General features: G+C 71.3%; 108 protein-coding genes, 1 tRNA gene and 1 pseudogene (2 of these 110 cut by a window edge). 44 read left to right on the top strand and 66 right to left on the bottom strand.

Going from position 1 to position 114,447, the window contains the following annotated elements:
- From QSK15_RS05425 to mca, 3 genes are all read right to left on the bottom strand, one after another.
- Positions 1-2,465, bottom strand: the 5' portion of a protein-coding gene (locus tag QSK15_RS05425) for a putative bifunctional diguanylate cyclase/phosphodiesterase (protein ID WP_285793159.1). Its footprint begins 67 nt before the window's first position; 2,465 of the gene's 2,532 nt are visible here — the first part of the coding sequence; it begins with the start codon at positions 2,463-2,465; the stop codon falls past the left edge of the window.
- A gap of 179 nt (positions 2,466-2,644) precedes the next feature.
- Entirely contained in the window at positions 2,645-2,938 is a 294-nt protein-coding gene (locus QSK15_RS05420; protein WP_285793158.1) for a hypothetical protein, read from the bottom strand.
- A gap of 48 nt (positions 2,939-2,986) precedes the next feature.
- Positions 2,987-3,868 carry a mycothiol conjugate amidase Mca gene (gene mca, locus QSK15_RS05415; protein WP_030337950.1) on the bottom strand — a complete coding sequence of 294 codons (882 nt, stop codon included), beginning with the start codon at positions 3,866-3,868 and terminating at the stop codon, positions 2,987-2,989.
- 201 nt (positions 3,869-4,069) lie between these two features.
- Between mca and QSK15_RS05410 the strand changes: the two genes are divergently transcribed.
- Together QSK15_RS05410 and greA are read left to right on the top strand one after the other, a co-directional pair.
- Positions 4,070-4,510: a DUF4307 domain-containing protein gene (locus QSK15_RS05410; RefSeq protein ID WP_285793157.1), complete on the top strand. Its 441-nt coding sequence runs from the start codon at positions 4,070-4,072 to the stop codon at positions 4,508-4,510.
- A gap of 156 nt (positions 4,511-4,666) precedes the next feature.
- The gene (gene greA, locus QSK15_RS05405; protein ID WP_030337948.1) at positions 4,667-5,164 is read left to right on the top strand and encodes a transcription elongation factor GreA; all 498 of its coding nucleotides are present in this window, start codon (positions 4,667-4,669) and stop codon (positions 5,162-5,164) included.
- Positions 5,165-5,246: 82 nt separating this feature from the next.
- On the opposite strand, the gene ilvA is transcribed toward greA, so the two are convergent.
- The 5 genes from ilvA to QSK15_RS05380 form a co-directional block, all read right to left on the bottom strand.
- Positions 5,247-6,467 carry a threonine ammonia-lyase gene (ilvA, locus tag QSK15_RS05400; protein ID WP_285793156.1) on the bottom strand — a complete coding sequence of 407 codons (1,221 nt, stop codon included), beginning with the start codon at positions 6,465-6,467 and terminating at the stop codon, positions 5,247-5,249.
- 308 nt (positions 6,468-6,775) lie between these two features.
- A complete protein-coding gene (locus QSK15_RS05395) occupies positions 6,776-7,627 on the bottom strand; it encodes a DUF4328 domain-containing protein (protein WP_285793155.1) in 852 nt (283 codons plus the stop codon).
- A gap of 72 nt (positions 7,628-7,699) precedes the next feature.
- Complete coding sequence (locus QSK15_RS05390) at positions 7,700-9,109, bottom strand: amidase (protein ID WP_285793154.1); 1,410 nt, start codon at positions 9,107-9,109, stop codon at positions 7,700-7,702.
- Positions 9,110-9,122: 13 nt separating this feature from the next.
- Positions 9,123-10,265 (bottom strand): cystathionine gamma-synthase, encoded by a 1,143-nt coding sequence (locus QSK15_RS05385; protein ID WP_285793153.1) that lies wholly within the window; start codon positions 10,263-10,265, stop codon positions 9,123-9,125.
- A gap of 110 nt (positions 10,266-10,375) precedes the next feature.
- Positions 10,376-11,422, bottom strand: coding sequence for a YncE family protein (locus tag QSK15_RS05380; RefSeq protein ID WP_285793152.1), 1,047 nt, complete (start codon positions 11,420-11,422; stop codon positions 10,376-10,378).
- 244 nt (positions 11,423-11,666) lie between these two features.
- On the opposite strand from QSK15_RS05380, the gene QSK15_RS05375 reads away from it, so the two are divergent.
- From QSK15_RS05375 to QSK15_RS05360, 4 genes are all read left to right on the top strand, one after another.
- Entirely contained in the window at positions 11,667-12,089 is a 423-nt protein-coding gene (locus tag QSK15_RS05375) for an HIT family protein (protein ID WP_285793151.1), read from the top strand.
- 76 nt (positions 12,090-12,165) lie between these two features.
- On the top strand, positions 12,166-12,828 hold the full coding sequence (msrA, locus tag QSK15_RS05370) for a peptide-methionine (S)-S-oxide reductase MsrA (protein WP_285793150.1): 663 nt from the start codon (positions 12,166-12,168) through the stop codon (positions 12,826-12,828).
- 325 nt (positions 12,829-13,153) lie between these two features.
- Positions 13,154-14,083 carry a ribonuclease Z gene (locus QSK15_RS05365; protein WP_285793149.1) on the top strand — a complete coding sequence of 310 codons (930 nt, stop codon included), beginning with the start codon at positions 13,154-13,156 and terminating at the stop codon, positions 14,081-14,083.
- Complete coding sequence (locus tag QSK15_RS05360; protein ID WP_285793148.1) at positions 14,080-14,589, top strand: GNAT family N-acetyltransferase; 510 nt, start codon at positions 14,080-14,082, stop codon at positions 14,587-14,589. Before QSK15_RS05365 ends, QSK15_RS05360 begins: the two co-directional genes overlap by 4 nt.
- 145 nt (positions 14,590-14,734) lie before the next feature.
- Here QSK15_RS05360 and QSK15_RS05355 read toward each other — a convergent pair whose 3' ends face one another.
- Together QSK15_RS05355 and QSK15_RS05350 are read right to left on the bottom strand one after the other, a co-directional pair.
- Positions 14,735-16,105, bottom strand: a complete 1,371-nt coding sequence (locus QSK15_RS05355; RefSeq protein WP_285793147.1) for a cystathionine beta-synthase — start codon at positions 16,103-16,105, stop codon at positions 14,735-14,737.
- Positions 16,106-16,177: 72 nt separating this feature from the next.
- Positions 16,178-16,534, bottom strand: a complete 357-nt coding sequence (locus QSK15_RS05350; protein ID WP_030328742.1) for a YkvA family protein — start codon at positions 16,532-16,534, stop codon at positions 16,178-16,180.
- 150 nt (positions 16,535-16,684) lie between these two features.
- Between QSK15_RS05350 and QSK15_RS05345 the strand changes: the two are divergent.
- The 3 genes and pseudogenes from QSK15_RS05345 to QSK15_RS05335 form a co-directional block, all read left to right on the top strand.
- Positions 16,685-17,748 (top strand): annotated as a pseudogene (locus QSK15_RS05345) (SGNH/GDSL hydrolase family protein); the annotation flags it as partial.
- The gene (locus QSK15_RS05340; protein WP_285793145.1) at positions 17,734-18,546 is read left to right on the top strand and encodes an SGNH/GDSL hydrolase family protein; all 813 of its coding nucleotides are present in this window, start codon (positions 17,734-17,736) and stop codon (positions 18,544-18,546) included. The pseudogene QSK15_RS05345 and the gene QSK15_RS05340, both read left to right, overlap by 15 nt.
- Before the next feature lie 78 nt (positions 18,547-18,624).
- Positions 18,625-19,884 carry an acetyl-CoA C-acetyltransferase gene (locus QSK15_RS05335; protein WP_285793144.1) on the top strand — a complete coding sequence of 420 codons (1,260 nt, stop codon included), beginning with the start codon at positions 18,625-18,627 and terminating at the stop codon, positions 19,882-19,884.
- Between the two features lie 7 nt (positions 19,885-19,891).
- Here QSK15_RS05335 and QSK15_RS05330 read toward each other — a convergent pair whose 3' ends face one another.
- From QSK15_RS05330 to QSK15_RS05315, 4 genes are all read right to left on the bottom strand, one after another.
- Positions 19,892-20,212, bottom strand: a complete 321-nt coding sequence (locus tag QSK15_RS05330) for a hypothetical protein (RefSeq protein ID WP_279515229.1) — start codon at positions 20,210-20,212, stop codon at positions 19,892-19,894.
- Between the two features lie 46 nt (positions 20,213-20,258).
- Positions 20,259-21,017, bottom strand: coding sequence for a Bax inhibitor-1/YccA family protein (locus QSK15_RS05325; protein WP_285793143.1), 759 nt, complete (start codon positions 21,015-21,017; stop codon positions 20,259-20,261).
- Between the two features lie 154 nt (positions 21,018-21,171).
- Positions 21,172-21,987 (bottom strand): Bax inhibitor-1/YccA family protein, encoded by an 816-nt coding sequence (locus tag QSK15_RS05320; RefSeq protein WP_285793142.1) that lies wholly within the window; start codon positions 21,985-21,987, stop codon positions 21,172-21,174.
- Between the two features lie 107 nt (positions 21,988-22,094).
- A tRNA-Leu gene (locus QSK15_RS05315) sits at positions 22,095-22,175 on the bottom strand.
- A 101-nt stretch (positions 22,176-22,276) separates the two neighbouring features.
- Here QSK15_RS05315 and QSK15_RS05310 point away from each other — a divergent pair.
- Positions 22,277-24,127, top strand: a complete 1,851-nt coding sequence (locus QSK15_RS05310; protein WP_285793141.1) for a hypothetical protein — start codon at positions 22,277-22,279, stop codon at positions 24,125-24,127.
- Between the two features lie 108 nt (positions 24,128-24,235).
- Here QSK15_RS05310 and QSK15_RS05305 read toward each other — a convergent pair whose 3' ends face one another.
- The 13 genes from QSK15_RS05305 to QSK15_RS05245 all read right to left on the bottom strand — a co-directional run bounded on the left by QSK15_RS05305 (position 24,236) and on the right by QSK15_RS05245 (position 35,878).
- Entirely contained in the window at positions 24,236-25,567 is a 1,332-nt protein-coding gene (locus QSK15_RS05305; RefSeq protein WP_279515226.1) for an NAD(P)/FAD-dependent oxidoreductase, read from the bottom strand.
- Positions 25,568-25,669: 102 nt separating this feature from the next.
- Positions 25,670-26,230, bottom strand: a complete 561-nt coding sequence (locus QSK15_RS05300; protein ID WP_285793140.1) for a hypothetical protein — start codon at positions 26,228-26,230, stop codon at positions 25,670-25,672.
- Positions 26,231-26,246: 16 nt separating this feature from the next.
- Positions 26,247-27,689, bottom strand: a complete 1,443-nt coding sequence (locus QSK15_RS05295; RefSeq protein ID WP_285793139.1) for a DUF58 domain-containing protein — start codon at positions 27,687-27,689, stop codon at positions 26,247-26,249.
- Positions 27,689-28,696, bottom strand: coding sequence for an AAA family ATPase (locus tag QSK15_RS05290; protein WP_030328768.1), 1,008 nt, complete (start codon positions 28,694-28,696; stop codon positions 27,689-27,691). Before QSK15_RS05290 ends, QSK15_RS05295 begins: the two co-directional genes overlap by 1 nt.
- Positions 28,696-29,280 carry a hypothetical protein gene (locus QSK15_RS05285; RefSeq protein WP_285793138.1) on the bottom strand — a complete coding sequence of 195 codons (585 nt, stop codon included), beginning with the start codon at positions 29,278-29,280 and terminating at the stop codon, positions 28,696-28,698. The genes QSK15_RS05290 and QSK15_RS05285 overlap by 1 nt, the downstream gene beginning before the upstream one ends.
- Positions 29,277-30,059 (bottom strand): DUF4129 domain-containing protein, encoded by a 783-nt coding sequence (locus QSK15_RS05280; protein WP_285793137.1) that lies wholly within the window; start codon positions 30,057-30,059, stop codon positions 29,277-29,279. The genes QSK15_RS05285 and QSK15_RS05280 overlap by 4 nt, the downstream gene beginning before the upstream one ends.
- 22 nt (positions 30,060-30,081) lie before the next feature.
- On the bottom strand, positions 30,082-30,822 hold the full coding sequence (locus QSK15_RS05275) for a uracil-DNA glycosylase (protein WP_377633705.1): 741 nt from the start codon (positions 30,820-30,822) through the stop codon (positions 30,082-30,084).
- Entirely contained in the window at positions 30,815-31,501 is a 687-nt protein-coding gene (locus QSK15_RS05270) for a dienelactone hydrolase family protein (protein WP_285793136.1), read from the bottom strand. Before QSK15_RS05270 ends, QSK15_RS05275 begins: the two co-directional genes overlap by 8 nt.
- A gap of 198 nt (positions 31,502-31,699) precedes the next feature.
- The gene (locus tag QSK15_RS05265) at positions 31,700-32,236 is read right to left on the bottom strand and encodes an LppU/SCO3897 family protein (RefSeq protein WP_285793135.1); all 537 of its coding nucleotides are present in this window, start codon (positions 32,234-32,236) and stop codon (positions 31,700-31,702) included.
- 130 nt (positions 32,237-32,366) lie between these two features.
- Entirely contained in the window at positions 32,367-33,392 is a 1,026-nt protein-coding gene (locus tag QSK15_RS05260) for an HAAS signaling domain-containing protein (RefSeq protein ID WP_285793134.1), read from the bottom strand.
- A complete protein-coding gene (locus QSK15_RS05255) occupies positions 33,389-33,721 on the bottom strand; it encodes a PadR family transcriptional regulator (RefSeq protein ID WP_030328782.1) in 333 nt (110 codons plus the stop codon). The genes QSK15_RS05260 and QSK15_RS05255 overlap by 4 nt, the downstream gene beginning before the upstream one ends.
- 152 nt (positions 33,722-33,873) lie before the next feature.
- Positions 33,874-34,815, bottom strand: coding sequence for a Ppx/GppA phosphatase family protein (locus QSK15_RS05250; protein WP_285794339.1), 942 nt, complete (start codon positions 34,813-34,815; stop codon positions 33,874-33,876).
- A gap of 40 nt (positions 34,816-34,855) precedes the next feature.
- Positions 34,856-35,878, bottom strand: coding sequence for an ArsR/SmtB family transcription factor (locus tag QSK15_RS05245; RefSeq protein WP_285793133.1), 1,023 nt, complete (start codon positions 35,876-35,878; stop codon positions 34,856-34,858).
- 136 nt (positions 35,879-36,014) lie between these two features.
- Here QSK15_RS05245 and QSK15_RS05240 point away from each other — a divergent pair, with 136 nt between their 5' ends.
- A complete protein-coding gene (locus QSK15_RS05240; RefSeq protein WP_377633703.1) occupies positions 36,015-36,866 on the top strand; it encodes a CE1 family esterase in 852 nt (283 codons plus the stop codon).
- Here QSK15_RS05240 and QSK15_RS05235 read toward each other — a convergent pair whose 3' ends face one another.
- Genes QSK15_RS05235 through eno form a run of 4 tightly spaced genes read right to left on the bottom strand, consistent with a single transcriptional unit; the run spans position 36,867 to position 39,940 of the window.
- The gene (locus tag QSK15_RS05235) at positions 36,867-37,388 is read right to left on the bottom strand and encodes an amino-acid N-acetyltransferase (protein ID WP_285793131.1); all 522 of its coding nucleotides are present in this window, start codon (positions 37,386-37,388) and stop codon (positions 36,867-36,869) included.
- Positions 37,385-37,942, bottom strand: coding sequence for a DUF501 domain-containing protein (locus QSK15_RS05230; RefSeq protein ID WP_124774478.1), 558 nt, complete (start codon positions 37,940-37,942; stop codon positions 37,385-37,387). The genes QSK15_RS05235 and QSK15_RS05230 overlap by 4 nt, the downstream gene beginning before the upstream one ends.
- 43 nt (positions 37,943-37,985) lie before the next feature.
- Positions 37,986-38,624 carry an FtsB family cell division protein gene (locus tag QSK15_RS05225; RefSeq protein WP_285793130.1) on the bottom strand — a complete coding sequence of 213 codons (639 nt, stop codon included), beginning with the start codon at positions 38,622-38,624 and terminating at the stop codon, positions 37,986-37,988.
- Positions 38,625-38,656: 32 nt separating this feature from the next.
- Positions 38,657-39,940, bottom strand: coding sequence for a phosphopyruvate hydratase (gene eno, locus QSK15_RS05220; RefSeq protein ID WP_285793129.1), 1,284 nt, complete (start codon positions 39,938-39,940; stop codon positions 38,657-38,659).
- Between the two features lie 213 nt (positions 39,941-40,153).
- Between eno and QSK15_RS05215 the strand changes: the two genes are divergently transcribed.
- Positions 40,154-40,846 carry a hypothetical protein gene (locus QSK15_RS05215; protein WP_285793128.1) on the top strand — a complete coding sequence of 231 codons (693 nt, stop codon included), beginning with the start codon at positions 40,154-40,156 and terminating at the stop codon, positions 40,844-40,846.
- A 132-nt stretch (positions 40,847-40,978) separates the two neighbouring features.
- On the opposite strand, the gene QSK15_RS05210 is transcribed toward QSK15_RS05215, so the two are convergent.
- The 4 genes from QSK15_RS05210 to mfd form a co-directional block, all read right to left on the bottom strand.
- Complete coding sequence (locus QSK15_RS05210; RefSeq protein WP_285793127.1) at positions 40,979-42,598, bottom strand: DUF885 domain-containing protein; 1,620 nt, start codon at positions 42,596-42,598, stop codon at positions 40,979-40,981.
- A 108-nt stretch (positions 42,599-42,706) separates the two neighbouring features.
- Complete coding sequence (locus tag QSK15_RS05205) at positions 42,707-43,693, bottom strand: nucleoside triphosphate pyrophosphohydrolase (RefSeq protein ID WP_285793126.1); 987 nt, start codon at positions 43,691-43,693, stop codon at positions 42,707-42,709.
- Between the two features lie 2 nt (positions 43,694-43,695).
- Positions 43,696-44,502 (bottom strand): hypothetical protein, encoded by an 807-nt coding sequence (locus QSK15_RS05200; protein ID WP_285793125.1) that lies wholly within the window; start codon positions 44,500-44,502, stop codon positions 43,696-43,698.
- Positions 44,503-44,565: 63 nt separating this feature from the next.
- Positions 44,566-48,195: a transcription-repair coupling factor gene (mfd, locus tag QSK15_RS05195; RefSeq protein WP_285793124.1), complete on the bottom strand. Its 3,630-nt coding sequence runs from the start codon at positions 48,193-48,195 to the stop codon at positions 44,566-44,568.
- Between the two features lie 459 nt (positions 48,196-48,654).
- Here mfd and QSK15_RS05190 point away from each other — a divergent pair, with 459 nt between their 5' ends.
- The gene (locus QSK15_RS05190) at positions 48,655-49,086 is read left to right on the top strand and encodes a hypothetical protein (RefSeq protein WP_285793123.1); all 432 of its coding nucleotides are present in this window, start codon (positions 48,655-48,657) and stop codon (positions 49,084-49,086) included.
- Here QSK15_RS05190 and QSK15_RS05185 read toward each other — a convergent pair.
- On the bottom strand, positions 49,077-49,337 hold the full coding sequence (locus QSK15_RS05185) for a helix-turn-helix domain-containing protein (protein ID WP_285794338.1): 261 nt from the start codon (positions 49,335-49,337) through the stop codon (positions 49,077-49,079). The two genes, QSK15_RS05190 and QSK15_RS05185, sit on opposite strands and share 10 nt — an antisense overlap.
- 702 nt (positions 49,338-50,039) lie before the next feature.
- On the opposite strand from QSK15_RS05185, the gene QSK15_RS05180 reads away from it, so the two are divergent.
- The 3 genes from QSK15_RS05180 (at position 50,040) to ppc (ending at position 55,171) form a co-directional block, all read left to right on the top strand.
- Positions 50,040-50,960: a cyclase family protein gene (locus QSK15_RS05180; protein ID WP_285793122.1), complete on the top strand. Its 921-nt coding sequence runs from the start codon at positions 50,040-50,042 to the stop codon at positions 50,958-50,960.
- A gap of 53 nt (positions 50,961-51,013) precedes the next feature.
- On the top strand, positions 51,014-51,925 hold the full coding sequence (locus QSK15_RS05175; protein ID WP_285793121.1) for a helix-turn-helix domain-containing protein: 912 nt from the start codon (positions 51,014-51,016) through the stop codon (positions 51,923-51,925).
- Positions 51,926-52,384: 459 nt separating this feature from the next.
- On the top strand, positions 52,385-55,171 hold the full coding sequence (gene ppc, locus QSK15_RS05170) for a phosphoenolpyruvate carboxylase (protein WP_285793120.1): 2,787 nt from the start codon (positions 52,385-52,387) through the stop codon (positions 55,169-55,171).
- A 70-nt stretch (positions 55,172-55,241) separates the two neighbouring features.
- Here ppc and QSK15_RS05165 read toward each other — a convergent pair whose 3' ends face one another.
- Positions 55,242-56,057, bottom strand: coding sequence for a hypothetical protein (locus tag QSK15_RS05165; protein ID WP_285793119.1), 816 nt, complete (start codon positions 56,055-56,057; stop codon positions 55,242-55,244).
- A gap of 54 nt (positions 56,058-56,111) precedes the next feature.
- Between QSK15_RS05165 and QSK15_RS05160 the strand changes: the two genes are divergently transcribed.
- Entirely contained in the window at positions 56,112-57,287 is a 1,176-nt protein-coding gene (locus QSK15_RS05160) for a DNA recombination protein RmuC (protein WP_285793118.1), read from the top strand.
- A gap of 137 nt (positions 57,288-57,424) precedes the next feature.
- A complete protein-coding gene (locus tag QSK15_RS05155; protein WP_285793117.1) occupies positions 57,425-60,721 on the top strand; it encodes a S8 family serine peptidase in 3,297 nt (1,098 codons plus the stop codon).
- A 69-nt stretch (positions 60,722-60,790) separates the two neighbouring features.
- Here the strand turns inward: QSK15_RS05155 and QSK15_RS05150 are convergent, their stop codons facing one another.
- Complete coding sequence (locus tag QSK15_RS05150) at positions 60,791-61,231, bottom strand: hypothetical protein (RefSeq protein ID WP_285793116.1); 441 nt, start codon at positions 61,229-61,231, stop codon at positions 60,791-60,793.
- Between the two features lie 40 nt (positions 61,232-61,271).
- Positions 61,272-62,258, bottom strand: coding sequence for a 4-hydroxy-3-methylbut-2-enyl diphosphate reductase (locus tag QSK15_RS05145; RefSeq protein WP_124770510.1), 987 nt, complete (start codon positions 62,256-62,258; stop codon positions 61,272-61,274).
- 154 nt (positions 62,259-62,412) lie between these two features.
- Here QSK15_RS05145 and xseA point away from each other — a divergent pair, with 154 nt between their 5' ends.
- Together xseA and QSK15_RS05135 are read left to right on the top strand one after the other, a co-directional pair.
- Positions 62,413-63,648: an exodeoxyribonuclease VII large subunit gene (gene xseA, locus QSK15_RS05140; RefSeq protein ID WP_285793115.1), complete on the top strand. Its 1,236-nt coding sequence runs from the start codon at positions 62,413-62,415 to the stop codon at positions 63,646-63,648.
- Positions 63,649-63,693: 45 nt separating this feature from the next.
- A complete protein-coding gene (locus QSK15_RS05135) occupies positions 63,694-63,915 on the top strand; it encodes an exodeoxyribonuclease VII small subunit (RefSeq protein ID WP_030328827.1) in 222 nt (73 codons plus the stop codon).
- Between the two features lie 100 nt (positions 63,916-64,015).
- Here QSK15_RS05135 and QSK15_RS05130 read toward each other — a convergent pair whose 3' ends face one another.
- Positions 64,016-64,861: a hypothetical protein gene (locus tag QSK15_RS05130; RefSeq protein ID WP_285793114.1), complete on the bottom strand. Its 846-nt coding sequence runs from the start codon at positions 64,859-64,861 to the stop codon at positions 64,016-64,018.
- Between the two features lie 207 nt (positions 64,862-65,068).
- Positions 65,069-65,728 (bottom strand): DUF4245 domain-containing protein, encoded by a 660-nt coding sequence (locus QSK15_RS05125; protein WP_285793113.1) that lies wholly within the window; start codon positions 65,726-65,728, stop codon positions 65,069-65,071.
- A 159-nt stretch (positions 65,729-65,887) separates the two neighbouring features.
- Here QSK15_RS05125 and glpX point away from each other — a divergent pair, with 159 nt between their 5' ends.
- Positions 65,888-66,919, top strand: coding sequence for a class II fructose-bisphosphatase (gene glpX / locus QSK15_RS05120; RefSeq protein WP_030328833.1), 1,032 nt, complete (start codon positions 65,888-65,890; stop codon positions 66,917-66,919).
- Positions 66,916-67,887, top strand: coding sequence for a DMT family transporter (locus QSK15_RS05115; protein ID WP_285793112.1), 972 nt, complete (start codon positions 66,916-66,918; stop codon positions 67,885-67,887). The genes glpX and QSK15_RS05115 overlap by 4 nt, the downstream gene beginning before the upstream one ends.
- 101 nt (positions 67,888-67,988) lie before the next feature.
- Here the strand turns inward: QSK15_RS05115 and QSK15_RS05110 are convergent, their stop codons facing one another.
- From QSK15_RS05110 to QSK15_RS05080, 7 genes are all read right to left on the bottom strand, one after another.
- Positions 67,989-69,764 (bottom strand): CD20-like domain-containing protein, encoded by a 1,776-nt coding sequence (locus tag QSK15_RS05110; RefSeq protein ID WP_285793111.1) that lies wholly within the window; start codon positions 69,762-69,764, stop codon positions 67,989-67,991.
- 65 nt (positions 69,765-69,829) lie between these two features.
- A complete protein-coding gene (locus tag QSK15_RS05105) occupies positions 69,830-70,798 on the bottom strand; it encodes an NAD(P)/FAD-dependent oxidoreductase (RefSeq protein WP_285793110.1) in 969 nt (322 codons plus the stop codon).
- 106 nt (positions 70,799-70,904) lie between these two features.
- Positions 70,905-71,558 (bottom strand): rhomboid family intramembrane serine protease, encoded by a 654-nt coding sequence (locus tag QSK15_RS05100; RefSeq protein WP_285793109.1) that lies wholly within the window; start codon positions 71,556-71,558, stop codon positions 70,905-70,907.
- 105 nt (positions 71,559-71,663) lie between these two features.
- Complete coding sequence (locus QSK15_RS05095; protein WP_285793108.1) at positions 71,664-72,341, bottom strand: aggregation-promoting factor C-terminal-like domain-containing protein; 678 nt, start codon at positions 72,339-72,341, stop codon at positions 71,664-71,666.
- Between the two features lie 277 nt (positions 72,342-72,618).
- The gene (gene phoH2, locus QSK15_RS05090; protein WP_285793107.1) at positions 72,619-74,034 is read right to left on the bottom strand and encodes an RNA 5'-3' helicase PhoH2; all 1,416 of its coding nucleotides are present in this window, start codon (positions 74,032-74,034) and stop codon (positions 72,619-72,621) included.
- Positions 74,035-74,448: 414 nt separating this feature from the next.
- Entirely contained in the window at positions 74,449-74,784 is a 336-nt protein-coding gene (locus QSK15_RS05085) for a hypothetical protein (RefSeq protein WP_030328854.1), read from the bottom strand.
- A gap of 31 nt (positions 74,785-74,815) precedes the next feature.
- Positions 74,816-75,160 (bottom strand): hypothetical protein, encoded by a 345-nt coding sequence (locus tag QSK15_RS05080; protein WP_030328857.1) that lies wholly within the window; start codon positions 75,158-75,160, stop codon positions 74,816-74,818.
- 264 nt (positions 75,161-75,424) lie between these two features.
- Between QSK15_RS05080 and QSK15_RS05075 the strand changes: the two genes are divergently transcribed.
- The 3 genes from QSK15_RS05075 to otsB all read left to right on the top strand — a co-directional run bounded on the left by QSK15_RS05075 (position 75,425) and on the right by otsB (position 77,276).
- Positions 75,425-75,868, top strand: a complete 444-nt coding sequence (locus tag QSK15_RS05075; RefSeq protein ID WP_285793106.1) for an XRE family transcriptional regulator — start codon at positions 75,425-75,427, stop codon at positions 75,866-75,868.
- Positions 75,869-76,030: 162 nt separating this feature from the next.
- Positions 76,031-76,384: a hypothetical protein gene (locus QSK15_RS05070; protein ID WP_285793105.1), complete on the top strand. Its 354-nt coding sequence runs from the start codon at positions 76,031-76,033 to the stop codon at positions 76,382-76,384.
- A gap of 67 nt (positions 76,385-76,451) precedes the next feature.
- Positions 76,452-77,276, top strand: coding sequence for a trehalose-phosphatase (gene otsB / locus QSK15_RS05065; RefSeq protein WP_279515195.1), 825 nt, complete (start codon positions 76,452-76,454; stop codon positions 77,274-77,276).
- 45 nt (positions 77,277-77,321) lie between these two features.
- Here otsB and QSK15_RS05060 read toward each other — a convergent pair whose 3' ends face one another.
- The 4 genes from QSK15_RS05060 to QSK15_RS05045 all read right to left on the bottom strand — a co-directional run bounded on the left by QSK15_RS05060 (position 77,322) and on the right by QSK15_RS05045 (position 82,374).
- Positions 77,322-78,092, bottom strand: a complete 771-nt coding sequence (locus tag QSK15_RS05060) for an isoprenyl transferase (RefSeq protein ID WP_285793104.1) — start codon at positions 78,090-78,092, stop codon at positions 77,322-77,324.
- Between the two features lie 31 nt (positions 78,093-78,123).
- Entirely contained in the window at positions 78,124-79,266 is a 1,143-nt protein-coding gene (locus QSK15_RS05055; protein WP_285793103.1) for a geranylgeranyl reductase family protein, read from the bottom strand.
- 356 nt (positions 79,267-79,622) lie between these two features.
- A complete protein-coding gene (locus tag QSK15_RS05050) occupies positions 79,623-80,492 on the bottom strand; it encodes a hypothetical protein (protein WP_285793102.1) in 870 nt (289 codons plus the stop codon).
- A 37-nt stretch (positions 80,493-80,529) separates the two neighbouring features.
- Positions 80,530-82,374 carry a phosphoenolpyruvate carboxykinase (GTP) gene (locus QSK15_RS05045; protein ID WP_285793101.1) on the bottom strand — a complete coding sequence of 615 codons (1,845 nt, stop codon included), beginning with the start codon at positions 82,372-82,374 and terminating at the stop codon, positions 80,530-80,532.
- 440 nt (positions 82,375-82,814) lie between these two features.
- Between QSK15_RS05045 and QSK15_RS05040 the strand changes: the two genes are divergently transcribed.
- From QSK15_RS05040 to QSK15_RS05030, 3 genes are all read left to right on the top strand, one after another.
- Complete coding sequence (locus QSK15_RS05040; protein ID WP_285794337.1) at positions 82,815-83,351, top strand: GtrA family protein; 537 nt, start codon at positions 82,815-82,817, stop codon at positions 83,349-83,351.
- Positions 83,352-83,414: 63 nt separating this feature from the next.
- Entirely contained in the window at positions 83,415-84,122 is a 708-nt protein-coding gene (locus QSK15_RS05035; protein WP_285793100.1) for a GtrA family protein, read from the top strand.
- Complete coding sequence (locus QSK15_RS05030; RefSeq protein ID WP_285793099.1) at positions 84,119-84,829, top strand: MaoC/PaaZ C-terminal domain-containing protein; 711 nt, start codon at positions 84,119-84,121, stop codon at positions 84,827-84,829. The genes QSK15_RS05035 and QSK15_RS05030 overlap by 4 nt, the downstream gene beginning before the upstream one ends.
- A gap of 45 nt (positions 84,830-84,874) precedes the next feature.
- Here the strand turns inward: QSK15_RS05030 and QSK15_RS05025 are convergent, their stop codons facing one another.
- Positions 84,875-85,447 carry a PH domain-containing protein gene (locus QSK15_RS05025; protein WP_285793098.1) on the bottom strand — a complete coding sequence of 191 codons (573 nt, stop codon included), beginning with the start codon at positions 85,445-85,447 and terminating at the stop codon, positions 84,875-84,877.
- Between the two features lie 165 nt (positions 85,448-85,612).
- Positions 85,613-86,488, bottom strand: a complete 876-nt coding sequence (locus QSK15_RS05020; RefSeq protein ID WP_285793097.1) for a biotin--[acetyl-CoA-carboxylase] ligase — start codon at positions 86,486-86,488, stop codon at positions 85,613-85,615.
- Between the two features lie 84 nt (positions 86,489-86,572).
- Between QSK15_RS05020 and QSK15_RS05015 the strand changes: the two genes are divergently transcribed.
- On the top strand, positions 86,573-88,156 hold the full coding sequence (locus tag QSK15_RS05015) for an acyl-CoA carboxylase subunit beta (RefSeq protein WP_285793096.1): 1,584 nt from the start codon (positions 86,573-86,575) through the stop codon (positions 88,154-88,156).
- A 109-nt stretch (positions 88,157-88,265) separates the two neighbouring features.
- On the opposite strand, the gene QSK15_RS05010 is transcribed toward QSK15_RS05015, so the two are convergent.
- From QSK15_RS05010 to QSK15_RS04995, 4 genes are all read right to left on the bottom strand, one after another.
- Positions 88,266-89,135 (bottom strand): hypothetical protein, encoded by an 870-nt coding sequence (locus QSK15_RS05010; protein ID WP_285793095.1) that lies wholly within the window; start codon positions 89,133-89,135, stop codon positions 88,266-88,268.
- Positions 89,128-89,628, bottom strand: a complete 501-nt coding sequence (locus QSK15_RS05005) for a SigE family RNA polymerase sigma factor (protein WP_285793094.1) — start codon at positions 89,626-89,628, stop codon at positions 89,128-89,130. The genes QSK15_RS05010 and QSK15_RS05005 overlap by 8 nt, the downstream gene beginning before the upstream one ends.
- A gap of 62 nt (positions 89,629-89,690) precedes the next feature.
- The gene (locus QSK15_RS05000) at positions 89,691-90,674 is read right to left on the bottom strand and encodes a ketopantoate reductase family protein (RefSeq protein ID WP_285793093.1); all 984 of its coding nucleotides are present in this window, start codon (positions 90,672-90,674) and stop codon (positions 89,691-89,693) included.
- A 69-nt stretch (positions 90,675-90,743) separates the two neighbouring features.
- Positions 90,744-91,487: a M50 family metallopeptidase gene (locus tag QSK15_RS04995; protein WP_285793092.1), complete on the bottom strand. Its 744-nt coding sequence runs from the start codon at positions 91,485-91,487 to the stop codon at positions 90,744-90,746.
- 101 nt (positions 91,488-91,588) lie between these two features.
- On the opposite strand from QSK15_RS04995, the gene QSK15_RS04990 reads away from it, so the two are divergent.
- Positions 91,589-92,140, top strand: a complete 552-nt coding sequence (locus QSK15_RS04990; RefSeq protein WP_285793091.1) for a Uma2 family endonuclease — start codon at positions 91,589-91,591, stop codon at positions 92,138-92,140.
- Between the two features lie 125 nt (positions 92,141-92,265).
- Positions 92,266-93,018 (top strand): GH25 family lysozyme, encoded by a 753-nt coding sequence (locus QSK15_RS04985; protein WP_285793090.1) that lies wholly within the window; start codon positions 92,266-92,268, stop codon positions 93,016-93,018.
- Between the two features lie 83 nt (positions 93,019-93,101).
- Here the strand turns inward: QSK15_RS04985 and QSK15_RS04980 are convergent, their stop codons facing one another.
- Positions 93,102-93,329 carry a hypothetical protein gene (locus tag QSK15_RS04980; protein ID WP_030328904.1) on the bottom strand — a complete coding sequence of 76 codons (228 nt, stop codon included), beginning with the start codon at positions 93,327-93,329 and terminating at the stop codon, positions 93,102-93,104.
- Between the two features lie 65 nt (positions 93,330-93,394).
- Entirely contained in the window at positions 93,395-95,428 is a 2,034-nt protein-coding gene (locus QSK15_RS04975) for a serine/threonine-protein kinase (RefSeq protein ID WP_285793089.1), read from the bottom strand.
- 129 nt (positions 95,429-95,557) lie between these two features.
- On the opposite strand from QSK15_RS04975, the gene QSK15_RS04970 reads away from it, so the two are divergent.
- The 6 genes from QSK15_RS04970 to QSK15_RS04945 all read left to right on the top strand — a co-directional run bounded on the left by QSK15_RS04970 (position 95,558) and on the right by QSK15_RS04945 (position 100,484).
- Positions 95,558-95,713 carry an acyl-CoA carboxylase epsilon subunit gene (locus QSK15_RS04970; protein WP_449892211.1) on the top strand — a complete coding sequence of 52 codons (156 nt, stop codon included), beginning with the start codon at positions 95,558-95,560 and terminating at the stop codon, positions 95,711-95,713.
- 91 nt (positions 95,714-95,804) lie between these two features.
- Positions 95,805-96,263, top strand: coding sequence for a hypothetical protein (locus QSK15_RS04965; protein ID WP_285793087.1), 459 nt, complete (start codon positions 95,805-95,807; stop codon positions 96,261-96,263).
- A complete protein-coding gene (locus QSK15_RS04960; protein ID WP_285793086.1) occupies positions 96,260-97,630 on the top strand; it encodes a coiled-coil domain-containing protein in 1,371 nt (456 codons plus the stop codon). The genes QSK15_RS04965 and QSK15_RS04960 overlap by 4 nt, the downstream gene beginning before the upstream one ends.
- Positions 97,627-98,799, top strand: coding sequence for a S8 family serine peptidase (locus QSK15_RS04955; protein ID WP_285793085.1), 1,173 nt, complete (start codon positions 97,627-97,629; stop codon positions 98,797-98,799). Before QSK15_RS04960 ends, QSK15_RS04955 begins: the two co-directional genes overlap by 4 nt.
- A 324-nt stretch (positions 98,800-99,123) precedes the next feature.
- Positions 99,124-99,834 (top strand): Maf family protein, encoded by a 711-nt coding sequence (locus QSK15_RS04950; protein WP_285793084.1) that lies wholly within the window; start codon positions 99,124-99,126, stop codon positions 99,832-99,834.
- The gene (locus QSK15_RS04945; protein ID WP_285793083.1) at positions 99,831-100,484 is read left to right on the top strand and encodes an O-methyltransferase; all 654 of its coding nucleotides are present in this window, start codon (positions 99,831-99,833) and stop codon (positions 100,482-100,484) included. Before QSK15_RS04950 ends, QSK15_RS04945 begins: the two co-directional genes overlap by 4 nt.
- A gap of 237 nt (positions 100,485-100,721) precedes the next feature.
- Here QSK15_RS04945 and QSK15_RS04940 read toward each other — a convergent pair whose 3' ends face one another.
- The 3 genes from QSK15_RS04940 to QSK15_RS04930 all read right to left on the bottom strand — a co-directional run bounded on the left by QSK15_RS04940 (position 100,722) and on the right by QSK15_RS04930 (position 103,187).
- Positions 100,722-101,477, bottom strand: a complete 756-nt coding sequence (locus QSK15_RS04940; RefSeq protein ID WP_285793082.1) for an ABC transporter permease — start codon at positions 101,475-101,477, stop codon at positions 100,722-100,724.
- A gap of 17 nt (positions 101,478-101,494) precedes the next feature.
- Entirely contained in the window at positions 101,495-102,454 is a 960-nt protein-coding gene (locus QSK15_RS04935; RefSeq protein ID WP_285793081.1) for an ATP-binding cassette domain-containing protein, read from the bottom strand.
- 121 nt (positions 102,455-102,575) lie between these two features.
- Positions 102,576-103,187: a PadR family transcriptional regulator gene (locus tag QSK15_RS04930; protein WP_285794336.1), complete on the bottom strand. Its 612-nt coding sequence runs from the start codon at positions 103,185-103,187 to the stop codon at positions 102,576-102,578.
- Between the two features lie 150 nt (positions 103,188-103,337).
- On the opposite strand from QSK15_RS04930, the gene QSK15_RS04925 reads away from it, so the two are divergent.
- Positions 103,338-105,089, top strand: coding sequence for an acetyl/propionyl/methylcrotonyl-CoA carboxylase subunit alpha (locus QSK15_RS04925; protein WP_285793080.1), 1,752 nt, complete (start codon positions 103,338-103,340; stop codon positions 105,087-105,089).
- 19 nt (positions 105,090-105,108) lie between these two features.
- Here QSK15_RS04925 and QSK15_RS04920 read toward each other — a convergent pair whose 3' ends face one another.
- Complete coding sequence (locus QSK15_RS04920; RefSeq protein ID WP_285793079.1) at positions 105,109-106,002, bottom strand: LysR family transcriptional regulator ArgP; 894 nt, start codon at positions 106,000-106,002, stop codon at positions 105,109-105,111.
- A gap of 70 nt (positions 106,003-106,072) precedes the next feature.
- Here QSK15_RS04920 and QSK15_RS04915 point away from each other — a divergent pair, with 70 nt between their 5' ends.
- On the top strand, positions 106,073-106,669 hold the full coding sequence (locus tag QSK15_RS04915) for a LysE/ArgO family amino acid transporter (RefSeq protein ID WP_285793078.1): 597 nt from the start codon (positions 106,073-106,075) through the stop codon (positions 106,667-106,669).
- A 156-nt stretch (positions 106,670-106,825) separates the two neighbouring features.
- Positions 106,826-108,265 carry a GuaB1 family IMP dehydrogenase-related protein gene (locus QSK15_RS04910; protein WP_285793077.1) on the top strand — a complete coding sequence of 480 codons (1,440 nt, stop codon included), beginning with the start codon at positions 106,826-106,828 and terminating at the stop codon, positions 108,263-108,265.
- 86 nt (positions 108,266-108,351) lie between these two features.
- Here QSK15_RS04910 and QSK15_RS04905 read toward each other — a convergent pair whose 3' ends face one another.
- A complete protein-coding gene (locus QSK15_RS04905; RefSeq protein ID WP_285793076.1) occupies positions 108,352-108,912 on the bottom strand; it encodes a TetR/AcrR family transcriptional regulator in 561 nt (186 codons plus the stop codon).
- Positions 108,913-108,995: 83 nt separating this feature from the next.
- Here QSK15_RS04905 and QSK15_RS04900 point away from each other — a divergent pair, with 83 nt between their 5' ends.
- The 4 genes from QSK15_RS04900 to QSK15_RS04885 all read left to right on the top strand — a co-directional run bounded on the left by QSK15_RS04900 (position 108,996) and on the right by QSK15_RS04885 (position 113,782).
- Positions 108,996-109,442 carry a DoxX family protein gene (locus QSK15_RS04900; protein ID WP_285793075.1) on the top strand — a complete coding sequence of 149 codons (447 nt, stop codon included), beginning with the start codon at positions 108,996-108,998 and terminating at the stop codon, positions 109,440-109,442.
- A gap of 25 nt (positions 109,443-109,467) precedes the next feature.
- The gene (locus QSK15_RS04895; protein WP_030328938.1) at positions 109,468-109,950 is read left to right on the top strand and encodes a MarR family transcriptional regulator; all 483 of its coding nucleotides are present in this window, start codon (positions 109,468-109,470) and stop codon (positions 109,948-109,950) included.
- Positions 109,944-111,677, top strand: a complete 1,734-nt coding sequence (locus QSK15_RS04890) for an ABC transporter ATP-binding protein (protein ID WP_285793074.1) — start codon at positions 109,944-109,946, stop codon at positions 111,675-111,677. Before QSK15_RS04895 ends, QSK15_RS04890 begins: the two co-directional genes overlap by 7 nt.
- A gap of 179 nt (positions 111,678-111,856) precedes the next feature.
- Positions 111,857-113,782, top strand: coding sequence for an ABC transporter ATP-binding protein (locus tag QSK15_RS04885; RefSeq protein WP_377619995.1), 1,926 nt, complete (start codon positions 111,857-111,859; stop codon positions 113,780-113,782).
- Positions 113,783-113,829: 47 nt separating this feature from the next.
- Here the strand turns inward: QSK15_RS04885 and thrS are convergent, their stop codons facing one another.
- A protein-coding gene (gene thrS / locus QSK15_RS04880; protein ID WP_285793073.1) for a threonine--tRNA ligase crosses the window boundary here: on the bottom strand, positions 113,830-114,447 show its 3' portion. Its footprint extends 600 nt past the window's final position; the window shows 618 of its 1,218 coding nt (coding positions 601-1,218); its start codon lies off the right edge, out of view; its stop codon occupies positions 113,830-113,832.

Genomic DNA, 114,447 nt, shown 5'->3' with positions numbered 1-114,447 from the left:
ACCGCGCCGATCTTGTCCGCCGGCATCGGCTTGAAGAAGTGGTAGCCCTGCGCGGAGGTGCAACCCAGCTCGGCCAGGGCCATCCGCTGCTCGGCGGTCTCTACCCCTTCGGCGACCACCCGTAGCCCCAGCTCGTGGGCGAGGCCCACGGTCGTCCGGACGATCGCGGCGGCCTCCGGCGAGTCGGCCATCCGGATGACGAAGGAGCGGTCCACCTTCAGCTCGTCCACGGCGATCCGGGTGAGGAACGTCAACGACGAGAAGCCGGTGCCGAAGTCGTCGACAGCGAGTTGCACGCCCATCGACCGCAGCGTCGCCAACACCTCGTCGATGACCTCCAGCTCGCTCATCACCACCGTCTCGGTGATCTCCAGGACGAGCCGGTGCGGCGGCACCTGGTGCCGGCGCAACGCGTCGGCGATCTCCACCGGCAACCGGGGGTCCAGCAGGCTGCGCGCCGACAGGTTGACCGAGATCGGGACGTCCAACCCCTCCCGGGCCCAACCGGCGGCCACGCTGAGCGCCTTGTTCAGCACGTAGCGGGTGAAGGTGCCGAGCTGCTCGCTGTTCTCCACCGGCCGGATGAAGTCGGCCGGGTTCAGCCACCCCCGCCGGGGATGCTGCCACCGGATCAGCGCCTCCACGCCGGTGGGCGCACCAGTGGCCAGGTCGACCGCCGGTTGCAGTGCCAGCACCAGCTGATCGTCGACGGTCAACGCCTCACGTAGCTCGGCCAGCAGGGCGAGCTGGTCGGTGCTGGCCGCGTCGCGCGCGCCGTCGTACGCGGCGACGTTGCCACCGCCCTCCTTGGCCTGGTACATCGCGATGTCGGCCCGACGCAGCAGCTCGGTCAGGTCAGCGGTGCCGGCGGCGGCCACCACCACACCGACCGAGACCTCGATGGACATCCGTACGCCGGCCACCTCGGTCGGCGCGGCCAGCCGCTCGGCGATCTCGCGGGCCTGGCGCAGCGCGTGGGCCATCGGGGCGGCCCGGTCGCCGAGCACCGGCACCGCCGTGAGCAGGAGGGCGAACTCGTCACCGCCGAGTCGACCGAGCAGGTCCCCGGTGCGGACCAGCGCGTTGAGTCGGTTCGCGGTCAGCCGCAGCAGTTGGTCGCCCGCCGCGTGACCGAGGGTGTCGTTGACTTCCTTGAACTGGTTGATGTCCAGCAGCAGCAGCGCCACCGGGTGGTCGTGGCTGAGCTGTCGCAGCGACTGGTCGCCCCTGCTCAGCAGCGCCGCCCGGTTGGCGAGCCCGGTGAGCGGGTCGTGCACCGCGTCGTACGACGAACGGGCGGTCACCAGCCGCAGCTCGTGGTGGGTGGCGGCGTCGTGCAGCGCGGCGGCGAGCGCGTCGCCGAACGCGGCCACCGCGTCGCGTTCCCGGGCGGTGGGCGGGGCCGAGCGGGGGAACCGCACCCGCAGCCGACCGACCGGCGCGGCGCCGACCGACAGCGCCCGGCTCAGCTCATGCTCGTCCGGTTCGGACTGTTCCGGTGGGCCGGTCTCGCGGTCGACCAGTTGACCGCCGGCGTCGCCCCGGTAGCGGTGCCACCGGCCGTCGGGCCGGGCCACGTCGACGTCCACCAGTTCGGCGTTGAACAGCGTCAGCGCTCCGGTGACCGCCGCGCTGGCCACCCCCCGCTCGTCGAGCTGGTTGAGAGCCGCGGTGGCCTCGGCGAAGGCCCGCCAGGTGCGGCGCTCCTGATCCGAGCGCAGCCGGTAACGGTAGGTCTGCTGCAGCAGCCACAGCAGCGGCGGCAACAACAGCAACCAGCGCGGGTCGAGCTCCAGCAGCGCGACCACCACGAGGCCGACCGCCACGTTGCCGACGAACATCAGCAGCTTGCCGCGCAGCGCGGCGAGCAGCGGCGGCCCGATGGGCAGCCCGTGCCGCAGACCCACCGTCACGCCGCCGAGCCAGGCGGTCACCAGGAGGTACGTCACCGAACCGGCGATCACGGCCAGCGCCAGCATCGGGGTGGGCGCAGAGAGCAGCGGCCGCCCGAGTGCGGTGGTCACGGACACCGCCAGTGCCGACGCGGCGGCGAGCGACGCGGCGATCCGGACGATCTCCAGGGCCGGACGGCGGTCGTTGTGCAGGGACAGGATCGTCCAGGCCAGCCCGGTACCGAGCAGCGTGGCGGCCGGGAGCCAGCCGGCGGGGGTCAGGTAGAGACAGACGATCAGGGCGGCCTCGCCCCAGGTGATGCTGACCATGCCCGCTGGCGAGCGGAACCGCAGCCGGGCGAACTGGGCGAGGGCCAGGACGGCGACGGCGATGCCGAAGCGGGCCGGACCGCCGAGGGGGTCGTCGGCCGGCAGCCGGACCGGGAGGGTCAACCCGACCACTGCTGCGGCCAGGGCGGTCAACGTGACGGCGGCGGTGAGCACGAGCAACCGGCCCGGTGTGCCACGCACCCCGAGCCGATCGAACGGGTCGTCGGCCGGACCGGAGGTCATCGACCTCCCCCGTCAGCCGACCGACCGACGTCGCGGCGGGCGGCCGGTGCTGTGCTGGTCATCGGCGCCCCCTCCCGCACACGGCTCGGAGACTTTTGGTCCCCCCGGCGGAAGGCTAAGCCAAACCGGGTGGTCGCAACAGGGGGCGACCACCCGGTTCGGCGTGATTCATGCGCCGGCTACCCGTTCAGGTGCTGCTGGTGCCCGTTGGGAGCGGGCGTGGATGAATCCCGCCCGCCGGTCCCGTCTGTCGGATCGACGACTGACGCATCGGCCCTGGTCGGGTCGGCCGCCCCGGACTGCTGGGGGAAACGGTCCGGCAGACGGCGCAGCCGAGAGTTCATGTTGCGGATCAGCAGGACGGTCGCGGTCGCCAGCAGCAGGATGAGGAACAGGCCCATCGGCCCGGCCAGACCACCCGTGCGGGTGTCCCCGAAGTTGTTCTCCGCGAGCACCTGGGCAGCGGTCAGCATGGCGTTCCTCCGAAGTGCGGTTGGTAACCAGGGTAGCCCTGCCGGGAATCAGCGCGCGTGCGCCGTCTCCCGCACCCCCGCGAAGAGGTCGGACTCGGGCAGCGGGCTGTCGACCATCGAGCGGGCCAACTCGTAATCCTCGGTCGGCCAGGCGCGTTGCTGCAACTCCATCGGCACGTGGAACCAGAAGCCGTCCGGGTCGACCTGGGTCGCGTGGGCGCGCAGCGCGTCATCGCGGACCGGGAAGTAGTCGGCGCACTCCACCCGGGTGGTGATCCGGGGGCCCTTGTCGGGGCGATCCTCCCACCGCTTGAGCCACTCTTCGTAGGGCGACTCCAGCCCGGCGGCCAGCATGCCCTCGTGCAGGGCCATGATCTTGCCCTTGGAGAAGCCGATGTCGTAGTAGAGCTTCAGCGGCTGCCAGGGCGCGCCCAGCTCCGGGTAGCGCTCCGGGTCACCGGCGGCCTCGAAGGCGGCCACGCTCACCTTGTGACACATGATGTGGTCCGGGTGCGGGTAGCCACCCTCCTCGTCGTAGGTGGTCACGACGTGCGGACGGAACTCGCGCATCAGCCGCACCAACGGCCCGGCGGCGACCTCGACGTCCTGAAGGGCGAAACAGCCCTCGGGCAGCGGCGGCAACGGGTCGCCTTCGGGCAGGCCCGAGTCGACGAAGCCCAGCCAGGCCTGGTCGACGCCGAGGATCGCCCGCGCGGCGTCCATCTCGGCCCGCCGGATCTCACCGATGTTGGCCCACACGTCGGGCCGGTCGAGCTTGGGGTTGAGCACGCTCCCGCGCTCGCCGCCCGTGCACGTCACGACCAGGACGTCCACCCCCTGAGCGACATACTTCGCCGTCGTCGCCGCGCCCTTGCTCGACTCGTCGTCCGGGTGCGCGTGCACGGCCATGAGACGCAGTTGCTCTGCCAACTTCGGCGCTCCTCGTCTGTGCCGGACGGTGGACCCGACCGGGCTCAACCGGCTGACCTGCCGGGATCTTCTCGCCACACCCTGTCGCCGGCCGGTAGCGCCAGGCATGACCTGCCATTCCTGCCGCTGGACCGGGTGGGAGGATGGGGCTCTGTCATTCTTGCCGATGCCGCCGACAACAACGCCAGGAGATACCCGCCGGTGACCGAGACGCACGCCACAATTTCACCAGCTGCGCCGGAATTCCCGGCCGGGCGCTACGGCCGTCGTCGGGCACCGGGTGGCAAGCGCCGCCGTACGCTGCTGGCCGCGCTGGCGCTGCTGGCGCTGGTGGCGACGCTGACCGTGATCTCGTTCCGGCTCTACCGCCAGTACGGCGACCCGGTCTACGACGCCCAGGTGATCACGTACACCGACATCACGGACAAGCAGGTGCTCGTCCACTTCCGGGTGACCGTCCCGCCGGGCGGCTCCGCGGTCTGCGTGCTGCGGGCCCGGGACCGTGCCGGTGCCGAGGTGGCCCGCGAACAGGTCACCGTGACCGCCGCCCCCGGGGATCGGCACGTCACGACCCGGCACCGCCTGACCACCACCGCGCGGCCGTTCATCGGCGAGGTCCTGCGCTGCCAGTCACCGTCCTGAGCTGCCCGAACAGCACCGGAAACGGCCTCGATCGAGCGCCTACCGCGGGTGTCGGATCCGGACACCGGCGGTGATGGCCGACACCCTGTGTCGTACCGCACTGGTAACTTGGTAGTTCACCTGTCAGCCAGCCACGCACAACTGAGGAGAACGCCTGTGTCCACTGGCAACGAGGCGCCCGCCACCTGGCTGTCCCAGGACGCGTACGACCGCCTCCAGGCCGAGCTCGACGAGCACATCGCCAACCGTCCGGCGATCGCAGCCGAGATCAACGCTCGGCGCGAGGAGGGCGACCTGCGGGAGAACGGCGGCTACCACGCCGCCCGCGAGGAGCAGGGCAAGGCCGAGGGTCGCATCCGCTACCTGCAGGAGCTGCTGCGCACCGCGAAGGTCGGCGAGGCCCCGTCCGCCGACGCGGTGTCGCCGGGCATGGTGGTGACGATCTACTTCGACGACGACACCAACGACACCGAGACGTTCCTGCTCGGTTCCCGGGAGATCGCGGCCACGACCGACCTGACCGTCTACAGCCCCGAGTCCGCGCTGGGCAAGGCGATCCTGGGCGGGCGAGCCGGGCAGACCTGCACCTACACGGCGCCCAGCGGCGCCGACATCAAGGTGACGGTGGTCAGCTTCGAGCCGTTCTCCGGCTGACCCGTCGCCGACAGCGGCCGGCCGGGGTGACCGACGCCGGCACCGAGACAGCGCGTATCCGAGGCGTGGCACCCTGCCGGTGTCACGCCTCGGCCGCGAAGACCACCTGGTAGCCGCTGGCCCGCAAGGCGCTGATCAGCGTGTCCGAGTGTTCGACGCCCCGGGTCTCCACCGACAGCGCCACCTCCACCTCGCCGAGGCTGAGGTGCGGGTTGGCCCGCTGATGTTCCACGTCGACCACGTTGGCCCGGTGCTCGGCGATCTGGCTGAGCAACGACGCGAGCTGCCCCGGCCGATCCGAACAGCGGACGGTCACCCGCAGGTAGCGACCCGCCGCCGCCAACCCGTGCTCGATCACCCGCAGCATCAGCAACGGGTCGATGTTGCCGCCGGAGAGCACGGCGACCACCGGCGTCTCGACCTCGACCACGCCGGCCAGCAGCGCGGCGACCCCGACCGCCCCAGCCGGCTCGACCACCTGCTTGCCGCGTTCCAGCAACATCAGCAGGGCCCGGGAGATGTCCTCCTCGGAGACCGTGACGATCTCGTCGACCAGCTTGCGCACGTGGTTGAAGGTGATCTGGCCGGGCCGGCCGACCGCGATGCCGTCGGCGATGGTGGCGAAGGCGGGCAGCCGGACCGGTTCCCCGGCCACCAGTGAGGGCGGGAACGCCGCCGCGCCGGCCGCCTGCACACCGATGATCCGGACGTCCGGTCGCAGTGCCTTGACGGCCACCGCCATGCCCGAGATCAGGCCGCCGCCACCCACCCCGGTGATGATCGTCTTCACGTCCGGGCACTGTTCGAGGATCTCCAGCGCCACCGTGCCCTGCCCGGCGATCACGTCGGGGTGGTCGAACGGGTGGATCAGCACCGCGCCGGTGCGCTCGGCGTACGTGTGCGCGGCCACAAGCGACTCGTCGACGGTGTTCCCGGCCAGCTCGACCTGCGCGCCATACCCCTTGGTGGCGGCCACCTTCGGCAGCGGCGCGTTGACCGGCATGAAGACGGTGGCGTGCGTGCCGACCAGGCCGGCGGCGAGGGCCACACCCTGCGCGTGGTTGCCCGCGCTCGCCGCGACCACGCCGCGCTCCCGCTCCGCCGCCGACAACCGCGAGATCCGCACGTACGCGCCCCGGACCTTGTACGAGCCGGCGCGCTGCACGTTCTCGCACTTGAGCCAGGTCGGCCCGCCCAGGGCCGCGCTGAGCGGGCGGGAGGGCTCCAGCGGGGTGGTGCGGGTGACCCCGGCGAGCAACTCCCGTGCGGCCCGCACGTCGTCGAGACCGACCAGTTCCGTCATGCCCCGATCGTGCCACCCGCGCTCCCCGACCAACCCAGGGGCCAAGCCAACCGAGGCCCGGCCCAACCAAGGCCCGGCCCAACCAGGCCCGGCCCAACCAAGGCCCGGCCCAACCAGGCCCGGCCCAGCCGGGGCACGGCCCAGCCGGGGCACGGCCCAGCCGGGGCACGGCCCAGCCGGGGCACGGGCCAGCCGGGGCACGGGCCAACCGGGGCACGGCCGACCGGACCGGGTTGATCCACTCGGGGTCCTGAAAAACGCGGTATCCGGGCCGCCCGGACAACGCGACTTCATGAATCCCGAGTGGATCACGAAGGTGGTGCGGCCCTCGGCACCTCCGCAGCGGACTGAGCCGCCGCAGCGGGTTGACCCGCCCCAGCGGCGGGCCAGGTTTGGGCCGGCCAGACCGGGCCGGTCGGCCACTGCGGAGTGGCGCCGGCGATCCGGGCCTCCTGGGCAGCGGAGATCCGTCGGATCAACAGGATCAGCGTCACCGCCGCGATCACACAGCCCAGCGCGGGCAGCGCGCTGCGAAGCAGGGAGTCCTGGTACATGTCGGCGTACGCCTGGTAGCCGGCGTCGTCGAACGGGATCTCCGGCAGCTTCTCGTACGCCCGGTCGTCGGCGCGGCTGGCGAGCCGCTCACCGACGCTGAACACCAGCCAGGAGCACCACCAGACGGCCACGATCGCTGGCGTGGCCCGCCGCCAGAGGCTGTCCCGGGCCACTGCCGCCACGACCCGGGCCGGCACCACGAAGTTCGCGAAGGGCACCAGCCAGCCGGCGATCGCCCAGCCGGGCCCGAAGGCCGGCTCGGCGCCGGGGAAGGCGTCGGTGTTCTTGCGGGCCCGCCAGGTCCAGATGATCACCAGTACGGCGGCGGTGAGGTGTACCACCGTCATGATCAGCGCTATCACCGCGACGATGATCGCCGCGAGGCGCAGCAGGTCCGGGTTCTCGCTGGCCATGGCCCGCCGGGCCATGGCCATGCCGATCAGCGAGGACAGCACCACCGCCAGGTAGAGCACGGCGGTCGCGCCGACGGCGACGATCGCCGCCAGGCCGATCCCGCGTACCCGGTAGGTCGGCAGCCCTGGCGTGACGGCGGGCTGGCCGAGCGGCGTGAAGCACCGCGGGCAGTACTGGTTGTCGGGGGACATGGCGTCCCCGCAGGTCTGGCAGCGCATTGGTGTCCCCCGGTCCACGCGACGATGCGCGCACACCGTAGACGATCATGCGGAGGTCGGCGACCCCGTTCCGACCCGGGGGTAGCCGGGTGCGTGGCGTGTCCAGGGGGCGGTCATCTCGAACTGGCCGGCCACACCGAGCAGCAGCAGTTCCGAGCCGGGCGGACCGACCAGCTGCACGGCGACCGGCAGGCCGTCCGGGCGGCGGCCGACCGGCACGACGACCGCCGGCAGGCCGGCGATGTTCCAGGGCGCGGCGTACGGGGCGTACCGGATGTTGGCCGCCATGTTGGCCCGCCAGGACCGCTCCGACCAGCGGGCCGCCTCCGGTGGCGCGCTGGCCAGCGCCGGGGTGAGCAGCAGGTCGACCGAGTGGTCGGTGAAGAAGTCGACCGACCGTTGCCGCCAGGCGGCCCGGTCCGCCTCCCGCACGTAGCCGCGGCGCTGCGCCCACTCGCCCAGCGCGACGTGCCGCCGGGTACGCCGTTGCAGCCCGCGCCGGTCCAGGCCGGACGCCCGGACGTCGGTGGCGGCCGCGGCCAGCCAGGTGGCGATGCCCTGAAGGCCGAGCGCGGTGGGGTAGACCGGATCCGCCGGCACCGTGTCGTGCCCGGCGGCGGCGAGGAGCCGACCGGCGGCGGCGACCGCGTCCCGGTTCGGCGCGTCCGGCGCGACACCGCGCACCGGGGAACGCAACGAGACGCCCACCCGCAGCCGCTGCGGTGGGACGAGCTTCTCGGGACGCCGGCCGGCGAGCACCGAGAAGCCGACCGCCGCGTCGGCGACCGTGCTGGTCAGCATGCCGTGCTCGGTGAGACCGAACCAGTCGTCGGCACCGAGCTGGCAGGGGACCACGCCGCGACCGGGCTTGAGCCCGACCAGCCCGCAGCAGGCCGCGGGAATCCGGATCGAGCCGAGACCGTCGTTGGCGTGCGCGATCGGCACCAGCCCGGCGGCGACAGCGGCGGCCGAACCACCCGAGGACCCACCAGGGGTACGCGTGCTGTCCCACGGGTTACGGGTCACCGCGCTGTCGTCGTCGGTGAGTGCCCACAGCCCCAGCTCCGGCATCCGGGTCACGCCGAGGATCACCGCGCCGGCACCGCGCAGCCGACGTACCACCTCGTGGTCGGCCTCCGCGACGTCGGTGCGGGCGGCGGCCGACCCGTTCCAGGTGGGCAGGCCGGCGACCGGGGTGTTCTCCTTGACCGCCACCGGAACCCCGGCCAGCGGCAGGTTCGCCAGGTCCTCCTGCTCGTCGACCTTCTCCGCCTCGGTGATCGCCTCACCGCCGCGAACGGCGCGGAACGCGGCCAGCTCACGGTCGGCCCGGGAGATGTACTCGATGTGGTCGGCGACGACCTGGGTCGCCGAGACGTCACCTCGGCGTACACCCCGGGCGATCTGCTTGGCGGTCGCTCCGACCCAGGTCGCCATGATGTCCTGCACGGCCATCCTTCCCCAGCGGTCAGCCCAGCGCCTGCTCCAGATCGGCGAGTAGGTCGTCGACCGTCTCGATGCCGACAGACAGTCGCACGAGATCGCCGGGAACTTCAAGCGGCGAGCCGGCAGCACTTGCGTGTGTCATCCGGCCCGGGTGCTCGATCAGGGATTCCACGCCGCCCAACGATTCGGCGAGCACGAAGAGCTTGGCCCGGTTGCAGATATCCACGGCGTGCTCCTCACCACCGGCGGCGCGGAACGAGATCATGCCGCCGAACCGGCGCATCTGCTTGACGGCCACCTCGTGACCGGGGTGCGAGGGCAGCCCCGGATAGATCACCTGGGCGACCTTGGCGTGCCCGTCGAGGTACGCGGCGAGCCGCTCGGCGTTGTCGCAGTGCCGGTCCATGCGTACCCCGAGGGTCTTGATGCCCCGCAGGGTGAGCCAGGCGTCGAACGGGCCGTTGATCGCGCCCATCGCGTTCTGGTGGTAACGCAGTTCCTCACCGAGACCGGCGTCGGCGACGACCAGCGCGCCACCGACCACGTCGGAGTGCCCACCGATGTACTTGGTGGTGGAGTGCACCACCACGTCCGCGCCGAAGGCGATCGGCTGCTGGAGGTACGGCGAGGCGAAGGTGTTGTCCACCACCAGGAGGGCGCCAGCGTCGTGTGCCACGGCGGCCAGGGCGGCGATGTCGGCGATGCCGAGCAGCGGGTTGGTCGGCGTCTCCACCCAGACGATCTTCGTGCGGCCGGGCTGGACGGCCGCCCGGATCGCGGCCGGGTCGGAGACCTTGGCCGGGGTGAACTCCAGGCCCCAGCGCTGGGCGACCCGGGCGAAGAGCCGGTACGTGCCGCCGTACGCGTCGTCCGGGATCACCACGTGGTCACCGGGCTGGCACACGGCCCGCAGCAGGGTGTCCTCCGCGGCCAGGCCACTGGCGAAGGCCAGCCCCACCGGCCCGCCCTCCAGCGCCGCCAGGCACTCCTGGAGCGCGTCCCGGGTCGGGTTGCCGGAGCGGCTGTACTCGTAGCCGAGACGGGGTGCGCCGACGGCGTCCTGGGCGTACGTGCTGGTCTGGTAGATCGGTGGGATCACCGCACCGGTGCGGGCCTCAGGGTCCTGGCCGGCGTGGATGGCGAGCGTCTCGAAGCCGTGACTCATTCTGGTGAGGCTAGTGCCCCGTCGGAGAGGGCTGGAACGGAACCCGCGCTCCCGGGCGGAGGACGGACCGTCTGGGCCGGCCTCCGCCCACGGATCGACGGACCTGCCGGTCAGGTGGCCGGGACCGGCAGGACGTGCAGGGTGGCCTGGTTGGCGCCGGTCCAGTCGTAGGCGACCGCGTAGAGGCGTGCGCCGTTCGGCGACCAGGCCAGCGCGCCGGGGCTGAGTTCGTCGCCGAGCTCGAAGCGGGCCAGTTCGGTGCCGTCCGGGGTGAAGACGAAGACGTCCGGGTCGTAGCTGGCGTCCGCGCCGCCGGCGATCCGGGTGCCGTCGCGGGAGACCTCGACGGCGTTCGGGTACGCGCCGGTGCGGTACGTGGCGGACGGGGTACTGATGTCGGCGAAGGGGAACGCCTGCACCTCGTAGGGCGCCCCGGCGGCGGTGTAGAGGGTGGTGCCGGTCGGGTCGAGGGCGATGTCCCGCAGGTTGTCGCCCAGCGCCGACCAGGCGTTCGTCCGCAGGGTGGTCAACGTGCCCGCGGCGCCGATGCCGTACGCGTACGCCGACGCCGGGCTCAACCCCGGCTGCCCGGCGAGCAGCACCGACCGGTTCTGGCCGGCCGCCGCGAGCAGCGGAAAGTCGTGGAAGTCCTGCTCGGCGACGTGGGTGCTCAGCCGGGCCGGCTGGCGGCCGAGGTCGATCTGGCCGATGTTGCCGCCCCACTGGTCGCAGCCGTAGCCGAACCACAGGTACCGGCCGGTCAACGCCAGCGACGACGGGCATTCGCCCGCGCCGGTGTCGTACCGGGCCGACTCGATCAGCGAGCCGGTGTCGAAGGCGGCGATGGCGTTGGCGCTGGGCAGCGCCACGTAGAGCGTCCGCCGGTCGGCGCTGAGTAGCAGGTCGGTGGGGCCGGGCAGGCCCGACAGGGTGCCGACCACAGCGCCTGTCGCGCTGGTCACCACGACGTCGGTCGACGAGCGGCCACCGCTGACGAAGACGCGGTCACCGGCCGACACCACGTCGCCCACCGTCTTCAACGGCAGTGGCGTCACGGTCGGTGCCACGGCCGCCTGGGAGTGGCCCGGGACCGCGCCGACGAGCAGCCCGGCGGTCAGCGCCGCGAACGCCAGGGTGAAGCCTCTTCTGATCTGCAAGGGTTCGTCCTTTCGGAGCATCGACGCGTACGCCGATGGCCGCGGTCGTCAGGGCGCAGCGGGGAGTCGGATCGTCGGTGTGACGGCATCCGCCGGGCGGCGGGCCACCGCGACCGACCGGCCGGGCGACACCGCCGCCGCAGCACGTCATCCCCGCGCTGATCCATTCATATGAATGAATAGCACAGTCGGTGCGGGTGCGGGGGTACCGGGTCCCGGCCGGCCGCCGGCATAGCCTGGCCCGATGAGCGGTTGCGTGTTCTGCGGGATCGTGACGGGCGAGGTGCCGGCGTTCCGGGTTGCCGACACCCCCGACGGGGTGGCGTTCCTGGACACCCGGCCGGTGTTCAAGGGGCACGTGCTGGTGGTGCCCCGGACGCACCTGGTGACCCTCGCCGAGTTGCCGGCCGACCTGCTGCCCGGCTACTTCACCCTGGTCCAGCGGCTGGCGGTGGCGGTGGAGACCGCCCTGGGCGCCGGTGGGACGTTCGTGGCGATGAACAACAAAGTGTCCCAATCGGTGCCCCACCTGCACACCCACGTGGTCCCGCGAACCAAGGGCGACAGGTTGCGGGGCTTCTTCTGGCCGCGCACCCGGTACGACGACGACACCGAGGCCCGGAGCTACGCGGACCGGATCGCGGCGGCGTTCCCGGCCGGGGCCTGAGTCATCGTCACGCGGGTAAGGAAGCAGGACCCTCTGGCGTTGCACGCTGCGAGTGGTACGAGAGGAGATCCCCACCGTGTTTCTGCGCCGCATGAAGGCCGAAATGGTGACGCCCGACCAGGCCCTGCCGGGCCGCCCGATCGCCATGCCGGTCGCTGACCGCCACGAGGTGCTGGGCACCCCGTTGAAGGGCCCGTTTCCGGAGGGCCTTCAGGTAGCGGTCTTCGGCATGGGTTGCTTCTGGGGCGCCGAGCGGCTGTTCTGGACGCTGCCCGGTGTCTACACCACCTCCGCCGGTTACGCGGGTGGCATCACCAAGAACCCGACGTACGAGGAGACCTGCTCCGGCCGGACCGGGCACGCCGAGGTCGTCCAGGTCGTGTACGACCCCAGCAAGATCAACTATGAGGATCTGCTGAAGGTCTTCTGGGAGAACCACGACCCGACCCAGGGCATGCGCCAGGGCAACGACGTCGGCACCCAGTACCGCTCGGCGATCTACACGACCACCGACCAGCAGCGGGCCACCGCCGAGTCGTCCCGGGACGCGTTCCAGCCGATCGTGACGCGCGCCGGCAAGGGTGAGATCACCACCGAGATCGCCCCGCTCGGCAGCTACTACTTCGCCGAGGACTACCACCAGCAGTACCTGGCGCCGACCAAGAACCCGAACGGGTACTGCAACCACGGCCCGAACGGGCTGAGCTGCCCGGTCGGCGTGGCCCGGGTCGGCGGCTGACCGTCGCGGGCATTCCCGTTCGGCCCTGTGATCGAAATCCGTTGCCGAGCCCGAAGGGAACTCGATAACGTGGCCGTACACGTGAAAGGAGGTGGTCCAGACTTGTATAGCAATCGGACTCGTGAGGTGGCTGTCAGCTAGCCGCTGTCCTCGACAGTGATCGGCCCGTCGCGAGGCGGGCAACAGCACCATCGTCGAGACCGTGTGGCAGCGGTGCGGCGAATTCCAGGCAGCCACCCGACCCCCGGGGCGCCGGCCCAGTCCAGCCGGCCCGTGCGACAGCGCGGAGCGCCCCGGGGGTCGCTCCATATCCGCAGGAGTGGCCATGTCCATGCGCGAGTTGGTGGTCCTGGGGACGGCCAGCCAGGCACCGACCCGTCAGCGCAACCACAACGGGTACGTGCTGCGCTGGGACGACGAGGTGATCCTCTTCGACCCGGGCGAGGGCAGTCAGCGCCAACTCCTGCACACCACGGTCACCGCCACCGACCTGACCCGGATCTGCGTCACCCACTTCCACGGCGACCACTGCCTCGGCCTGCCCGGCACCATCCAACGGCTCTCCCTGGACCGGGTGGCGCACCCGGTAGCCGTGCACTTTCCGGCCGGCGGCGCCGAATACTTCGCCCGGCTGCGGCACGCCACCTCCTTCTACGAGACCGCCGAGCTGCGGGTCGAGCCCATTGAGGCCGACGGGCAGCGGATCGCCCTGCGCTGCGGCACGCTGGAGGCCCGCCGGCTCCGGCACCCCATCGAGACGTACGGCTACCGGCTGGTCGAGCCGGACGGGCACCGGATGCTGCCGGAGAAACTGGCCGCGTACGGCATCGTCGGTCCGGCCGTCGGCGAGCTGATCCGCGTCGGGCACCTCGACCTCGACGGACGCCGCGTCACCCGGGCCGAGGTGAGCGTGCCCCGACCGGGGCAGCGGTTCGCGTTCGTGATGGACACCGGCCTCTGCGACGGGGTCTACGCCCTCGCCGAGCACGCCGACCTGCTGGTCATCGAGTCGACGTTCCTGGAGTCGGAGGCCGCGTTGGCCGCCGAGGTCGGCCACCTGACCGCGGCGCAGGCCGCCCGGGTGGCGACCGAGTCCGGGGTACGCCGACTCGTGCTCACCCATTTCTCCCAGCGCTACAGCGACCCGCGCCGGTTCCACGACGAGGCGCGCGCGCACTTCGACGGTGAGCTGATCGTCGCCGAGGATCTGACCACGGTGCAGCTTCCGCCGCGCCGGGTAGCCTCGGCCGGGTGACGATCACGCTCCGCTCCGCGACCGAAGGCGACCTGATGGCGGTGGGGGCCCTGCACCAACGCTCCCGGGTCGCCGCGTACTCCGCGTTCCTGCCGGCCGAGGCGCTGGCCGAGCCGACACCGGAGGCGATGGGTCGGTACTGGGTCGAGCGGTGGCTGTGGGAGCGGGACACCCACCGGATGACGGTGGCCGAGCGGGCCGGGGCGTTGGTCGGGTTCAGCCACCTGGGCCCGGACGACGAGGACGACCCGACCACCGGGCTGCTCAACGCGATCCACCTCGACCCGGCCGAGCAGGGCCGCGGCGTGGGTCGCACCCTGATGGTGGACGCGCTGGACGCCATGCGGGCGCGGGGCTGGCGGCGTGCCGTGCTGTGGGTGCTCCGGGAGAACGCCCACGCCCGAGCCTTCTACGAGCGCGGCGGCTGGACCCCGACCGGCGCGGAGCGCGTCGAGCACATCGGCCTTGCCCCCACCCTCCAACTGCGCTACGGCCGCCCTCTCTGAGCAGTCCTCGCCCGCACCTTTGCTCTGCTTATCAATAAGCACCAGCGGTGACCGTGACCGTGGGTGGTGCGTATGCGTATGCAGAGCAAAGGGCGCGACAGGGTGGCCCGGTGCCCCGCCCGCAGGCGGGGCACCGGGACGGGACTCAGTGGGCGCCGAGGTGGGCTAGGAGGTCTTGGCGGGTCAGGACACCCTTGGGCTTGCCGTCGACCAGGACCAACGCAGCGTCGGACTTCTCCAGCATGCCGACCGCCTCGCTCACCGGCTGACCCCCACCGATCATCGGCAGCGGGTCGCCCATGTGCCGCTCGATGGTGTCGTGCAGGTGAGCCTGACCGGTGAACAGCGCGTCGAGCAGGTCCCGCTCGGCGATCGAGCCGGCGACCTCACCGGTCACCACGGGCGGCTCGGCCTTGAGCACCGGCAGCTGCGAGACGCCGTACTCGCGCATGTAGTCGATCGCGTCGCGGACCGTCTCGGTCGGGTGCACGTGCACCAGCTCAGGCAGCCCGCCCGGCTTACTGGCCAGCGCGTCGGCCACCGTCGGCTCGGCGCCGGAGTTGTCGAGGAAGCCGTACCGGGCCATCCACGAGTCGTTGAAGATCTTGGAGAGGTAGCCTCGGCCGCCGTCCGGCAGCAGGACCACCACCACGTCGTCCGGGCCGGCCTTGCGGGCGACCTCCAGGGCGGCGACCACCGCCATCCCGCAGGAACCGCCGACGAGCAGCCCTTCCTCGCGGGCCAGTCGCCGGGTCATCTCGAACGACGCCTTGTCGGAGACCTCCACGATCTCGTCGGCGACACCCCGGTCGTACGTCTCCGGCCAGAAGTCCTCGCCGACGCCCTCCACCAGGTACGGCCGGCCGGTGCCGCCCGAGTAGACCGAGCCCTCCGGGTCGGCCCCGATGACACGCACCCGACCCTCGGAGGCCTCCTTCAGGTAGCGGCCGATGCCGGAGATGGTGCCTCCGGTGCCGACGCCGGCCACGAAGTGGGTCAGCCCGCCGTCGGTCTGCTTCCACAGCTCCGGGCCGGTCGTCTCGTAGTGCGACCGCGGGTTGGCCGGGTTGCTGTACTGGTTGGGCTTCCAGGCGCCGGGGATCTCCCGGGTCAGCCGGTCGGAGACGTTGTAGTACGAGCGCGGGTCCTCCGGCGCGACGGCGGTCGGGCAGACCACCACCTCGGCGCCGTACGCCCGGAGCACGTCCTGCTTGTCCTGGCTGACCTTGTCGGGGCAGACGAACACACACCGGTAGCCCTTGAGCTGGGCCACCAGGGCCAGCCCGACACCGGTGTTGCCGCTGGTCGGCTCGACGATGGTGCCGCCGGGCTTGAGCAGACCGGCAGCCTCGGCGTCCTCCACCATGCGCAGCGCGATCCGGTCCTTCACCGAACCGCCCGGGTTGACGTACTCCACCTTGGCCAGCACGGTGGCCTGGATGCCCTCGGTGACGTTACGCAGACGCACCAGCGGGGTGTTTCCGATCATGTCGACGACGTTGTCGTAGTACTGCACGGTGTGCCCTTCGTTGCGGCGCCGACGGTGGCGACCGGGAAGACGTTTCCTCGTCGCCCAGCGTACGTGTCGTCAGGGCACCAACCCCCCGGGGATGACTGAGCTGCGACGGGCCTCCCACTCCAGGAAGCGATCGGTTTCGGCGAGCACGCTGCCGGCCAGCCAGGTGACCATGACCGCGTCGTCGGCCAGCCCGAAGATCGCCAACGGGATCTCCGGGAGCAGGTCGATCGGGGAGACGATGTACGCCGTCGCCGCGGTCATCAGGGCCAGCCGAAGGCCACCGTCGTACTCCCCCTTGGCGGTGGCTCGGATCATCCGGGGCAACGCGGCCAACCGGGTGCCGATCGACGGCCCGTTGCGCGCCCCCGCCGCCAGGGCCCGCGCCAGGGCCGTGAACGCCGCGCTGCGCTTCAGTGTCTTACCCATCGTCGCGCTCCTCTCCGCCGGATCAGCGTGGCGGGTCGGCGCAAGTCGGCCGGCCTCTCCCAGTCAGGTACCCCGTCGCGTCGGGTTCCAGGCACCCGGGTGCCGTCACGACGACAGCGGGGTGTCGGACCAGCGCGATAATGTCGCGGTATGGGGGTGGCAGATTCCGTCGTACCCGGTGGTGAACGCTGGCGGCAGGCCCGGCGGTTCGTCCGGCTGGCAGCCATCGGGACAGGCGCCACCGCGGCGGCCGCGGTGGCGACCGGCGGGGTGCTGGTCGGCCAGGCCCGGCAGGCTCGACGGACCATCCCGATGGCCGAGGCGCCGCCACCCCGCTGCGATGGGATGTACGGCGCGAAGTTTCCCGGCCCGGCGCTCACCATGGTGGTGCTCGGTGACTCGTCGGCGGCCGGCTACGGCGTGCACCGCCGCCGGGAGACACCCGGGGCGCTGCTCGCCACCGGCCTGTCCCGTCGACTGCACCGGCCGGTGCAGCTGCACCGCTTCGCGGTGGTCGGTGCCATCTCGGCGGCGCTACGCCACCAGGTGGAGGCGGCGCTGGAGTGCCGTCCCGACATCGCGGTGATCCTCATCGGCGGCAACGACATCACCAATCGCACCCCGCGCGGCCTCGCGGTGCGCTACCTGGTCGAGGCGGTGCACACGCTGCGCGACGCGGGCTGCGAGGTGGTCGTCGGCACCTGCCCCGACCTGGGCGCGATCCGCCCGATCCAGCCACCGCTGCGCTGGCTGGCGCACCGCTGGAGCCGCCAGCTCGCCGCCGCCCAGACGGTGGCAGTGGTCGAGGCGGGCGGCTGGACGGTCTCCCTCGGTGACCTGCTCGGCCCCCGGTTCGCGGCCGAGCCGACCCGGATGTTCGCCTGGGACCGCTTCCATCCCTCCGCCGAGGGGTACGCGATGGCTGCCGCCGCGCTCCTGCCGACGATGCTCTCCGCCCTCGGCGCGACCCCGGAACGACGGGCCACACCGATGCGCGGCGACGGCGTACGGTCGCTGCCGGAGGCCGCGCAGGAGGCGGCACGACACGCCGGCACGGAGGTCAGCGGCGTCCAGGTGCGGGGCCGCGACCGAGGGCCGGCCGGCCGGTGGGCGCAGCTGCGCCGACGGGCGTTCTTCGGTGTCGGTGCGGTGCCGCAGCACGGGTCCGCCTCGGACACCTCGACAGTGGAGGGACTGGCATGAACGAGCGCAGCGCGCGGAGCGTGACCTCCGGCCTCGCCGGCCGAGTGGGTCGGGCGGCGGCGTTCTCACTGCTCGCCGGCGCTGTCGGGGGCGCCGCCGTCCTCGCCGGTGAGGCGTTCGTCGCCCGGCACCGACGCTACGCCCAACCGGAGCTCGGCCTGGCCCTGCGCGCCACGATCGGCCGGGCGGGCGCTCCTCCGCTGCGACTGGTGCTGCTGGGCGACTCGTCGGCACTCGGTGTCGGTGTGGACCGGCTGGAGGACACCATCGGCGGGCAGTTGGCCAACCTGCTCGCCGAGGGCCCGACCGGCCGCCGGGTGCACCTGTCCAGCGTCGGCGTGTCCGGGTCCCGCTCGACCGACCTCGCCACCCAGGTGGCCCGGGCCCTGCTCGGTGAGCGGCCCGACGTGGCGTTGATCCTGATCGGCGCGAACGACGCCACCGGGCTGCGGCGGCCCGCCGACGCGGCGGCCTACCTCGGCGCGGCGGTGCACCGGCTGCGTGAGGCGCGCGTCGAGGTGGTCGTGGGCACCTGCCCCGACCTCGGCGCGGTGCGTGCGATCGCTCCCCCGCTGCGCCAGGTGGTCGGCTGGTCCGGGCGTCGGGTGGCCCGCGCGCAGACCACCGCCGTGTTGCAGGCGGGCGGCTCGGTGGTCGACCTGGGCACCGAGACCGGGCCGGTGTTCCGGGCCGATGCGGGGACGCTCTGCCCGGACCGTTTCCACCCCTCCGCCGATGGCTACCGGGTGTGGGCGCACGCGTTGCTACCCGCCATCGTCGCCGCGGCGGCGGCCACCACCCGGCGCTAGATCGTCGCCGGCCACTGGTGACATTTCCCGCTGTGCCGGCTTCTTCCGCGCATGTTACCGGCGGGTTAACGTTGGTCCATGCCGATTGAGTCGTCCCGCGACGCCGTCATCGTCGCCACCGCCCGCTCCCCCATCGGCCGGGCGCACAAGGGTTCCCTGCGCGATGTCCGCTCCGACGACCTCGCCGCGACCATCGTCCGAGCCGCGCTGGACAAGATCCCCGCGCTCGATCCGACCACGATCGACGACCTCTACCTCGGGTGCGGCCTGCCCGGCGGCGAACAGGGCTTCAACATGGCCCGGGTGGTGTCCACCCTCCTCGGCCTGGACACTGTTCCCGGTGCCACGCTGACCCGCTACTGCGCCTCCTCGTTGCAGACCACCCGGATGGCGATGCACGCGATCCGGGCCGGCGAGGGCGACGTGTTCGTCTCCGCCGGCGTGGAGATGGTCTCCCGCTACGCCCGGGGCAGCTCCGACGGGCTGCCGCCCGAGGCGCAGGCCCTGGTCGGCGGCGGCTGGGAGAACCCGCGTTTCGCGTCGGCCGGCGAGCGCTCGAAGCGCCGCGCGCAGGGCGGCGCCGAGGTGTGGACCGACCCGCGCGAGGCCGGTGAGCTGCCCGACATCTACCTCACCATGGGGCAGACCGCGGAGAACCTGGCCCAGGTGTACGACGTCACCCGCGCCGACATGGACGAGTTCGGCGTACGCAGCCAGAACCTCGCCGAGAAGGCCATCGCCGACGGCTTCTGGGCCCGGGAGATCACCCCGGTCACGACGCCGGACGGCACAGTGGTGAGCACCGACGACGGGCCCCGGGCCGGCGTCACCCTCGACGCGGTCGCTGGTCTGAAGCCGGTGTTCCGCCCGGACGGTCGGATCACCGCCGGCAACTGCTGCCCACTCAACGACGGTGCGGCAGCAGTGGTGGTGATGAGCGCCCAGCGGGCCGAGGAACTCGGGATCACCCCGCTGGCCCGGATCGTCTCGACCGGTGTGACCGCCCTGTCGCCGGAGATCATGGGCCTCGGACCGGTCGAGGCGTCCCGGCAGGCGCTGCGCCGAGCCGGTATGACGATCGACGACGTCGACCTCGTCGAGATCAACGAGGCGTTCGCCGCGCAGGTCATCCCCTCCTACCGCCAGCTGGGCATCCCCGAGGAGAAGCTGAACGTGATGGGTGGGGCCATCGCTGTCGGCCACCCGTTCGGCATGACCGGCGCGCGGATCACCGGCACCCTGCTCAACGCGCTGGAGTGGCACGACAAGACCATCGGTCTGGAGACCATGTGCGTGGGCGGCGGCCAGGGCATGGCCATGGTGCTCGAACGCCTCTGAGCCGCCCTCAGAGCGCGCCGCGGGTCGCCGTCACCTCGGCGGCGGCCCGGGTCAGCGCCTCGGCCCCCGGGTCGGCGGCCAACAGATCCGCCGTGACCACCCGCAGCTGGTCGGGCAGGGCCAGGTCGTTGTCGAGCCGGGGCACCACCCGCCGGGGCTGCCCCTCGGCGTCGGCCGCCAGGTTGGCGACCTCCTGCACCAGGCGGTGCACGAGGTCGGCGCGGGACACGTTGCCGGCGGTCGCGGCCGCCGCCCACCGCGGCTGCTGCCAGTGCGCGATCTGACCGACCAGCAACCGCACGGCCTTGTCCAACTCCGCTGCGCTCATCGCCGCCGAGTCTACGGCCGGCACCACCCGGTCCGCGTCGGGCCGGTCAGCGGCGCAGGTAACTGAGCAGCCGCAGCAGCTGCCAGTAGAGGAACACCAACCCGGTGAGCAGGCCGAACGCGCTCAACCACGCGTACCGACGGGCTCGACCGTCGCGCACCGACCGCTCGACGAGATCGAAGTCGAGGATGAAACTGAACGCCCCGGCGATGATGGCCACCACCGAGATGGCGTACGGCAGCCAGCCGACCTCCCCGCTGACGCTGTATCCCGCCAGGCCCGGTCTCCCGGTGATCAGGTACGACACCAGGTTGACCACGCTGAGCACGGCGATGCCGAGCAGGGTGCCGATCACCAGGCGGGCCAGCCGGGGCGTCGCCCGGATCACCCGGGCCCGGTACAGCGCCGCCATGCCGAGGAAGACGCCGAAGGTGCCGGCCACCGCCTGCACCACGATGCCCGGATACACCTGCTCGAAGGTGCGGCTCGCCACCCCCAGCAGCAGGCCCTGCAGGATGGCGTAGCCGACGATCGGCACCGGGTTGGTGATTCCCCGCAACGAGATGACCAGGACCAGCGCGATCGAGGCGAGCGCGCTGCCGGCCAGCGCGGCGCCCAGCCACACGGCGTCGGGAATCACCGCCCAGGACACCGCCGCGGCGACGCCGGTCACCAGCAGCAACCCGACGGTACGGACCACCACGTCGTCGACGGTCATCGGCTCGACGTCACGGGAGCCGAGCACCCGGGCCTCCACCCGGCCGGCCTCGTCCAGCCGGTTGAGCACCGGGTTGTTGCTGCGCACCGTCGCCTCCTTCGCCCGCGTACCCCAGGGCTTGTGTCAAAGCCTCGCAGTCACTCTGCCCCGGGCGGGCCGGCGGCGGCGGGGAAACGGCGCGGACGACGACGCCCGCCCCCAACGACGTTGGAGGCGGGCGTCGGTCGCAGTGCGGACGAGGTCAGTCGTCGCCCTGGAAGTAGCTCAGCAGGCGCAGGATCTCGATGTAGAGCCAGACCAGGCTGACCAGGATGCCGAACGCGGCCGTCCAGGAGTAGCGCTGGGGCAGGCCCATCCGGACGCCGTCCTCGATCTCCTTGAAGCTGAGCACGAAGCTCAGCGAGGCGACCACGATGCAGACCAGGCTGAAGCCGATGGCCAGCGGGCTGCCGTCACGCAGGCCGGTGTTGACGCCGAACAGCGCCAGCACCAGGTTGATCATCATGACGGCGAAGAGACCGACCATCACGGCGATCATGCCCTTGACGAAGGCCGGGGTGGCCCGGATGACCTTCGCCCGGTAGAGCATCGCCATCAGGAAGAAGATGCCGAAGCTGGCCGCGGCGGCCTGGAGCACGATGCCGTCGTAGGCCGTCTCGAACGCCTTGCTGACCATGCCGACGAAGACACCCTCGACGACCGCGTACGCGATCACGAGCGCCGGGTTGGCCATCCGGGAGAACGAGATGATCAAGCCCAGGACCAGGCCGACCACCGCCGCGCCGATCCAGGCGGTACCGACCAGCGCGTCGGGCACGAGCACCCAGGCGGCCGCGGCGGAGATGCCGAGGATGCCGAGCAGAGCGACCGTCTTGACGACCACGTCGTCGACGGTCATCGGCGCCACGGTCGGCGGCGCGGCCGGGTAACCGGCCTGGGACGGGTACTGCTGGGGAATGCCGGGCTGTCCGTACGGCCCGGCCGGGGCGTACCCGGCGGAGCGCTCCCGCTCGGCCGCCTGGCCGAGCCGGGCGAGCACCGGGTTCGAGGTCTTCACTGTCTGGCCTCCCTCAGGGGGTCGTGTGCACGTGAACGTGCCCTCCAAGAGTAAACGGCGCAGCCACGTCTTGGAGATCACGAATGAGAATGCGTGAGGTCGACCGGTGCCCGGGGCGGGGGTCGAACCCGCACGCCTTTCGGCAGCCGCTTTTAAGGCGGCCGTGTCTGCCGTTCCACCACCCGGGCGAGTGACACCGGCGCGCCGACACGCCTGGTGCAATGTCACCGTAGCCGGTCTGCGGCGACCCGGCGTACCCCGCCGGCCTGGCCACATTAGGGTCGATGCCGTGAGCAGCGCAGCCCCCACGGCCCCCGACGCCGCCCCTGAGCAGGCATTCCGCCTCGCCGATCAGGTCAACCGCCGACCCCGGGCCACCCGGCTGCTGGCCGCCGTCCGCCGCCATCGGGCGGATCTGCTGGCCGCTCTGATCTTCGCGGCGCTGGCCGGCTGGCTCACCCACGGGCTGTGGCCCGACCCGGGAGCCCGCACCCTGGCGCTCAACCCGGAGGACCAGACCCTCTACGAGTGGTTCCTGGCAGTGGACGCCCGCGCGCTGCTCGGCGACTTCGACCTGCTCACCGACCGGCTCAACGCCCCCGACGGGGTCAACCTGATGGCCAACACCACGGTGATCGCGCTGGGCGTCATCTTCGCGCCGGTCACCCTGCTGCTGGGCGCACCGGTCACCTTCGCGCTGATCGCCGCCGCCAACCTCGCCGGCACCGCGCTCGCCTGGTACCTGCTGTTCCATCGGACGCTGCGCGCCCGCCGGTTGGCCGCCGCGCTCGGCGGCGGGCTGTGCGGCTTCGGACCCGGCATGGTCTCGCAGACCAACAGTCACCTGCACATGACCGCCCAGTGGCTGGTGCCGGTGATCGTCTGGCTGGTGGTCCGGCTGCTGCGGGCGGCCGACCCGGGGCCCGGGTCAGCCGACGGGACCGGCACCACCGGGCCGGACCGTCGACGGTTGTTCACCTCCGCGGCGGGGCTGGCCGGCGCGGTCACCGCGCAGGTCTTCATCGGCGAGGAGGTGCTCTTCCTCGCCGCGATCACGCTGCTGGTGATGTCGATCAGCTACGCCATGGTGGACCGGGACCTGGCCCGCCGGGCGCTCCCCGGGTTCGCCGCAGGGTTGGCGATCACCGCCGGGCTCGCGCTGCTGGTGCTGGGCTATCCGCTGTGGTTCCAGTTCGCCGGGCCGCAGGGAGTCGCCGACGGGATGTTCACCCCGGCCTACTTCTCCGCCGACCTGAGCAGTTGGTGGACCCTCTCCCCACTGTCGGTGGCCGGCAGCGACGAATCCGCCCGGCTGACCACCGGCCCCGCCGAGTACAACACGTTCCTCGGCTGGCCACTGCTGCTGGTCGCCGCGGCCTGCGCGATCTGGGCCGGGCGACGCCGGCTGGTCTTCGCCTGCGTCGTGGCGGGCCTGGTGATGGGGGCGCTCTCGCTCGGCCCCGAGGTGGTGTTCGGCGGCACCAGGACGGCGATCCCCGGTCCGTACGCCCTGATCGCCGGGCTGCCGGTGGTGGACGGGGCGTTGCCGATGCGGTTCGCGTTGGCGTTGCTGCCGATCGTCGCGACGCTGCTGGTGCTCGCGGTCGACCGGGCCCTGGGCAGCTCCGGGCAGGCACGGCGGCTGGTGCCACTGGCCGTCGGGGTGGCGCTACTGCCGATCTTCCCGGCCCCGCTGCCCACCGCCGGACGACCAGCCGTGCCGACATTCATCAGCGGCGGCCACTGGCGGCAGTGCGTACCACCGGGCGGGGTGCTGGTCCCGGTGCCGTTGCCGACGCCGAAGGAGCCCTGGCCGATGCGCTGGGCGACCGCCGCCGACGCCGGTTTCGGGCTGCCGGAAGGCTTCTTCATCGGCCCGTACGGAAGGCGCGGCACCGCGGCGATGGGCACCTTCAAACAGCCCACCTCCGCGCTGCTCGCTGATGTCGCCCGGCGCGGCGACCAACCGGCCATCGGCGATGAGCAGCGCCGCCAGGCCGCCCGTGACGCGGACTTCTGGGGTGCCTCCTGTGTGGCGCTGACCGACGACGCCCCGCACGCGGAGAGCCTGCGGGCAACCCTGGAACAGCTCTACGGCCCGCCCACCCGAATCGCCGACGCCTGGACCTGGCGGGTCTGAGCACGCCTCGCGTGAACCGGCGCCTCTGCCGACGACGCAACGGGTGCGACGACAAGGGGCCCGTTCCTACCGGAGACGGTAGGAACGGGCCCCTTGTGCAGTTGATGGTCAGACGCGGGGCGCGCCGACGGGCTGGGATGCCTCGACGAACTCCTCGCGCGGGTCGTGCAACTGACCCAGGGCGACCACCTCACGCTTGAGGAAGAACGCCAACGACCAGTCCACCACCACGCGGACCTTGCGGTTGAACGACGGGATCCGGCTCATGTGGTACGTCCGGTGCATCACCCAGGCCGGCCAACCGGTCATCTTGATCCCGTACACCTGGGCCACGCCCTTGTGCAGGCCGAGGCTCGCGACGCTGCCGACGTGCTTGTGCTTGTAGTTCACCGGCTCACGGCCCCGGACCACGGCCACGATGTTGTCGGCCATCCGGGCGGCCTGACGCACCGCGTGCTGGGCGCTCGGCGAGCAGAAGTTGCCCGGCTCCTTGGTCAGGTCCGGAACGGCGGCGCAGTCACCGGCGCTCCAGGCACCCTCGACCACCTGGTCACCGTCGACCACCTGAAGGGTGGGCAGGCAGGTGATCCGCCGACGGTCGTCGCGCGGGAAGTCGGTCGCGTCCAGCATCGGCGACGGCTTCACACCGGCCGTCCAGACGATCGTGTCGGAGCGGAAGCTGTCACCGTCGGAGAGCTTGACCACCCCGTCGACGCAGGACTCGAGCCGGGTGTCCAGCCGGATGTCCATGTTCCGCTTCAGCAGCTGCTGCACGGTGTAGGCACCCATGTCCCGGTCGACCTCGGGCAGCACCCGCTGGGTCGCCTCGACCAGCACCCACCGAACCTCGTCCTGCTTGAGCTCCGGGTAGTAGCGCAGGGCGTCGCGAGCCATGTCCTCCATCTCGGCGAGCGCCTCGATGCCGGCGTACCCACCACCGACGAAGGTGAAGGTCAGCGCCGAACGGCGGACGTCCGGATCCGGCGTGGCGGCCGCCACGTCGAGCCGATCCAGCACGTGGTTGCGCAGGTAGATCGCCTCACCGATGGTCTTGAACCCGATGCCCTGCTCGTGCAGGCCGGGAATCGGCAGGGTGCGGGAGACCGAACCCGGGGCCACGATCACGTGGTCGTAGGTGATCTCCCGGGCCGGGCCGCTGATCGGCTGCACGGTGGCCACCTTGCGGTCGTGCTCGATCCGCGTGACCGTGCCGGCCACCATCTTGCACCGGCGCAACTCCCGCCGCAGCGGCACCACGGAGTGCCGCGGGGAGATGTTGCCCGCCGCCGCCTCGGGCAGGAACGGCTGGTAGGTCATGTGGGGTTGGGGGTCCACCACCATGACCTCAGCCTCACGGGAGCTGAGCTTCTTCGACAGGCGCAGGGCGGCGTACAGACCGACGTGCCCGGCACCAACCACAAGGATCCGCTTCGGATTCACGTTGTCTATCTTTCCCCGGCCGGCTCAGGTAATCCCGCTCGCGCCCCCCATCTGTGACGGAGCACAACCCATGTGACCTGCGTAACCCTCAGGTCACAGCGGTCACCGACGCCGCAGCAGCCAACCGAGCAACGCTGCCGTCCCCACTGCCACCAGCAACCCCAGCACGGTGACCCACTGGTATCCGGCTCCCCCACCCGTCCCCGCCACCTGCAACAGCAGCACGCCCAACACGGCGGCACCCAACAGCACGGCGGCCGACCGCACCAACCAACGGCTGATCAACTCCGGGTCAACCACCGCGTCGTAGGGCAACAGCGCGGCCAACGCGCAGAGGGTGTGTCCCAGATAGAGCAGGGCCGCGACGGCCAGCAGCCGCCAGAGCGCGACCGGACGGCCATACCCGTCGGTGGCGAGCAACCAACCCCCGACGGTGACCAACGCCGTGAAGGTCGCCCACAGCCGCCGTGGCCCGAACGCGGGCAACAGGGCGGCGAACGCCAGGAAGAGGATCGGCCGGCCGGAAAGCACCTCCGCCGGAAACGCCAGGGCGAACCCGGCAAGCACGATGACGAAGATCGCCGCCCGCACCAGCAGCGGGGCGACGCTGATCCGGGCAACGGCGTTCCGCGTCGCCCGAGCCCGCTCCACGACCGGGTTCACCGCACTGACCTTTCGTTCACCGGTTACCCACCCTGGGGGCCGTCGCCAACCGCGCCACGTCCCGCAACACCTGGTCCAGGCTGCCGGCGCCCGCCCAGCGCACCACCGGTACGCCGTGCTCGCGGAGCTGCCCGATCATGATCTCCCGGTCCAGGCGCCACAGTCGGTACGCCACCTCGGCCCAGCCCCGGTCCTTGGGCGACGCCAGGTCCGTCGGCAACGTGTCGACCGCCACCACGAACCGCCCGCCGCGGGCCAACCGGGCGAGCATCTGCGCCGACCGTTCGTCCAGCAGCGGGGTGAGCACCACCACCAACGCGTCCGAGGAGAGCAACTGTGGGCCGAAGACCTGGTCGTACGGCTCGTGCGCGGACGCGTGCACCCGGACGTCGAGCAGCCACTCCAGGACGGTGAGGTACTGCCGCCTCCCGGCGGCCGGCCGGAGCCGGCGGGCGGCCGGCCCGTACTCCAGCAGGGAGACCCGGTCGCCACGGTGCAGGTAGTGCTCGGCGATCGCGGCGGTGGCCCGGACGGTGGTGTCCAGCACCGAGGCGGCGCCGTCCACCCCACCGGAGCGGCCCGCCTCGGCGAGCACGTCGAGCAGCACCACCACCTCCGCGTCCCGGTCGGAGAGGGTGGCGGCCACGTGCAGCTGCCGGGCCCGCAACGAGACCCGCCAGTCGACCCGGCGCAGCCGGTCACCGGGAGCGAAGACGCGTACGCCGGCCAACTCGCCGCCCTCTCCGGGTCGACGGGAGTGGTGCGCCCCGACCAGGCCGGCGGCGCGGGGCATCGCCTCCACCGCCTCGAACGGCTCGGTACGCGGGTACACCCGCACCCGGACCGGCTCGGTGATGACCGCACGGGAGACCAGCAGACCGCCCGCCGTGGCCACCCGGGCACCGGCGGGGCCAATCGGGTGCCGGCCCCAGCGCAGCGCCTTGCCGGCCAACTCAAGGTCCACAGCGGCACCGACCGGCACCGAGGTCACGAACGGTCGGTCGGCGACGGAACGCCCCCCGTTGTTACCCGGAGCGGTCACACCGGTCGCCGGGACGACACTCTGTGCCCCGTCGTCGGCGGCCTCGTCGCGGGCGAAGCCGGCCCTGTCGATCCGCAGCCACGGCGACACCCGGGACCGCATCACCACCAGGTCGTAGTCGACAGTGTCCGGGTTGCCGACGCTCACCGCCGCCGCCACGTCACCGCCCTCGACAAGTGGCCCGCCGTCACCCTGGGCGATCCAGACCTGGGGCAACGCCGTGGGCCGTCGACGCAACGCGTACGCGGTGCCCAGCGCGAACGGGGCGGCCAGCACGATCAGGTCCACCCGACCCAGCAGTACGCCGGCCACCAGCAGCAGGCCGGCGAGCAGCACCGCGCGGCCGAGCGCCGGGGTGGGCGCCCAACCGGCGGCCGGTTCCGCTTCGGTGGCCCTCGACACTGTCGGTCCGGTCATCAGTGCCGGGGCCCGCCGGCGGCGTAGCTGGGCAGCGCGCCACTGGCCGGGGCGGGAGTCGCCTCCAGCACCTCGCCCACCACGAACGCCGGGTCGACCCGGCGCAACCACATCTCCGGGCGCAGGGTGATCCGGTGTGCCAGGGCGGGCGCGGCCACCGACTTGACGTCCTCCGGCACCACGTAGTCCCGGCCGCCGAACACCGCGCGGACCCGGGCCAGCAGCAGCAACGCCAGCGAACCACGAGGTGAGGCGCCGACCAGCACCGACGGGTGCTCCCGGGTGGCCGCGGTGAGCGACACGATGTAGCGGCCGATGGAGTCCTCCACCACCACGTCCTCCAGGGCGGCCTGCATGGCCCGCAGCGTCGCCGCGTCGACCACCGGCTTGATGTCCGCCTCCTCCCGGCGACGGCCCATCCGGCGGCGCAGCACCTCCCACTCCTCTTCGTGCTGCGGGTACCCGAACGAGACCCGCAGCAGGAACCGGTCCAGTTGCGCCTCGGGCAGCGGGTAGGTGCCCTCGTACTCGATGGGGTTGGCGGTGGCCAGCACGTGGAACGGCTCGTCGAGCTTGTAGGTCACCCCCTCCACCGACACCTGCTTCTCCTGCATCGCCTCCAGCAGCGCGGACTGGGTCTTCGGCGGCGTCCGGTTGATCTCGTCGGCGAGGAGCAGGTTGGTGAAGACCGGGCCGGCCCGGAAGCTGAAGTCCCCGTTGCGCTGGTCGTAGAGGAAGGAGCCGGTGACGTCGGCGGGAAGCAGGTCGGGGGTGAACTGCAACCGACGGAAGTCCAACCCGAGCGCCTGGGCGAACGAGCGGGCGGTGAGCGTCTTACCGAGCCCCGGCAGGTCCTCCAGGAGCACGTGCCCGCCGGCGAGGATGCCGGCGAGGACCAACTCCAACGCGTCCCGTTTGCCGACCACGACGGTGCCGACCGCATCCAGGACCGCCCGGGCCAGGTGCCCGACCTCGGCGGGGGCAATGCTCCGGTCCACGTCGTTCATCAAATACTCTCCAGTTCGGCGACGATCACCGCGAGGTCGCGCGGCGACGGGGTGCGGCGAGGCGGGGTCTCCAGGAACGTCCACAGGCGCTCACCCAGCAGGGCGCGAGCGCGGGCGGGATCCGACTCACGGGTCACGCCGTGTTTCAGCCGCATCCGCTCGTCGGCCAGTTCACCGATCCGGGGCAGGACCGTCCCGGTGAACCGTTCGGGTCGGGTCGAGGACCAGTCCAGGGGCCACTCCCACCTGTTGATCGCGCTGCGCAGCGCGTCGCGGGCACCCCAGTTGTAGCTGCCGTCCTCCTCGCCGGTGCCGACCCGGGCACCGCCGGGCGGCGGGGGCGGCGGTGCGAGCAGTGCGGTGACCCGGCGCACCGCCAGCACGGCGAGCACCCCGGCGATCAGTACCGGCAGCGAGACCTGAAGGCCCACCGCGCGGAGGCCGACGAGCAGGACCGCGACCAGCGCGGCGGCCCAGGCGAGCGAGCGCAGCACCGGACGCCAGCGGGAGTCGCGCGCCCCCGGACCGGTCGGCGCCGCCTCCTCCTCGAACGCGAGCAGATCGTCGATGCTGGTGCTGCTCATGAGGTCACCACCGCGGTGAGCTCTCCGCGCAGCCGGCGAAGTGCGGCGCGGGCCTGGTCCCGCGTGCGTTCGTCGACCGGATGGGTGGCGTACCGGGCCTCCCGGTAGACGTGCGCGAACTCGGCCAGCACGTCGGTGCTGGCGATGGCCGGCACGCCCGCCTCCGGGTCGCCCTGCAACAGCCGGCCGACCAGGTCGGTGGGGGTGTCCCCGGCGAGCCTCGGCACACCGGCCGCGGCGGCGGTCTCCTCCAGCCGCACCCAGCAGGCGATCACCGCCACCCGGGGGTCGGTGTCCCGGTCGTCGAGTTCCACCAGGCCGGCGTCGAGGGCGGCGACGACCTCGCGGGCGGTGCCCTCGGCGGTCCGACGGCCCCGCTGCGCCGGTAGCGCCCGGGTGGTGCGGCGCAGCGCGCCCCGGACCAGGACCCAGCAGAGGTAGCCGAGCGCGGTCAGGATGGCCAACCCGAGCAGGGCAACGGCCACCTTGCCGACCCACTCGGGAATGTGCGCCTGGGTGGCCTCGCCCGCGTCACGTGGCTCGACCGGGATCGACGGTGACGGCTCGACGGTCGGGTACTCCGGAACCCACGGAACGTTGTCCGCGGCCGGCGGGATCCGACTGGCCCCGATCGACGAGTGGGCGGACGCCAGCGCGGCACCGGCGAGCAGGACGGCGACCGCGCCAACCGGCCACCACCGGCGAAGCAGGCCGAGCACCGGACGCAGCGCCGGCTCGGCCGACGGCGCGGGCGCGGGCGGGCGGGTTCCGTCTGTCATCGCCACCACCCCACGCGTCGTCTCAGTCCACTCCGGCCAGCTGCTTAGCCTGGCCGAAGACGTCGTCCAACATCCCTGGTGTCAATCGCCCGGTGAAGGTGTTCTGCTGACTGACGTGGTAACAGCCCAGCAAGTCCGGGGCGTCCGTGCCGGACCAGTGTGCCCCATGACCGAACGCCGGTCGCGGGCTGGGCGGGCGCTGCCCGTACACCGCGCGGAGCACCGGCCACCACGCGGCCCAGGCGAACGCGCCCAGCGCGACCACGACCCGCAGCGTGGGCCGGATCAACGCGACCTCACGGTGCAGCCAGGGCGCGCAGGTGTCCCGTTCCGCCGGGGTCGGCTTGTTGTCCGGTGGCGCACACCGGACGGCCGCGAAGACCCGCAGGTCCCGCAGGGCGAGCCCGTCGTCGGCGGCCACGCTCGTCGGCTGGTTGGCCAGCCCGGCCCGGTGCAGCGCGGCGAACAGCACGTCGCCCGACCGGTCACCGGTGAAGATCCGGCCGGTGCGGTTGCCACCGTGCGCGGCGGGCGCCAACCCGAGGATGGCGATCCGCGCGTCCCCGGTGCCGAAGCCCGGCACCGGCCGGCCCCAGTACTCCTGGTCGCGGAAGGCGGCCCGGCGGGTGCGGGCGACCTCCTCCCGCCACCGGACCAGCCGTGGACAGGCGAAACAGTCGCTCACCGCCGCGTCGAGGTCGGCCAGGTCGGTCGCCCGCGCTGCGCGGGCGACCACCTGTTCGGGGGTACGCGTCTCAGCCAAGCTTGGCCCGGAAGAGTTCCAGGGTGCGGGCCCAGGCGCTGGCGGCGGCGCGCTGGTCGAACGCCTCCGGCCGGTCGTCGTTGAAGAAGGCGTGCGAGGTGCCCGGGTAGTCGTAGAGGTGGCAGTCACCGCCGGCCTCCTCGATGGCCCGACGGGCGGTCTGTACGCCCTCGGCGGTCGAGGTGCCGTCCTCTTCGGAGCAGTGGATGACCGCTGCCTTGCCGGCGTAGTCGGCCCAGTCGGGGCGCATCGACTCCCAGGGCAGCACGGGATAGAACCCGGCGGTGGCGACGATCCGCTCGGAGATGGTGGCCGACCAGAGGGCCAGGCTGCCCCCGGCGCAGAAGCCCACGGCACCGACCTTACCGGTGACCTCGGGCCGCCCGGCGAGATAGTCGGCCGCTCCGGCGATGTCCTTCGCCGCCTCGTCCATCCGCATCGCCAGCAGCAGCCGCTGCGCCTCGTCCGGCTCGCCGGTCGTCTCACCGTGGTAGAAGTCCGGGGCGAGGGCCACGAAACCGGCCTCGGCGAACCGGTCGGCCACCGACCGGATGTGCGGGACCAGACCCCACCACTCCTGAATGACGATGACGGCGGGGCTGGCCGTGCCGCTGGCGGGTATCGCGAGATACCCCTCGCTCGTGCCCCCGTTGCTGCGGTAGCTCACCATTTCGCCCATGGGCCGTCCTCCTAGCGGTCAGTCATCGTTGGCTGGTCGCCCAGTGGTCCTACGTGCCGGTAGCCTGCCACGCCACGCGGCCGTCGGGAAGACGCCGGAACAGTGGCATTCACCTCCTGTTCGCCCCCTGGTGACTCCGGGTACGCCGACGGCGGCGGGATGTCTCCCGCCGCCGTCGACACCGGTCCGCCGCTCCGGTCAGACCTTCTTGGTCAGGCAGAGCACGTAGCCCGTCTTGCCCGGCTCGATGCTGGAGAAGATGTACCCCTCCTCGCCCTCCTTGAAGAACTGGGTGCAGGTGGTGTCGGCCTTGGCCTGCGCCTCGCTCTGGCCGTCCACCCGACCGACCACGTTGTACGCCGCGTCGGTGGAGGTGCACTCGACGACCTTGGCGCCGTCGACCTCCTCCTGCTCGGTGCCGGTGATCTCGGGCAGCTCGGCGATGCAGTCGCCGGTCTTGGCGTCCGCGGTCTCGTCCTTGTTGAAGTAGTTGCCGATCGCCGAGGCGACGCCGAACTTCAGGCCGGCGATGACGACGATGGCGAGGACCGCACCGACGATGCCGAGGGCCTTCCTGCCACCGGACTTCTCCGCCTTCGGCTCGGCTGGCTGCTGCTCGGTCGCCTGCGGCGACTCGCCAGCGGGCTGCTGCGGCGCGGCCGCTTGCGGCGTCTCGACGGCCGGCTCAGGGGTTGCGGCGTCGGACGCGGGGGGCGGTGCGACCTGCTCTGACACGGGGGTTCCTTCCGAGGGGTTGATGAGCAGACGACACCGTAACGATCATTGATTTCCGGTGCCGTCCCGCTCGCCTCGTCCGTTCAGCTATTTCCCAGCTTCACCCGCATGATCCAGTTCACACCTCGGTTCACCGGGTCGGGGTGGGGGTTGGTGTCCCGTTCGGCGGCACTGCGGTGGGCGTACCGGCTGGCAGCGGCGTCCCGGTCGACCCGGGTGCGCCGGTCGGGTCCGGAGTGCCGGTCGGGTCCGCGGCGCTGGTCGGGTCCGGGGTGCTGGTCGGTGACACGGGCGGGAAGAGTCCGCCCGGCGCGCGGGGCACGAAGGGCGCCTGCTCCGGGCAGTACGGGTACGCCCGCAGGTTCGGCTTGTCGTAGACCTCTTCCGAGCAGTCCGGGTAGCCGAGCCGGATCGGATTGCCGTTCTGGTCGAAGAGTCGGGCGTTCTCCACCAGTCGGCCTTCGCTGTCGTAGACGAAGACGTCCCGGACCCGGTCGTACTGGCTGTCGACCGAGGTCTGGTCGTAGCCGTAGTCGCCGTAGCGCATCCGATCCTCGGCCTGCATCAGCGCGGCGAACGCGAAGATCACCAGCACCACGCTGCCGACCTGCACGGCCGAGCGCGGCCAGCGGGTCAGCTGAGCCGAGCGGCGGCCGATCCAGATGGAGGCGACCACGAAACCGATCAGCATGATCATGCCGGCGAGCAACTCACCGCCGAACCTCGGCAGCAACCCGAAGCTGCCGCCGGTGCTGATCACCGTGACCAGCATCGCCGCCAGGTAGCCCCGGAGCACCCACCAGCCGGGGCGCAGCAGCTGGAGGAAGTCGCTGGCCGTCGCGTACCCCAGGGGTGGGCCGAGACGGGTGTCCAGGGTGCGCAGCCGGCCGCGGACCCGGGCCATCGCGGTGGCCACCCGCTGGTCGAGGTTGCGCCCGCCGCCCGGTGCGGCGCCGGCCGCGGCGCGCAGCTCGGCGGCGTACGTCTCGGGCTCGCCCAGTCGCTCGAGAAGGGTGCCTTCGGCCTCGGCGGCGACCTCGGTGAGGTGGTCGGCGAGGTCCTCGGTCAGCTCGTCGCGTTGCGCGGTCGGCAGGTCGGCCAGAGCGGCCCGGACCCGCGCCACGTAGTCGGTGATCTCCTGCTCCGTGACGGTCATGCCGCCATCCCCCGATCGTCGAGCAGACTGTCCATGGTGGTGGCGAACGAGCGCCAGAGCTTGCCGGAGCGGGTCAGCTGGTCGCGCCCCGCGGCGTTGAGTGAGTAGTACTTGCGGTGCGGCCCGGATTCGCTCGGCACCACATAGGTGGTGAGCAGGCCGGCGGCGAAGAGGCGACGCAGCGTCCCGTAGACCGAGGCGTCGCCGACCTCCTCCAGGCCGGCCTCGCGCAACCGGCGCAGGATGTCGTAACCGTAGCCGTCCTCCTCCCGGAGCACGGCCAGGACGGCCATGTCGAGCACGCCCTTCAGCAACTGTGTGGTGTCCACGCACTGCACACTACTGTGTAATGCGAAATAGCGTCAACGAATCCGCCAGCGACACGCAGGACGCATCGTCGATCGACTCGGTTTTCAGGAAGTCGGGGCATCCGAGCTGCCCGGACAGCGCGGTTTCAATGAAGGCGAGTTGATCAGGCTAGCTAGCGCGCGGCTGGCTGGAGGCTCCAGGCGATGCCGTCGAGGATGTCGTGCTCGGACGCGACCACCGACGGCATCCCGGCCCGTTCCATGATCACCCGAAGCACCAGCGCGCCCGCGCCGATCACGTCGGCCCGGCCCGGGTGCATCACCGGGTTCGCCAACCGCTGCTCGCGGGTCTGAGCCAGCAGCTCAGCGGTCACCCGGGCGACCTCCTCGTACGACACCCGGGCGTGGTGGATGCGCTCCGGGTCGTACTCCCGCAGGCCCTGCGCGAGCGCGACCACAGTGGTGACCGACCCGGCGAGGCCGACCAGGGTGGCCGCCTCACGGCCGGGCACCACGGCGAGCGCCCGGTCCACCACCGCCGCGATGTCGGCCTGCGCGGCCGCGACCTGCTCGGGCGTCGGCGGGTCACCGGGCAGGTGCCGCTCGGTCATCCGGACACAGCCGATGTCCACCGAGATCGCCGACCGCACCCCGGCGGCCCGGTCACCGACCACGAACTCGGTGGAACCACCACCGATGTCGACGACCAGGACCGGCTCCTTCGCGTCGGCGGGCAGCCCGCGCACCGCGCCGGTGAACGACAGCCGGGCCTCCTCGTCCCCGCTGACCACCTCGGGCTCGACACCGAGGGTGGCCCGCACCATCGCGGTGAAGTCGGCGGCGTTGGCGGCATCGCGGGAGGCCGAGGTGGCGCACATGCGTACCCGTTGGGCACCCAGCTTCTCGATGTCGGCGGCGTACGACGCCAACGCCACCCGGGTCCGCTCGATCGCCTCCGGCGCCAGTCGACCGGTGCGGTCCACGCCCTGCCCCAGCCGGACGATCTCCATCCGCCGGGTCAGGTCGACAAGCGGCGCCTGCGGCCCGGCCGAGGCCTCGGGCAGGTCGGCGACCAGCAGTCGGATCGAGTTGGTCCCGCAGTCGATGGCCGCCACACGCGTCGTCACGGCAGCAACCTTACGGCAGGACCGGCGGTCACCCGCCGGCTTGGCCGGCCGTGGGCCACGACTCGCGCGGGTCGCCCGACGGGCCCCGCAACAACTCCGCCCCGAGCGCGGTCAGGTGATGTCGAACGGACCCGCCCTCCCGCGCGCTGGCCACCAGACCGGCCGTCCGCAGCGCACAGGCGTGCTCCGAGGCCGAGGAGAGACTGATCCCGGCCGCCTGGGACAACACGGTGGTGGTCAACCCGCCGCCGGCCGCCAGCCGGCGCAGCACCAGCGCCCGGGTGACGCCGAGCAGCCGACCGAGCGAATCGTGGTCGGCTCGGGCCCCGAGCGTGGGCATGACCACCGGATAGACGAGCAGGACCGGGTGACCCTGCTCGACCAGCACCCGGGGACGTGGCCCGGCCAGCGGGGAGGGCAGCAGGATCATTCCATGGCCGGTGCCGGGAAGGTCACCGTCCCACCACGTGCGCACCTCCAGCACCGGTTCCCGCCACCGGATCGACGGGTGCAGACCGGCGAAGAGGCTGGCCACACCATGGTGTGCCAGCCGTTGACTGGCAGCCGCCACCTGCTGGTGGTACGCCGACGTCAGCTCGGCCCAGTGTGGTTCGAGCACCGCGCCGAACCAGGTCCGCACGGCCCCGCCGAACAGGTCCAGCACCTCCGGGTCGGCTGCCGCGAACCGCCGCCGCAGCGGGCTCACCGACGTGTCCGCGTACGCCATGGTGACCTCGGCGCGGACCCGCCGGGCCGGGGTGGCCCGGATCGCCTCCAGACCGGCCTCCACCGACTCCAGACCGTCGAAGGGTGTCACGAAGTCCGGCAGCCGCCCCCGATCGGGCAGCAGGTGCCGCAGAATCGCCGTGGCGGCCTGGGCGGCAGCCGTGCCCTCGGCCGCCGCCGCCCGCTCGGCCAGCGTCGGCGCCAGCGCCGCGACCATGGGATCGCGCAGCCACTGACCGGCCAGCAGCGCGATCCCGACCGGATGCAGCCGGTCGGCGAACCGCACCCGGCACAGGTCGGCCGACCCGAGCTTGAGGCGAAGCATGACAACAGCCTGCCCGCCTTCGGCCAGGACCGAAAGGGTTGTCTACCGGCCGAGGGCCCTCCAGTGTGGACGGCGGGGTCGACGGGGGGTGACCGGCGTGCGGCGATCGGTGGCAGTGTTGACGGGGCTTTGCCTCATGGTCGTGGCCGCAGCCTGTGGTGAGCGGGGGCAACCCTCGTCGACCCCGCCAGCAGCGCCGTCCGCGTCGAGCGAACGACCCGCGGCCGGCGACCACCGGCTCACCCTGAAACACGACGGGCTCGACCGCACCTACCTGCTGCACGCGCCGGCGGGGTACGACCCGGCCCGGTCATCCGCACTGGTCATCGCGCTGCACTTCTATCCGGGCACCGGCTCCGCGATGCGGGAGCTGGCAGGCCTGGAGGCCAGGGCCGACAGGGACAACGTGCTGGTCGCCTACCCCGACGGGCAGGGCGGCGGTTTCAACGCGCTGATCTGCTGCGGCAGCGCTGACGACGTCGGCTTCCTCGACGCCCTCACCGACCATCTGGTGCAGACCTGGCACGCGGACCCGAACCGGGTATTCCTCACCGGCATCTCGAACGGCGGCGACATGAGCTTCCGGGCGGCGGTGGAGAGCACCGGCACGTTCGCCGCGATCGGGGTGGTCAGTGGTGGTTACAGCGGCGAGTTGACCACGGCCGACAGCTACGTGCCGAAGAGCCCGGTCTCCGTGATCACCTTCATCGGCGGTCAGGACCGGTACGCCTCGATCTTCGAGACCGGGATGCGGACCTGGCAGCAGCGGCTCACCTGCCGGCCGAGCCCGAAGGCGTCCGGGGTGAAGGGTGTGACGCACACGGTGGCGGGTTGCGCGGACGGCAGCGAGGTCAGCGTCTACACCCTCGCCGACATGGGTCACAGTTGGCCGGGCGCCACAGCGGGCCAACTCGCCGCGACCTCCGCGGGGCTGTCCGCCACCGACCTGATGTGGGACTTCTTCGCCGCCCACCCCCGCAGGGGCTGATCAGAGGCGCAGCAGCATCCGGGTGTTGCCCAGCGTGTTCGGCTTGACCCGCTCCAGGTCCAGGAACTCCGCGACGCCCTCGTCGTACGAACGCAGCAACTGCTCGTAGACCGGCTGCGGCACCGGCGCGCCGTCGATCTCACGGAAGCCGAACGACGCGAAGAACCGGGTCTCGAAGGTGAGCACGAAGATGCGGGCCACGCCCAACTCCCGCGCCGCGTCGATCAGCTCACCGACCAGCCGGTGACCGATCCGCCGGCCCCGGCAGGACGGGTCCACCGCCACCGTGCGGATCTCCGCCAGGTCCTCCCACATGACGTGCAGCGCGCCGCAGCCCACCACGACGTCGTCCTCGGCCCGGACCGCGACCCGGAACTCCTGCACGTCCTCGAAGAGGGTGACGGTGGCCTTGCTCAGCAGCCGGCGGTCGTCGGTGTAGGTGTCGACGAGTCGCCGGATGCCCCGCACGTCCGCGGTGCGCGCCCGCCGTACCGTGATCTGATCCGCAGTCGGCGTGCTCATTCGCCCGCCGGCACGTCCACGCACGGCCCCGTCGACCACCAGGGCTCGACCAGCTCCAACGTCTCGTCGCCGAACGGGTTCACCCCGGGGCCCGCGCCCAACGCGTGGCCCAGGTGCACATGCAGGCACTTCACCCGGCCCGGCATCCCGCCGGCCGAGATGCCGGCGATCTCCGGCACCTCGCCGATCGCCTCCCGGCGGGTGAGGTAGTCCTCGTGCGCCGCACGGTAGTGGGCCGCCAACTCCGGGTCCGTCGTCAGCCGGTCCGCCATCTCCTTCATCAGCCCCGCCGACTCCAGTCGGCTGCACGCCGCGGTGGCCCGGGGGCAGGTCAGGTAGTAGAGGGTCGGGAACGGGGTGCCGTCGGCGAGACGGGGGGTCGTCTCCACCACGTCCGGCAGGCCGCACGGGCACCGGTGGGCGACCGCCCGGGTGCCGCGGGGCGTCCGGCCCAGCTGCGCGGCCACCGCGGCCAGGTCGGCCTCGGTGGCAGGCTCGCGCTGCGGCAGGGGTACGGAATCCGCCGCCGGCTCCGACGGTGGTACGACAGTCACGGTGCCATCTCTCCTGGTGCGGTGCGGTGCGGTGGTCGGTGGCTCACTTGCCCGGCTGCTGGCTGTCCGCCGCCTGCACGCTCGACCAGAGCGTGTCGTACCAGGTCACCGGCCCGGCCGGGGCGGCCGAGCCGGCCGGCTTCCCGGCGTCCCGGGCGGCGCCCTCCGGGTCGTGCAGCACCACCATCATCTTCTCGCCCGGCGGGCCCATGAAGAACCGTTCCCGAGCCTGCGTCTTGATGTACTCGGGGTCCTTCCAGTTGGCGGCCTCGGCGGCGAGCTTGGCGATCTCCGCCTCCTGTGCCGCCTGGGCGGCCTCCATCCGCTCGATGTCGGCCTGCTGGTCCAGGTAGACCCGGACCGGGTAGGTGTAGGCCAGCGCGAGCGCGATCAGGACCGCGAACAGCACCGTGGCCCGACCGGTGAAGCGACGGGGGTGGGGTGCGGCGAGCCGCTTCACGGCACCGCCGGCGGCGGTACGCCGCGCGGCGGCCGGACGGTTCGCGGAGCGCACGCCCTCGGCGCCCCGGGCAGCACCCGGAGCGCGACCGGCCGCGCGCGGCTCGGCGCGTACGCCGGCCTCCCGGACCGATCCCCGCGTGGCTCGCCCGCCGCCCGGCCGACCGGACTGACCCGGCCGGCGGGCGGGACGCTGACCACCCGGTGTGCGGCGCTGCTGCATCGTCACACCCCTCCCCCGAGGCTTCGTGCGTCTCAGGCCGAACGGTAGCGCGGGAACGCGCCGGCGCCGGCGTAGCGCGCCGCGTCGGCCAGCTCCTCCTCGATCCGGAGCAGCTGGTTGTACTTGGCGACCCGGTCCGAACGGGCCGGCGCGCCGGTCTTGATCTGGCCGCAGCCGGTGGCCACGGCCAGGTCGGCGATGGTGGTGTCCTCGGTCTCGCCGGAACGGTGGCTCATCATGCACTTGAAGCCGGCCCGGTGGGCCAGGTCCACGGCGTCCAGGGTCTCGGTCAGCGAGCCGATCTGGTTGACCTTGACGAGAACCGCGTTCGCCGCCTTCTCCGCGATGCCGCGGGCGATGCGCTGCGGGTTGGTCACGAACAGGTCGTCACCGACGATCTGCACCCGGTCGCCGATCGAGGCGGTCAACGTCTGCCAACCGCTCCAGTCGTCCTCGGCCAGCGGGTCCTCGATCGAAACGATCGGGTACTCGTCGGCCAGCTTCGTGTAGTAGGTGCTCATGTCCTCGGCGGACTTCGCGGCGCCCTCGAAGGTGTAGGTGCCGTTGTCGAAGAACTCCGTGGCCGCCACGTCGAGCGCGAACACGATGTCGGTGCCGAGCCGGTAACCGGCCTTCTCGACCGCCTCGGCGATCAGGTCCAGGGCCGCCGCGTTCGTCGGCAGGTTCGGCGCGAAGCCACCCTCGTCGCCGAGCCCGGTGGAGAGGCCCTTCTTCTTCAGCACCGACTTCAGCGCGTGGTAGACCTCCGCGCCCGAGCGCAGCGCCTCCCGGAACGTGGGCGCGCCGATCGGCGCGATCATGAACTCCTGGATGTCGACGTTCGAGTCGGCGTGCGCGCCACCGTTGAGGATGTTCATCATCGGCACGGGCAGGAGGTGCGCGTTCGGGCCGCCCAGGTAGCGGAAGAGGCTCAGCTCGGCGCTGCCGGCAGCGGCCTTCGCCACCGCCAGGGAGACCCCCAGGATGGCGTTCGCGCCCAGCTCCGACTTGCTGTCGGTGCCGTCGATGTCGAGCATCTTCTGGTCGATCAGCCGCTGCTCGCTGGCCTCGTACCCGATGATCTGGTCGACGATCTTGTCTTCGACGTTGGAGACCGCCTTCTCCACGCCCTTGCCCTGGTAGCGGTCGGCGTCACCGTCGCGCAGCTCGATCGCCTCGAAGGCGCCGGTGGAGGCGCCGGAGGGCACGGCGGCGCGGGCTACCGTGCCGTCGTCCAGACCGACCTCGACCTCGACCGTCGGGTTGCCCCGCGAGTCGAGAATCTCCCGGGCGACGATTCCCTCGATGGTTGCCACTAAGTCGCTCCTCGTTGTTGTTATCCGGTCCGTGGGTGGGCCGCGACGGTGCGGCTGAGGCAGGTGTTGAACGCAGCGTATCGGGCGGCGCGAACGGGCACGGCGTCGCCCGCGCACCCGGGTCACCCCGCGTTGACGGACATTCCCGGATTTCCGGGCGTCAACCGGCAACGGGTTTGCGCTGCGCGGACCAAATCCACCAGGCTGGTCGCCATGCCCGCCGCCTCGACCACCCTCCGCATGCTCGCCGTGTCGGTCATCGCGTCGCTCACGGTCACCGGCTGTCAGACATTCGAGGACGCCGGAGTCGCCATGGGCCGCTCGGAACTCGTCAACGATCTCGCCGCCCGACTCGACCGGGCACTGGAGTTGACCTACTCGGCCACCTACCAGCTGCCCGGCGGCCAGCGCGCCGCGATCGTGCAGGCACAGGACCCGACGCGATCCACGTACACCTACCCGGGCGGGCAACTCACCGTCACCCCGGACGCCATCACCCGGTGCACGACAACCGGCGCCCGCCCCGAGTGCACGCTGGTCGCCCCGCCGACCCCGGGCAGCAAGCCCACCGTGACGCTGTTCGGCGAGGCCAACCGGCAGGGCCTCGTCACGCCGCCGGTGGTGGTCGGCCTGCTCACCGCCGCCGCGCTCGACCCGCAGGCGGTCATCAAGCAGAGCGACACGACCGTCGCCGGGCACCACGCCGCCTGTGTGGCGGTGGAGAGTTCGTCCGGCGACTTCACCGCCTGCGTCACCACCGAGGGTGTGCTCGGCAGCTTCACCGGGCCGGTCGACGGCAAGCCGGTGGAGCTGGCGTTGAGCGACTACTCCACGACCGTCGACGAGGCCGCGTTCGAGCCGCCCGCCGGCGCCGGCGTCGTCGACCGCCGCCCCGGCGGCTCGTGACCGGTGCGGTGCTTTCAAGATCCGCACAAGTTCGGGGATGTTGCTGCCTCCTGGGCGCTGGAAGCAGCAACATCCGAGAAGTTGTGCGGATCTTGAGGCGGGACGCGGTGACGGCGCGGGCGCCGGTGTTGCTCAGACCCCGAGCAGGGTGCGCAGGTGACGCGGGGGCGGGCAGTCGTGGGCGAGCATCGCGTCGTGCCAGTCGCGGACCGACACCCCGTCCGGGCGGGCGGCGGCGATGTCGGCCACCTCGCTGTAGCCGACGAAGTAGGTGGAGAGCTGGGTCGAGGTGAGTTGCGCGCGCCGCCACTTGCCGGCCGCCTCGCCCTCCTCCTGGAAGCCGCGCCCGGTCATCAACGCCATCGCCTCGGCCTCGGGCAGGTCCTCGGCGTGCACCAACTGGTCGAGCAACGCGTTGATGGTCATCCGGAGCTGCATCTTGAGCTGCTGCAACCGCACCGGCAGACCACCGAAGCCGAGACCCGTCATCACCTCCTCCGCGTAGACCGCCCAGCCCTCGATGAACGGGCCGGACTCGGCCAGCGCGCGGACCCGGGTGCCACCGACGTAGCGGCGGGCGTGAGCGAGCTGGAGGAAGTGCCCCGGCATCGCCTCGTGCACCGTCAGGTTGCGGATCATGTGGTCGTTGTATTCGCGGTAGAACGACTCGACGCGGTGCGCCGGCCAGTCCGACGGAGTGGGCGCGATGCAGTAGAAGGTCGGCACGGTGGCGGTCTCCAGCGGGCCGGGCGCGTCGCAGTACGCCACCGCGACGCCCCTGGCGAACTCCGGCATCTCCTGGATCACGCACCGGTCGTCGACCAGGGTGACCAGGTCGTGTGCGCGGACGAAGTCGGTGGCCTCGTCCAGTGTCACCGCGGCCAGCTCGACGATCGTCGCGTCGTTCGGGTGCTCGGCGGCCAGCAGGTCCAGCGCCCGGCGTACGGACGCGTCGTCGGCCGGCCCGCCGACCAGCTCGACGGCCGCCTCACGGATCTCGGCGGTGACCCGGTCCAGGTTGGCCCAGGCGCGCCGCTGGATCTCGGCGGCGCCCAGCTCGGTGTCGAGGGTGTGCCAGAGCCGGGCCTCCCAGCGACGCCGGCCCAGTCGCGGGTCACGGCCGGGGCCGGCATCGGCGGCCAGGCCGGCACGCAGCCAGGCGACGAACTCCTCCAGCGCGGCGATCGCGGCGGTGGCCGCCGGCTCGACCCGGTCGAGCTGGCTCGGCGCCTGGGCGAGCAGCGCCGGCAGCTCGTCGCGGATCAACGCGGCCGTGCCGGTGAACTGCCCGACCGCCGTCTCCGCGTGGATCCGCGGCATGTCCCGCAGCGTCGCGCGGGCGGTGGCGAGGGCGTCCGGTACGGCGGCGAGCCGGCCGGCCAGTTGGGTCAGCCGCACCTCGGCAGGAGCGTACGGGCGAGCCAGCAGCGGGTGCAGCAACGGGCCGGGGTTGTGTCGCAGCGGATCCCACTCGTGCGACCGGATCTCGGTCAGCTCGAACAGCTCCCGGTCCACGAATGAGGTGAGCAGCGCGTGGTCGACCTGCTCGTCGACGTCGAGGGAGTCCGGGTCCAGTTCGGACAGCGCGTTGGCCGCGTCGGAGAGCATCGCCCGGTCGGCGGCCAGCCCGTCGGCGGACAGGTCCGGTAGCCGGTCGTCGAACCGGTGGTCCCCGGCAGCGGTGGCGACCCCCGGCCGCGACTCCAGCAACGCCTCGACGACCCGCTCAGCCAGCACCCCAAACGCTTCCACCCGCCCACAGTACCGACCGCCCCATCGGGCTCGGCCGGTTCCGCCCCGTTGGGTCGATCATGAAGTTGTTGCCGTTCGCCTCGGCGTGTCGGAGCAACAACTTCATGATCAACGGAGGGCCGGAGGTGGGGGTTCGGCGGTCCGGATGAGCTCGGCGTGGGCCAGGGTGGCGCGGCGGAGGGCGGCTTCGGGGTCGAGGCCCGCCTCGCGGGCCGCCGCCACGGTGGCCAGCAGGCCGGCTCCCAGCCTCGCTTCGGCGTCCTGCTGGGCGTCGGGCAGCGGCGGCGGGACCTCGATGCCCCGGCGGGCGGCACGGTCCAGGATCTGCGCCGCCAGAGCCAACGCCGGCTGGCTCAGGGCCACGCCGTCCAGCACCGAACTCCGGGCCTTCTCCGCGCGCTTGATCCGCTCCCAGTTCTCGGTGATCTCCTCCAGGGTGCCCACCTCGGCACCGGCGAAGACGTGCGGATTACGGCGGATCATCTTGTCGACCAGCCCACCGGCCACGTCGTCGATGGACCACCGCTCATCCTCGGGCAACTCCTCGGCGAGCCGCGCGTGCAGCACCACCTGCAACAACACGTCGCCCAACTCCTCGCGCAGCGCGTCGGTGTCGTCGGCGCTGATCGCGTCGTACGCCTCGTAGCTCTCCTCCAGCAGGTAACCGGCGAGGCTGCGGTGCGTCTGCGCCCGCTTCCACGGGTCGCCACCCGGCGAGGCCAGCCGGTCCAGCACGGCCACCGCGTCGAGCAGCCGGGCACCCGGCGGATCCCACGAGCCGTACATCAGCTCCATCTCGGCCAACCCCGGTTGCCGGGCCAGCCGCAGGCCCAACTCCCGGGCCAGCGCCTCGTCACCCGTCGGACCGGCCAACCACACCACAGTGCCGTGCGCCGCCACCGCGTCCAGCAACGGCTGCGTGGCCGGGCCGTCCACCACAGTGACCTCGGCGCCCGCCTGACGCACGGCCGTGACCATCTCACCGTCCGAGCCGGTCAACACCGGGTGCTGGCGTACGACGTCCCAGGCCGCGGCGGTCAACAGGCCGGCCGGCAGCCGGGGCGAGGTGACCAGCAGGACGATCCGTGCCGACATGCTCAGCTGGCCGTGCCCTGCTCCGGTGCGGGAGCCTCGTCGCCCGGCGCGCCGCTCGACGGCAGCGGCTCCGGGGTGGAGATGTCGGTGACCGGGCCGGCCTCGTTGATGTACGGCAGCGAGTAGAAGACCAGCGACTGGCCGGTGCTCACCACCGACGGCACGCCCACCGCCCGGTAGCGCGGGTTGATCGTGACGTCGACCCGGCGCGCCTCTTCCTCGAGCGCGGTGCTGAGAGCGGTGGCGCTGCGCACGAAGCCGCCGTCGCCGAACGCCTGACGGACGTTGGCCACCGACATCCCGGCGTCGATCGCCCCGGTCTTGGTCAGGGCGTCGTAGACGGCCATCAGCGAATCGTCGCTCAGCTCAGCCGGCGGAAGCTGCTGGTTGAGCACCTGGAGCAGGTCGATCCAGTCACCCCAGAGCTTGGCGTACTCGGTGCTCGCCGGCACCCGCAGGTTCTGCTCAAGCTGCTGCGGGCTGACCTCGTCGGGCACCTGGATGTTCTTCGCCGCGGCCACCCGCTTGCCGAGGTCCAGGCTGACCAGCAGGTTGACCACGTCCTGACGGGTCACCGCCGCACGCAACTGCTCCGGAGACGGCGTCGCCCCCGCCTGACCGGCCTCCCGCCGGACGGCGTCGCCGTACTTCGTCTGCACGTCGTCGTAGATCGCGTCGACCCGGTCCACGGAGTAGGCGGTGTCACCGACATAAGCGGCGATGTTCGGTGCGGACTTGCCGCAGGCAGCGAGGGAGAGGACACCCAGGGCCGCGACGCTGGCGGCGGCGATCACACGGCGAGCACGCATACCCGTCACTCTCTCATGCCCTCCCCCAGGCTGTGACGGCCCCCACCACACCGCGGACCCGCCTCAACCCGCCGCGACGGCGAGCGGGGCGGGAGCACCGAGCACATCGGAGAGCAGTTGCGCACACCACTGCAGCAGCGCCTGGTCCCGCAGCGGCTCGCCGCCGATCCGCCGGGTGGTCGGTCGGGGCACGCTGACCTGGTCGGTGGCCTGCTTGTAGACGGCATCCGGGTGGTAGCGCTTGAGCCGCAACTGCTTCGAGTCCGGCAACGGCAACGGCCCGAAGCGGACGTGCTTGCCCTGCATGGACACGTCGGTCAGGCCGTAGCGGCGGGCCAACAGGCGGAACCGGGCCACCTCCACCAGGTTCTGCACCGGGGCCGGCGGCTCGCCGTACCGGTCGGTCATCTCGGCGATGACCTCGCCCAACCGCTCCTCGTCGCGCGCCTCGGCGAGCTTGCGGTACATCTCCAGGCGCAGCCGCTCCACGCTCACGTAGTCGTGCGGCAGGTGCGCGTCGACCGGCAGGTCGATCTTGACGTCGGTCTCCTCCTCCGGCCGTTCACCCTTGAACGCGGAGACCGCCTCGCCGACCATCCGCACGTACAGGTCGAAGCCGACACCCTCGATGTGGCCGGACTGCTCGCCGCCGAGCAGGTTGCCGGCGCCCCGGATCTCCAGGTCCTTCATGGCCACGTACATGCCGGCGCCCAACTCGGTGTGCTGGGCGATGGTCGCCAACCGCTCATGGGCGTGCTCGGTCAGCGGCTTCTCCGGCGGGTAGAGGAAGTACGCGTACGCCCGCTCCCGGCCCCGGCCGACCCGGCCCCGGATCTGGTGCAGCTGAGCCAGGCCGAGCAGGTCGGCCCGCTCCACGATCAGGGTGTTGGCGTTCGGGATGTCGATGCCCGACTCCACGATCGTGGTGCACACCAGGACGTCGAACTCCTTCTCCCAGAAGCCGACCATGACCTTCTCCAGGGCGTCCTCGGTCATCTGGCCGTGCGCCACCGCGACCCGCGCCTCGGGCACCAACTCGCGCAGCCGCCGCGCTGCCCGGTCGATCGACTCGACCCGGTTGTGCAGGTAGAAGACCTGCCCGTCGCGCAGCAACTCGCGGTGGATGGAAGCCGCCACCTGCCGGTCGTCCTGCGCACCCACGAAGGTCAGCACCGGGTGCCGCTCCTCCGGCGGGGTGGCGATGGTGGACATCTCCCGGATGCCGGTGATGGCCATCTCCAGGGTCCGCGGGATCGGGGTGGCCGACATGCTCAACACGTCGACCGAGGCGCGCAGCGTCTTCAGGTGCTCCTTGTGCTCGACACCGAAGCGCTGCTCCTCGTCGACGATCACCAGACCGAGCTGCTTGAACCGGGTGGCGGTCTGGAGCAGCCGGTGGGTGCCGATGACGATGTCGACGGTGCCGTCGGCGACCATCTCCAGCGTCCGCTCGGTCTCCTTCGCGGTCTGGAACCGGGACAGCTGCCGGATCTGCACCGGGAACTGGCTCATCCGTTCGGCGAACGTGTTGTAGTGCTGCTGCACCAGCAGCGTGGTCGGCACCAGCACCGCCACCTGCTTACCGTCCTGCACCGCCTTGAACGCCGCCCGGACGGCGATCTCGGTCTTGCCGTAGCCGACGTCTCCGCAGATCAACCGGTCCATCGGGACGGTCTGCTCCATGTCCCGCTTGACCTCCTCGATCGCGGCGAGCTGGTCCGGCGTCTCCTGCCACGGGAAGGCGTCCTCCAGCTCCCGCTGCCACGGCGTGTCCGGGCCGAACGAGTGACCCTTGGACGCCTTGCGGGCGGCGTAGAGCTGGATGAGCTGCGCGGCGATCTCCCGGACCGCCTTGCGCGCCCGGGCCTTGGACTTCTGCCAGTCCGAGCCGCCCATCTTGTGCAGGGTCGGCTGCTCACCGCCCACGTAGCGGGAGAGCTGGTCGAGCTGGTCGGTGGGGACGAACAACCGGTCGCCGGGCTGGCCCCGCTTGCTGGCCGCGTACTCGATGACCAGGTATTCCCGGCTGGCACCGTTGACGGTCCGCTGCACCAGCTCGACGTAGCGGCCGATGCCGTGCTGCTCGTGCACCACGAAGTCGCCGGCCTTGAGCTCAAGCGGGTCGATGGTGTTGCGCCGCCGGCTCGGCATCTTGCGCATGTCCCGCGTCGAGGTGCCCCGACCGCCTGTCACGTCATTGCCGGTGAGCAGCACGAAGCGGGACGCCTCGTCGACGAACCCGCTGCCCAGCGCGCCGCAGGTGACCACCAGCTCGCCGGGGACGGGCGCGGTCGGCACCTCCTCCACCAACCGGGCGCCGAGGCCGGCGTCGCGCAACACCTCCACCGCCCGCTGGGCGGGGCCGTGCCCCTCGAAGACCAGCGCGATCGACCAGCCGTCGCCGGACCAACGCTTGAGGTCCTCGACGACCCGCGCGGTCTCACCGTGGTAGAGCGGGGCCGGCTGGGCGGCGAGGGTCACCGCGATGGCGTCGTCCGGGGTGACGGAGGCCTGCTCCGGCGCGTCCTCCCAGGGCTGCCGCGTCTCAGCCGTCTCCCCCTCCACCAATCCGAACGGGGAGAGCGTCCACCACGGCTGGCCGAGCTTGCCGGCGGCGGCGCGTACCTCACCGAGGGTGCGGAAGGCGGCGGCGCCGACGTCCACCGGGGCCTGGCCGCCGACCGCGGCGGCGGCCCAACTGGCCTGCAAGAACTCCTCCGAGGTACGCACCAGGTCGTGCGCCCTCGTGCGGATCCGCTCCGGGTCGCAGAGCAGGACGTGGGTGCCGGCCGGCATGGCGTCCAGCAGCAGCTCCAGCGAGTCGGGACCGACCAGCACCGGGGCCAGCGACTCCATCCCCTCCACCGGGATGCCCTCGGCCAGCTTGTCGAGGATCTCGGCCAGCTCCGGGTGCTGCTCGGCGAGCGCGGCGGCCCGGTCGCGCACCGCCGGGGTGAGCAGCAGCTCACGGCAGGGCGGCGCCCACAGCAGCGGGACCTGCTCGATGGTCCGCTGGTCGGCGACGGCGAAGGTGCGGATCTCCTCCACCTCGTCGCCCCAGAACTCGACCCGGGACGGGTGCTCGTCGGTGGGCGGGAAGACGTCCAGGATGCCGCCGCGTACCGCGAACTCGCCGCGCTTGGTGACCAGGTCGACCCGGGCGTACGCCATGTCGATCAACCGGCGGGCGACCTCTTCCAGGTCCGCCTCCTCGCCGGCGGCGAGCTGCACCGGCTCCAGGTCACCGAGCCCTTTGAGCTGGGGCTGGAGCAGTGAACGCACCGGGGCCACGACCACCCGCAGCGGCCCGGTCCGGCCGTGGGCGTCGGCCGACTCGGGGTGCGCGAGGCGGCGCAGCACGGCCAGCCGTCGACCCACGGTGTCCGAGCGTGGGGAGAGCCGCTCGTGCGGCAGCGTCTCCCAGGAGGGGAAGACCACGACCTGTTCGGCCGGCAACAGCCCGCCGAGCGCGGCGGCCAGGTCGTCGGCCTCCCGGGTGGTGGCGGTCACCGCGAGCACCGGGCGCCCGGCCCCGTCGTTGTCGGCGGCGACAGCCGCGACGGCGAACGGGCGCAGCGCCGCCGGGGCGGTGATGTCGAGGCCGTCTACCTGGGCGGCACCGGAGCGCGCCAGGTCACGCGCCCGGGCCAGCCCGGGGTCGGCCAGGGCGGCGGAGAACAGACCGGTGAGCATGCGAGATCACTTCCCACGGATGGCACGACGATCACCCCGCGTCCAGGACGGACGGGGGGTGCACCCGGCAAGCCTATCTCCGTCGACCGACCATCTCCCGTTACCCGCCACCTGCAGCGTCAGCGGGTACGCCGTCCGTCGGACTGACTCGTCCCGCTGTCCTCGGTACCGGTAGGGCACGCGGCCGCCAGCTGGACCAGGCGAGGTTGATCGTCGCTTGGAAAGGCCCAGCTCAAGCCGGAACAGCGCGCCGCTGACGGTCGGATGACTTCCGTGCCGCCGACAGTCGGAACAGAAGACAGCTGACTGCACAGTTCCGGCTGCACACCTGCGCAGCACAATTGCGCAGATCAATAGTCGATTCTCGATTTGGATAGCTAGCGTGAATGCAGTCGTCACGACGACTGATGATCGAGCCCATGGGGGCACGGGAGAGGGGAAGAAAAGACCGTGAAGAGAATGCAGGCAAGGGTGGGGGTGGCCGCGGCTGCCATTGGTGTCGCCGTCGTGGGCTTGGCGGTGCCGGCGTCCGCCGCCAGCACCGAGTCCGACCAGGCTGCGGCGGTTGTGCTCGGTGCGGACAGCGCCGCCGGCATCCCCACTGCGGAACTGCCGTTCCGCTCGGGGGCCACCGAATCGAGGGCAGGGACGATGGCCGCCGGGTGGCTGGGCACCTGCCGCCCCTACCCGAATCCCAACAACTCGCGCAGCGGCGGCGGGTGGTGCGACGGCAACGGGCCGGACGCCCGCTATCGGGGATGGGTCGACTGCAGCAACGGGTATAGCTACTCGGGGCCGGAGCGCTGGGCGGGCGATCAGCGCCGCTCGTACGGAACCTGCCCGAGCGGGACGTCACGAATCAGCTACTGGGTGCACGGCTACTACGTGTGACCCTGCTGACCAGGGGGGCGCGGCGCGCTGGCGCGCCCCCCTGGCGTTCGGCCGTCTCGACTACGGTGCGCCATCGACCCCAGCAGCCAGGCGAGTTGAAACCGGCTCCCAGCGTCCATCCGCATCATCAGCCCTTGCACGGCATAGCAGACCGTCCGCCGGCTGATCTCCAACTCGCGGGCCGCAGCCTCGTCCGTACAGCCGGCCGCCAGCAGTTTCACGATGCGGCGCTCCCGGGGCGTGAGAGGCATTTCGCCGAGGTCGGCAACCGCCGACACAGCGAGGCGCCCAGGATGCGCCTTTGCGCGTGCGTCTTTCTCCATGACCATCTCCTCCGCGACTTTCAACGCTTACTACCGGACACCTTTACCAATAGACAACCATCACGGAGGCCACTCTATTAGATCGACGCGATAATTATCCCCCCACTTCAACATGAGTCTGAATCACGACATCCGGCAACCATTTCCGCATCCCGGAAACCGGATCGGTGCGCACTCGCGACAGGAGTATCACGCATTCGAAGACGGATGGGAGTTGGATACTGCCCCGTGCCCATTGCCCGAAGGACGACCTGATGACCGGTCGGCGAATCTTGCCGACGTGGGAAACCTCGGCGTGGGCAGCGGCATCGGTCGTCGCCACCGGGCTGATCTACCGAGCCGTTCTCGTGGCACTCCCCGCTCCCAGCTCGTGCTCTTGGGACGTGCCGAGATCCGGCGCAGCACCTCGCCAACCCGACCGATCCACACACCCCTTTCACTGCAAGATCCGCGCAACTTCAGGGAGAGTGGAGACGCCGCAACGATGAGGCAACACCTCCCCCTGAAATTGCGCGGACCTTCACCGCGCGCGGCCCCACGCGGATCTCCACCGCACGGCCCACGCGAATCTTCACCCGTGGCACCTACACGGATCTTGACCGGCTACCGGAGGCGTGGTCGAGTCTCGGGATGGGTGAGCAGTGGCGGGCACAGTTCGACGCGGAGGTGAGCTTCGCCAACGGAGGCGGGCTGAACACCGAGGGGTTCCGGCTGGACATCCCCGGTCCCCAGATCACCGACAACGACCTGGCGGCGTTGTTCGTGCGGCACCTCGGACTGCTGATGGTCGCCGAGGTCCGACTCAGCGCGAAAACGATCATCGAAGAGCCGCACAAGGGCGGCCGGGGTGTCGCCGCCGACGAGTCCGGCTCCGATCGCCGGCTGGTCGAGCTGAGTCATGTGATCAGCGACGGGATGACCACCCTGCCCGGTTGGCCGGCGCCGGAGATCACCGACTGGCTGACTCTCGCGGCGTCCCGGGACCGGTACGCCCCGGGCACCGAGTTCCACGTGGCCCGAATCGACATGATCGCCAACACCGGCACGTACCTGGACACGCCCGCCCACCGCTGGGCCGGCGGGGACGACCTGACCGGCGTGTCGCTGGACCGTCTCGCCGACCTACCGGGGGTGGTCGTCCGGGTGCCGGCCGGCATCCGCGCGGTTGACCGGCTCATGCTGGCCCCGTACGAGGTGGCCGGTCGGGCGGTGTTGCTGCACACCGGGTGGGATGCGCACTTCGGCGCCGAGCGGTACGGCGCGCCGGAAGCGCCGTACCTGACCGGGGACGGCGCCCAGGCGCTTGTCGAGGCTGGGGCGGCGCTGGTCGGCATCGACTCGATCAACATCGACGACATGACCCCGGCGGCCGCCGGCGTACGCCCCGCGCACAGCGCGCTGCTCGCCGCCGGCATCCCGATCGTGGAGCACCTGACCGGCCTGGGCGCGTTGCCGCCGAACGGGTTCCGGTTCACGGCGGCCCCGCCGATGGTGGCCGGCATGGGCACCTTCCCCGTTCGCGCCTTCGCCGTCGTCTCCGCTGGCACCTGAGGCCCGACACCAGCGACACCTGACCCACCACCGTCACCCCTGGGGAGGAAACGATGCCCGCCGAGGGAGTCGGCAGTGATCCACGTCGCCGCACCACACCCGCCCGGTGGCGGGTGCTGGGGCACCCGGAGGGGCTGCTCGTCTACCAGGCGCGGTGCATCGTGGAGGACCACGGCTGGACGGAGTCCACCGTCGTGGACCGGCACAAGGTCATCCTGGGCCGCTCCGGGGCGTACCGGCGTCGGCTCAACGGTCGGGTCGAGATCTCCGACGCCACCTCGGTGCTGTTCACCCGCCCCGGCGACGAACTCGCCGTGGCCCACCCGTTCGGCTGCGGTGACTCGTACACCTGCCTGGAGATCGACCCGGTGGTGCTGGCGGCCCGCCCGGACGCGGAGGGTTGGCTGGACCGGGGTGGGTGGTCCGGATCCTCCGACGCGACGCTGGACCTGGCGCACCGGCTTCTGGTGGCGGAGTTCCGGCGCGGGCTGGACGGGTTCGAGATGGCCGAGCGGTTGCACCGGTTCCTGACCCACCTGCTGCGGCACAGCCCGCTCGGCGCGGACGAGGGGCTCGACCCGACGGTCCGCCGTCGACCGGCGACGCTGGTCGCCCACCGGCGGTTGGCCGACCGGGCCCGGGAGGTGCTGGCCAACTCCGGTTTCACGCTGAGCCTGGACGAGGTCGCCCGGGAGGTGGGCAGCTCGCCGCACCACCTCAGCCGAGTCTTCCACCGGATGACCGGCAGCAGCCTGACCAGTTACCGGAACCGACTGCGGGTACGGGCGGTGCTGGACACCCTCGCCGAGCCCGACGGTCGTCCGCTCGGTGCGTTGGCCACCGAGTACGGGTTCGCCGACCAGGCACACCTGACCCGGGTGGTCCGGGAGCAGGTGGGCCACCCACCGGCCCGCCTGCGCCGGTTGCTCACCCCCACGGGCGAGACCCGGACCGGGTCGGGCTGACCCGCCGGCGGCTGCGGACACCGTCGATGAGGCCCCGTCAGCGGACCTGCGGCGCCCCTCGAGCACGCGCGACCGGGGGCGTCGGGCCTCCCCGAACAGGCCCGCGTGCCCCCGTCGCCAGGACGGCCTCCGGTCCGGCAGGAACCATCCTCGGGCCGTCTGGCCGCCGCGTCTTGAAGAAAATTGCTCAGTAACGCACCGCGGTCCGGCGCTCGCCTGGGGCCAACCGACGACGATGGCTCCGAAAGGCGGCGAGCAGGTCTCGCTCCCCCATGTTCCGGTCCCGGCGCACACCGCCGTCTGCCCGCACGGACCGATCATGGTGGTTGAGATCACGTCGCAAAACACACGTCCGGAGGCAGTGGATCACGCGGGGGCCCTCCGAACATCCGGTCCGCGCGGATACCATCCAGTAAGTCGGACAGCGCTGTCCTTCGTATCCACGCAAGGGAGCGCATCGTGACCGACCAGCACGACCACGACGGCCCGGACGCCGCACTGCGCGCCGACATCCGCCGACTCGGCACCCTGCTCGGCCAGACCCTGGCCCGCCAGGAGGGTCGCCCGCTGCTCGACCTCGTCGAGGAGATCCGCGCCCAGGTCCGCAGCGACGCCCCGGCGGCCGCGCAGCGCCTCGGCGGGCTCGACGTGACCACCGGCACCAAGTTGGCCCGCGCCTTCTCCACCTACTTCCACCTGGCCAACATCACCGAGCAGGTGCACCGCGCCCGGGATCTGCGCCGTCGCCGCGCGGTGCAGGGCGGCTGGCTGGACCAGGCCGCCAAGATGATCGCCGAGCGAGGGGTGCCGGCCGAGGAGATCGCCAACGCCGCTCGCCGGCTCGCGGTACGACCGGTCTTCACCGCGCACCCGACCGAGGCGGCCCGCCGGTCGATCCTGTCCAAGCTGCGGGCGATCGCCGACGAGTTGGACACCGAGACCGCCAACGCGATCCTCTACGGCGCCAGCGACGAGGGCCCGGCCAACCGCCGGTTGGCCGAGCTGCTCGACCTGATGTGGCAGACCGACGAACTGCGGCTCGACCGGCCGGACCCGACCGACGAGGCCCGCAACGCGATCTACTACCTGCGCGACCTGTACGCGGAGGCCGCCCCGCAGGTGCTCGACGACCTGGCCGAGACGCTGCGCACGCTCGGCGTGGAAACCTCACCGACGGCCCGGCCGTTGAGCTTCGGCACCTGGATCGGCGGCGACCGCGACGGCAACCCGTTCGTCACCCCGGCCGTCACCCGCGAGGTGCTGACCATCCAGCACGAGCACGGCATCGCCGCCACCGAGAAGGCGATGGACCACCTGATCAACGAGGTCTCGGTGTCGCGCCGACTGCGCGGGGTGTCCCTGGACCTCTCCGCCAGCCTCGCCGCCGACCTGGACGCGTTGCCCGAGGTGGCGCAGCGTTTCCGCCGGGTCAACGCGGAAGAGCCGTACCGGCTCAAGGCGCGCTGCGTGAAGGCGAAGCTCGCCAACACCCGGCTACGGTTGCGTCAGGGCACCGCACACGTGCCCGGTCGGGACTACCGGGGCTCCGCCGAGCTGGTCGCCGACCTGGACCTGCTGCGCGCCTCGCTGGCCCGCAACTCCGGGCAGCTCACCGCGGTCGGCCGGTTGGCCTCCACCATCCGTACGGTCTCCGCGTTCGGCCTGCACCTGGCCACCATGGATGTCCGGGAGCACGCGGAGGCGCACCACGCGGTGCTCGCGCAGCTCTACGAGGCGGTCGGCGAGGTCTCCGACTACCCGGCGCTGACCCGGCTGGAACGCACCAAGCTGCTCGCCGACGAGCTGACCGGCCGCCGCCCGCTGTCCACGCTGGACACGTCGCTCACCGAGCCGGCCCGCAAGACGTTCGACGTGTTCGGCACCATCCGGGAGGCACAGGACCGGTTCGGCGCGGAGGTGATCGAGTCGTACATCATCTCGATGACCCTGGGCGTCGACGACGTGCTGGCCGCCGTGGTGCTGGCCCGCGAGGCCGGCCTGGTGGACGTGCACAGCGGGCGGGCCCGGATCGGGTTCGTGCCGCTGCTGGAGACCCCGGCCGAGCTGAACGCCGGCGGTGAGCTCCTCGACGAGTTGCTGTCACTGCCCGCGTACCGGGCGCTGGTGACCGCCCGCGGCGACGTGCAGGAGGTCATGCTCGGCTACTCCGACTCGAACAAGGAGGCCGGGATCACCACCAGCCAGTGGTCGATCCACCGGGCGCAGCGCGCACTGCGCGACGTGGCCGCCCGGCACGGCGTGCACCTGCGGCTCTTCCACGGCCGGGGTGGCACGGTCGGGCGTGGTGGCGGGCCGACGCACGAGGCGATCCTGGCGCAGCCGTACGGCACGATGGACGGCGCGATCAAGGTGACCGAGCAGGGCGAGGTGATCTCCGACAAGTACACCCTGCCCTCGCTGGCCCGGGAGAACCTGGAGCTGACCCTCGCCGCGGTGCTCCAGGCGACCCTGCTGCACACCGCGCCCCGGCAGCCGGCCGAGATGTTGGAGCGCTGGGACGCGACGATGGACGTGGTCTCCGAGTCGGCGTTCCGGTCCTACCGGTCGCTGGTCGAGGACCCGGACCTGCCGGCGTACTTCTGGGCGTCCACCCCCACGGAACTGCTCGGCGCCCTGAACATCGGCTCCCGGCCGGCGAAGCGCCCGAACACCGGCGCGGGGCTGTCCGGACTGCGGGCCATCCCGTGGGTGTTCGGCTGGACGCAGACCCGGCAGATCGTGCCGGGCTGGTTCGGCGTCGGGTCCGGGCTGGCCGCCGCCCGCGAGGCGGGGCTCGCTGACGTGTTGGCCGAGATGCACCGTAACTGGCACTTCTTCCGCACGTTCCTGTCGAACGTCGAGATGATGCTGACCAAGACCGACCTGAGCATCGCCCGCCGGTACGTCGAGACGCTGGTGCCGAAGAAGCTGCACCCGATCTTCGAGCAGATCGAGCGGGAGTACGAGCTGACCAAGCGGGAGGTGCTGGCGGTCACCGCCTCACCGGCCCTGCTGGAAAACTCGCCGGTGCTCCAGCGCACCCTGGCCGTCCGCGACACCTACCTGGAGCCGCTGCACCACCTGCAGGTGGCGCTGCTGCGGCAGTACCGGGAGTCGGGTGCCGCCGGGCGGGCCATCGCCACCGCCCCGGGTGGTCGACGCGCACCGAGCGACGGCACCGCCCTGGAACGCGCGCTGCTCACCACGGTGAACGGCATCGCCGCCGGAATGCGCAACACCGGCTGATCAGCAGGTACGACGACGGGCCCTGGTCACTGCGACCGGGGCCCGTCGTCGTCGGTGGGCGGAACGACACTCAGAAGTCGCCGCCCCCGAAATCACCGCCGCCGAAGTCACCGCCGCCGAAGCCGCCGCCGAAGTCCCCACCACCGAAGTCCCCACCGGCGTAGTCCCCGCCGAAGTCCCCACCCTGGTCGCCGCCACCGAAGTCCTGGTCGCCGCCGCCCTGGTCGACGCCGTCACCGAAGCCCTCCTGGTAGCCGGCGTCGTAGCCGTAACCGGGGTCGGCGAAGGCGGGCGAGAAGAGCGCGTCGGCGATCAGGATGCCGCCGAGCACGCCGGCACCGGCGCCCAGCGCTGTCTTCCACCACGGCGTCGAATACCAGCCGGCGGGCACCGGTCGACCCTGATAACGCCCACCGGGGTAGTAGTAGGGCGTTTCCCGCCCGGGTTGCGGCCCGGCCCGGAAGGTCTGCCCCTGCACGTCGACCTCGCGCTCCTTGGTGAGCTGCCCCACGCCCCGGGCGGCGGCCAGAGTCGGCAGCTCGGGGCCCGGGTCGATGCCCAGCGCCGTACGCGCCGCCCGGATGTACGCCAACCCCTCCAGCGCGGTCTCCCGGGCCAGCGCGAACTGGTGCGGCGTGGACGCCTGCTCCAGCTGGGAGCCCGCCGCGTTGTACCGCTCACCGGCGTCGGCCAGCGCCTGGCGCACCGCCGGTTCGTCGCCGTGCAGGTTCATCAACTGGCCGCCGAGGCGCTCATACCACCGCTGCGCCTCCGCGCGGGCGTCGCCGAGCTCGGTGCGTCGGCGGGCACCGGCCTGGGCGCGGATGAGCGCGGCGGCGCCCAGCGCGCCCACCAGCACAACGGCGAGGCAGAGCAGAAGTTCCATGTCATCGAACGTACCCCCGGGTGTCACGTCGTATCCGTCTGGCAAGCTCCGGTGATGGACGTCTCGACGCTGCTCCTGGTGATCGTGTGCCTCGGTGTCGGCGGGGCGGTGGGCTGGCTCGCGGCCCGGTCCCGCTCGGCGGCCGACATCGCCCGCCTCGATGCCACCCTGGCCGCCACCCGGGAGGGCGAGGGCCGGCTGGAGCAGTCCATGCGGGCGTTGAGCTACGAGGCCACCGCGCAGTCCCAGGAGGCGGTGGCTCGGGCGGTCGCGCCGCTGCACGACACCCTGCGCCGCTACGAGCAGCGGGTGGCCGAGCTGGAGCACGACCGCGTCGACGCGTACGCCGAGCTGCGCGAGCAGGTCCGCTCCATGACCGCGGTCTCCGGTGAGCTGCGCACCGAGACGAAACAGCTGGTGGCGGCGCTGCGCGCACCTCAGGTGCGGGGTCGCTGGGGCGAGCACCAGCTGCGCCGGATCGTCGAGGCCGCCGGCATGCTGGAGCACTGCGACTTCGCCGAGCAGGTCACCGCCGCCACCGACCAGCAGGTCGTCCGACCGGATCTGGTGGTCCGGCTGCACGGTGGCCGCTCGGTGGTGGTGGACGCCAAGGCGCCGTTCGACGCGTACCTGACCGCCATGGAGGCCCGCGACGAGCGGGGCCGGGACACCCACCTCGACGCGCACGCGCGGCACCTGCGGGGGCACGTGGACGCGCTGGCCGCCAAGTCCTACTGGTCGGCGTTCGACAGCGCACCCGAGTTCGTGGTGCTGTTCGTTCCCGCCGACCCGTTCCTCGACGTCGCGCTCCAGCGCGACCCGACGCTGCTGGAGCACGCGTTCACCCGCAACGTGGTGCTGGCCACGCCGGCCACGCTTGTCGCCCTGCTCCGCACCGTCGCCTACTCCTGGCGGCAGGAGGCACTGGCCCGAAACGCGCTCGCGGTGCACACCCTCGCCCGGGAGTTGTACGGCCGGTTGTCCACCCTGGGTGATCACGTGGGCAAGCTCGGGTCCTCGTTGGCGGGTGCGGTGACCGCCTACAACCGGGCGGTCGGCTCGCTGGAGGCCCGGGTGCTGGTCAGTGCCCGCAAGCTCGCCGAGTTGGGTGTCTCGGACGACGAGTTGGCCACGCCGGCCCAGGTCGAGCTGACGCCCCGGCAGCCGCAGGCACCTGAGTTGGTCGATCCGGCCGACGGCGAGGTCGAGGCCCGATCACCAGCTATGTGACAGTGCGTGTGCCCTCATGTCACGAAGTGGTCACAAGGGACTGACCGGTAGTGACAGTGTTCATCGATACCACGAAAGATTCTGCTCACCCGAGCGCCCTTCTCTGAGGGGCCCTGTTCTCTGGAGGTAAAGAGAACGTGAGCAGACTCCGAAACCTGAGCCGGCGCACCTCAGCCGCGCTCTTCGCGTCGGTCCTGGCGGCGAGCGCCGCGACCGCCGTCGGCGGTGCCGCCACCGCGGCCGCCGCTCCCGCCACCACACCGGACGCTTCCCCGGCCACCGCCGCCGAGACGCTGGGCGCGCACGACGCCAAACTGCTCGGCGAAGCCCGCGCCAAGAAGGCCCCGACGGTCACCCTGATCGTCGCCACCGAGAAGGGTGAGGCGGGGGACGTCGCCGACAGCCTGACCAAGCTCGGCGGGACGGTCAGCCAGCGGCAGGACCGGGTCGGCTTCGTGCTGGCCAAGGTCCCGACCGACAGCGTTCTCAAGGCGGCGCGGCTGCCCGGCGTCTCGGCCGTCGACCTGGACGAGGTCATCCACCTGCCGGACCCGACCCCGGAACGCACCACCACCGGCACCGCTGGCGCTCGGCAGGCCACCGTCGGGGCGCCGGGAGCGACCACCCCGGCCGACAACCCGTACATGCCGACCAACGAGACCGGTGCGGTGGCGTTCACCGCGGCCCACCCCGAGTGGGACGGCCGGGGCGTCACGATCGGCATCATGGACTCCGGTGTGGACCTGGCCCACCCGGCCCTGCAGCAGACCACCACCGGCGAACGCAAGATCGTCGACTGGGTCACCGCCACCGATCCGCTGGAGGACGGCACCTGGCGGCGGATGCAGGCCGAGGTCGCCGGCCCGTCGTTCACCATCGCCGGGGGCACCTGGACGGCGCCGGCCGGCACGTACCGGTTCAACCTGTTCAGCGAGTCGGTGACCACCAACAGCGACGCCCGGGGTGACGTCAACCGCGATGGCGACACCACCGACACCTGGGGTGTGCTCTACGACCCGGCCACCAACAACATCCGGGTGGACGCCAACCAGAACCTCAACTTCACCGACGACCCGATCATGCGGCCGTACAAGGAGAAGTACGACATCGGCTACTTCGGCACCGACAACCCGGCGACGCCGGTCGCCGAGCGGCAGCCCTTCGTCGTCGAGTTCCGCAAGAACGTGAACACCACGCCGATCGGGCTGCCCGGCACCTACGACTACGTCAACATCGGCATCGTCGAGAGCACCCACGGCACCCACGTCGCCGGCATCACCGCCGCCAACGACATGCTCGGCAACGGGGCCTTCGACGGCGCCGCGCCCGGCGCCAAGCTGGTCTCCGCCCGGGCCTGCTCCTGGGGCGGCGGCTGCACCGCGGCGGCCCTCACCACCGGCATGATCGACCTGGTGGCCAACCGTGGCGTCGACATCGTCAACATGTCGATCGGTGGCCTGCCGGGTCTGAACGACGGCAACAACGCGCGGACGAACCTCTACAACGAACTGATCGAGACGTACGGCGTGCAGTTGGTCATCTCGGCCGGCAACTCCGGCCCGGGTCTCAACACCGTCGGCGACCCGTCGGTGGCCAGCAACGTGATCAGCGTTGCCGCTTCCATCAGCAAGGACACCTGGCTGACCAACTACGGCTCGGTCGTCAAGAAGAAGAACGCCCTGTTCAACTTCTCCTCCCGTGGGCCGCGCGAGGACGGCGGCTTCAAGCCGAACATCGCCGCCCCCGGTTCGGCCATCTCCACCGCACCGACCTGGCAGCTCGGCGCCCCGGTCCCCGAGGCCGGATACGCGCTGCCCCCGGGCTACGCGATGCTGAACGGCACGTCGATGGCGTCCCCGCAGACCGCTGGCGCTGGCGCACTGCTGCTGTCGGCCGCCAAGGCCACCGATCGGGGCGTCAGCCCGGCCGCGCTGCGGCGGGCGCTGTTCAGCTCCGCCAAGCCGATCGCTGACGTGCCGACGTACGCGCAGGGCTACGGCATGGTCAACGTGCCGGGTGCCTGGCAGATGCTGCGTCAGGGCGTCGAAACCCGGTCGTACGTCTCGGACGCGCCGGTCTGCAGCCCGCTGTCCGACCAGCTGACCATCTGGAACGGTGTGAAGTTCGTGCCGAACCCCGGTCGGGGCACCGGCGTCTACAACCGTTGCGCTGCGGCAGCGGGCGGCCACAAGATCGGCCAGAGCATCACCTACCCGGTCACGTTGACCCGCACCAGCGGCCCGGCCGGCACCATCAAGCACACCGTGACGCTCCAGGGCAACGACGGCACCTTCAAGGCGCCGAAGACCGTCGCACTGCCGCTCAACAAGCCCGTCACCGTCAACGTGGCCGCCAAGCCGGCCACCGAGGGTGCGCACGGGGCGATCATGCGGATCGACGATCCGGCCACCAACGTCGTCGACTTCGAGGTGTCCACGGTGGTGGTGGCCTCGAACGACGTGAAGAAGCCCAGCTTCTCGTACGCCAACGAGGGCTCGGTCGACCGGAACGGCTTCACGTCGTACTTCGTGACGGTGCCGGCGGGCGCCAAGGCCCTCCAGGTGAACCTCTCCGGGATCGCCACCGGCTCGCAGACCCGGTTCATCGCGATCAACCCGCTGGGTGTGCCGGTGGAGGCCACCACGAGCACCGTCTGCTACACCAACTTCTCCGACGTCAACGTCTGCAAGCCGCAGGAGCGTGACTACCAGAACCCGCTTCCCGGGGTCTGGGAGATCGAGGTGGAGTCGCGGCGCACGTCCCCGGCGCTGAACAACCCGTTCAAGCTCCAGGTGCGGGTGCAGGGCCTGACGGTCGAGCCGGCACTGGTCGAGCTGCCCAGCGTCGAGGCCGGCGAGCCGACCCCGGTGAGCTGGAACGTCACCAACGCCTTCGGTCCGGTCTCGGTCAGCGGTCGCAGCGGCGCGCTGACCGGTGTCCGCACCGAGCGTCCGACCATCACCGAGGGCGGCCCCAACCAGGAGTGGACCGTCGAGATCCCGGCGGGCACCTCGACGTTCACCGCCCGGATCGGCAACCCCGCCAACGCGGGCGCCGACCTGGACCTGTTCGTCTACCGGGGTGCCACCGAGGTCGGCCGGGCCGCCGACGGCGACTCGGAGGAGGCGGTGACGTTGACCAACCCGCCGGCCGGCACCTACCGCGTCGTGGTGGAGCCGTACGGGGTCGACGGGCCGGGGACGAGCACCGCCTACGACTACTACGACGCCTTCGCGTCCGCGTCGCTGGGCACGATCACCGCCCCGGCCGTTGCGGTGCCGCTGATGCACGGCGAGTCGGCCACCATCACCGGCACGGTGACCGCGGTGGCCGTGCCGGCCGACGGGCGTCAGCTCTCCGGTGAACTGGCGATCGTCACGTCCGAGGGCGCGATCGTGGGTCGCGGCAACGTGTCCATCGGGGCCGTGAACTGATCCGCTGGTAACACGGCAGGAGCCCGCCCCCGCGTCCGGGGGCGGGCTCCCGCGTGTCAGGGGTGGTGCTCAGGACCGGTGGGCGGCCGTGACGACGAACGGGGTGCCCTGCTGGCAGGTGGTCATCATGCCGGGCTCCACCCGACCGGTGACCTCGACCCGGGTGCCCGGGGTCAGCACGTCACGCGGGCCGCCGAGGAGCAGGTAACCGTCGAGCAGGACGCAGCCGGGCTCCACGCCGCCCTGTACGGTGCCGCTCAGTGTGGTGGCCCCGACGCCCGGTGGCGTGCTCGGGCCGCCCGGTTTCGGAGTCTTCACCCCGGGTCGCGCGGTGGGGGTGACGGTCTCCGGCGAGGCGGTCGGGTCGGGCGTGGGGGTGGGCTGGCTGGTCACCGGCTGTACTCCCGTCGGGGTGGGGGTTGGTGTGCCGCCCACGCCGCCCTGGTTGCCGCAGGCGCTCAGCGCCACGCAGACAGCAAGCGCGGGGACGGCGAACCGAAGAGTCCTCATGCCGAATCTGACGTACGCCGAGCCGCGTTCGTTCCCGTGTTCAGCCGCGCGCCGCGGCGGCCTTCATGTCCCGCTTCAGCTCCTGCGGCAGCGAGAACGTGAGCCGCTCGTTGGCGGTGGTGATCTCCTCCACGTCGGCGAAACCGCGCGCGGCGAGGTGGACCAGCACCTCCTGGACCAGGTCGTCCGGGACGCTCGCACCCGAGGTCAGACCGACAGTGGTGGCGCCCTCCAGCCAGGCGTCGTCGATCTCGTGCGCGAAGTCGACCAGGTGACCGGCGCGGGCGCCGGCGTCCAGGGCGACCTCGACCAGGCGCACCGAGTTGGAGGAGTTCGTCGAGCCGACGACGATCACCACGTCACAGTCGGCGGCGATCTCCTTGACCACGTGCTGCCGGTTGGAGGTGGCGTAGCAGATGTCGTCACTGGGCGGGGACTGCAGCAGCGGCAGCCGCTTCTTGAGCCGGGCCACCGTCTCCAGCGTCTCGTCGACCGAGAGCGTGGTCTGGGAGAGCCAGACCACCTTCTCCGGATCACGTACGGTGATCTTGTCGGCGTCGTCCGGGCCGTCCACCAGCTGGATGTGCGCGGGGGCCTCACCGGCGGTGCCGATGACCTCCTCGTGCCCCTCGTGGCCGATGAGCAGGATGTCGTAGTCCTCGGCCGCGAAGCGCCGCGCCTCGTGGTGCACCTTGGTGACCAGCGGGCAGGTCGCGTCGATCGCCTTCAGCGAGCGCGCCTTGGCCTGCTCGTACACCTCCGGCGCCACGCCGTGCGCGGAGAAGATGACGGTGGCGCCCTCGGGCACCTCCTCGTTCTCCTCCACGAAGATCGCGCCCTGGGCCTCCAGGGTCTGCACCACGTGCTTGTTGTGCACGATCTGCTTGCGCACGTAGATGGGGGCACCGTAGAGCTTCAGCGCCTCCTCCACGGTCTGCACCGCGCGGTCGACGCCCGCGCAGTAGCCGCGGGGCTTGGCCAGGAGCACGCGCTTGCCGGTCCGGTGAGTCGCCTGAGCCTCAGTCACCACCCCATCGTACGTGTCGGCTTTCCCACCGGCACGGGCCGCGACCCCACCCCCGCACGGCGTTGATCATGAAGTTGTTGCCCCGACACGCCGGCACGGAGGGCAACAACTTCATGATCGACGGGCCGGATGGAGTGGGTCGTAGGGTGGGCGGGTGACTGAGGGTGGAGCGCGGGTGGGGAGCAGCGGGGCCAGCAGCGCTGAGGAGCCTTGGCCGGTACGGGTGGTCAGCCAGAAGATGGGGGCCTGGATCGCCAAACTGGGCTGGGTGTGGGTGGACGGGCAGGTGGCGCAGATCAGCCGTCGCCCCGGAGCCAGCACCGTCTTCCTCACCCTGCGCGACCCGTCGGCCGACCTGAGCCTCACCGTCACCACCAACCGGGACGTCCTGGACGCCGGCGCACCCGAGCTGCGCGAAGGCGCCCGCGTGGTGCTGCACGCCAAACCGGAGTTCTACGCCGCCCGGGGCACGCTGAGCCTGCGCGCCGACGAGATCCGCCAGGTGGGTCTCGGCGAGCTGCTGGCCCGGCTGGAGAAGCTCAAGAAGCTGCTCGCCGCCGAGGGACTCTTCGACCGCGCCCGCAAGCGTCGACTGCCCTTCCTGCCCGGCCGGATCGGGCTCATCACCGGTCGCGCGTCGGCGGCAGAACGGGACGTGCTGACCAACGCCCGACGACGCTGGCCGGCGGTCGAGTTCCGGACGGTCAACGTGGCCGTCCAGGGCCCGTCGGCGGTCCCGCAGATCGTCGACGCGCTCAAGGTGCTGGACGCCGACCCGAGCATCGACGTGATCATCATCGCCCGGGGTGGCGGCGGCATCGAGGACCTGCTGCCCTTCTCCGACGAGGCGCTCTGCCGGGCGGTGTTCGGCTGTCGTACGCCGGTGGTCAGTGCGATCGGCCACGAGACGGACGCGCCACTGATCGACTACGTGGCCGACGTCCGCGCCTCCACCCCGACCGACGCGGCCAAGCGGGTCGTCCCCGACCTCACCGAGGAGGTACGCCTCATCGGTCAGGCCCGACACCGCCTCGAACGGGCGGTACGCAACCTGGTCGACCGGGAGACGCACCGGCTCGACGGGCTGCGGTCCCGGCCGGTGCTGGCCCGGCCGCAGGTGATGGTGGAGCACCGGGCGACCGAGCTGACCGCGTTGCGGCAGCGGGCCGGCCGTTGCCTGGAGCACCGGCTCGCCGCCGCCGGGGATGACCTGCGGCACACCCTCGCGCGGCTGCGCGCCCTGTCCCCCGCCGCCACCCTCGACCGGGGGTACGCGATCGTGCAGCGCGCGGACGGCCAGGTGGTCCGCGCGGCGGCGGAGGTCGGCAAGGGCGACCCGCTGCGGGTACGACTGGCCGACGGCGAGCTGGCCGCCACAGTCGATGGCTGAGTGGCGGCGCGCCGAGGCGGGGAGAGGTGTGCTGAGATGAACGCGATGACTGACGACACGAAGGCCGGGCCGGACGAGCGGCTCAGTTACGAGCAGGCCCGCGCCGAGCTGGCCTCGGTGGTGGAGCGGCTGGAGGCCGGCGGCACGTCCCTGGAGGAGTCGCTGGCGCTCTGGGAGCGCGGCGAGGCGCTGGCGGTGATCTGTCAGCGCTGGCTGGACGGTGCGCGGGCGCGGATCGACGCCGCCCGGCAGGAACCCGCTTCCTGACCGCAGCCGCGACGACTCGTACCGCAGCCGGCCACGGAAACCGTGGCCGCGGCGGCTGGGACCGCCGGTGGGGCGGCCGGAGCCGCCCCACCGGGGCAGATCAGTTGAACAAGCTGTACAGCTCGGCCGGCGCCTCGACGACCTGGTCCGCCGGCGGCTTCTGCGCGGCGGTGGCGGCACCGTAGTCGGAGTACGTCATCCGGATCTCCTGGGCGGCGGTCTGCCCGGCGGCCGGCAGTTGCAGCACCAGCTCACTGAGCCGGCCCTGCGGGTCCACCTTCGCGGTGAACGGGACGGTCTTCGCCTGGGTGCCGAGCGCGGCGATCGTGGCGGCGTTCAACGAGCCCGCCTCGGCGGCCTTGGTGACGTCGATGGTGCCGGCGTACGTGCCGGTGCCGGTGCTGCGGACCTCGGTGATGCCCTGGGTGAGCACCGCGCTGCCGGCCGGGTCGACCTTGTCGAAGTCGAAGCCGAGGTTGCGGTTGCCCTTGATCCGGTTCTGGTCCAGGTGCTGGTACTTGCCGAGGTTGAGCTGCTTGATGGCGGGCAGGCTGTTGGCGGTGGGGCCGGTCAGCTCCAGCTTGACCCAGCTGTCCGGCTTGTAGTGGATCACGTCGAGCTTCATCGCCAGGTCGGACGAGGGACCACCGATCGCGATCTTCAACGCCGCGCTCTGGCTCGGCTGGTGCACCAGCCCCTCCGCCGTCGAGCCGGCGCCGGCCAGCGTGAACCGGAAGTTCCCGTTGCTGATCTCCTTGGTGGAGTCGAGCAGGGCCTGCTTGGCGTCGCCCGCCACCGGGGCACCGGACGGGCTCGGCGCACCGGACGCCGTCACCGTCGGGGACGGCGTCGATCCGGTGGTGCCGGTTCCGCTGGCGCAGGCGGCCAGTGCGGGCGTGATCAGAGCGGCGGCTACCAGGCCGGCGCCAAGTCGTCGAACAGTCATACGTGTCTCCCAAGGGGGTCACCCGACGACCTGTACGGCGCCGGAAACCGGGCGACGCAGCAGCACCGTCGGCTGCGTCGCGCGATCCGGGCCGAGCAGCGCGCCCGGATCACTCCCTCCTTGTTCCCTGTCGACGCGTCGGACAATCACCCTTCGGGCTGGTTGCCCAGATTCGGCCCCGGCGGGTCCATCGATCGCCGGGTCCCCTCAGCGCAGTGAGCCGGCCAGTTCGCGTAGTTCGTTGTCCCGGGCGTCGCCGACGACGATCACCGTGCGGGTCGGCTCCAGCAGGACCAGCGCCTGTTGGTTGCCCCGGGCGGTGTAGAGCTGCCAGGTGCGTCCGGCCAGCTCGGTGGGACCCTGCGGCTGGCCCTGGCTGGTCAGCTCGGCGGGGAGCAGACGGTCCGCCGGGACGCTGCTCTGCAGCAGTTGGACGCCGCGCCCCTCCGGGGTGAGGTAGCCGAGCCGCAGGTTCGCGCCGTTCTCGACGGTCTGGTAGCGGGCGCTGACCGTCTTCCAGTCGGAGCCGAGCCCCTGCGGCTGGCTCACCGGGAAGACGTTCGCCGACCGGGCCTGCTCGATCGCGGGCGCCGGATCGACGGTGGTGGCCTGGTCGCCGCCGAGGAATCCCCGGTAGAACGCCAGCAGGAGCGCGATCGGGACGAGCAGCACCAGCAACGAGATCGCCATGTCCTTCGGCGACCGCTCGGACTTGCCGGCCGCCGCCGCTGGCGGCGGGGTCGGGCTCGGGGTCGGATCGGTCGCGGCGGGCTCAGCACCGTGCCCGGCGGGGACGTCGGCCGGCGACTGACCGTCGGGCGGCGTGCGGTCGGCAGGTACGCGGTCGGCTGGCTGTGCGGGTTCCACCCCGCTATCTTCGCAGCCGCCCGACCGGCGGTATCCGGGCCATCACCGCCCCGCGCCGACGCCCCGTCGGCCATCGTGTGAGGATCAGCGACAAAGCCGGCGGTGGGGGCCTCCCCGCGGCCGGTCGTCCCCGCACCGTCGCGAGGAGGAGTAGCCGTCATGACGAACACCAGGACGCGGATCCCACAGGATCTCGACCGAAACCTTGCCCTCGACCTGGTCCGGGTCACCGAGGCCGCGGCGATGGCCGCCGGCCGGTGGGTCGGTCGGGGCGACAAGGAGGGCGGCGACGGAGCAGCTGTCGACGCGATGCGCAAGCTGATCAACTCGATCCAGATGCGCGGTGTGGTGGTGATCGGCGAGGGCGAGAAGGACAACGCCCCGATGCTCTTCAACGGCGAACATGTCGGCGACGGCACGGGCCCGGAGGTGGACGTCGCCGTCGACCCGGTGGACGGCACCACGCTGATGAGCAAGGGCATGCCGAATGCCGTGGCGGTGCTCGCCGTCTCCGAGCGGGGTGCGATGTTCGACCCCAGCGCCGTGTTCTACATGGAGAAGCTCGCCGTCGGGCCCGCGTACGCCGATGTGATCGACATCAACGCCGGGGTGGCGGAGAACCTGCGCCGGATCGCCAAGGTCAAGGGCACCGACGTCTCCGAGGTGACGGTCTGCGTGCTGGACCGCAGCCGCCACGACGACCTGGTCACGCAGATCCGCCGGGCCGGGGCGGGTATCCGGTTCATCTCCGACGGTGACATCGCCGGCTCCATCGCCGCAGCCCGGGGCGAGTCGGACGTGGACGTGCTGATGGGTATCGGCGGCACCCCGGAGGGCATCATCTCCGCGTGCGCGCTCAAGTGCATGGGCGGTGCGATGCAGGCCAAGCTCTGGCCGCGCGACGAGCAGGAGCGGGAGAAGGCGATCGCCGCCGGGCACGACCTGGACCGGGTGCTGGGCACCGATGATCTCGTCACCGGCGACAACTGCTTCTTCGTGGCGACCGGGGTCACCTCCGGCGACCTGCTGCGCGGCGTGCGGTACCGGGCCGGCGGGGCGTACACCCAGTCGATCGTGATGCGCTCGAAGAGCGGCACCATCCGGGTGATCGACTCGTACCACCGGCTGGAGAAGCTGGCGCTCTACTCCGCTGTCGACTTCGATGGTCGTCCGTTGGCTGAACAGGAGTGACAGCCACCGACACGGCGACCCCGCAGACCCTGTCGGCCGCCCGCCGGATCACCGGCGTCGCGTTGGCGTCGGCCTCCGGGGTCGCGGTGGCGGTGCAGTCGCGGATCAACGGCGAGCTGGGGGTACGCCTCGACGACGGTTTCGCCGCCGCTGTGGTGTCGTTCGGCCTCGGCCTGCTGGTGCTGCTGGTGCTGGTGCCCGCGACCCCTGGTGGCCGACGCGGGCTGGTCGCGACGCGGCGGGCCCTGCGGACAGGCGCGTTGCGGCCGTGGCAGTGCCTCGGTGGCATGTGCGGGGCGTTCCTGGTGGCCACCCAGGGGCTCACCATCGGCACGTTGGGCGTGGCGGTCTTCACGGTGGCGGTGGTGGCCGGCCAGAGCGGCAGCAGCCTCGCCGTGGACCGGGCCGGGATCGGGCCGACCGGCCGACAGCCGGTCACCCGGCAGCGGCTGGCCGGTGCGGTGCTCACCGTGTTGGCGGTCTGCCTGGCGGTCGGTGACCGCCTGGGCGACCCGGGGGCGCTGGCGCTGGCCCTGCTGCCGCTGCTCGCCGGGGTGGGCATCGCCTGGCAGCAGGCCGTCAACGGTCGGGTCCGGGCGGCGGCCGACAGCGCGTTGACCGCCACACTCGTCAACTTCGCCGTGGGCACCGTCACCCTGCTGGTCGCGTTCGCGATCGACATCGCCGTACGCGGCTGGCCCGGCGGCCACCTGCCGACCGAGCCGTGGCTCTACCTGGGCGGCCCGATCGGCATCGTGTTCATCGCGATCGCCGCCGCGATCGTGCGCTTCACCGGTGTGCTGCTGCTCGGCCTGGCCACCATCGCCGGGCAGATCGTCGGCGCCGTCCTGCTGGACCTGGTCCTCCCCACGGCGGCCTCGCACCCCGGGGTGAACACCCTGCTGGGGGCGACGCTGACCATGGTGGCAGTGCTGATCGCCGCGCTCGCCCCGCCGGCCCGCCGCTGAGAGGTCGGCAGACCGGCCGCGCAGGGCCCCGGCGGTCACCGTCCGCGAAGCGGGAACCGTACGTCGACCGCCGGGTAGGACTGCTGCCCAACCTGATCGGCCTATCCCGGCTCGGCTGACGGATCCGGCACGGCAGGCCGGAGCACCGGATGAGACGGCTCTGGCGTCGGGGACGGCGGCGGGGGCGGGGGCGGCGTCGGCGGGGGCGGTGCTGGGGGCGTCCCGGACCACAGCCGGTCCGGCGGTTCGGACGGGTAGGACGGGTAGGACGGATCGAACACCGCACGCGGGCGCGCCGGATAGGGCGGGTCCGGCAGGTGCCGGCCATCGAACGCCTGAGCCGGGTCGACCAGCCTGGCGATCCGGACGGCGAACAGCACCCCCGGCACCAGGGCCAGCACGGAAAGCCCCACCGCGACCCTACTCTGCGCAGGGCTCCCGCCCAGCCAACCCACGAGCGGCACCAGGGACAGGAGCGCGGTGAGCAGCAGGCCGGTGAGTGCCCACCCGATCCATCGGGTCAGCACGCCCACGTGGGAGGCTCCGAAGATCATGGCCACCGCTGTCACGACGCCGATGGGCAGAACGACAAACAGCAGGGCCATACCCGTCGAGGAGTCATCGTTGCGCTCCCAGGCCCACGCCAAGACGATCCCCGCCACCAGCATCGCCCCACCGCCGGCGAACCCCCACCCGCGCGGACCGTCACTGCGGCGGATCGCCAGGTGACCAGCGAGCACGGTGACCGCAACGCCGAGGGTCAGCGCGAGCGCGAGGGCGAGCTGTAGGTCCGTGTCGCGGCTGGACAACCCACCGTCCCGCGGGGGCAGCTCATACCAGCGTCCGTCGTCCGGTCCCGCAAATTGGCGGAAGCCGTCGCGTTGCCATCCGCCGTCAGCTCTCCGGTGCAGGATGCCGTCGCGCCCGTTGGCGACCAGCACCTCGTGGCCGCCGTCGGCAGCCTCATAGACGATCAGATCGCGGGAGGCGAAGTGCCGGCGGATGTCACCCGGGTTGGCGAACCGGCGGGCCATCCCCTCACGGCGCGCGTCCGACACCTCCCAGGCCACCTGCCAGGTCACGCCGGCGTCGTCACTCTGCTCCACCCGCAGGTGGTCGGCGACCGCCCGGTAGCACCGCTGCGGCTCGGTGGGCACACACGCCTGCCGCTGCCCGGGGCCCTGGCGGGACAGCCGCAGTTCCTCGACGTGAGTAGCGGGCCGCCAGGTGTTCCCCCCGTCCTGGCTGATCGACCAATGACCGTCAGCCGGCCCGTCCGGCCAGGTCCGATCGTTGTATCCCACGCCGATCGAGACCGCCGGGTGACCGTCAAGCAGGGTGGTGCCCACGGCGTACGGGTACTGGTACTGGCTGGTGGCGGCCACTGCGAAGACCGCCGGTGGCAGCACCACCAGCATCCGGACCAGTCGGGCGGTCCGTCGGCGTACCGGGCGGCCACGTGATCGCCGCCAACTCCACCAGGCCAGGCCGAGCGCCGGCAGGGCGAGCAGATCGGTCCAGTCGGCCCGGACCAGCGACGGCCCGGCCAGCACGGTCCAGGCCGAGGAGGCGAGTTCGGCGGCGTACCCGCTGGATTTGACGACCGCGAACCCGGCACCCACAGCGGTCAGGGCGACCGACGCGGCCCTCCGGGCCGGCAGTCGTGGCAGCAGGAGGGTCAGCAGCACCGCGACCAGCGGTGGGGCGAGCACCAGCCCGGCGACGTCGCTCAGCTTGCCGGTCACCGGGCCGGGGAAGGCCGCCTTCAGCACATGATCGTTGACCAGCAGCAGGGCCAGCGCGACCAGCGTGGCAGGGTGGCACAGCCAGGACAGCGTGGTGGGTGCGCCGTCCTGCGGAGTGGCGGAGCCCGTCATCCCCTCAGGATCGGGTCGACCCGTCTCGATCCGGACTCAGGTCGGTCTGGGTCCGGTACCGACGCTCAGCCGGCGTCGGAGGAGTGCCCCGGGAAGAGGTGGGCGCTCGGGTCGATGACCACCGCCGCGTTGTTGACCGCCGTCGCCGCCTCACCGAAGCCGGTGGCGATCAGCCGGACCTTGCCCGGGTACTCGGTGATGTCGCCCGCCGCGAAGACCCGGGGCAGGTTGGTGGCCATCGCGCTGTCCACCAGGATGTGGCGGCGGTCCAGCCGTAGCCCCCACTCGGCGAGCGGGCCCAGGTCGGCGGTGAAACCGAGGGCGGCCACCACGACGTCCACCGGCAGCGTCTCGGTCGCGCCGCCGCGCACTGTCACCTCGGCACCGGTCACCGTGCCGTCCCCGAGCAGCCTGGTGACCTCGGCGTTGACCACGACCCGCACCGGCAGCGCGAGCACCCGGGCGACCGTCGAGGCGTGCGCCCGGAACTTCTCCCGTCGGTGTACGAGGGTCACCGACCGAGCCAGCGGTTGCAGGGCCAACGCCCAGTCGAAGGCGGAGTCGCCACCACCGACGATCAGCACGTCCCGATCGGTCAACTCGGTCGGCTCGGTCACGAAGTAGACGATCCCCGAGCCGGGCGCACCGTCGGCGCACGGCAACGGCCGAGGGCTGAAGCTGCCGAGCCCGCCGGTGACCACTACCGCGCCGCAGGCGAGTTGCTCACCGTCGGCCAGGCCCAGAACCGGTCGGCCGTCAGCGTACGAGAGCTTCTCCGCCCGGGTGCCGAGCAGGTACCGCGGACCGAACGGTGCCGCCTGGGCCACCAGGTTGGCCACCAGATCACGGCCCTTGACGGCGGGAAAGCCGGCGACGTCGAGGATCAGCTTTTCCGGGTACATGGCGGTGACCTGGCCACCCGGCTCGGGCAACGCGTCGATCACCGCCACCGACAGCCCCCGGAACCCGGCGTAGTACGCGGCGAAGAGGCCGGCCGGACCGGCCCCGATCACGGCAACATCGACCTCGCGCATGGCGTACCGTCGCTTTCCGCTTACGGATCAACGCGTGCTGATCTCGACCGTAGGCGGGCGGCGACAGTCGGGCAAGCACGTCCCAGAGGCGCGCCGGAGAATCGGCTCAGGGCAGGCTGAGCGTGGAACCTGAGTAGTCCGGGCCGTCCACCGCCGGGCGCCGCCGCCGGAACAGGATCGCCGCCACCACCCCGCCGAGCAGGCCGAACAGGTGGCCCTGCCAGGAGATCCGCTCGTCGGTGGGGAGGATGCCGACCAGTTGCCAGCCGTAGAGCAGGCCGACCAGGAGGAAGACCGCGAAGTTCCACCAGCTGCGCTCGACGATGCCCCGGGTGAGCAGGATGCCCAGGTAGCCGAAGATGACGCCGCTGGCGCCGACCACCACCGAGTTCGGCGAGCCGGTGAACCACACGCCGAGCCCACTGACCAGAATGATGATCAGAGTCGACCAGAGGAACCGGCGGGCGCCGGCGGCGAGGACGAAGGTGCCCAGCAGGATCAGCGGGATGCTGTTGCTGTAGAGGTGGTCGAAGCCGTGGTGCAGGAACGGGGAGAAGAAGACCCCGTCCAGCCCGTCGATGCGTTGCGGGATGATGCCGGCGGTGGCGTCCAGGCCGAACGCCAGCCCCTGGTCGACGGCCTCGATGAGAAACAGGAACGGGACCACCGCGCACATGGCGACGAACGCCCGGCCGAGCGCGGCGTAGAACGCCTCGGTGCCGAACCGGAACGGGTCGCCGCTTGACGGGTGCAGGGTCACCCCACAACTGCTATCAGCAAAAGCGGCCGACCGCCACTCACGTCCCGACCGGGTGACGCGCGACAGCGGGGCGGGTGGTCGCCCACCCGCCCCGCGTCGACAGCGTCAGTAGTGCCCGTTGTTCTGGAAATAGGTCCAGGCACCGCAGGGCGTCTTGTACCTGCCCTTGATGTAGCCCAACCCCCAGGTGATCTGGGTGGCCGGGTTGGTGCGCCAGTCGGAGGCGACCGAGGCCATCTTGCTGCCCGGCAGGGACTGTGGGATGCCGTACGCACCGGACGAGGAGTTGCTGGCCTTGTGGTTCCAGCCGCTCTCCTTGGTCCAGAGCTTCTCCAGGCAGGGGAACTCGGCGATGCCGAAGCCCTTGTCGATCATCAGAGCGCAGCCGATCTTGCGGTTGCCGCTGTACTCGGCGCAGGACGCCGGGATCGGCCCGTCGTACGGCTTGGCGGCCGCGTTCGCCGCATCGCGTTCCCGCTTACGGGACGCCGCGGCAGCCTCGGCCTGGCGCGCCCGCTCGGCGGCTTCCTTCGCGGCCTGCTTCGCCCGCAGCTTCGCCTGGTACTCGGCGGCGCGTTGCTTGGAGAACTGCACCTGGTGGGCGGCCTGCCGCTCACGCTGGTACGCGAGGTCGGCCCGGTCGACCTCGACGCTGACCTTGTCGGTCAGGCCCTGTTGCTGGGTTTCCCGGTCTTCGCCCAGGTAGAAGCCACCGGCAACGCCCACGGAGAGCAGCGCTACAGCAGCCGTACGGGCGCCCAACCGGCTCCACAGCCGACTCACGAAGTGGTCCCTTCGTCGGGAGCAAGGACGTGGCGCGGCGCGGGCCGCAGGTGGGCCGTCAGCCGTGCCACGAGCGCCCCGACCGGTTGCCGGTCGCGCTGACGCACCGATCTTCACTGATGTCGTCCGTCTCGGGACGAACGATCACCAACGATTCCTCTGGTGCGTGGACGCTCGTGGGACACGATTGCGCACAGTGAGGCTGATGGGAAACCAACCGGGCCGTTTGTGATCTGCACCACATCAAAAATAGGGACGAATCCCCGTAAAGCGCCCGTCAGATCGGAATGTCCTCCAGGAGGTCGGTGACCATCGCGGCGATCGGAGACCGCTCCGAACGGCTGAGGGTGACGTGCGCGAAGAGCTGATGGCCCTTGAGCGCTTCGATGACAGCCGTCACGCCGTCGTGTCGACCAACCCGCAGATTGTCCCGCTGGGCCACGTCGTGGGTGAGCACCACCCGCGAGCCCTGCCCGATCCGGGACAGCACCGTCAACAACACCCCGCGCTCCAGCGACTGGGCCTCGTCCACGATCACGTAGGCGTCGTGCAGGCTGCGCCCCCGGATGTGGGTCAGCGGCAGCACCTCCAGGATGCCCCGCGAGGTGACCTCCTCCAGCACGTTCTCGTGCACCACCGCGCCGAGCGTGTCAAAGACCGCCTGCGCCCACGGCGACATCTTCTCCGACTCCGAGCCCGGCAGGTAGCCCAACTCCTGGCCGCCCACCGCGTACAGCGGGCGGAACACGATCACCTTCTTGTGCCTGCGACGTTCCATCACCGCCTCCAGCCCGGCGCAGAGCGCCAGCGCCGACTTGCCGGTGCCGGCCCGGCCGCCCAGCGAGACGATCCCGATCGACTCGTCCAGCAGCAGGTCGAGAGCGATCCGCTGCTCGGCCGAGCGACCGTGCAGCCCGAACGCCTCCCGATCGCCCCGGACCAGCCGCACCGACTTGTCCGGCAGCACCCGGCCGAGCGCCGAGCCACGCGCCGAGTGCAGCACCAGACCGGTGTGACAGGGCAGCCCGGCCGCCTCGTCGAGGTCGAGCGTCTCGCCGGCGTAGAGCTGGCCGATCTGCGCCTCGCTCAACTCCAGCTCCGACATGCCGGTCCAGGTCGGGTCGCTGGCCTGGCCATGGCGGTACTCGTCGGCGCGCAGGCCCACCGAGGCGGCCTTGACCCGCAGCGGCATGTCCTTGCTGACCAGGGTCACCTCCCGCCCCTCGGCCGCGAGGTTCAACGCGACGGAGAGGATCCGGGCGTCGTTGCTCTCGGTGCGGAACCCGGGCGGCAGGACACCGTCGTCGGTGTGGTTCAGCTCCACCCGCAGGGTGCCGCCGACGTCGTTGGCGGGCACCGGGTGGTCGAGTCGACCATGCCGGACCCGCAGGTCGTCGAGCATCCGCAGCGACTGCCGGGCGAACCAGCCCAGCTCCGGATGGTGTCGCTTGCCTTCCAGCTCGGTGATGACCACCAGAGGCAGCACCACCTCGTGCTCCGCGAACCGGTGGAATGCCGCCGGATCGGAGAGCAGCACCGACGTGTCCAGGACGAAGGCCTGGCCGGCTGGTCGTGGCTCCTTGGGGTCGGCCGGCGCGGCGGCCGCCGAACGGCGGCTCCTGGTGGCGCGGCGGGTCGTGGCAGTCGCGGCCGGGGTCTGGTCGGCACCGGCGATGGTACGGCGAGTCGTCACAGGCCTGCTCCGACGGATGGGCACCCGCCACCCGTGTTCCGCCTCCTCCGGTGCCCGGGGACACGGGGTCGGATGCGGAACCCCGTGCGCGAGGTCGCAGATCCGGGCGGACCGGCTGGCTCGGGAGAACCCCGTGCCATGCCTAGACGCTAGCCCCGCCGGACCTTCCCGGCTAGAGGCCGAACGTGGATCTTCCCCGGCGCGCTCGTGAACAGCGCCGCGCCGACGCCCGCACCAGCCGAAAGGCACCGTCGCGGGCACGGCGGAACCGGCCGGGATGCATGCCCCCTGCGCGCATCCCGGCCGGTGGGGCCACCGTCACCGGTCTGACGTGGCCCCGTCGGTGCGTGTCCGCCGCGGACGACGCACCGCGTTCGTGGCACCGGTCGGCGGGGCGGACCCCGCCGACCGACCTCAACCGGTCCGTCGGACGAGCGTGCCGGTCGGGTGCCGCCCGGTGATCGGGGCGGCCGGCGCGCTGAACGACGAGCCGGTGTACGTGGTGCCGGGGCGGGCGACGGCACCAGCGGAGCGGACCACCCCCGCGGGCGAGACCGACAGGGCCGAGGCGATGGCCGCCTGGGCGTCCCGACGACGCCGGTTCCAGGCCCCCCGGTCACCGTCGAAGTAGCCCTGCCGGTAACCGAAGCGGTAACCGATGCGGTAGCTGAGCTGCCCGTGCAACCGCCCGGCCGCGTAGCTGGTGGCGCCGAGCACCAGGACGAGGAACACCGCGAGAAACGGGCTCATCGGGCAGCTCCGGCCCAGCCGGGACGCCAGGTCATCGCTCCTCCGGCTCGATCGTGGTGGGGTCGGCGACGAGCAGCCGGTCCAGGTCGTCGGTGCTGACCTCTTCGACCAGCTCGACGCTGATCCGGCAGCCGTCCAGCACGACTTCGGCCACCGAGGACCGACGGATCTCGCCGCCGGCGTCGTAGACCCGGACGCTCAGCTCGGGGCAGCCGAGATGGGTACGCCAGGCGTTCCATTCGGCACGATCGCCGACGCTCAGCGACAGGTAGCGGCAGCCTCGGGCGAGGTAGAGGCGCCAGGGGGCGGTCAGCCCCGCGGCGACCCCCTCGGCGATCAGCCCGAAGGCCTGGGCGCGGGTGGCGAGCTCGGTCACCACGGCCCCCTGGCACCGGGGGCGTGACGCATGTGAGCACCAGTCGTCTCATGCACGTGACACACCGTAGATTGTCCCATGGACGTGACAGTATCAGCTTTTCGTCCGGTTACGTTTGCCACTACGTTCATCTATTCTGCCCGCGTGACACCCCTCAACAGTGGCACTGACTCGTTTACCGGAAATCCGAACCTCTCGTCACGTCCGCGTGACAGTGGCGAGCCGGCGTACCCACCCCCTGCCGGCTGGCCGTACCGTCACGGAGTGACCGAGACGGCCAATGCGCGGAAGATCGCCTTCGCCACCTTCGTCCGACGGGCCCTGGACGAGGCACGGGCGACCCGAGCCTGGAGCGGCACCGAGGTGTCCCGGCGCACCGGCGTCTCCCGGCAGACCATCAACCGCTGGGTCCGGGGCGACTGGGCCAGCGACCCGGAGGCCGAACGGGTGGTCGCCTTCTGTGAGGGGCTGGGCCTGAACCCGGCCGCCGCCTTCGCCGCCCTCGGCTGGGACCGCACCGCAACCGGTCCCCGCACCGGCCAGCCCGCCCCTCCGATGGACCCCGACGTCGAGGCGCTGCTGCGCCGGCTGGTCGATCCGCAGGTGTCGGACGCGGAGAAGTTCCACATCCGCGAAACCATCAGATACCTCGCATACCGCCCAACGTTGCCCGTCGATGTCCGAAAAAGGGGCAATCAGGCAGGCTAGTTCCTCAGATAGCGAAAGAACGCCTGGTCAGGTTCATTCGTTTACCTCCGGGGTTGGAACGGGCACGCTAGCGTCCCTATTCGTACTGCTTGGGCTCGTCATCGGCGGGGGGACGGGACAAGGCCGAACCCAGCCCTGCGGGACAGAAGGAGGGGTCTGTCCATGACCCTGAAGTGGTTGGCAGTCGTGGTCGCAACGGTGTCGGTGACACTGTGGGTGACCGGCAACACAGTGACCCTCGTGGTCGACGGCGGGCAGCTTCCGCTGCTCGTCAACCTCGTTGCGCTCATCACCGCCGGCACCGCGGTCGTCCTGGCCGTCGTCGCCGAGCTGCACGAGCGCCTGAACAACCGGATCAGCGCGCTCACCGAGTTCCTGGTGGCCCGGCTCAACGAGATCGAACACCACACCGGCGATCGGAACACCGGGTTCGTGGAGGGCTACCTGTTGAGCCACGGCCAGGAGGCGGCGGTGGTGCCGTTCGGCCGGCGCGGACGAGGAGCTGCCGAACGCTGATCGCCTACCGCGCAACGGGTCCGCTCGGCCAGGAATGAGCCTGGATCGCCGGGGTACGCTGACGCGCGTGCCGCCGTTGAATCTGGGCAATCAGCAGCCGAAAACCCCGTTGGACGCCGACCAGGCCTGGCGGGCAACCGCCAGCCGGGCGGCCGGAACCGTGCTCTTCTTCGACTTCGACGGCACGCTCGCGCCCGTCGACGACGATCCGACCGCGGTACGCCCGGCTCCCAACGCGTTGGCCGCGATCGAGGCGCTCGCCCCGGTCGTGCAGCGGGTCGCGATCGTCTCCGCCCGACCCGTCGAGTTCCTTCGGGACCAGCTCGGCGGGCTCGCCGGCGTGGACCTCTACGGTCTCTACGGGCTGGAGCACAGCCACTCCGGCGGGGAGACCGTCACCGAACCGGCAGCGCTGCCCTGGGTGCCGACAATGGCCGAGCTGGCCGACCTGGCTCGGGCGGAGCTGCCTCCCGGCACGCTGGTGGAGTACAAGCGGCTCTCGGTCGCGCTGCACTGGCGTACCGCCCCGCAACTCGGCCCGACGGTGCAGCAGTGGGGGCAGGCGCAGGCCGACCGCCTGGGGTTGCGTTCGCAGGCCGGGCGGATGGTGCTGGAGCTCAAGCCGCCGGTCGACCGGGACAAGGGCATGGTCATCGGCGAGGCGATCAAGGGCGCCACCGGGGCCTGGTACTTCGGCGACGACGTCTCCGACATCAAGGCCTTCGCCGCGCTGCGCGCTCGCGCCGCCGCCGATCCGGACTTCCTCGGCGTGTGTGTGGCGGTGGCCAACTCGGAGACCGGACATGAGGTGGCCAACGCCGCCGACCTGACGATCGAGTCGCCGGCCGCCCTGGGCGACTTCCTCACCCGGGCGCTGACCCACCTGCCCTGACCGGCCTGCTCCGACCGAGCGGCGACCGATGGCGTCGCCGCCCGGTCAGGTGCCGTAGCGGCGTTGCCTGTTGGCGTACGAGCGCAGGGCCCGCAGGAAGTCGATGTGCCGGAAATCCGGCCAGTTGAGTTCGCAGAAGTAGAACTCCGAGTGCGCGGACTGCCACAGCATGAAGTCGGAGAGCCGCTGCTCGCCGCTGGTGCGGATGACCAGGTCAGGGTCGGGCTGGCCGCGCGTGTAGAGGTGCTCGCTGATGTGCTCGACGTCCAGCACCTCGGCCAGCTCCTCAAGGGTGCCGCCGGCGGCTGCGTGTTCCAGCAGCAGGGAGCGGACCGCGTCGGTGATCTCCCGCCGGCCGCCGTAGCCCACCGCGATGTTCACCTCCGCCCCTCCGCTGCGGTCGAGGGTGCGTTCCTCGGCGCCCTTGAGCGCCGCCGCGGTCTGCGCCGGCAGCAGGTCGAGCGCCCCGACCATGCGCAGCCGCCAGGGGTTGCCCTCCTCGGCCAGCTCCACCACCAGATCCTCGATGATCTTCACCAGTGGATCCAGCTCGCTCGCCGGGCGACGCAGGTTGTCGGTGGCCAGCAGGTAGAGGGTCACGTGCCCGACGCCGGCCTGGTCGCACCACCCGAGGACGTGCTTGATCTTCGCGGCGCCGACCCGGTGCCCGTCGTTCGGGTCGACGAAGCCCATCTCCCGCGCCCAGCGGCGGTTGCCGTCGCACATCACCCCGACATGGCGGGGCACGGGCTTACCGGCGAGCTTCGCCGTGAGCCGGCGCTCGTACACGGAGTAGATAAGGTTCCGCAGCGTCATCACCTAGCAGCGTAGCGACCCTTGCGCCAGTTCACCGCCTCGGAGCCCCATCCCCGCCGCCCAGACCGATGCCGATCATCGCGAGCGTACGAGCGGTGAGGCGTCCGTCACCCAACCCCAGCTCGACCACGTCGTAGAAGACCCGGTCGTCCCGCCGGGCCGCCCGGACCGCGGCGTCCACCACCCGCCGTCGCCGGGCCAACCAGGCCGCGACCGAACTGTGCCGCAGGTGGATGCCGAGACGGCGACGCAACCCGTGGGCGTAGCGGCCGGCGGCGTCCTCGGGCGATCGGGCCGCCGCCGCTCCGGCCAGCGCGCCGGAGAGCAACGCGTAGAAGATGCCCTCCCCGGTGAACGGGTTGATCAGCGACAGGGCGTCCCCGGCCAGCAGCGTGCGCCCCCGCCCCGGCGACGGCCGGTGCGTGGAGAGCGGCAGGTGATGGGCCCGCAACGCGGTCACTGTCGCCAGATCGGTGCCGGGTAGCAGCGCAGCCAGCCGGTCCAGCAGGTACGCCCGGCTCAGCGGCTCACCACGCAAAACCTCTCCGTACCCGACGTTCGCCCGGCCGTCACCGATCGGAAAGGACCAGGCGTACGCCGGCCAACGCGCCTGCGAGGTGACGATGAGCTGCTCGGACGGGCCGGGCAGCGCCGGGGCGTACCCCCGGATGGCCAGCGCGAGGTGCCGGTCGGGGTTCTGCGGATGGCCGAGCGCCCGACGCACCACCGAGCCGGCGCCGTCCGCGCCGATCACCACCCGCCCGGACACCTGCCCGTCGAGCACCACCCGCTCGGCTCGTGGCTCGACCCGACGCACGGTGTGCCGGCGCAGCTGCGCGCCGGCGGCCACCGCAGCCGCCACCAGCCGCGCGTCGAAGACCTCCCGGGGCACGGTGTACGCGGGTCGGGGCAACGCCCGGGCGACCGCGCCGCCCCCCGGCGAGGTCATGCGGAGCGCCGGCAACGGTGCGTAACCCGCCACCGCCTCGGTCACCCCCAGCTCGGTGAGCACGTCCACCGAGTGCGCGGCGATCCCGTCGCCACACGCCTTGTCCCGGGGGAAGTCGGCCCGGTCCAGCAGCAGCACGCTGGCACCGGCCCGGCACGCCGTCAGCGCCGCTGCTGCGCCGGCCGGCCCCGCCCCCACCACCACCACGTCGAACTCGTCGTCCACCGCGCGCCTCCCTCCAGTCCGACGCGGCGCGGCCGCTCCCGCCGGGCGACCTGGTCAGCCCTCCGGCCGGCCACACCGACGATCTCCGCAGCCGCCCGACGCCGATCGCTGTGACCGACGCCACCCGCCATCCTGCCCCCTGCCCGCCCGAGAAGACCGTTCCCGCACTGGACCGACAGGTCTCACCGCCCCCCTTTGCTCTGCACCCGCGGACGCGACGGTTACCGTCCGCCACTGTCGCTTATAGAGGTGCAGAGCAAAGGGGGAATGGGCCGTGACGGGGCCAGCGCCGTGACCGGGCCTGCGCTCACCGGCCGCCAGCCAGCCAGCGGGATGGGTGCGGGGCTGGTCGGCGGTCAGGGTTGGGGTTCAGGTTGGGCGGCATCGGGGGCGCGGGCGGCGCGGCGCAGGCCGTACAGGGTCAACAGTGCCGCCGCGACCAGGGGGCCGCCGTCGCGGATCAGGCCGTCGACCCCCAGCAGCCACCAGCACAGTGGCAGATCCACCGCGAGTACGACCACCGTGACGACGGTCAGCAGGCCACGGGCCCAGTCCTTGCCCCGCATCAGGAACGCGGTGCAGAACAGCACGGCGTAGCTGGCCGTGATGCCAGCGCCGAACCAGAACAGCACGGCCGGCACCGCGGTCAGCCGACCGTCCAGGATGGAGCCCCCGGCCACCAGTGCCGGCACCAGCATCAACGGGCTGTAGGTGAAGGCCGCCACCCGACTGGTCAACAACCAGGCGCTGGCCTGTGGCCGGCGGGGCGGGGTCTCCCGCCAGGAGATGCCGTCGGAGTCGATGACGAGACGCGGACGGTGCCGGACCAGGTGCCCGGCCAACGCCGACGAGCGGTAGAGCAGCCAGACCACCGCGACACAGAGCGCCGTGAGGATCGCGAAACCGAGCAGGCCGGGCAACGGCGGCACCCCCTGCCGGGGCACGATGAGCCGGCCGACAGCGAAGATCGTGGTGACCGCGAGGATCAGCCCGAACGGGCGGGCCACCGTACGACCCCGTTGCACGTGCCCGATCAGCAGCAGGAAACCGAACGAGCGCAGCAGGGCCCAGCCGGTCCGGACGGCCAACCCGAAACCCTGCTCCGGGGCGTACCACCAATTGAGCAGCTCGACCACGACGGTGGCCGCCGCCGTCGTGGCCAGCATGATGACGAGCACCCGGACGGCGGACGGCCGCCGGACCTGGGTCTCGGCGGCCGTCCTCATGAAATCCGATGTTGCCCGCGAAGGGCCTCGTTCACACCTACCGCTGCGGCTGTTCGGCGTCCAGGCGCGCGCGCAGTGCGTCCAGCTCGGCCCAGAGCACGCCGGGCAGCTTGTCACCGAACTTCTCGAACCACTCGGTGATCATCGGAAGCTCGTTGCGCCACTCGTCCGGGTCGACCTTCAGCGCGATCCGGACATCCTCCGGGGTCATGTCCAGGCCCTCGACGTCCAGGGCGTCCGGCGCGGGGACCATGCCGACCGGCGTCTCGACCGCGTCGGCGGTGCCCTCGATCCGCTCCACGATCCACTTGAGCACCCGGGAGTTCTCGCCGAAGCCGGGCCAGAGGAACGAACCGTCCGGGTCCTTGCGGAACCAGTTGACGTAGTAGATCTTCGGCAGCTTCGCCTCGTCGCCGTCGGTGCCCTTGCCCATCTCGATCCAGTGCCGGAAGTAGTCACCGGCGTGGTAGCCGATGAACGGCAGCATCGCCATCGGGTCCCGGCGGACCACGCCGACCGCGCCGGACGCGGCGGCGGTCGTCTCCGACGAGAGCGTGGCACCCATGTAGACGCCGTGCACCCAGTCGCGGGCCTCGGTCACCAGCGGGACGGTGTCCTTACGGCGTCCACCGAAGAGGATCGCGTCGATCGGAACGCCGTTCGGGTCGAAGTACTCGTCGGCGAGAATCGGGCACTGGGTGATTGGGGTGCAGAACCGGCTGTTCGCGTGGGACGAGAGGCTGTCGCTCTCCGGCGTCCAGTCGTTGCCCTTCCAGTCGATCAGGTGCGCCGGCGGCTCACCCATGCCCTCCCACCAGATGTCACCGTCGTCGGTGAGGCCGACGTTGGTGAAGATCGAGTTGCCCCGGTCCAGGGTGCGCATGGCGTTGGCGTTGGTCTTCCAGTCGGTGCCGGGCGCGACGCCGAAGAGCCCGTACTCGGGGTTGACCGCGTAGAGGCGGCCGTCCGGGCCGAACCGCATCCAGGCGATGTCGTCGCCGATGGTCTCGACCTTCCAGCCCGGGATCGTCGGCTCCACCATGGCGAGGTTGGTCTTGCCGCAGGCCGACGGGAACGCGCCGGCGATGTGGTAGACCCGGCCCTCCGGCGAGGTGATCTTCAGGATCAGCATGTGCTCGGCGAGCCAGCCCTCGTCCCGGCCCATCACGCTGGCGATCCGCAACGAGTAGCACTTCTTGCCCAGCAGCGAGTTGCCGCCGTAACCCGAGCCGTACGACCAGATCTCCCGGGTCTCCGGGAAGTGCGAGATGTACTTGGTGTCGTTGCAGGGCCAGGCGACATCCTCCTGGCCGGGGGCGAGCGGAGCGCCGATGGAGTGCAGCGCGTGCACGAAGTCCGCGTCGTCGCCCATGGCCTCGAGGACCTTCGCGCCCATCCGGGTCATGATCCGCATGGAGGCGACCACGTACGGGCTGTCGGTGATCTCCACACCGAACATCGGGGACTCGGCCTCCACCGGGCCCATGACGAACGGGATGACGTACATGGTGCGACCGCGCATGGAGCCCCGGTACAACTCCGTCATCGTCCGCTTCATCTCGGCCGGCGCCATCCAGTTGTTGGTGGGGCCGGCATCCGCCTCGTCGACGGAACAGATGTAGGTGCGCTCCTCGACCCGGGCGACGTCCGTCGGGTCGGTGCGCGCGTAGAACGAGTTGGGCTTCTTCTCGGGGTTGAGCCGGATCAGAGTGCCGGCCTCGACCAGCTCATCGGTGAGGCGGCGCCACTCCTCGTCGGACCCGTCCACCCAGACGACACGGTCGGGGGTGGTCAGTTCTGCGACCTCACGGACCCAGGCGAGCAGTTTCGGGTGGGACGTCGGGGCCTGATCGATTCCCCGCACAACAGCCGGAGCAACCATGACACATCTCCTTGTGGTCGACGCTGACCGATCTATGGGATGCACGAGACTCGGCGGCGCGAAGCGTCGCCTTCGTGGAAACCTGGGATTGGCCTCAGCGTAAACCGGGCAGCCTTCCGAGTCAGTGGGACAGGTTGTGAAGAACTGCACAAGCTACGGCCTCGCTGCGGCATCACGAGCTGATACCCGCTTTCCCGCGCAGTTTCACGCAAATCTTGTTGTGCACCCCGGCGGCGGCTTGGTGCGGTCGGGCCGTGGACCTGCCCCGCCGACCGGTGCGAGGATTCCCGTTCCGCGGCGGCTCAGTCCTCCCAATTGGCTACGCTCTGTGCAGTGTCACGTACGCAGACGCCGGGCCCCTCCGGGACACCGCGCCTGCTCGCCGTTGCTACCCCTCCGACTGGCCGGCAGCCGGTAGGCTCCCCTGCGTGGCCGCCACGATGACCGGGGAACAACCGGGTTCCCCGCAGACCCGACGGGGTCTCGTCGGCACACTGCTCGACCGCTTCGGTCATCTCCTCCGCGAGCTGAGCAAGTTCGCCACCGTGGGTGGTTTCGCCTTCCTCATCGACTTCGCGCTCTTCAACTACCTGACGAGCAGGCACGGCGTCGAGGAGCTGACCGCGAAGACGATCTCCACAGTGATCGCGGCCACCGTCGCCTTCGTGGGCAACCGGTTCTGGACGTGGCGGCACCGTCAGCGCAACAACGCGGCCCGCGAGTACGCGCTCTTCTTCTTCTTCAACGCGGTCGGCCTCGGCATCACCGTCGCCTGCCTGGCGCTGAGCCGCTACGGGCTCGGGGCCATCTGGCCGGCAGTGTTCCAGACCCGCCTCGCCGACAACCTCGCCAGCTACATCGTCGGCACGGGGGTCGCCACGCTGTTCCGATTCTGGTCCTACCGGCGGTTCGTCTTCGTCGAAGCGGGAACCCCGACCGTTCCGCAGGTGAATCCCGACCGTGATCACGGGGCGTGACCTGCCGCCCACCTCGTTCGGCCGGTGATCGCCGGCCGCACCGACTGCCCTAAGGTGTTTCGCATGCGTCTTGTCCGTCTGCTGCCTGAGCGCTGGCAGAAGTTCATCCACGAGGCGCTCAAGTTCGGCATCGTCGGCGGCATCAACACCGTCATCAATTACGCGGTGTTCAATGCCCTCGCACTGACCGTTTTCGTCAATGGTCAGTTGAAGGCGACCGTGATCGCGACCATCGTCGCGACCATCACGTCGTACCTCATGAATCGGCACTGGACGTACCGCGATCGCCCGAAATCGGCGCTTCGTCGGGAATATCTGCTCTTCTTCCTTTTCAACGGCGCGGGCCTGCTCATTGAGCTGGGTGCCGTGGCGGCCGCCAAGTACGGTCTCGGCGTACACGGCCTGCTGGCTCTGAACGTGGCCAAGACCGTCGGCGTCATGCTGGCCACGCTGTTCCGGTTCTGGTCCTACCGGACCTTCGTCTTCCAACCGGTCGCACCAGCACCGGACGAGGCTGCGAAGCCCCAGTCCACCTGGCACAGCATTCCGCGCGACGAGTGGGACACCATGGCGGAGATGGACCCGGTCGCCGAGCTGGCGGAATCCGTGTCCGAGTTGGAGGAGTCGGAGCCCGCACAGCGCGCCGACTACCCGCCCGGCACACCCACCCAGGGTCGGCCCCCGCACCTGAGCGTCAGCCCCGCCGCCGACCTGGACGCGGAACTCGCCGCGGAACTGCACGTCGGCACCCGTCGCGCGCCCCGCCGGTGACCACACCCGACGCCCGCTCCGGCACGGGGCGACCAGCCGAGCTGTTCTTCGAGGACCTCGTCCCGGGGCTCACCGTCGACCTCGGCGTGGTCACCGTGGACGCCGACGAGATGGTCGCCTTCGCCCGCCGCTTCGACCCGCAGTGGTACCATGTCGACCCCGACCTGGCCGCGGCGAGCCGGCACGGCGGTCTGATCGCCAGCGGTTTCTACACGGTCAGCCTGTTCATGCGCGCGTACGTCGACCACCTGCTGTCGCGGGCCGCCGCGGACGCGTCCCCCGGCCTGGAGGAACTGCGTTGGCTCGCCCCCGTGCGGGCTGGCGACCGGCTCGCCGTCCGGGTCGACGTGATGGGTGCCCGACCGTCGACCGCCCGTCCTGGGCTCGGCACCGTCAGCCTCACCGGCACCATGCTGCGCCTCGGCCCGGACGACCGGCCCGAGCAGGAGGTGCTGCGGACCCGCTTTCGCGGGTGGTTCGCCGTCCGGCCGGTCGAGGCCGACCCCGCCGACCCCGCCGACGCCGAAGCTGTCGAAGCCGCTCCGGCCGACGCCGACCGCCCCGGAGCTGACCGCCCCGGAGCTGATCGGCCCGCCGACGGCCCGATCGCGGCGGACCCGTCCGCCGCCGCGCAGCCCACCGCCGCGCCGTCCGAGGGCGAACCGACGGAGATCAGCGGCTCCGCCGAGGCGCACCGACACCACTGACCCGCCCCCGACACCGTGGCAGGGGGCGGGTGTCAATGGGACCGGTCAGGTGGTGGTGTCGCGCAGCGACTTGCCGTCCTGCATGTCGGCGAGCATGTCGCGCATCTCGCCATCGCCCAGCGAGTGCTTGTCGTGCTGTGCCTCGACCAACTCGTACAGGGTGGTCTGCACCTTTCCGACGTCCGGCACGTCGGACAGCACCGACTGGCCGCGCTCACCGGCCGACTCGATGGTGAGCGTCCCACAGCCGAGCAGACGCTCGACGAAACGCTGGTTCATCGAGTGGTCGTTGACCCGGGCGAGCGGGAGGTCCCGCCGGTCCCGGGAGAGGACACCCTGCTGGAGCAGGACCCGCTCGTTCGTGAACAGGTAGTGGGTGGTGCGCCAGACCAGGAACGGCCACAGAGCGAGCCAGAGCACCGCGACCAGGGCGATCGCCCCGATCACGGCCAGCGCGATCGAACCCCCGCCGCTCTCGGGCAACAGGACCACGCCGACCACCACCGCGGCGATGGCCAGCACCAGCACCGCGATCGGCCGGATCAACGCCTTCCAGTGCGGGTGCAGGTGCAGCACGACATGCTCGTCCTCGGTGAGCACGTCCTCAGGAAACGCCACGGGAACCTCCAACGCGATTTTCTGGACGCGCAGACGGTAAACCCGCCAAGCCCCACCACAACATCCGCCACGCGGCCCCCCACCCGTTCGCCGCGATCTTGAACTTTCGATCACCGCTGCCGGGCTCGCCACCCTCGGTAGAACCGCAGGATCGCAAGAGTGGGGTCAGCGGAGGTGCAGGACGTCGCCGGCTGCCAGAGCGCGGGTTCCGGTGGGGGTGCTGACGATCAGTTGGCCGTCCGGGTCCACTCCGGTGGCGGTGCCGGTCAGGGAGTCGCCGTCGGGGAGCAGGACGCGTACCTCACGGCCGACCGTCGCGCAGGCCGCCAGATAGGCGTCACGCAGCCCGCTGGCCACCGCGTCGCCGCCCGCCGAACGCCAACGGTCGTACCAGTCGGCGACCGCCCGCAGCAGCGCCCGCAGCAGCGGATCCCGATCGGTGGCCGCCGCGCCGGCCAGCTGGAGCGAGGTGGCCGGCAGCCCGGTCGGATTCACCGGCAACTCGTCGGCGCGCAGTGTCACGTTGAGCCCGATGCCCAGCACGATGGCCGGCGGTTGGTCCGGCGTACGTCCGGGCACCGCCTCGGCCAGCACGCCCGCGCACTTCGCGTCGTCGATCAACAGGTCGTTCGGCCACTTCAGGGTGGCCTCCAGCTCGGCCAGCCGGGCCACCGCCTCGACCAGCGCCACGCCGGCCAGCAACGGCAGCCACCCGTACCCCGTGGGTGCCGCCGGCAGCCAACCGCGGTCCGGCACGGCCTCGCCGGGCCGCAGCAGCACGCTCGTCGCGATGCCGGCCCGGGCCGGCGACTGCCAGACCCGACCGCGGCGACCACGACCCGCGGTCTGCCGCTCGGCGACCACGACCAGGCCCTCGGGCTCGTCGGTCCGGGCCGCCTCGGCCACGTCGGCGTTGGTGGAGCCGGTCTCGGCACGCAACTCCAGCCGGGCCCACGGCCCGTTCGGCGCGACCAACGCGCGGCGCAGCCGGGCCGCCGACAGCGGCGGCCGGTCCAGATCGGTGTACGGGGAACCCGGCATTCCGCCAGCCTACGGCGGTGCCCTGATCGACACTGAGGCGTACTGCACAGCGGCACCCACCTGAACCATCGTTATATTCCGTGGGTGACTACCGAGACCGGGACCAACATCCACAGCACCGCGGGCAAGCTGGCGGACCTGGAGCGCCGGGTCGACGAGGCGGTGCACGCCGGGTCGGCCCGTGCCGTGGAGAAGCAGCACGCGCGCGGCAAGAAGACCGCCCGCGAGCGGATCGAGATGCTGCTCGACGAGGGCTCCTTCGTCGAACTCGACGAACTGGCCCGGCACCGGTCCACGGCCTTCGGGCTGGAGAAGAACCGGCCCTACGGCGACGGTGTGGTCACCGGCTACGGCACGGTGGACGGCCGGCAGGTGTGCGTCTTCGCCCAGGACTTCACGGTCTTCGGTGGTTCTCTCGGCGAGGTCTTCGGCGAGAAGATCGTCAAGGTGATGGACCTGGCCATGAAGATCGGCTGCCCGGTGGTCGGCATCAACGACTCCGGTGGCGCACGCATCCAGGAGGGCGTCGTCTCGCTCGGCCTCTACGGTGAGATCTTCTTCCGCAACGTCCGGGCCTCCGGTGTCATCCCACAGATCTCGCTGGTGATGGGCCCCTGCGCCGGCGGCGCGGTCTACTCCCCCGCCGTCACCGACTTCACCGTGATGGTCGACCAGACCTCGCACATGTTCATCACCGGCCCCGACGTGATCAAGACGGTGACCGGCGAGGACGTCGGCATGGAGGAGCTGGGCGGCGCGCGCACGCACAACTCCCGCAGCGGCAACGCGCACTACCTCGCCAGCGACGAGGAGGACGCTGTCGACTACGTCAAGGCGCTGCTGTCGTACCTGCCGTCGAACAACCTCGACGAGCCGGTCGTTGTCGAGGCCCCCGCGTCGCTCGAGGTCACCGACGAGGACCGGGAGTTGGACACCCTCATCCCGGACTCCGCCAACCAGCCGTACGACATCCACACCGTCATCGAGCACGTCCTGGACGACGGGGAGTTCCTCGAGGTCCAGCCGCTCTACGCGCAGAACATCGTGGTCGGCTACGGCCGGGTCGAGGGGCGGCCGGTCGGTGTGGTCGCCAACCAGCCCATGCACTTCGCCGGCACCCTGGACATCGCCGCCTCGGAGAAGGCCGCCCGGTTCGTGCGCACCTGCGACGCGTTCAACATCCCGGTGCTGACCTTCGTGGACGTACCCGGCTTCCTGCCCGGCACCGGCCAGGAGTGGGACGGCATCATCCGCCGGGGCGCCAAGCTCATCTACGCGTACGCCGAGGCCACCGTCCCCAAGGTCACCGTGATCACCCGCAAGGCGTACGGCGGGGCGTACGACGTGATGGGCTCCAAGCACCTCGGTGCGGACCTGAACTTCGCCTGGCCGACCGCGCAGATCGCGGTGATGGGTGCGCAGGGCGCGGTGAACATCCTCTACCGCTCCGAGCTGGCCGGTGCCGAGGACCCGGCGGCGGTCCGGGCCGAGAAGATCGCCGAGTACGAGGACACCCTGGCCAACCCGTACGTGGCCGCCGAGCGCGGGTACGTCGACGCGGTGATCCCGCCGCACGAGACGCGCACCCAGATCGTCCGGGCGCTGCGCGTCCTGCGCACCAAGCGGGAGACGCTGCCGCCGAAGAAGCACGGCAACATCCCACTCTGAGACTGGGTGTACCGCTCGCGTGATCCGCGCAACTTCGGGGAAAGTGTTGCCTCCCGGCGTCAGGAGGCAGCAACAACCTTGATGTTGTGCGGATCATCGCCCGGTCGTGTCAGCAGGGCGGGTTGGCGGCGGCGCACATCCGGGCCGCCGCCGCCACGGCAAGCTTGCGGAGTTCCGCCTGGGTGCCGTCGTACCCGAGGCGGAGCACCGAGACGGTGTCGCCGACCCGGACGAGGGCCGTCGGGATCGGCGGCGAAGCGTCGCCGATCGTCTGCCCGGTACTCACGTCCCTGGGGGCCGTGAACGACTGCAGCAGGATGGCGGCGTCGTCGCCGGCGAAGTCCCGCTCCGTCACCCTCCACCGGTGGGTGGTTTCTATGGTGCTGACCACCCCAGCCGTATCCAGTTCCCCGACCTGTCGCCATTCGGCGCATGGGGCGATCAGGTCGTCCAGACCGGTGAAGAGCTGTGTGGCCGCATCGGGCATCAGCCGGAAGAGGTCCTGCTCGACCAGCGCGTCGCCCTCCGTGCGAGGGCCAGGAGGGTGCTCTCGCAACAGGGTCTGCGAGCGGGACAGGATCGACATCTGCCAGCCCTCCGGGAACCCTTGGCTCACGCGGCAGGCGCCGAGCATCAGATCCCACCGAACTGGCTCGCCCAGCCCTGACTGGCTGAGCTGCCAGGGGTATTTCGGCGCGGCGACCGGCTGCGTCAGGTCAGCTGGCTGCAGGAGAGCGTCCGTGCTGATCTCGTGGCGGGTCGGCGAGGCGGAGGCGGCCGGAAGGGCCGACGGCGGAGATGTCCTCGGCGCGGCGACCGCAGCGGCGGACACCCCGGCGAGGGCCAGCACGACGGTGACCGCCACGATCCTGCGCTGGCTGCGGCGACGGGCCCGGGCACGGATCTCCTCCGGGCCGAGCCAGCGCACGTCCTGCAGGTCGCGCTGAATCTGTTCGACCAAGGTCGGGTCGTCACGCATCGGTGGCCTCCTCCAGGTCAGAGACGGCGAGCAGACCGGCGAGCGCAGCGCGCCCCCGGGAGAGTCGAGCCTTCACCGTGCCCACCGGGGCCGCGGTCTCCCGGGCGACCTCGGCGACCGGCATGCCCATCAGGTAGTAGAGGGCGATGGCGACGCGCTGCTCCTCGGGCAGCCGACGCAGGGCGGCGACCACCGCGACGGTGTCGGTGCCCGGCCCGGGAACGCTCTCGGTGGCACCGTGTCGCAGGTAGGCACGGGCCCGGCTGCGCAGACTGCGCCAGCGGCTGACCGCGATCCGGCTGGCCACCACCCGCACCCACGCCTCCGGGTCGTCGTACGCGCTGACCGTCGACCAGCGCTGCCACGCCCGGACGTACGCCTCCTGCACGGCGTCCTGCGCCTCGCCCCGATCACCGGTGAGGGCGTAGACGAACCCGAGGAGTCGTTGTCGGCTCCCCCGGTAGAACTCGTCGAACCCGTCGACGTCCGGCACCAGCTACCTCCCCGTGTCGGTCGCTGGGAACACGCACCGGCCGGGGTGGTCGGTTGCCCCGGTCAGGTGATCATCTTCTCCAACTCGGCGAGCGGGAACGCGCCGGCCGCCATCCGTTCCCGGGCCGCCCGGCGTACGGCCCGCTGCACTGCCACGTTGGCCGGTGTCGGTACGCCGTGCAGCCGGCCGAGCAGCGCGATCTCCCCGTTGAGGTGGTCGACCTCGGTCGAGCCGGTGCCCCGGGCCAGGCTCTGCCAGGTGGAGCCGCCGGAACGGTCCTCGCCGGCGACCGGGCGCTGCCCGACCAGGTCGCCCCGTTCGGCCTTCTCCTCCTCCGGTGAGGTGTGCGCGATGCCGGCGGCGGCGAGCGCGGCGACGCCCTCGGCGCGTACCCGCTCGGCCAGCGCGTCCGGGATGTCCCGGCCGAGCAGCGCCTGGAGGCCGTTACCGAGGTTGCTGAGCAGCTTGCCGTACTTCCAGCGCAGCACGTCGGCGCGGACCGGGGCGACGAAGCCGGCGGCGGTCAGGTCGGCGGCGATCGCCCGGTCGGTGTCGTCGGCACCTGCGGGGTACCGGCCGATGTGGAGCATCCCGGGGTGCGGGTACCCGTTGGCGACCACCACGCCCGGGTCCAGGTGGGTGGCCGGCAGCCAGACACAGACCGGGTGCACGTCGGCGAAGAGGCGCAGCGCGGCCCGCTCGTTGGCCACCCCGTTCTGCGCGGTCACCAGCGGCAGACGTTCGCCGGCCGTGCCGCCGCCGACGACCGGCGCGTCCACCCAGGCGGCCAACGCGCCGGCGGTGTCCTGCGACTTCACGGTGAGGATCAGCACGGTGTCCGCTGGCAGCGGCTGGTCACCGGGCCGGTCCACCGCCGCGAGCCGGGAGGTGACCTCACCGTCGGGCTGGCGCAGGGTCAGGCCCCGCGTCCGGATCGCGTCCAGGTGGGCGCCGCGGGCCACCACTGTCACGTCCCGGTCGGCCTGGGCCAGCCGTACGCCGATGGTGGCGCCGACCGCGCCCGCCCCGATGATCACGTATCGCATGGGCCTCATTCTGCCCGCCCGCGCGCCTTCCGCCCGGTGCACCGCCCGCCGGTTGTCTTCCGCCTCCCGTCAGCCGGTCAGGCCTGCGTCGGTGAGGAACGGGCCGGCGAGCAGGAGCGCGCCGGCGATCAGCGCCGCCAGGTTGACCAGGGCGAAGACGCTCACCCAGAAGAACGCCGGGAACGGGGTGAGCCCGGCGAGCTGGTCGGCGTCGGAGGCGGGCATCCGGCCCCGGGAGCGCAGCCGTTGCAGCTCGACCACCGGCCGCACCCCGCCGAGCAGCAGGAACCACACCCCGGTGTACGCGAAGGCGGCCTGGACCTGCGGCGTCGCGTACCACGAGACGGCGAACACCAGCGCGCCGGTGACCAGCAACGACACCACGCCGAAGGCGTTGCGGATCATGACGAGCATGGCCAGCAGCAGCGCCACCGCCACCCAGAGCAGCAGGGTGATCCGGTTGCCGCCGAGCAGCCAGGCGCCGGCCAGCCCGACCAACGGCGGGGCGACGTACCCGGCGAGCAGGGTGAGGATCATGCCCGGCCCGGTGGGACGGCCGGCGGAGAGCGTCAAACCCGACGTGTCCGAGTGCAGCCGGATGCCGCGCAGCTTGCGGCCGGTGAGCAGGGCGACGAGGGCGTGCCCACCCTCGTGCGCGATGGTGATGGCGTTACGGGCGATCCGCCACGGCAGCCGGGTGGACACCACCACCAGCGCCACCGCCCCGGTGATCAGCACCAGCAGCGCAGGCGGGTCCGGCTGCGCGCCGAACAACGTGTCCCACTTCTCGCCCAGCCCGTCGATCGACATCATGGGGCGCGAGCCTACCGGCGGCGTTCCGTGTCGCTCTCGAGGCACCGGCTCGTATCCTGTGAGACTGATCGGGTGGCGAGTGAAGCGGGAGGTGAACGTCGGTGAGCACTGCCCCCCTGGAGCCGCACGTCGGCCTGTGGACCGAAGCCGACTACTTCGCCCTGGGCGAGACCCCTGATCGGATCGAATTGCTCGACGGGAGCCTGCTGGTGAGCCCTGCCCCGAGCCGACGGCACCAGCGGGTGTCGCGTCGGCTGGCGAACAGCATCGAGGCAGCAGCGGAGCCTCGCGGTTTCCTGGTCTATGACGCTATCAACGTCCGACTCGGCGTCGACCGGGTCGTGATTCCGGATCTCGTCGTCACCGACGCCGACGACGACGGCACGTATCTCGACTCCGAGCGGGTGTCTCTCGTCGGGGCGGTCGTCTCGCCGGGTAACGCCGCCGCCGACCGTCTGCTCAAGATGCAGCTCTACGCCATTGCGCGAATCCCCTGGTACCTGCTTGTCGAGCAGGACGGGGACGGTCACTCGTTGCGGCTGTTCCGGCTGGACGGTGAGCACTACGTCGAGGACCAGGTGGCCAAGCCCGGCGAGACGCTGACCGTCGTCGAACCGTTCCGCTGGCAGCTCGACCCGGCGACACTGCGCTGACCCGTCCCGCCTCGGCCAGCGGTCCTGCACGCCCATCCGTTGAAGCTTTTTTCAGTCACTCTTGCGATCTAGGGCACTTACCTCCAATGATGGGCGTCGATAGAGCGACGTCCTTGGAGGCACTCATGGCCCGTACCTCATCAACGCTGCGCCGCGCACTCGCGGCCGGCCTCACCGTCCTCGCCACCGCGGCGGCGGCCCTGGTAGCGACCGCCGGACCGGCGGCCGCAGCCACCACACCCGGCATCGACGTGTCCCACTACCAGGGCAGCATCAACTGGACCAGCGTCCGCAACGCGGGCATCCAGTTCGCCTTCATCAAGGCGACCGAGGGCACCAGCTACAAGGACCCGAACTTCAACGCGAACTACGTCAACGCGTACAACGCCGGGGTGATCCGCGGGGCGTACCACTTCGCCCGCCCGAACATCTCCGCCGGCTCCACCCAGGCCAACTACCTGGCGTCCAACGGCGGCGCCTGGTCCGCGGACAGCCGCACCCTGCCGGCCGCGCTGGACGTCGAGGGCAACCCGTACAGCGGCGGCTACTGCTACGGGCTCAGCACCACGGGGATGCGCAACTGGATCCAGGACTTCCTGAACACCTACCGCTCCCGCACCGGCCGGTACGCGGTCATCTACACCACCACGAGCTGGTGGAACCAGTGCACCGGCAGCTGGACCGGCCCGTGGGCGAACCACCCGCTCTGGCTGGCCCGCTGGGCGAGCGCGCCGGGCACGCTGCCGGCCGGCGCGTCGGTGTGGAGCTTCTGGCAGTACACCAGCACCGGCGCGGTCTCCGGGATCAGCGGCAACGTGGACCGCAACTACTGGAACGGCGACCGGAGCCGCCTGATCGCTTTGGCCAACAACACCTGATCGGACTGTTGGCGGCAGCGGGATCGACGGTCACCAGGACGGTCGACAATCGGTCCGGCTGCCGCCACACCATCGGTTACGGGTCAAGCCCGCCGCCGGCTCAGGGCCGGCACCACGGCGTCCTCGCGAGCGAGCGCGCCCCTGCGGGTCATCCGCCAGGCAGCAACGCCAAGGCCGGCAACGATCACGACGCCGAGCAGTGCGACGAGCACCGAAACCCCCGCGCTGACCAGCAGCAGAATCGCGTCGCCGAGCGCCACGAGCATCCACAGTGCCAGCCGGGGCCGAGTGTCCCTCCGTCGGTAACCCATGTCGTGCCTCCTTCCGTCGTCGAAGGTCAATTACCCCGGACGACGGAAGGTCATGCGAATGAGTTTCAGTCCTTACGGTCGGGCACGAAGCCCTTGGCGATCCGGTCGAAGTTCGGCAGATTGGCCTGCCAGTCCTTCTCCGCGATCTCCCACCGCAGGGCGTAGCCGCGGTTGCTGGCCGTCACGAACCCACGGTTACGGACGTGGATCCGCTGCCCGTCCCGGGTCTCCAGCCACTCCCAGTCCGCACAGGTCTTCCAGAAGTTGCAGCGCACGATGTTCAGGTACTGATAGTTGTTGACTTCATTCTTGCGGCCGCCCTCAATGCTCTTCCAGTCGGCGTATGCGTCCTTCTTCGGCGTGGAGGTCCACTGGACGAGCAGCTCCCCCGGCCCGTTGGACTCGTCGAAGACGACAGTGTTCCGACCAGCGTCTCGGCGCACCCAACCATCGGGGATCGGCAGGGTGAAGCCTTCCGGGTCCTTGTGCAGCTTCCAGCCCGCCGGCAGCGCGTTCGGGTCGACCGAGGGGGTGGCCGAGGCCGACGGGGTCGGCGCACCACTGGTGGGCGGCGGCGCGGCAGCGGAGGTCGGCGCGGGCGCCGAGGTGGCGGCAGCACCGGTCGGGTCGGCCTGCGGGGTCTTGTCGCCGTCGCCGCTGGTCAGCATCGGGACGACCACCGCGAGGCCGATCAGCAACAGGGCGACCAGCGCCCCGATCAGCACGTTGCGGCGGGTGTTGTTCGGCTTCGTGCCATCCGAGGGCGGCACCGGCGCGCGGCCGGCCGGACCCACCGGCGGCATCAGCGACGTCGGCGTGGTCGGCTTCCGCTGCTCCGGGGCCACCGGCGGCCCGTCGACCACCGTCGGCTCGTCGTCGCCGTTCGTCGTACCGTCGCCGCTCGTGTCGGGCGCGGCCGCGACCGTCGCGGTCGGCTCGGCACCGGTCGGCTCGGCACCGGTCCGCTCAGCACCGCTCGGGTCCGCCTCGGAGGGGCGGTCGATCGTGGCGGTCGGCTCTGCCGGTGCCGCTGCTGTCGGCTCGGCGGACACCACAGCGGTCGGGTCGGCGGCCGCACCGGAGGAAACCACAGCCGTCGGCGTCGCATCAGCGGCCGGGGTGGCGGCGGAGGTGGTCGCGGCGGCGGCCGGCGGCGGCGACACCGGCCGGTCGACACTCGCGGCAGGTCGCGGGGCCGGCACCACCGGCAGGCGCGGCTCGCGCGGACCGTTCGGCCCAGGCCGGCGTACGCCATCAAGCAGTGAGATCCCGCGCGACCGCTTGCCTCCGGCGCGGCGCAGCAACCGCTCCGCCACCTCGGCGGTGATCCGCTCGTTCGGGTCCTTGCGCAGCAGCCCGTTCAGGACGGCCTTCAGCGGACCGGCGTTCTTCGGCGGCGGAATCGGCTCGGTGGCCAACGCGGCCAGGGTGCCGATCGCCGACGGGCGGGCGTACGGCGACTTGCCCTCGACCGCCGCGTAGAGCGTCGCGCCCAACGACCACAGGTCGGCCTCCGGACCGGCGGTGCCGTCTCGGGCCCGCTCCGGCGAGATGTACGCGGGCGAGCCGAGCACCATGCCGGTGCGGGTCACGTTGGGGTCGCCGGGGATCGTGGCCAGACCGAAATCGGTCAGCACCACCCGGCCGTCCTCGCCGAGCAACACGTTGCCGGGCTTCACGTCGCGGTGCATGACACCCGCTTTGTGCGCGGCGCTGAGCGCTCCCAGCACACCTAGGCCGATCTCCACAGTGCGGGCCACCGAAACCGGCCCGTCCTCGGCGAGCGTGTCCTGCAACGACTTCGACGCCACGTACTCCATGACGATCCACGGATCGCCGTCGGTGCGCAGCACGTCGAAGATGCGGACGACATTGGCGTGGTTGAGCCGGGCGATGGCCCGCGCCTCCCGCAGCGAGCGCTCGCGCATCTCGCGGCGTTCCTCATCGGTGAGACCGGGCGGCGGCACCAACTCCTTGATGGCGACGTCCCGGTGCAGCACCTCGTCGCGCGCCTTCCACACCCGGCCCATGCCGCCCTGGCCGAGCGGCGACAGGAGCCGGTATCGGTCAGCGACGAGTTGGGGAAGCGCGTTCGACATCGGTGAGACGGTACCCGGACCCGCTGACGCTCACACCGCCGGCACGCCACTGTGCGCTTCGGGTAACTTCGCGGCGCGTACCCTGACGGCATGTCTGCCGAAGAGCCGCTGTTCCGGGTCGTCCGCGGCGTGCCCACCGCCGAGGAGTTGGCCGCTCTGGTGGGGGCCATCATCATCCGGTCCCGCCCGGCCGCCGCCCCCGCGCCGACAGCCCCGTCCGCCTGGGCGCGCAGCGGCCGACCGGGCAGCTCCCGCGGCTGGCGCGCCGCCGGCCTGCCCCGCTGACCCCGAGACCTGCCGTACGGGGGCTGCCAGGGTGGCGTTGAGCCGTTAACCTCACTCAGGGAAACGGTGCCGCTACGGGTAGGGAGGATCCATGATCCCCGAAGAGGACCGGCCAGCACCCTGGCTACGCGGTTACGGCGGCATCGAAGCCGACATCAGCCAGCTCAGAGAGTTCGCCGACCGGCTCGCCGCCGACGTCGAGCGCAACTACGCGCCGCACCTGTCGTACATCGCCGAAGACATGTCCGCGAAGCTGCCCAACCCCTGTGACGCCTTCATCGAGCTGGTCACCTTCCTGCACGCGCACCACGAGACGCAGCAGGCCACCGCCGACATGGTGTACGCCGTCCGAGGCGCCACCGGCCACCTCGCCGCCGCCGCCGACCAGGTCGCCACCCACTACGCCGACAGCGACGCCTTCACCGCCGCCCGAGTGGTGGACGTGCAACAAGCCCTCGCCAACCCTTTGAACATGCTGCCCGGCGGCCCCACTGCGCTGCTGACCGACCCGACCAGCCCTGACGCGGAAGGACCGGTGGTGCTGCCGTGATCGAGCGGGGCACCGGCCGCACCTCCGGCCTCACCGACTGGCACCTCATGGACGTCAACAGCATGTGGGCCTGCCTGCAGGACCACGACACCGCCAACCACTGGAAGCAGGTCGCCGGCTGGCGCAAGGTCTGCGACCTCGCGCAAACCCACCTCGGCCGCCTCCAGCAGTACCGACGCGGTCTCGCCGAAGCATGGCCCCCCGAAACCAGCGCCGCCTCCCGCACCTACCTCGCCGAACTCGACGAACTCATCGACAAGGTGCAACGCACCCACGACGCCGCCGCCGCGAACTACACCGCCCTCTCCGCCGCCACCCAGGCCATCGGCACCACCCGCGCCGCACTCCGCAAGATCCATGAGGAGTACGCGACCAAGTACCAGCAGAAACAGGCGTACGAGGCGATGGTCGCCGACCCGAAGGCGGTGATGGGCAACCGGGCCACCCAACCGCCTGTTGCCGATGGGGAACTGGAACAGCTGAACGCGCAGGCCCGGTCGATGATGTTCAGCCTGAGCGGCGAACTCCAACAAGCCCAAGCAACCCTCCAAAAACCACCTGCAGCGCGTCCGCAGGCCGGTAAGGATGTTTCTAACCCGGATGTGTATGGCATCACTCCAGCACCCATCATTCCGCCAATCCTTCCAGCACCTATTTCATCAAAGACGAACGCCGCCCTCTCCTCTCCCAAGCACACCGCAGCCGCACCAGTTCCTATAGCGACCGGCAATGGTCCGATTCTTAACGGGACTGGCGCAGGAACTCCGCTGAGCCCAACCACGGTCGCGCAACCCAACCCTGCATCCAACGCATCCCCTCCCCCTACCTTTTCGGGCGTACCACCCGTCCTTCCGCCTACTGCCACCCATACGCCGGTTAGCCATCAACCGGCGGGACCGATCGGACGTCCTGGTTCGAATGGCTCAAGCGTCCCGTCTCGCGGACCCGGGCCGGATCCGACGCGAGTGATGCCACCAGGAGGGGTTATCGGAAGCGTTCCCGGGTCGCTGCCCCGTCAGCCCGACAGCAACAGCGTTCCTCCACGCCGCGTTAACCCGGTTGGGGGCGTAATTGGCGGCGGTGGCGCCGGAACTGCCCCTACCGGTGCGGCCGGATCTCGCCCTTCCGCCGGAAGGGGATTTTCTCAAACACAGGGAATGCCTCCGATCGGCGGAGCCCCAGGGCCTTGGCGTTCCGGGATGAACAGAACCGACTACCCTAGCCGGAACGGCGGAAATGCGAAAGAGGTGGATCGCTGGGATCCGGACAATCCTTGGGAAACCCAGCAGGGAGTTCGTCCAGTGGTCCGCCCTACTGACGACGAAGGGCCAATAGACCCAGGACCGGCAATCGGCATCGACCGGTGAGAGGGCTGAACGCACACGCCTCCCTAGCGGTCCTGACACTCGTTGCAGTTATCGCCTTCCCCCCTGCTCCTGCCGGTGTTAGACAGCCCGGCCTGCCACCCGACGATGGCCGGAATCGCATCCGCGCCGACCAGTGGCATTTGGTAACCCTAGCCTCCGAAGAAGCCAACAGAATCAGTCAGGGCGAGGGCGTCACTGTGGCAGTACCGGACACGGGGGTTTACCCTCACCCCGACCTGAAGGGCAATCTCCTTCGTGGTGCTGACCTAACTCAGGCAGGAGTGGGCGGCGATGGCCAGGGCGATCAAAATAGTCACGGCACGGGAATGGCAGGCCTTATCGCCGCTCATGGCCAAGAAGGAGGCCGCGGAGCTCGAGGCATTGCACCGAAGGCTAAAATCTTGCCAATTATTTCCTCGACACCCGACAACCAGAGCAGCCCAGACAATCTCGGCAGAGCAATCGACTATGCGGTTTCCTCCGGAGTTGACGTGATCAGCATCTCCAGTTCGGGAGGATCCAGCCCTACCCTACGTCGTGCAATCAGGGAAGCAATTCTCGCGAATATCGTCGTCGTCGCAGCTGCGGGTAATCGACCAGCGGACACCGAGGTTGGTTATCCCGCCTCCGAAGATGGCGTCCTAGCCGTGGGCGGGGTCGACAGATCGAGCACTCGCGCTGCCGTCTCGGTGACTGGTCCCGATATCGACGTAGTTGCGCCGGCCGTCGACATCTACAGCACGAGCATCGACGGCAAGTACCGCAAAGGGACTGGAACTTCTGACGCAACCGCGATCGTGGCGGGCGCGGCCGCACTGATCAGGTCGAAGTACCCCTACCTCCCGGCGCGAGAGGTAGCGCACCGGCTCACGGCTACCGCCGTCGACAAGGGCCCTCCTGGGCGCGACGACGAGTACGGCTATGGAGTGATCGATCTTGTGGCGGCGCTGACGGCAGACGTACCGCCGCTGGGGTTTGAATCGGTGAGCGCTCCGGCCGGTGCTGGCCCGACCACGACGGCTGCCGCTCAGCCGGGTGGTCAGGATGATGGCTCGACCGTGCGTGGCCTGGCCACTCTTGGCGTGATCGTGGCCGCCGGGGTGGGATGGATGGTGATAGCGCGACGTCGCCGTCGTGGTGATGATCCGCCGCCCAGAATCAGTCGGTGATCGGTCACGAGGCGCTGATCGACTCGGGTTTCTTGATGTCGGGGTGTCTCGGGCCGCGGGATGGGCCTACATCACTGACACCTAACGGATTTTCGCGCTGGATGAGGGCGGCTAGGCGGTGATCCACTCGGCTTTCAGGAAATCGCTGTGTCCGGGGCGATGGGATAGCGCGTTTTTCTGAAAGGCGAGTGGATCACGGGTGCCGGCGGGGCTACGACCGCCGGCCGCCAAGGCCCCGGACCACCGAGGCCGTTGGGGCGGCATCGGCGGGGGCGCCGGGCGGGGTGTCGGGCCTGGTGGGGGTTGGGCGGTAACGTCGGGCTCGTGTCTGAGACTTTGCCGCTCCGCCTCGTGCTCGCTTCAGCGAGCCCTGCCCGTCGTAAGTTGCTCCAGGCTGCCGGTGTTGAGCCGGAGGTGCTGGTCAGCGGGGTGGACGAGTCCCTGGTGGTGACCGAGCGGGCCGAGGATCTGTGTCTGGAGTTGGCGCGGCTGAAGGCGCAGGCGGTGGTGAGCCGGCTGAACCCGTCCGCTGATCAGCGGACGTTGGTGATTGGCTGCGACTCGGTGCTGGCCTTCGACGGGGACATCCTCGGTAAGCCTGACGATGCGACCGACGCGACCCGGCGGTGGCGGCGGATGCGCGGGCGCAGCGGTGTGCTGCACAGCGGGCACTGTCTCATTGATCTTGATGAGGGGCGGCGGGCGGAGGCGGTCGCGTCGACCACGGTCCATTTCGCGGATATCAGTGACGACGAGATCGCCGCGTACGTGGCCACGGGTGAGCCGTTGGCGGTGGCCGGCGCGTTCACGATCGACGGGCTGGGCGGGCCGTTCGTGGAGCGGATCGAGGGTGACCCGGGCACGGTGGTCGGGTTGTCGATGCCGCTGCTGCGCCGACTCCTCGCCGAATTGGATCTGCGGATCACCGACCTGTGGACGAAGGTCGCACCAGGCGGCCAATCCGTCGAGCCGGGCGGCCAACCTGTCGAGGCGGGCGACCAATCCGGCGAGCCGCTCGGTAACGTCCGGTCATGACCACCAAGTCGATCCCGCTCACCGACGAGCTGCACGCCTATCTGGTCGCACACGGCTCCCCGCCGGACGAGATCATCCGGGACCTGGCCGAGGAGACCCGGTCGGTGCTGCCGGAGCACGCCTCGATGCAGGTGGCGCCGGAGCAGGCCGGGTTCCTGACGTTCCTCACCCGGTTGCTCGACGTACGGCAGGCCGTCGAGGTCGGCACGTTCACCGGGCTGTCGTCGCTGGCGATCGCCCGCGGGTTGCCCGAGGGCGGGCGACTGACCTGTTTCGACATTTCCGAGGAGTTCACCGGCATCGCCCGCCGCTACTGGGCCCGCGCCGGCGTGCAGGATCTGATCGACCTGCGGATCGGCCCGGCCGCGGACGGGCTGCGGGAGTTGCCGCACGAGCGGCACCTGGACTTCGCGTTCATCGACGCGGACAAGACCGGTTACCCGATCTACTGGGCGGAGCTGGTGCCCCGGATGCGCCCGGGTGGAGTGATCGCCGTCGACAACGTGCTGCGTGGTGGGCGGGTCATCGCCCCGCAGGACGAAGGTGACCGGGCCATCGCCGCGTTCAACGACGAGGTCCTCGCCGACGTACGGGTGGACCCGGTGATGCTGCCGATCGCGGACGGTCTGACCCTCGCCCGGGTCCGCTGACCGCCGACGACCACTACACGCCGGCCGCCCGCCAAGAACCAAACCCCGCCGCCAACAAACCAAACCCCGCCGCCAACAAACCAAACCCCGCCGCCACCCACCAGACGCCGGCCGCCGACAAACCACGAAACGCCGGCCGCCACCGACCCAAAGCCGGCAACCGAGTGCCGGCCGCCGAACGCACACAACGGGGTACCCCTCGACCAGGGACACCCCGTTGTGCGGGAACGACGAACGTCAGCGGACGCTGCGGGCGAACTGGCGGGCGGCCCAGTAGACGCCCAGCGCGGCGAGGACCGCGGTGATGGTGAGGCCCTGCCAGACCTTGTCGCTGCCCAGGTCACCGGCGAACAGCGACCGGGTGCCGTCGACCGCCCAGGAGAACGGGTTCCAGTTGGCGATGCCCTGCAACCAGCCGGGTGCGAAGGTCAGCGGCAGCAGGATGCCGGAGAGCAGGAGCACCGGCTGCGCCACGGTGTTCATCAGTGGGGCCAGCGCGTCCTCGCTCTTGACCTTGAGGGCGACGCCGTAGGAGACGGCCGAGGTCATGAGGGCGATCAGGGCGAGCATCAGGTACGCCAGCAGCAGGTCCCCGATGAACACCCGCAGGTCGAACAGGAGCGCCAGCAGGGTGATGATGACCGCCTGCACCAGGAGCGAGACGACGTCGCGCAGCGAGCGGCCGAGCAGCAGGGCGAGCCGGCTGATCGGGGTGACCCGGGAGCGTTCGATGACGCCGGCCCGCAGCTCGGCGATCAGGCCGAAGCCCTGGAACAGGCCACCGAAGATGGCCAGCAGCACCAGCAGGCCCGGTACGAAGATCTTGTAAGCGGCGGCCTGGGTGGGTGCGTTCAGTGCGGGTTTGAGCAGCGGGGCGAAGAGCAGCAGGTACATGACCGGCTGGAAGACGCCGACGAAGACCCAGACCGGGTTGCGCAGCAGGAGTTGGGTCTGGCGCTGGAAGATCAGCCAGGTGTCACGGGCGAATTTCATGAGAGTCGTCTCCGGGGTCAGGACTCGCGCAGCGAGCGGCCGGTCTTGGTGAGGAAGACGTCGTCCAGGCTGGGTCGGTGCAGCTCGATCGAGCGCAGCTCCAGCCCGGCGTGGTCGAGTCGGCGCAGCACCTGCGGGATGGCGGTGGCGCCCTCGTCGACATAGAGGCGCAGGCCGCCCTCGTCGGCGGTTTCCAGCTTGTTGACGTACGGTTCGCCGTCGAGTGCCTGGGCGGCCTGGGGGGTGGCGGCCAGGTCGAGACCGACCAGCACCACGTCTCCGGAGATCTCCCGCTTGAGCTCGGCTGGGGTGCCCTCGGCCACCACCTCACCGTTGTCCATGATCGCGATCCGGTCGCAGAGCGCGTCGGCCTCGTCCAGGTAGTGCGTGGTGATGAAGACGGTCATGCCGTCGCCGCGGAGCCGCCGGATCTCGTCCCACATGTGGGCGCGGCTCTGCGGGTCGAGGCCGGTGGTCGGCTCGTCCAGGAAGACGATCTTCGGCTCGTGGATGATGCCGAGGGCGATCTCGACCCGGCGTCGCTGGCCGCCGGAGTAGGTCTTGCACTTGCGGTCGGCGTACTCGGTGAGCTGGAAGGCGTCCAGGGCGCGGGCGGCGCGGCGTTGCGCGTCGGCCTTGCTGATGCCGTACATCCGGGCGTGCAGCACCAGTTCCTCACGGGCGGTGGACTCGTCCCAGGTGCTGCCGCCCTGCGGGACGTACCCGATGCGGCGGCGCACCTCGGCCGGGTCCTTGCGCAGGTCGGCGCCCGCGATGGTGGCCTCGCCGCCATCCGGCTCGATCAGCGTGGCGAGCATCCGCAGCGTGGTGGTCTTGCCGGCGCCGTTCGGGCCGAGGAAGCCAAAGATCTCGCCCTTGGCGACGTCGAGGTCGACGCCCCGCACGGCGTCCACCGTCTTCGTCTCTCGACCTGCGCGGGAGCGGAACGATTTCCGCAGCCCCCTGGTCTCGATCATTTCTGCTCCTGGTCGTTCGGGCCGGTAGCGCCGGCCGTCGAGTGGGACGACGCCGGACGGCGCACTCCCCCGCTGTGCCGCCAGCAGGCTAACGCGATATAGCTTTCTTAGTCAACGTTGATTATTTCGCGTCGGCATCGGGCCGCTCCGCGCCATCCCTCCACCCTGACCAACCCTGCGCTTCATCCAGCTCAGCAGGCAGGTACGACACACCGGAATCGATGCGCTCCGCGATCCGCTCGCACCAGCTCATCTCCGCCTCGGCCCGCGCCGACCACAGCTCGAACATCCAGCCCACGTGTGCCGGCTTGCGGTTGCGCACCCAGTCCGAATCCAGCGAGGCGCGCATCGACTCGATGCCCGCCCGCAGCTGGTTGGCGCGGTTGCGCAGAGCGGCGGCCGCCTCGTCCCGTGGCATGGCCGGCAGGAAGGAGAAGGCCGCCACGAACGGGTCGGGGGGCTCGCTGATGGTCCACCAGGAGTTGCGTAACAGCGTCTCGAACTCGTCCTCCCCCTTGACGGTCACCTCGTACGTGGTGCGCGCCGGGCGGGCGCCGACCTGCTCGGTCGCCACGGCGCGGAGCAGCCCCTCCTCGGTGAGCTTGCGCAGGGCGTGATAGATCGATCCGGGTTGCACGTTCGCCCACTTGTCGGCGCTCCAGCTCAACAGCTCGCGGCGCACGTCGTAGCCGTGCACGGGCTGCATCCACCGCACCAGACCGAGAATCATCATCCGAGTCGAAGACACCGGACAAGCGTAATAGCCAAGTTTGACTAAACCGTGCCGGGTGCAGTGCGGCATCCCACACTGAGCGATCGTTAGGGCGGCCGTGGGCGGCCGATACACTCCCCGTCAGTAACCTGCCCGGGAGGAGCCACGAAGGTGCGCAAGGTACTCATCGCCAACCGCGGCGAGATCGCCGTCCGGGTGATCCGCGCGTGCCGCGACGCCGGCCTGGGCAGCGTCGCCGTCTACGCGGACTCCGACCGCGACGCCCTGCACGCCACCCTCGCGGACGAGGCGTACGCGCTCGGCGGGGACAGCGCGACCGAGACCTACCTGCGCATCGACAAGCTGCTCGACGTCGCCGCTCGGGCCGGCGCCGACGCCGTACACCCGGGTTACGGCTTCCTCAGTGAGAACGCCGACTTCGCCCAAGCCGTCATCGACGCCGGGCTGACCTGGATCGGCCCCACCCCACAGGCCATCCGTGACCTCGGTGACAAGGTCACCGCCCGGCACATCGCCCAGCGGGCCGGCGCGCCGCTGGTCCCGGGCACCCCGGACCCGGTGGGCAGCCCGGACGAGGTGATGGCGTTCGCCGTCGACCACGGCCTGCCGGTCGCCATCAAGGCCGCCTTCGGTGGCGGTGGGCGCGGCCTCAAGGTGGCCCGCACCATGGAGGAGATCCCGCAGCTCTTCGAGTCGGCCACCCGGGAGGCGGTCGCCGCGTTCGGTCGGGGCGAGTGCTTCGTCGAGCGGTACCTCGACCAGCCCCGGCACGTCGAGGCGCAGGTCCTCGCCGACCAGCACGGCAACGTGATCGTGGTGGGCACCCGGGACTGCTCGTTGCAACGACGCCACCAGAAGCTCGTCGAGGAGGCGCCCGCGCCGTTCCTCACCGACGCCCAGCGCGCCCAGATCCACGACAGTGCCAAGGCGATCTGCCGCGAAGCCGGCTACCACGGCGCCGGCACCGTGGAATACCTGGTCGGCGTCGATGGCACCATCTCCTTCCTGGAGGTCAACACCCGCCTTCAGGTCGAGCACCCGGTCACCGAGGAGACCGCCGGCATCGACCTGGTCCGCGAGCAGTTCCGGATCGCCGACGGCGAGAAGCTGCGGATCACCGAGGACCCGACCCCGCGCGGGCACGCGATCGAGTTCCGGATCAACGGCGAGGACCCGGGCCGCAACTTCCTGCCCGCCCCGGGCACTGTCACCGCACTGCGCCTGCCCAGCGGGCCGGGGGTTCGGGTCGACACCGGCATCTCGGCCGGCGACGTGATCGGCGGCAACTTCGACTCACTGCTCGCCAAGGTGATCATCACGGGTGAGACGCGGACCGAGGCGCTGGAGCGCGCCCGCCGCGCGCTGGACGAGATGGTCCTCGACGGCATGGCCACCGCGCTGCCGTTCCACCGGCTCGTGGTGCGGGACGAGGCGTTCACCGCCGAGCCGTTCACAGTGCACACCCGGTGGATCGAGACGGAGTTCCACAACACCGTGCCGCCGTTCACCGCCGCCGCCGGCGCCGCCGAGGCGCCGGCCGACCGCGACACCGTCGTGGTCGAGGTGGGCGGCAAGCGCCTCGAGGTCAGCCTTCCCGCCGGCTTCGGCGGGGGTACGACCACCGCGGCACCCGCCTCCCGCAAGCCGACCCGGCGCGGGGGCGGTGCCAAGGCCGGCGCTCCGGTCGGTGGCGACACACTCACCTCGCCGATGCAGGGCACCATCGTGAAGATCGCGGTCGCGGACGGCGACACCGTGGCCGAGGGTGACCTGGTCGTGGTGTTGGAGGCGATGAAGATGGAGCAGCCGCTGCACGCGCACAAGGCGGGCACGGTCAGCGGTCTCAGCGCCGAGGTCGGTGCCGTGATCACCGCTGGCGCCGCCATCTGCACCATCGCCTGAGCCGTCGTCCGGCGGGCAGTCAGCGCAGGGTTTCGGTGGCGACCGCGCGGACGGCGGCGGTCAGCGCGTTCAGCACATCGGACTCCAGCCGCCAGTGCTGCCAGTACAGCGGGACGTCGAGGTGTCGGCCTGGCGCGAGGTCGACCCAGCGGCCGGCGGCCAGGTCGGCCTGGGCGATCTGTTCCGGCACCAGGCTCCAGCCCAGCCCGAGCCGGATCGTCTCGCTGAACGCCGGCACCGACGGTACGTAGTGCACCGGCGGGTCGAGCGCCCGGCCGGCCACCGCCCGGATGAAGCGGTGTTGTATCCGGTCCTTCCGATCGAAGACGACAAGTGGCGCGCTCGTCAGCGTGGCGGCGGTGAATCCCGCGGCGAAGTGGGACGCCGCGAACTCCGGTGTGGCCAGCGCGCGGTAGCGCATGGCGCCGAGTCGCAGCACCCGGCAGCCCTGCACGGCCTCCCGCTGGCCGGTGACCGCCGCCGTCACCGACCCGTCGCGGAGCAGTTCGGCGGTGTGGTCCTGATCGTCCTGCCGCAGGTCGAACGAGAGCCCGGCCCGCTGCGGCAACCGGGCCAGCACGGCGGGGAACCAGCTGGCCAGTGAGTCCGCGTTGACCACCACGGCGACCCGGATCCGGCCACCGCCGGCCAGCGGGCCGCGGGCATCGGCCAGCGCCTCCCGTTCGAGCAGCAGCAGCTGGCCGGCGAGGCGCAGCAGCGGACGGCCGGCGTCGGTTGCCACGCACGGTCGGGCACGGCGGACCAGCACCTGGCCGACGGTCTCCTCCAACGCCTTGATCCGTTGACTCACCGCCGACGGCGTGACGTGCAGCAGCCGGGCCGCCGCGTCGAAGCTGCCCTCCGCCACCACCGCCGCGAGCGTCCGCAGCTGCGTCGAATCGAGACCATCCATCAGCTCAGCTTAAGTTGCGTCAGAATCTTTAGTTGGACTGCTTATCACCGACAGCCCTAGCGTCGAGTCCGTGCTCACCTCCGCCGTCGCCGGCTTCTCGATCTCCATCGCGCTCATCGTCGCCATCGGCGCTCAGAACGCCTTCGTCCTGCGCCAGGGTCTGCGCCGCGAGCACGTGGTACCCGTGGTGCTGACCTGCGCCGTATCGGATGCGCTGCTGATCACCGCGGGCGTCGCCGGGGTCGGCACGCTGGTGACGGCCCGACCGGGCCTGCTGATGGCGATCCGGTGGGGCGGCGCGGCGTTCCTGCTCTGCTACGCGGGGCTCGCCGCCCGCCGCGCCCTGCGTCCCGGCACCCTGCTGCCCACCGAGCGGCCGCCGGCCACCCTGGGAGCCACACTGCTCGCCTGCGCCGCCTTCACCTACCTGAACCCCCACGTCTACCTGGACACCGTGCTGCTCCTCGGCGGGGTGGCCCAACAACACCCACACCGGTGGGTCTTCGGCGCCGGGGCCGCCCTGGCCAGCGGGGTCTGGTTCTCCGCGCTCGGCGTCGGCGCGCAGCGCCTCGCGCCGCTGCTCGCCCGTGCCGCCGCCTGGCGGGTGCTGGACGCGGTCATCGCCGTGGTGATGACCGGCCTGGCCGTGGCACTCCTGCTGGGCTGACCGGCCCTGCCGGCGGAGAACGACCAGGCCACCCGGGCCAGGCGCGCCTGCGGCCAGACCGTGCGGGCGGGCGCCGACCGGGCCAGCCAGCGACGATGCGAGTGTTTTCCACGACCACCGGCGGTGGAACTGACCGCGAGCGGGAATGATTGCCGGGTGCGGTTCCTTCACGGCGCGGTCCCCGCGCACGACCTGACCTATACCGACGTCTTCATGGCGCCGGCCCGCTCCGACCTGGGTTCCCGGCTCGACGTCGACCTGTCCACCGGCGATGGCACCGGCACCACCATCCCGTTGGTGGTGTCGAACATGACGGCAGTCGCCGGACGGCGGATGGCGGAGACGGTCGCCCGCCGGGGTGCCATCGCGGTGATCCCGCAGGACATTCCGATCGAGGTGGTGGCGAATGTCGTCGCCTGGGTGAAACAGCGCCACCTCGTCTACGACACGCCGATCACGCTCGGCCCGACCGACACCGTGGGCGACGCCATCCACCTACTGCCCAAGCGCTCGCACGGTGCGGTCATCGTGGTCGACGACGCCGGCCGGCCGATGGGTGTGGTCACCGAGGCGGACACCACGGGCGTGGACCGGTTCGCCCAGCTGCGGCACGTGATGTCCACCGAGCTGCACACCGTCCCGGCGGACTCGGATCCGCGTACGGGCTTCGATCTGCTCTCGGCGGGCCGTCGCCGACTCGCCCCGGTGGTGGACGCCGAGGGTCGACTGGTCGGAGTACTGACCCGGCAGGGCGCGTTGCGGGCCACCCTCTACACGCCGGCGGTGGACGACCGGGGTCGGCTGCGGATCGCCGCCGCCGTCGGAATCAACGGTGACGTCACCGGCAAGGCCTCGGCGCTGCTGGAGGCCGGGGTGGACACGTTGGTGGTGGACACCGCCCACGGCCACCAGGCACGGATGCTCTCCGCACTCCAGGCGGTCCGCAAGCTGGACCCGGGGGTGCCGGTGGCGGCCGGCAACGTGGTCACCGCCGAGGGCGTACGCGACCTGGTGGAGGCCGGTGCGGACATCATCAAGGTCGGCGTCGGCCCCGGCGCGATGTGCACCACCCGGATGATGACCGGCGTGGGTCGGCCGCAGTTCTCAGCCGTGCTCGACTGCGCGGCGGCCGCCCGCCAACTGGGCCGGCACGTGTGGGCCGACGGTGGGGTGCGGCACCCCCGGGACGTGGCGCTCGCGCTCGCCGCCGGGGCGTCGAACGTGATGATCGGTTCCTGGTTCGCCGGCACCTACGAGTCCCCCGGTGACCTGTACACCGACGTGGACGGCCGGCGGTACAAGGAGAGCTTCGGGATGGCCTCGGCCCGGGCGGTCAGCGCCCGAACCGCCGACGACAGCCCGTACGACCGGGCCCGTAAGGCGGTCTTCGAGGAGGGCATCTCGTCGGCCCGGATGCACCTGGACCCGGCCCGACCGGGCGTCGAGGACCTGATCGACGAGATCATCGCGGGGGTACGCAGCGCCTTCACCTACGCCGGCGCCCGGAACCTCACCCAGTTCCACGAGCGGGCGATCGTCGGCGTGCAGAGCGCCGCCGGCTTCACCGAAGGAATGCCCCTCCCCACCAGCTGGTAACCCCCTCTGGTTGATCATGAAGTTGTTGCCTCTCGCGTCGGCGTGTCGTGGCAACAACTTCATGATCAACGAAGGAGGGGCGGGGTTTAGGTTGTCAGTCGGCGGAGGACTGTGCGGGCTGCCTCGCGGGGGTTGTCGCCCACTCGGTCGGGCAGTGCGCCGGCCAGCCAGAGGGTGGCGAAGCCGTGTGCGATCGACCAGGCGGCGAGCGCGTCCCGGCCGGGGTCGGCAGGCGTGCCGCCGGTGGGTAGCGTCGCCACCCCGGCGCGGAGCGCGGCGCCAGCCCGACCCTGGGCGGCGATCAGCTCGGCGTCGTCGGCCCGGTGCAGCTCGGGCCGGAACATCACCTCGAAGTACGCGCGGCGCGTGACGGCGAAGTCGACGTAGGCGACACCGGCCTCCAGCAGGTCGCCATCCGCCTCGGTCAACGTCTGGGTCAGCAGGTCGAAGCCCTGTGTGGCGAGCGCGGTGAGCAGGCCCGCCTTGTCGCCGAAGTGGTGGGCGGGCGCGGCGTGCGAGACGCCGGCCCGTCGGGCCAGGTCGCGCAGGCTCAGCGCGACCGGCCCGACCTCCTCGATGGCCTCCAGCGCCGCGGCGAGCAGCGCGCGGCGCAGGTCGCCGTGATGGTACGAGCGCGTGTCGGTCACCCCCGAATCCTAATCTTGCCATTGACAAGATGCCACTTCTCAACGAATCTTGTCACTGACAAGTTTTGTTGAGGAGGATTCCGATGGCACCCCTGATCGCCCTGATCGCCGGCACCGCCCTGGCCCGGCTCGCTGGCCTGGCCGGCGTCGCCGCACTGGACGGCTGGCTCCCCGCACTGCGTGTCGGACTGGCCGTGATGTTCACGCTGACCGCCGTCGCGCACTTCGCCGGCCAGCGGCGGGCCGGACTGATCGCCATGGTCCCGCCCCGCCTGCCCCGGCCGGAGCTGCTGGTCACCGTCACCGGCGTACTGGAGCTGGTCGGTGCGATCGGCCTGCTGCTGCCGGCGACCGCCCGAGTGGCGGCGGCCGGACTCGGCCTGCTCATGCTCGCCATGTTCCCGGCCAACGTCTCGGCCGCCCGTCGCCAGCTGACCCTCGCCGGCCGCCCGGTCACCCCGCTGGCCCCGCGCACCGCCCTGCAGATCCTGTTCGTGGCCGCTGCCACGGTAATTTCGTTTGGTGCCTGACTATCAGGGGGCTAATCTACCCCTCGTGGAACTCATCACCCTCCAGGACGTGCCGCTCGGTCGGCTCCTGGTGGTGGCCGGGCACCTCGTCGGGCAGCGGTGGAACCGCTACCTCGCCGAGGAGCACGGCCTCACCCAGGCCGGCATGATCACCCTGATGACGCTCGCCCGACACGGCGAGCTACCCCACCGGAAGGTCGCCGAGAAGGGGTTCGTCCGCCCAGCGACCCTCACCGGCATCGTCGACACCCTCGAACGCGACGGTCTGGTCGAGCGGCAGCGCGACGACAGCGACCGGCGCAGCATCCGACTAGCCATCACCCCCGCCGGGCGGGAACGAGTGGCTGCGCTCGGCGCGCTCATGCACTCCGGACGGCCACTCACCTCGGTCGACGCCGACCCGGCGAAAGCCCAGGTGATCCGGGAGTTTCTGCTTGAGGTCATCGGCAGCGGAGACGACCCGCGGATGACCGGACGCCCCACCGAAGCGGAGGACCCGGCGTGCTGATCCGACTCCTGCGCGGCCAACTGCGCACCTACCAGAAACCGCTGCTGGCGGTGGTGCTGCTCCAGTTCGTGGGCACCATGGCCTCGCTCTACCTGCCCAGCCTCAACGCGGACATCATCGACCAGGGCGTGGCCCGGGGCGACACCGACTACATCGTGCGCACCGGCGGCTGGATGCTGCTGGTCAGCCTGGTCCAGATCGTCTGTTCGATCGCCGCCGTCTACCTGGGCGCCCGGGTCGCGATGGGCTTCGGCCGGGACGTACGCGCCGAGCTGTTCGGGCACGTCAACCGCTTCTCCGCCCGCGAGGTGGCCCGGTTCGGGGCACCGTCACTGATCACCCGCAACACCAACGACGTGCAGCAGGTGCAGATGCTCGTGCTGATGAGCTGCACGATGCTGGTCGCCGCACCGATCATGAGCGTCGGCGGGGTGTTCATGGCGCTGCGTGAGGACGTCGGGCTCTCCTGGCTGATGCTGGTCAGCGTGCCGGTGCTGGCCATCGCCCTCGGCGCGATCATCCGCCGGATGGTGCCGGGCTTCCGGCTGATGCAGACCCGCATCGACACGGTCAACCGGGTGCTGCGGGAGCAGATCACCGGCATCCGGGTGGTCCGCGCGTTCGTCCGCGAGCCGTACGAGACGGACCGTTTCGCCGTCGCCAACGCCGACCTGACCGCCACCGCGCTGCGTACCGGTCGACTGCTGGCGTTGATCTTCCCGGTGGTCATGCTGGTGCTGAACGTCTCCAGCGTGGCGGTGCTCTGGTTCGGCGCGCAGCGGGTGGACGCCGGTGCGATCCAGGTCGGCGCGCTCACCGCGTTCCTGCAGTACCTGATGCAGATCCTGATGGCGGTCATGATGGCCACCTTCATGCTGATGATGGTGCCGCGGGCGGCGGTCTGCGCCGAACGGATCGTCGAGGTGCTGGACACCGACTCCTCGGTGGTTCCGGCCACCGCGCCGGTCACCGAACTGCCCGGCCGGGCCGAGCTGGAGCTGCGCGGAGTGCGCTTCCAGTACCCGGGAGCGGTGGAGCCGGTGCTGCGTGACATCTCCTTCCGGGCGACCCCGGGCACCACCACGGCGATCATCGGCAGCACCGGCGCGGGCAAGACGACACTGCTGTCGCTGATCCCCCGCCTGGTCGACGTGACCGCCGGCGCGGTGCTGGTCGACGGGGTGGACGTGCGGGAACTGGCACCGGATGAGCTGTGGCGACGCATCGGCCTGGTGCCGCAACGGCCGTACCTGTTCACCGGGACCGTCGCCAGCAACCTGCGCTACGGCAACCCGGACGCCACCGACGAGGAGCTGTGGACGGCGTTGGAGATCGCCCAGGCCCGGGACTTCGTGGCCCAGATGCCCGGCGGGCTGGAGGCCCCGATCGCCCAGGGCGGCACCACCGTCTCCGGTGGACAGCGGCAGCGTCTCGCCATCGCCCGGGCCCTGGTCCGGCAACCGGAGATCTACCTCTTCGACGACTCGTTCTCCGCGCTCGACCTGGGCACCGACGCACGGCTGCGAGCGGCACTACGGCCGGTCACCGCGCAGTCCGCGGTGGTGATCGTGGCCCAGCGGGTCTCCACGATCATCGACGCCGACCAGATCATCGTTCTCGAGAACGGAGGGGTCGTCGGAGTGGGACGACATGCCGAGCTGTTGGAGACCTGCCCGACGTACGCCGAGATCGTGGCCTCGCAGCAGACGACGGAGGTGGCCGCATGAGCGAGCGTGAGGAACCGCGCACCGCGGCCGTACCCAGTCAGAAGCCGGCCGGCGACCAGCGGACGCCGGGAGGCGACGCGCCACAACAGCCCGGCGGCGACGCCGCGCAGCAGCCCGGCGGGGAGGCGCGGACGCCGAAGCGGCTGCCGCCCGGCCGTCAGGGCGGCGGCCCGGGGTGGATGGGCGCCGGGATGCCCGCCGAGAAGTCGATGAACTTCGGCCCGTCGGCCCGACGGTTGCTCGGCCGGCTGCGCTCGCACCGGTTGCACCTGGCCGCGATCATCACGTTGGCCGTGGTGAGCGTCGGGTTCAGCGTGGCCGGGCCGAAGATCCTCGGCCACGCCACCGACCTGATCTTCACTGGGGTGATCGGCCGGCAACTGCCCGCCGGCACCACCGCCGACCAGGCCGTCGCGGCGGCCCGCGCCAGCGGCAACGACAGCTTCGCCGACATGCTGGCCCGGATGGACGTGGTGCCCGGGGTCGGCATCGACTTCAGCGCCCTGGGTCGGGTGCTGCTGTTGGCGCTCGGGCTCTACCTGGCGGCGAGCCTGCTGTCCTGGTGGCAGGGCTGGCTGCTCAACGGCGTGGTCCAGCGCACGGTGCTACGACTGCGCGCCGAGGTGGAGGAGAAGCTCAACCGGCTCCCGCTGCCCTACTTCGACCGGCAGCCGCGCGGTGAGTTGCTCAGCCGGGTCACCAACGACATCGACAACATCTCCACCAGCCTCCAGCAGACCCTCAGCCAGCTCCTCACCTCGCTGCTGACCGTCATCGGGGTGCTGGCCGTGATGTTCTGGATCTCGCCGGTGCTGGCCCTGGTGGCCCTGGTCGCGGTGCCATTGTCGGTGCTGGTCACCCAGCGCATCGCCAAGCGCTCGCAGAAGCAGTTCATCGCCCAGTGGACGCACACCGGCGAGTTGAACGGCCAGATCGAGGAGGCGTACACCGGTCACGAGCTGGTGAAGGTCTTCGGCCGGCAGCGTGAGGTCGAGGCCGCGTTCCACGCGAAGAACGAGGAGCTGTTCCGGGCCAGCTTCGGGGCGCAGTTCATCTCCGGGATCATCATGCCGTCGATGATGTTCATCGGAAACCTGAGCTACGTGGCGATCGCCGTGGTCGGTGGGCTGCGGGTCGCCTCCGGCACGATGAGCCTCGGCGACGTGCAGGCGTTCATCCAGTACTCCCGCCAGTTCACCCAGCCGCTCACCCAGCTCGCCTCGATGGCCAACCTGCTCCAGTCCGGGGTGGCCTCGGCCGAGCGGGTCTTCGCGGTGCTCGACGCGGACGAGCAGACCCCCGACCCGGTCGAACCGGCCCGGGTCACCGACCCGCACGGTCGGGTGGAGTTCGAGCACGTGTCGTTCCGCTACGAGCCGGACAAGCCGCTCATCGACGACCTGTCACTGGTCGCCGAGCCCGGCCACACAGTGGCCATCGTCGGCCCGACCGGTGCCGGCAAGACCACACTGGTCAACCTGGTGATGCGCTTCTACGAGCTGGACGCCGGCCGGATCACGCTCGACGGGGTGGACATCACCACGATGCGCCGCGACGACCTGCGCGGCCGGATCGGCATGGTGCTCCAGGACACCTGGCTCTTCGGCGGCACCATCCGGGACAACATCGCCTACGGACGGCCGGACGCCACCGAGGAGGAGATCCTCGCCGCGGCCCGGGCCACCTTCGTGGACCGGTTCGTGCGCAGTCTGCCCGACGGCTACGACACGGTCATTGACGAGGAGGGCAGCAACGTCAGCGCAGGCGAGAAGCAGCTCATCACCATCGCGCGGGCGTTCCTCGCCGAACCGTCCCTGCTGATCCTGGACGAGGCGACCAGCTCGGTGGACACCCGCACCGAGGTGCTGCTGCAACGGGCGATGGCCGCGCTGCGCTCGGACCGGACCAGCTTCGTCATCGCGCACCGGCTCTCCACCATCCGCGACGCCGACCTGATCCTGATGATGGAGAACGGTCGGATCGTCGAGCAGGGCACCCACGAGCAGTTGCTCGCCGCCCAGGGGGCGTACCACGCGCTCTACCGCTCACAGTTCACCGCTGCGGTGGTCGACGAGGAACCCGCCGCGCAACCGGCGTCGGTGTAGGGCGGACCGCCATGCGCACAGCGGTCCGCCCCGGATCCGGCAGTCGGTCAGCCCTGCGGCAGCAGGTCGGCGGCGCGGGCCGCGACCTGCCCGCCGATCAGGGCGAGCGCGGCGTCGGCAGGCATCGGGGCCAGGGCGTGGCCGCCGCGCAGCCGCAGTGCGAGGTGGCCGTCGGCCACCTCCCGGGCACCCAACACCCCGAGGTACGGGACGCGGCGGCGGGCCGCGTCCCGGACCCGGGCGCCCAGCGAGCCGGCGACGTCGACCTCGACCCGCAGGCCGACCTCGGCCGCCCGTCGGGCCAGGTCGGCCGCCGCGTCGGCCTGGCCGTCGTCGACCGGCAGCAGCACCAGTTGCACCGGCGCGTACCAGGCCGGGAACGCCCCCTCGTGCACCTCGATCAGGTACGCGAACAACCGCTCCATGCTGCCGACCAGACTGCGATGCAGCATGACCGGTCGACGCCGGCTGCCATCCGAGTCGGTGTACGACAGGTCGAACCGTTCCGGTTTGTCGAAGTCCACCTGGATGGTGGAGATGGTCGACTCCCGGCCGGCCGCGTCGACGATCTGAATATCGATCTTCGGGCCGTAGAAGGCGGCCTCCCCCGGCGCCTCCACGTACTCCACCCCGGCCAGCGCCTCCCGGAGCAGCGCCTCGGCACG

The organism is Micromonospora sp. NBRC 107095, assembly GCF_030269705.1.
Lineage (GTDB): Bacteria > Actinomycetota > Actinomycetes > Mycobacteriales > Micromonosporaceae > Micromonospora > Micromonospora parva.
Note: the sequence above shows the minus strand (reverse complement) of the source record. Positions and strands in the feature narration are given on the sequence as shown.

Coding starts and splice junctions, on each gene's coding strand:
- QSK15_RS05420 (WP_285793158.1), bottom strand. CDS start 2,938: ATGCTGACCGCTGCCCAGGTGCTCGCGGAGAACAACTTCGGGGACACC.
- ilvA (WP_285793156.1), bottom strand. CDS start 6,467: ATGACGGAACTGGTCGGTCTCGACGACGTGCGGGCCGCACGGGAGTTG.
- QSK15_RS05395 (WP_285793155.1), bottom strand. CDS start 7,627: ATGTCCCCCGACAACCAGTACTGCCCGCGGTGCTTCACGCCGCTCGGC.
- QSK15_RS05390 (WP_285793154.1), bottom strand. CDS start 9,109: ATGGCCGTGCAGGACATCATGGCGACCTGGGTCGGAGCGACCGCCAAG.
- QSK15_RS05385 (WP_285793153.1), bottom strand. CDS start 10,265: ATGAGTCACGGCTTCGAGACGCTCGCCATCCACGCCGGCCAGGACCCT.
- QSK15_RS05375 (WP_285793151.1), top strand. CDS start 11,667: ATGAGCGGTTGCGTGTTCTGCGGGATCGTGACGGGCGAGGTGCCGGCG.
- QSK15_RS05365 (WP_285793149.1), top strand. CDS start 13,154: ATGTCCATGCGCGAGTTGGTGGTCCTGGGGACGGCCAGCCAGGCACCG.
- QSK15_RS05350 (WP_030328742.1), bottom strand. CDS start 16,534: ATGGGTAAGACACTGAAGCGCAGCGCGGCGTTCACGGCCCTGGCGCGG.
- QSK15_RS05340 (WP_285793145.1), top strand. CDS start 17,734: ATGAACGAGCGCAGCGCGCGGAGCGTGACCTCCGGCCTCGCCGGCCGA.
- QSK15_RS05335 (WP_285793144.1), top strand. CDS start 18,625: ATGCCGATTGAGTCGTCCCGCGACGCCGTCATCGTCGCCACCGCCCGC.
- QSK15_RS05330 (WP_279515229.1), bottom strand. CDS start 20,212: ATGAGCGCAGCGGAGTTGGACAAGGCCGTGCGGTTGCTGGTCGGTCAG.
- QSK15_RS05295 (WP_285793139.1), bottom strand. CDS start 27,689: ATGACCGGACCGACAGTGTCGAGGGCCACCGAAGCGGAACCGGCCGCC.
- QSK15_RS05290 (WP_030328768.1), bottom strand. CDS start 28,696: ATGAACGACGTGGACCGGAGCATTGCCCCCGCCGAGGTCGGGCACCTG.
- QSK15_RS05285 (WP_285793138.1), bottom strand. CDS start 29,280: ATGAGCAGCACCAGCATCGACGATCTGCTCGCGTTCGAGGAGGAGGCG.
- QSK15_RS05280 (WP_285793137.1), bottom strand. CDS start 30,059: ATGACAGACGGAACCCGCCCGCCCGCGCCCGCGCCGTCGGCCGAGCCG.
- QSK15_RS05270 (WP_285793136.1), bottom strand. CDS start 31,501: ATGGGCGAAATGGTGAGCTACCGCAGCAACGGGGGCACGAGCGAGGGG.
- QSK15_RS05260 (WP_285793134.1), bottom strand. CDS start 33,392: ATGACCGTCACGGAGCAGGAGATCACCGACTACGTGGCGCGGGTCCGG.
- QSK15_RS05245 (WP_285793133.1), bottom strand. CDS start 35,878: ATGCTTCGCCTCAAGCTCGGGTCGGCCGACCTGTGCCGGGTGCGGTTC.
- QSK15_RS05240 (WP_377633703.1), top strand. CDS start 36,015: ATGGTCGTGGCCGCAGCCTGTGGTGAGCGGGGGCAACCCTCGTCGACC.
- QSK15_RS05235 (WP_285793131.1), bottom strand. CDS start 37,388: ATGAGCACGCCGACTGCGGATCAGATCACGGTACGGCGGGCGCGCACC.
- QSK15_RS05225 (WP_285793130.1), bottom strand. CDS start 38,624: ATGCAGCAGCGCCGCACACCGGGTGGTCAGCGTCCCGCCCGCCGGCCG.
- QSK15_RS05215 (WP_285793128.1), top strand. CDS start 40,154: ATGCCCGCCGCCTCGACCACCCTCCGCATGCTCGCCGTGTCGGTCATC.
- QSK15_RS05205 (WP_285793126.1), bottom strand. CDS start 43,693: ATGTCGGCACGGATCGTCCTGCTGGTCACCTCGCCCCGGCTGCCGGCC.
- QSK15_RS05200 (WP_285793125.1), bottom strand. CDS start 44,502: ATGCGTGCTCGCCGTGTGATCGCCGCCGCCAGCGTCGCGGCCCTGGGT.
- mfd (WP_285793124.1), bottom strand. CDS start 48,195: ATGCTCACCGGTCTGTTCTCCGCCGCCCTGGCCGACCCCGGGCTGGCC.
- QSK15_RS05190 (WP_285793123.1), top strand. CDS start 48,655: ATGCAGGCAAGGGTGGGGGTGGCCGCGGCTGCCATTGGTGTCGCCGTC.
- QSK15_RS05185 (WP_285794338.1), bottom strand. CDS start 49,337: ATGCCTCTCACGCCCCGGGAGCGCCGCATCGTGAAACTGCTGGCGGCC.
- QSK15_RS05180 (WP_285793122.1), top strand. CDS start 50,040: ATGGGTGAGCAGTGGCGGGCACAGTTCGACGCGGAGGTGAGCTTCGCC.
- QSK15_RS05175 (WP_285793121.1), top strand. CDS start 51,014: ATGCCCGCCGAGGGAGTCGGCAGTGATCCACGTCGCCGCACCACACCC.
- QSK15_RS05165 (WP_285793119.1), bottom strand. CDS start 56,057: ATGGAACTTCTGCTCTGCCTCGCCGTTGTGCTGGTGGGCGCGCTGGGC.
- QSK15_RS05160 (WP_285793118.1), top strand. CDS start 56,112: ATGGACGTCTCGACGCTGCTCCTGGTGATCGTGTGCCTCGGTGTCGGC.
- QSK15_RS05150 (WP_285793116.1), bottom strand. CDS start 61,231: ATGAGGACTCTTCGGTTCGCCGTCCCCGCGCTTGCTGTCTGCGTGGCG.
- QSK15_RS05135 (WP_030328827.1), top strand. CDS start 63,694: ATGACTGACGACACGAAGGCCGGGCCGGACGAGCGGCTCAGTTACGAG.
- QSK15_RS05130 (WP_285793114.1), bottom strand. CDS start 64,861: ATGACTGTTCGACGACTTGGCGCCGGCCTGGTAGCCGCCGCTCTGATC.
- glpX (WP_030328833.1), top strand. CDS start 65,888: ATGACGAACACCAGGACGCGGATCCCACAGGATCTCGACCGAAACCTT.
- QSK15_RS05110 (WP_285793111.1), bottom strand. CDS start 69,764: ATGACGGGCTCCGCCACTCCGCAGGACGGCGCACCCACCACGCTGTCC.
- QSK15_RS05105 (WP_285793110.1), bottom strand. CDS start 70,798: ATGCGCGAGGTCGATGTTGCCGTGATCGGGGCCGGTCCGGCCGGCCTC.
- QSK15_RS05085 (WP_030328854.1), bottom strand. CDS start 74,784: ATGAGCCCGTTTCTCGCGGTGTTCCTCGTCCTGGTGCTCGGCGCCACC.
- QSK15_RS05070 (WP_285793105.1), top strand. CDS start 76,031: ATGACCCTGAAGTGGTTGGCAGTCGTGGTCGCAACGGTGTCGGTGACA.
- QSK15_RS05060 (WP_285793104.1), bottom strand. CDS start 78,092: ATGACGCTGCGGAACCTTATCTACTCCGTGTACGAGCGCCGGCTCACG.
- QSK15_RS05050 (WP_285793102.1), bottom strand. CDS start 80,492: ATGAGGACGGCCGCCGAGACCCAGGTCCGGCGGCCGTCCGCCGTCCGG.
- QSK15_RS05045 (WP_285793101.1), bottom strand. CDS start 82,374: ATGGTTGCTCCGGCTGTTGTGCGGGGAATCGATCAGGCCCCGACGTCC.
- QSK15_RS05040 (WP_285794337.1), top strand. CDS start 82,815: ATGACCGGGGAACAACCGGGTTCCCCGCAGACCCGACGGGGTCTCGTC.
- QSK15_RS05035 (WP_285793100.1), top strand. CDS start 83,415: ATGCGTCTTGTCCGTCTGCTGCCTGAGCGCTGGCAGAAGTTCATCCAC.
- QSK15_RS05020 (WP_285793097.1), bottom strand. CDS start 86,488: ATGCCGGGTTCCCCGTACACCGATCTGGACCGGCCGCCGCTGTCGGCG.
- QSK15_RS05010 (WP_285793095.1), bottom strand. CDS start 89,135: ATGCGTGACGACCCGACCTTGGTCGAACAGATTCAGCGCGACCTGCAG.
- QSK15_RS05000 (WP_285793093.1), bottom strand. CDS start 90,674: ATGCGATACGTGATCATCGGGGCGGGCGCGGTCGGCGCCACCATCGGC.
- QSK15_RS04995 (WP_285793092.1), bottom strand. CDS start 91,487: ATGATGTCGATCGACGGGCTGGGCGAGAAGTGGGACACGTTGTTCGGC.
- QSK15_RS04985 (WP_285793090.1), top strand. CDS start 92,266: ATGGCCCGTACCTCATCAACGCTGCGCCGCGCACTCGCGGCCGGCCTC.
- QSK15_RS04980 (WP_030328904.1), bottom strand. CDS start 93,329: ATGGGTTACCGACGGAGGGACACTCGGCCCCGGCTGGCACTGTGGATG.
- QSK15_RS04975 (WP_285793089.1), bottom strand. CDS start 95,428: ATGTCGAACGCGCTTCCCCAACTCGTCGCTGACCGATACCGGCTCCTG.
- QSK15_RS04965 (WP_285793087.1), top strand. CDS start 95,805: ATGATCCCCGAAGAGGACCGGCCAGCACCCTGGCTACGCGGTTACGGC.
- QSK15_RS04945 (WP_285793083.1), top strand. CDS start 99,831: ATGACCACCAAGTCGATCCCGCTCACCGACGAGCTGCACGCCTATCTG.
- QSK15_RS04940 (WP_285793082.1), bottom strand. CDS start 101,477: ATGAAATTCGCCCGTGACACCTGGCTGATCTTCCAGCGCCAGACCCAA.
- QSK15_RS04935 (WP_285793081.1), bottom strand. CDS start 102,454: ATGATCGAGACCAGGGGGCTGCGGAAATCGTTCCGCTCCCGCGCAGGT.
- QSK15_RS04930 (WP_285794336.1), bottom strand. CDS start 103,187: ATGATGATTCTCGGTCTGGTGCGGTGGATGCAGCCCGTGCACGGCTAC.
- QSK15_RS04920 (WP_285793079.1), bottom strand. CDS start 106,002: ATGGATGGTCTCGATTCGACGCAGCTGCGGACGCTCGCGGCGGTGGTG.
- QSK15_RS04900 (WP_285793075.1), top strand. CDS start 108,996: ATGGCACCCCTGATCGCCCTGATCGCCGGCACCGCCCTGGCCCGGCTC.
- QSK15_RS04885 (WP_377619995.1), top strand. CDS start 111,857: ATGGGCGCCGGGATGCCCGCCGAGAAGTCGATGAACTTCGGCCCGTCG.